The sequence below is a fragment of the Ruegeria sp. MALMAid1280 genome (assembly GCF_049195285.1).
Taxonomy (GTDB): Bacteria; Pseudomonadota; Alphaproteobacteria; order Rhodobacterales; family Rhodobacteraceae; genus Ruegeria.
This window is the reverse complement of the sequence record NZ_JBMIRT010000044.1, coordinates 1-109422: the sequence shown is the minus strand read 5'-3', so window position 1 is coordinate 109422 and position 109422 is coordinate 1. Positions and strand designations below refer to the sequence as shown.

Here is a 109422-nt window from a genome sequence, read left to right as displayed (position 1 = left end):
GACCCTTCAGAACATCGCGCAGCAGAGGGGGATCGAGATTCTGCGCTCGACGGTTGGGACAGAGGTTTCGCCCGCGCTGGTGCTGGCGGTGATCTCAGTTGAATCGGCGGGCCGTGCGGACGCGGTCAGCTCGGCCGGTGCGCAAGGATTGATGCAGCTGATGCCTGCAACCGCCAAGCGATTTGGGGTGCAGGACAGTTTCCAGCCTTCTCAGAACATCTCGGGCGGCGTGAAGTATTTGAACTGGCTGATGGAAGAATTCGGCAATGATCCGATTCTGGTGCTGGCCGGATACAACGCGGGTGAAGGGGCCGTGCGCAAACATGGTGGCGTGCCACCTTATGCCGAGACGCGGGACTATGTGCCCAAGGTGCTCGCGGCCTTTCAGATTGCCAAGGCTCTGTGTTCAACCCCGCCCGAGCTGATTTCGGACGGCTGCGTCTTTCAGACCCTGAACTGAAAAAGGCCCGCCAGTTTCGGCGGGCCTTTTCGGTGATAGGGATCAGTTGACGATATTGGCCTCGGTGGCCGCGCGGATTTCGTCCTCGGTCACGCCTTCGGCGATTTCGACGATCTTCAGGCCGCCTTCGACCACATCCAGAACGCCAAGGTTGGTGATGATGCGATCCACCACCTTTTTACCGGTCAGCGGCAGGGTGCATTTCTTCAGCAGCTTGGATTTGCCGTGTTTGTTGGTGTGATCCATCACGACGATCACGCGGCCCACACCGGCCACAAGGTCCATCGCGCCGCCCATGCCTTTGACCAGCACGCCGGGGATCATCCAATTGGCCAGGTCGCCTTCCTCATCCACTTCCATCGCGCCCAGAACGGCAGCGGCGATCTTGCCGCCCCGGATCATTGCAAAGGACGTGGCGCTGTCGAAATACGAGGTACGCGACAGTTCGGTGATCGTCTGCTTGCCGGCATTGATCAGGTCTGGGTCTTCTTCACCCTCGAACGGGAACGGGCCCATGCCCAGCATACCGTTTTCCGATTGCAGGGTGATGTCCTTGTCACCCACATAGTTCGCCACCAGCGTCGGGATACCGATGCCAAGGTTCACATACATGCCGTCTTCCAGCTCTTGCGCCGCACGGGCGGCCATCTGATTGCGGTCCCAGGGCATTATGCGTCCTCCTTCTTGCGGGTGGTGCGCTGTTCGATGCGCTTTTCGTGATCGCCTTGAATGATGCGATGCACATAAATGCCGGGCAGGTGGATCGCATCAGGGTCCAGCGAGCCACGGGGTACGATCTCTTCAACCTCGGCAATGCAGATCTTGCCGCAGGTTGCGGCAGGCACGTTGAAGTTGCGGGCGGTCTTGCGGAAGATCAGGTTGCCGGTGTCGTCGGCCTTCCACGCCTTGACGATGGCCAGATCGGCGAAAATGCCTTCTTCCATGATATAGGTTTCGCCGTCGAAGTCCTTGTGCTCTTTGCCCTCGGCAATCACGGTGCCCACACCGGTCTTGGTGTAGAAACCGGGGATGCCGGCACCGCCGGCGCGCATCCGCTCGGCCAGAGTGCCTTGCGGGTTGAATTCCAACTCCAGTTCACCGGCCAGGTACTGACGCATGAACTCGGCGTTTTCTCCGACATACGAACTGATCATCTTCTTGACCTGCTTGGTCTGCAGCAGGATGCCGATGCCGAAATCATCAACGCCCGCGTTGTTCGAGGCAAAGGTCAGGTCCTGCGTACCCGACTCCTTGATCGCCTCGAGCAGCAGTTCAGGAATGCCGCACAGGCCGAAACCACCTGCTGCGATCATCATGCCATCCGTCAGCACCCCATCCAGCGCTTCGGTGGCATTGGCATAGATTTTCTTCATGGAAAACTCCCCCAATGACATGGTGATGGGCAGGTTGTGCCGCCACGTCACGGGGAAGTCAACGAATCCAAGGGGGTGGTGGTATTTCTACCTAACCCCTTAGCTGACCGCCTTTTTGGTTGCCTTCTTGGCGGCAGTTTTTTTCTTCGGCGCAGCCTTTTTCTTGGTGCTTTTCTTGGCCGCCCGCTCGTTCACCAGTTCGATAGCCATTTCCTGGGTCACGTCCTCGGGCTTGATGTCCTTGGGGATAGTCGCATTGACCTTTTCCCATTTGACATATGGCCCGTAGCGACCGTCAAGAACCTGCATCGCGCCACCATCGGGGTGTTCGCCCAGTTCTTTCAACGGTGTCGCAGCCGCCCGCCGTCCGCGCCCCGGATTGGCGCGTTTCTCGGCCAGCATCTCGACCGCGCGGTTCATGCCGATCTCGAACACGTCGTTGGGGTCTTTGAGGTTGGCGTAGACGGGCTTCGCCTCTTCCGGCAGCTGGTGCATGATATACGGCCCAAACCGTCCGAAATTCGAGCTGACCATGCCGCCTTCGGGGTGTTCGCCGATCTGGCGGGGCAGCGACAACAGGGTCAGAGCTTTGTCCAGATCCATATCGTCCTTGCTCCAACCGCGGGGCAGGGAGGCACGCGGAGGCTTCTTGTTCTCGGGCGTCGGTTCGCCACGCTGAACGTAAGGCCCGAACCGACCGGATTTCAGCCAGATCTCATCGCCCGCATCCTCGCCCAGCAGACGTTCATCCCCTTCTGCGCCTTCACCCGCGATGGGGCGGGTATAGGTGCATTCGGGATAATTGCCACAGCCCACGAACCCGCCGGTACGCGAGGTTTTCAGGTGCAGTTGCCCCGTGCCGCATTTCGGGCAGACACGCGGATCAGAACCATCCTCGCGCGGCGGGTACAGTTGCGGCGCCAGAGCCTCATCCAGTTTGTCCAGCACTTCCGAGATACGCAGCTCGGACGTCTCACCAATCGCGGCTGAGAAATCACGCCAGAACTTGCTTAGCAAGTCCTTGTAGTCACGGCCCCCGGCACTGACATCGTCCAGTTGTTCTTCCAGATTGGCGGTGAATTCATAGCCCACATACTGCCGGAAGAAATTCAGCAGAAATATGGTGACGATCCGGCCTTTTTCCTCGGGAATCAGGCGGTTCTTGTCCTTGCGCACATATTCCCGGTCCTGAATCGTGGTCACGATGCTGGCATAGGTCGAGGGGCGCCCGATGCCCAGTTCTTCCATCCGCTTGACCAGGGTGGCCTCGGTATAGCGCGGCGGCGGTTGCGTGTGGTGCTGCAACGCCAGCACGGCTTCGTTGTCGGACAGGATGGCCGCCTTGTCGTCCGCTTTTGCAGACTGATCCTTGAGAGATGCCCTGGCAAACGGAGCCGGATCGCCCTGCATGATCTGCGGCAGGCGCTTTTCGTCTTCGTCGGCCACATCGTCGCGGCCTTCTTCGTAGACCCGCATGAACCCGTCAAACAGCACCACCTGACCGGTGGCACGCAGACCGACCTGACCGTCATCACTGCCGATCTCGACCGTCGTACGCTCCAAACGGGCGGCAGCCATCTGACAGGCGATGGTGCGTTTCCAGATCAGGTCATACAGCTTGCGCTGATCCTCATCCGTCACCTTCAGCGCCTTGGCGTCGCGCGACATATCCGTCGGGCGGATACACTCGTGCGCTTCCTGGGCGTTTTTGGCTTTGTTCTTGTACATTCGTGGGCTGTCCGGCACGTATTCCGCACCGTAGCGGTCTTGGATCGCATCGCGGGTCGCCGTCACGGCCTCTGGCGCCATGTCGATCCCGTCGGTTCGCATATAGGTAATGTAACCCGCCTCATACAGACGCTGCGCCACCTGCATCGCGTGGCGCGCACCCATGCCGAACTTGCGGCTGGCCTCCTGCTGCAGGGTCGAGGTCATGAAGGGTGCGCTGGGGTTGCGCGCAGCAGGCTTGGCTTCGACCGAGGTGACGCTGAGCGCGCGGCTGGTGATGGCCTGCACCGCCAGTTCTGCCTGAGTGGCATTCGCCAGATCGTGTTTGTCCAGTTTTTTACCGGCCAGCGTGACAAGACGTGCCTCGTAGGTCTGGCCGCGCGGTGTTTCGAACAGGGCGCGCACCGACCAGTATTCCACCGGCTTGAACGCCTCGATCTCCATCTCGCGCTCGACGATCAGACGCAGGCAGACCGATTGCACACGACCAGCGGATTTTGCACCGGGCAGTTTGCGCCACAGGACCGGAGACAGATTGAAGCCCACCAGATAGTCCAGCGCACGGCGGGCCAGATAGGCCTCGACCAGCGGCATATCGACCTCACGCGGGTTCTGCATCGCCTCGGTCACGGCGTCCTTGGTGATGGCGTTGAAGGTGACGCGGCTGACCGGCGTATCCTTCTTGATCGAGCGGCGCTTGGTCAGCGCCTCCTGCAAATGCCAGCTGATCGCCTCGCCCTCGCGGTCGGGGTCGGTGGCGAGGATCAGGGCGTTGTCTTCTTTCAGCGCATCGGCGATGGCTTTGACATGTTTGCGGCTGTCATTGCCGACCTCCCATTTCATCGCGAATTCATGCTCGGGGTCGACGGATCCGTCCTTGGGCGGCAGGTCCCGCACATGACCATACGACGCCAAAACCGTGTAGTCGGAGCCAAGATACTTATTGATTGTTTTGGCTTTGGCAGGGGATTCTACAACAACTACAGGCATTTAAGGGAAAACCTCGCTCGACGAATTGGGCGCCTTCTATGATCGTGCAAAATGTGTAGGGCAAGAGCGAATTGTCAATGCGTTCCTTCAAAAACCCGAATTTGACGGTGATTTCAGCGTTGTAGACGTGGAAATTTCAGCGTGCACCACCGCATCAGGCCGTCAGGGACAACAACCCGCCGGGCTGACGCTGAATACGTCCATCAAGTTCCAGATCGACCAGAGCCGGGCCAATCTCGCCCGCCGTGGCCGCGATATCGCGGATCAACTGGTCTTCGGCGATTGGCGACGGTCCAAGCCGGGCCAGTATTTCGCCGTGAAGCGCCGCCCCTGAGGGGGCCGCTTCTGCCGACACTGTGGCCGGAGGAGCTTCGAACAAGTCCGCCTGCTGCTGTGGCAAGGCTTCGACTACATCTTCTGCAGATCGCACCAGGGTGGCCCCGTCGCGGATCAGCAGGTTGCATCCGGCAGCGCGGGCATCAAAGGGGTGGCCGGGTACGGCCAGAACCTCGCGCCCCTGATCCAAGGCGTCGCGTGCGGTGATCAGGCTGCCCGACTTGGCGGCCGCCTCAACAACCACGACGGCCCGCGCCAGACCCGAGATGATCCGGTTGCGGCGTGGAAAATGCCGGGCCTGCGGGGTCACGCCCATCGGTTGCTCGGACACGCGCAGACCAGATTGGGCGATGTTTCTGGCCAGATCGGTGTTTTCGGCGGGATAGATCACGTCCACGCCGCCAGCCATGACCGCAACAGTGCCGGTGTCCAGTGCCGCCATATGAGCCGAAGTGTCGATGCCACGCGCCAGCCCGGACACAACGACATAGCCCTGTTTTCCGAGATCGGCCGCCAGTCCACGCGCCATCCGCGCGCCCAGAGACGAACAGTTTCGCGCCCCGACCATCGCGATGCAGGGTTTGCGCAGCAAAGACACATCTCCAATCGCCCACAGCATTGGCGGGGCGTCCGACAGATCATTCAAAGCATCAGGAAAATCAGCGGACCCAAGGCACAAAAGCCGCGCATTTGCGGCTTTTGCGGCCTTGAGTTCCGCCTCAATCACGCCGGGTGGGCAAATTTCATACCCGTTAATTCCGGCAGCGCGTGCCATTTCAGGCAGCGCGGTCAGCGCGTTCTGCGCCGAGCCATGTTCGCGCAGCAGCCGACGAAACGTCGCCGGACCGACCTTGCGCGAGCGCAACAGACGAAGCCAGGAAAACCGGTCCTCTTCCGTGGTGGGTGGGAGTGTGGGGTGATAGGAAGAAAGCTGCTCTTCGGTCATCCGTTGCTCCGCCTGATTGCAGAACTGGTTTACGACTGCAGGGGTTAACAGCTTGTGAATCCTGTCAAATTATTCGGATAATTTTCGGGATTTGATGCGCGAAACCTTTCAGCGCATTGATTTTTAACAATAAAAGAAATTGCGTCCGCTTGAAATGAAAATCAAGCGGACGCAGGAAAGCAGAATTATCGAAAGTGCGGCGTTAACCGTGTCAGGGGCCGATTCTCTCTCAGGCTGCTGATCCGCCGACCGTCAGCCCATCCATCAGAACTGTGGGCTGGCCGACGCCGACCGGCACCCATTGACCGTCCTTGCCACAGGTCCCCATGCCCGGATCAAGTGCCATGTCATTGCCCAATCCGCGAATTCGGTTCAATGCCGACGGCCCGTCGCCGATCAGAGTCGCGCCTTTGACAGGGGCGCCGATCTTGCCGTTTTCGACGCGATAGGCCTCGGTGCAGGAGAACACGAACTTTCCGTTGGTGATATCAACCTGACCGCCGCCAAATCCAATGGCCCAGATGCCGTCTTTGATATCCGCAACCAACGACGCAGGATCAGCGTCCCCGCCCAGCATCACAGTATTGGTCATGCGCGGCATCGGTTTGTGCGCATAGCTCTGCCGCCGTCCGTTGCCGGTAGGCGCAACACCCATCAGGCGCGCGTTCTGGCGGTCCTGCATGTAACCGGTCAAGACCCCGTCTTCGATCAGCACGGTCCGAGAACTGGGCGTGCCTTCGTCATCAACCGTGATCGAGCCGCGCCGGTCCGCGATGGTGCCGTCATCCACAACCGTCACGCCTTTGGACGCAATCTGCTGTCCCATCAGACCGGCAAAGGCGGAACTGCCCTTGCGGTTGAAATCGCCCTCAAGCCCGTGCCCGATGGCCTCATGCAGCAGGATACCGGGCCAGCCGGGGCCGAGCGCGACCTCCATCACACCGGCCGGGGCAGGGATGGCGTCCAGATTGACCAGTGCGATCCGCAGCGCCTCACGCGCTTTGTCCTGCCAATCAGAGGGATCAATCAGACCGTCCAGACCGACGCGCCCCCCGCCGCCCGCAGAGCCGCTTTCGCGGTGGCCGTTCTGTTCCACGATGACCGACACGTTCAGGCGGGTCATGGGGCGCACGTCACGCACCAGAACGCCGTCAGGGCGCAGGATTTCAACCTCTTGCACGGCTGCCATGAGCGATGCACTGACCTGAACGACGCGCGGGTCGAGATCGCGGGCGAAGGCGTCGATCTCGCGCAGGGTTTCAATTTTCACCGGGAAGCTGGCTGATTCGATGGGGTCTTCATCCGTATAAAGTCGCGTATTGGTGGCGCGCGGTGCCTCGGCCAGCGTGCCGCCGCCTTCACCTACGGCCAGTCGCGCAGTTTCCGCCGCCCGCTTAAGGGCCGGGATCGAGACGTCGGTGGAATGGGCATATCCCGCCACCTCACCCTGAACCGAGCGCAGGCCAAACCCTTCAGACGCGTCATAGGACGCGGTCTTCAGGCGCCCGTCGTCAAAGACCAGCGACTCGGATTTCCGGCGCTCGACGAACAGCTCGCCGTCCTCGGCCCCGGTAGTGGCAGACTGCAAAACCGCAAGCGCTTCGTCCTGCGGTAGAACGCGTTCAAAGGGGCGAAACGGGTCGTTGGGCATCACTTGGGACCTTTCGGGTTTGATCCAGATCAAAAATAGCGTCTGTTTGACGCAAGCATTTTGCTTTATCTAACATCCGGAATATGGTTTTTAACTTTGCCAAAGACAACGGGAGAGGTGCGACCGATTCACACCTTTTCGCGAGAGAAGAAAAGATCAAACGATCAGGACAGAAAATGAAGAATGCTTTGATGCTTTCGGGGTTCATGACAGCCCTCTCCAGCCTTCCCGCCATGGCTCAGGAGCTTGAGATTATTGGCAAACCGGTTGACGGCGGCATGGGGTTCCAGCCCGCGGCCACCAGCCTTGCCGACGGCATTCATCGGCTGGACGGCATGATTCTGGTGATCATCACCGTGATCTGCCTGTTTGTGGCTGCCCTGCTGGTCTATTGCATCGTGCGTTACAACCAGCGTGTGAACCCGACACCGGCACGCTTTTCGCACTACACCCCGGTTGAGATTGCATGGACCCTGGGCCCCATCCTGATTCTGGTCTTCATCGGTGCCTTCTCGCTGCCTGTCCTGTTCAAGCAGCAGGAGATTCCTGAAGGCGACGTTGTGATCAAGGTCGTGGGCAACCAGTGGTACTGGACCTACGAATATGTCGATCACGATTTTGCATTCGACAGCTATTTGCTGGGCCACCCCGCGACGCTGGACGAAGGCGCGCGCCCGGCGGATGCAGACGTCACCCCGTTTGTTCTGGATGATGCGATGCGCGCCAAGCTTTCTGACGCAGGTTACAGCGATGACGAATGGCTTCTGGCCACCGACACCGCCGTTGTAGTCCCGGTCGGCAAGATCATTGTCATGCAGGTCACTGCATCCGACGTGATCCATTCGTGGACCATCCCGTCCTTCGGAGTAAAGCAGGACGGTGTACCGGGTCGTCTGGCGGAACTGTGGTTCCAGGCCGACAAGGAAGGTGTCTATTTCGGCCAGTGCTCGGAGCTGTGCGGCAAGGACCACGCCTATATGCCGATCACCGTCAAAGTGGTCAGCGAAGAGGCATATGAGCAATGGCTGCAGGGCGCTCTGGAAGAATATGCTGGCCAGCCTGCATCCTATCAGGTTGCCTCGAACTAAGCCCGCTAAGGCCTAGGTAAACACTCGCAAGCTGCGCGGCGACCGCGCAGTTTTCGCCCCAGAAGGACCGGATATGAGCGACGCAAGCATCAATGCCAGCACTGTGACCGCCGCGGCGCACGCGAACGAGGCCAGCTTTGGCGACTATTTCGCCCTGTTGAAGCCCCGCGTGATGTCTCTGGTCGTGTTTACGGCGCTGGTCGGTCTGCTGGCAGCGCCCGTTCCGGTGCATCCGTTTGTAGGCTTCTGCGCGATCCTGTTCATTGCCATTGGTGGCGGCGCCTCCGGCGCGCTGAACATGTGGTGGGATGCGGATATCGACAAGGTGATGAAACGCACCAAGCGCCGCCCGATCCCATCCGGCAAGGTGGAAGAGGGCGAAGCACTGGCAATCGGACTGGCGCTGTCGGGCCTGTCCGTGATCATGCTGGGGCTGGCGACGAACTGGTTTGCTGGTGCGTTCTTGGCCTTCACCATCTTTTTCTACGTTGTCGTCTACACGATGTGGCTGAAGCGTTTGACGCCGCAGAACATCGTGATCGGCGGTGCCGCAGGGGCTTTCCCGCCGGTGATCGGCTGGGTGGCGGCCACCGGGTCGATGACGCTGGAACCGTGGCTGATGTTCGCCCTGACCTTCATGTGGACGCCGCCGCATTTCTGGGCGCTGGCGCTGTTCATGCGCTCGGATTACGACGATGCGGGCGTGCCGATGCTGACCGTGACCCACGGACGCCGCGCGACCCGCTGGCATATCCTGATCTATACTGCGCTGCTGGCGACGCTGGCGGTTGGCACCGCGTTCTCGGGCATTGGTGGCCCGATCTATCTGACCGTAGCGGTGGTGATGAACGCCTTGTTCCTGCGCGGTGCGTGGCAGATTTCGCGCCGGACCGAAGACGATGCTGAGGCGGACAATTTCAGGGTCGAGCGTTCATTCTTCAAGCTGTCGCTGCTCTACCTGTTCCTGCACTTCGGTGCGATTCTGGCCGAAGCGCTGCTGAAACCCTACGGCTTGGGAGGGTGGTCATGAGCCTGCGCAAAAGTCACGAACTGCACGAACGCCGCTTTAGCCGCAATCTGGGGGTCGGCCTGACACTGGCAGCCTTCATCGTGATCATCTTCGGTCTGACCATCGTCAAGGTCTCGGGCACAAGCCTGGGTGCGCCGGCGCAGGAGGTGCAGAACTGATGGCATTGACCGGTCCGCAGAAAACGGTGGCGCAGACGGTGGGTGTGGTTGTCTTGATGGGCAGCTTGGCCTGGGCCTCTGTCCCGTTCTACGACTGGTTCTGCCGTGTCACCGGTTTTGGTGGCACCACCGGCGTGGCTGCGACTGCGCCCGAGGATATTCTGGACCGCACCGTGACCGTCCGTTTCGATGCCTCGAAAGCCAAGGATATGGCCTGGGAGTTCAAGCCGGTCGAGCGCGAGATGGACGTGCGCATTGGTGAGACCGGTTTGGCCTTCTATGAGGCCTACAACCCGACCGACCGCCCGATCGCAGGGCAGGCGTCCTATAACGTCGCGCCCTATTCGGCCGGAGGGTATTTCCAGAAAATCGCCTGTTTCTGCTTTGAAGAGCAGGTGCTGCAACCCGGTGAACGGGTTCAGATGCCGGTAACTTTCTTCGTCGATCCTGAAATGGTCGAGGATTTGGAAGCCAAGTATGTGCATACGATCACTCTGTCGTATACATTTTATGAAATAGACCTGCCCGAGGGCTACGCCGCCCTTGAAGCGCAGGCAGATACAAACACGAACTAACGCCTGTAGGTGAGGGACGCTGATGGCACACGCTAAAAACCACGATTATCACATTCTGACCCCGTCGATCTGGCCGCTATTCGGCGCGGTCGGCGGCTTTGTGATGCTGTTCGGAGCTGTCCTCTGGATGCACGGCATTACCTCGTTCATGTTCTGGGCCGGACTGGTTGCGGTTCTTTACACCATGTTCGCCTGGTGGTCCGAAGTGGTGGCCGAAAGCCGCGCCGGGGATCACACGCCGGTTGTCCGTATCGGCCTGCGTTATGGGTTCATCCTGTTCGTGATGTCCGAGGTGATGTTCTTCTTTGCCTGGTTCTGGTCGTTCTTCAAACATCGCATGTACCCCATGTACGACTATGCCGGCACCGAATACATCCAGCCGGATATCCATGCGGTTGACCCGTTTCACCTGCCGCTGATCAACACGCTGGTGCTGCTGCTGTCGGGCTGTGCCATCACCTGGGCGCACCATGCGCTGGTGCATGGCAATGACCGGCGCGCACTGGTCCAGGGGCTGACCATCGGTATCGCGCTGGGCATCGCATTTACCTTCCTGCAGGGCTTTGAATACTATGAGCTGCTGGCCCATGACGGATGGAAATTCGGCGGCGACCAGTTCTATTCCAACTTCTTCATGGCGACCGGTTTCCACGGTGCCCACGTGATCATCGGGACGATCTTCCTGTCTGTCTGTCTGATCCGGGCGCTGCGCGGTGACTTTACCCCTGAAAAGCACGTCGGCTTTGAAGCCGCCGCCTGGTATTGGCACTTCGTGGACGTCGTTTGGCTGTTCCTGTTCTTTGCCGTCTACATCTGGGGTCAGGCGCCGCTGATGTAACGCTGGCCAGACTGTTCAATTGCAAAAGCCGCCTTTAGAGGCGGCTTTTTCACTATCAGGGGCGCAAGATTGCGCCCCGTACAATTGCGTGGTTGCATTTCTGTCCGCTCCACACTTAACAAGACGCCGGTTCCTGCAACGAGGCTCTGTCATGCGCCGCACTCTGTTTCTGCTGATCTTCGGCCTTGCCGGTCTGGGCGTGCTGCTGTGGCTGGGCGTCTGGCAGGTGCAGCGGCTGGCGTGGAAACAAGGAGTGTTGGCTGAGATCGAAAGCCGCATCTCCGCGGACCCGATCGCGTTGCCGCCGCAGGTCTCGGAGGCTGTGGACAAATACCGGCCTGTCATCGTCTCGGGAGAGATGGAGTCGGGCGAAATCCACGTTCTGGTCTCGGTCAAACAGGTCGGGGCAGGGTATCGGATCATCCAGCCCTTCAGCACGGAAGGCCGGACCATCCTTGTGGATCGGGGCTTTGTACCCACAACCGCAAAACAGGCTGAGCGTCTGGCGGGGCCGATGGAGGTGACCGGTAACCTGCACTGGCCCGATGAAATTGACAGCTACACGCCTGCGCCTGATATCGACGACAACATCTGGTTCGCCCGCGATGTCCCCAACCTGGCTGCCGCGCTGGGGGCTGAGCCGGTGTTGTTGATCGCCCGGTCGCAGACCGATCCAAATGTGACGCCTCTGCCAGTAGACACGGCGGGGATTCCGAATGATCACCTGCAATACGCAATCACATGGTTTGGCCTGGCTCTGGTCTGGGCTGCGATGACCGGTTATTTCCTTTGGCGCAGCGGCGCCCGTACTGAGAGTGAAGCGCAATGAAATATATCTCGACCCGTGGGCAAGCGCCCGAACTGACCTTTGAAGAGGCGATGCTGACTGGGCTGGCACGCGATGGTGGCCTGTACTTGCCCGCCGAGATTCCGGTGATGTCGCAGGATGAGATTGCGGCTCTGGCCGGTCTGCCCTACGAGGAAATCGCGTTTCGGGTGATGTGGCCCTATGTCAGCGGCTCGTTCGCCGAGAATGAGTTCAAGGCAATCATCGCCCGCGCCTATGAAGGGTTCGGCCATGACGCCCGCGCGCCGTTGAAGCAGTTGAACGAGAACCACTTCCTGCTGGAACTGTTCCACGGTCCGACGCTGGCGTTCAAGGATTTCGCCATGCAGCTGATCGGCCAGCTGTTTCAGGTGGCCCTGAAACGGCGCGGGGATCGTGTGACAATCGTGGGTGCGACCAGTGGTGACACGGGCTCGGCAGCCATTGAGGCTTTCCGCGGGCTGGACGCGGTGGACGTGTTCATCCTGTTCCCGCATGGCCGCGTGTCTGAGGTGCAGCGTCGCCAGATGACGACACCTGCGGAAAGCAACGTGCACGCGCTGGCTGTGGATGGAGACTTTGACGATTGTCAGGCCGCGCTGAAGGATATGTTCAACGATTTCGACTTCCGCGATGACGTGAAACTGGCGGGTGTGAACTCGATCAACTTTGCCCGCGTTCTGGCGCAGATCGTGTATTACTTCTCGGCGGCCGTTAGCCTTGGCGCACCCCATCGTAAGGTCAGCTTTACCGTGCCCACCGGGAACTTCGGCGACATCTTTGCGGGCTATCTGGCCAAACGCATGGGCCTGCCCATCGACCGTCTGGTGGTTGCGACCAACCAGAATGATATCCTGCATCGCTGCCTATCGGGTGAGGGGTATTTCAAGGGTGACACCATCCCCTCGATCAGCCCATCGATGGACATTCAGGTCAGCTCGAACTTTGAACGTGCTCTGTACTATGCCTATGGCGAGGACGGCGGCTCGGTCGCGCAGTTGATGGATGAGCTCAAGAATGGCGGCTTCAACGTCAGCCAGGGCGCAATGGAAGCGCTGCGCGAAAGCTTTGACTCGGGCCGCGTGTCTGAGGATGAAACTCTGGAGACGATCAAAGAAACGCTCGCCCATAGCGCCGAGCTGGTTTGCCCGCACACTGCCATCGGCATCAAGGTCGCGGAAGAGCATCGCGCAGCGGATGTGCCGATGATCACTCTGGCCACTGCACATCCTGCGAAATTCCCGGCAGCGGTCGAGAAGGCAAGCGACGTGCATCCGCCTCTTCCCTCCCGCATGTCTGATCTGTATGAACGTCCGGAACGGGTGACCCGCATTGCCAATGATCTGGGCGCCCTAGAGGATCATATCAGAAGGCACATCGCTGAGTGACAGTCAGACAAGACCAACTGAAGAACGGATTTCGTATCGTCAGTGAACATATGCCGGGGCTGCAATCGGCGGCCATCGGCATCTGGGTGACCGCGGGTGGGCGGCATGAACGGATCGAGCAGAACGGCATCGCGCATTTCCTTGAGCATATGGCGTTCAAGGGCACCGAGCGGCGGTCCGCGCTGCAAATTGCCGAAGCGATCGAGGATGTGGGCGGCTATATCAACGCGTACACCTCGCGCGAGGTCACGGCCTACTATGCGCGGGTGCTGAAAGACGATGTGGCGCTTGCGATGGACGTGATCGGCGACATCGTTCTGAACCCGATCTTCGATCCGCGTGAAATCGAGGTCGAGCGCGGCGTGATCCTGCAGGAGATCGGACAGGCCTATGACACGCCCGACGACGTGATCTTTGACTGGCTGCAGGAGCAGAGCTATCACGATCAGCCCCTGGGCCGCACCATTCTTGGCCCGACCGAGCGGGTTAGCGCGTTCTCGCGTGAGGACCTGTCTGGGTTTGTTGCGGAACATTACGGTCCGGAACAGATGATCCTGTCGGCCGCAGGCGCTGTGGATCACGACGCGCTAATGAAAATGGCCGAAGAGATGTTTGGCCATCTAAAGCCGCGCAAAAGCCTGATCCCCGAAGCGGCGCAGTTCACCGGTGGTGAAGCCCGGCAGGAGAAAGAGCTGGAACAGGCTCATTTTGCGCTGGCGCTGGAAAGCCCCGGTTATCGCGATGATGCGATCTATACGGCACAGATTTATTCGACCGCTCTGGGCGGCGGCATGTCCTCGCGCCTGTTTCAGGAAGTGCGTGAAACGCGTGGGCTCTGCTATACGATTTTCGCCCAGACCGGGGCCTATGCGGATACCGGAACGACGACGATCTATGCAGGGACCTCGGCCGATCAGGTCGCGGAGCTGGCGACCATTACCATCGATGAGATGAAGCGCGCCGCCGAAGACATGAGCGCCGAAGAGGTCGCGCGTGCCCGTGCGCAGATGAAGGCCGGGATGCTGATGGGGCTGGAAAGCCCGTCGAACCGGGCAGAACGACTGGCGCGCTTGGTGCAAATCTGGGGCCGGGTGCCCTCGCTTGAGGATACGGTCGCCAAGATCGATGCGGTCAGCACCGAGGACGTGCGCGCCTTTGCCGAAGACATGGCCGTCAAGGCCCCGGCGGCGCTGGCGCTTTATGGTCCGGTTTCGGGCGCGCCGACGCTGGCGGAACTGCAGGAGAGGCGTGCGGCGTGATGCTTCTGGGCAGACGCAAGCTGAAACTCGAAACCGAGCGCCTGAGCTTGCGCCCGCCCGTGCACTCCGACTTTAACGACTGGGCAGCGCTGCGGCGTGCGTCCAAGGAATTCCTGACCCCGTGGGAGCCGGTCTGGGCCAAGGATCACCTGAGCCGGAAATCCTTTACCAATCGGGTCTATTGGGCGCAGCGGTCGGTTTCCAGCGGTACCGCGATCCCTTTGTTCCTGTTCCGCCGATCTGACGATGTGTTGCTGGGCGCTATAACCCTGGACAACGTCCGCCGCGGCCCGGCGCAGGCGGGGACGCTGGGCTACTGGACCGGTGAGACCTTTGCCCGCAACGGCTATATGCGCGAGGCGATCGGGGCCGTGGTGCACCACGCCTTTACCCGTCTGGACCTGAGCCGGATCGAGGCCGCTTGCCTGCCCGAAAACAAGCCTTCGCGCGGGTTGCTGGAAAGCTCGGGGTTCAAATACGAGGGCGTCGCGCAGTCGTATTTGCAGATTAACGGTCGTTGGCGGACGCATGTATTGTACGCCAGCCTGCGATCGGATCGGCGCGGGAAAACCGACGCGGGTTAGTGGCATGGCGCGGGCCGCGACTCCCCCAAGATATTGGCAGCCAGTTGAACAAGGGGCATGACTTGGGGGTGTTCTGCGCTACACTTCCCCCATGCGCTGGATTGTTGCGGCATTGATGGTGATTTCGGGCGGGGCCGCAACGCAGGAGCGGCCACCGAGCCATTGTATCGCCATCGCGGATGCCGCGCCGGGGATTGAGTACATTCACAAAGCCGCGTGGACGGACCCGATCCCGAAGTATTCCGTTCGGATCAGCTATATCGCCCATGCCTCGTTTCTGATCCAGACGCAGGGCGGGCTGAACGCGGTGACCGATTTCACCGGATTTATCGGCAGCGCCGATCTGATCCCGGACGTGGTCACCATGAACCACGCCCACAGCACCCATTGGACGGCCCATCCCGATCCGGCCATTCCGCATGTGCTGCCCGGATGGGGAGAGTTCGGGCTGGGGATCGAGCATCACCTCGATCTGGGTGAGATGCTGGTGCGCAATGTCTCGACCGATATTCGGTCCCCCTATGGTGGGGTCGAAGAGCGCGGCAATTCGATCTTTGTGTTTGAGATCGAAGGGCTGTGCATCGGGCATCTGGGTCACCTGCACCATGTACCCTCGGACGAACAGTTCGCCGCTCTGGGGCGGTTGGATGTGGTGATGGCCGCGGTGGATGGCGGCACGACCATGCCGCTGCCTGACATGATTTCGGTTCTGAAGCGGCTGCAAAGCTCGGTGATTATTCCGATGCATTGGTTTTCAGGCTTTTCGCTGGACCGATTCCTGGTCGATATCCGAAATGACTTCCCGATTAAACGAAACGGGGTGTCGGAACTGGTCGTTTCTTTGAAGACGCTGCCGAACCGGCCCACGGTGGTGGTGCTTGAGCCGCGCTATCTCATTGAATTGGAATAGGGCTTGTGGGGACATGCCTGCTTGGGCAAGGAATGGGTATGACACTGAATCCTGCCGATGAGACCCTTGCCAAACTGATCCGCTCTGAAATGGGGGACGATATCCTGCGCCCCGTCACCGAGCGATATCTGGAAGAACCGCGCCGCCGGTTTGCTGGGCACGCGGGGCTGCTTGCCCTGCCGCGCACGGTCGACGACGTGTCGGCGCTGGTGCGGCTGGCATCAGACGCGCGGGTGCCGGTGGTGCCTTACGGCGGCGGCACCGGGCTGGTTGGCGGGCAGGTCATGCCCGATGGTCCTGCGCCCCTGTTGATCTCGTTGGAGCGGATGACGGCGATCCGGGAGGTTTACCCGACCGAGAACATTCTGATCGCCGAGGCGGGCGCGATACTGGCCGATGTGCAGGCCGCCGCTGAGAACGCCAACCGGCTGTTTCCTTTGGCGTTGGCGGCGCAGGGGTCTTGCCGGATCGGTGGGAACCTGGCCACCAATGCGGGCGGGGTAAACGTGCTGCGCTATGGTAATGCCCGCGATCTGTGTCTGGGGCTAGAGGCGGTTTTGCCGAACGGAGAGATCTGGCACGGGCTTAGCCGTCTGCGCAAGGACAACACCGGGTATGATTTGCGTGACCTGCTGGTCGGCTCCGAGGGCACGCTGGGGATCATCACGGCGGCCTCGCTGCATCTGTTTCCGCGACCCGAAGCGGTGGGGACTGCGATGTTGCAGGTCACCTCGCCCGAGGCGGCCATCGAGTTGCTGGCGCTGGCGCGGGATCAGTTGGGGGATGCAGTCAGCACGTTTGAACTGATCCACCGGCAGGGGCTGCACTTCCTGACCGAGGTGCTGCCGGATGTGCGACAACCCTTTACGACCCAGCCCGAATGGTGCGTGCTCATCGAATTGGGGCTGTTTTCCGGGCAATCACCGTCAGAGGCACTGGAAACGCTCTACGCCGCAGCGGACAAGGCGGGTCTTGTTGGTGATGCGGTCATCGCGCAGAGCGAGGCACAGCGCATGGACCTCTGGGCCGTTCGTGAACGTATCCCCGAGGCGAACCGGTTGATCGGGTCGGTGTCGAGCCATGATATCTCGGTCCCAATCTCGCGGATTCCCGAGTTCATTCAGCGTGGTGCCGAAGTGGTGGCGGCGCTTGGCCCGTTCCGTATCAACTGCTTTGGGCATCTGGGGGATGGCAATCTGCATTACAACGTGTTTCCGCCGCTGGGCCAGAACCGGTCGGAATTCGATGGACAGCGGCAGGCTGTGAAACATGCCGTGCATGATTTGGTGAACGAATTCCACGGGTCCGTCAGTGCCGAGCACGGCGTCGGGCGGCTTAAGACCGGTGATCTTGAGAAATACGGGGATGCGACAAAACTGGCGGCCATGCGCGCCATCAAAACCGCGTTGGATCCTTTGGGGATCATGAACCCGGGCGCGGTTCTGAGGTAAAGACGCGGCCCGTGGCTGTGCCGGGCCGCGCCGGGGCAGTTACGAACCCGGCAGGATGACTTTGTCGATGACGTGGATCACGCCGTTCGAGGTTTCGATATCGGCCTGCACGACGTTGGCGTCATTCACCATCACGCCGTTATCCAGATCGATGGTGATGTCTCCGCCCTGAACCGTGGCGGCAGTCATGTCGTCGGACAGATCGCCCGACATCACTTTGCCCGGCACCACGTGATAGGTCAGCACCGCGACCAGTTGGTCCTTGTTTTCGGGCATCAGCAGCGTCTCGACCGTGCCCTCGGGCAGGGCGGCGAACGCCTCATCCGTCGGAGCAAATACGGTGAACGGGCCTTCGCCTTTCAGCGTGTCCACCAGATCAGCGGCCTGCACGGCTGCGACCAGAGTTTCGAAACTGCCAGCGCCGACGGCGGTGTCGACGATGTCTTTGTTGTCGCCGGCAATGGCGGTGGAGGCAAGAAGTGCGCTGGTCACGCCAGCAATGGCGAGGTTGCGGAACATGATACAAATCCCTTGTTGAAATGCCTCAGGCGGCATCATCAGGGGTACGGGTAATCTTCGCAACAAGATCACTGAATGTCTCAATGAGACGGGGTTGATATTGCGCCGCGTCGCGCTAAGCCCGCGCAGGGCCGGATTTCCACTCACAATCTTGTGAAGGCAGGGCGCCTAAAGGCCTTCGAATTCGCACAGAACATGCACGTCCATGCCCATCTCTTCCAGAAGCTTACGGCCGCCCAGTTCCGGCAGGTCGATGATGAAGGAGCACGAGACGATCTCACCGCCCAGCCGTTCGATCAGCTTGATCCCGGCGGCGGCGGTGCCTCCGGTGGCCAGCAGGTCATCGACGACCAGGATTTTCTCGCCCGGTTGAATGGCGTCATCGTGGATCTCGACGATGGCCTCACCATATTCCAGTTTATAGTCCTGGCTGATGGTGGTGCCGGGCAGTTTGCCCTTTTTGCGGATCGGAACAAAGCCGACGCTCAGCTGATGCGCAATCGCGCCACCGAGGATGAAACCGCGCGCCTCAAGGCCGACGACCTTGTCAATCCGCTCACCTGCATAGGGGTGGAGCATCTGGTCAATTGCCATGCGGAACCCACGCGGGTCGGCAAACAGGGTGGTGACGTCCCGGAACATGATCCCTTCATGCGGGAAGTCAACGATGGTTCGGATGTAATCCTTGACCGACTTGTTTCTGGACATGGCCAACCCCTTTGGCGTCAAAACACGCGGGCGTGTTTGGCCCATCGGGGTCAGCCTTGCAAGGAAAGATTGCCGTCGCCTTACTTGCGATGTTGTGAAACAGAGTTCGGCAGGCTTTTGTACCGATAGAGCGCGGCGGGCAGCCATGACAGATGCGGCTTACGCCAGTTGCGCTGGTCTCGCAAAAGAAATGCCTGAGCGGTATGAAGGTTCATTGCCATACTCCCTTTTTATTGTTAGGTGCTCGATACCTACAATTTCTATGCCGTGTATATACATTGCACCGCGAATAGAATCAAGAACTGGACGGGGAAAAGGCGCATGGCTAAGAAAGACGGTAAAATTTCTACCAAGAAAAACAGTCAGTTGGTCTTGCGTCTGGACAAGGATGAACGTGACACCTTTGTCGAGTTGTGCAGAGAGCTGGACACGTCAGCCGCGCGGGAAATCCGGCGGTTCATCCGTGGTTTCATGAAGGAACACGCCGAGGATTAAGTCCTCAGGCCGGGCGGCGCAGCACGGCGGTCGCAAACCCCATTCCGATCAGAGCCAGCCCTCCGAACCGGGTCATTGCGGTGATGACACCGGCTCGTCCAATAATTCGACGCAACCTGTCTGCCAGCAGCGCATAGGCCAGGGCGTTCAGCCAAGCGAGGCCGACGAAGGTTGCGATCAGGATGGCGAATTGTGGACCCAAAGGCTCGGCCGGGCGCAGGAACTGCGGTACGAAGGCAATGAAGAACGCGATGGATTTCGGGTTCAGCGCCGTGACGGCGGCCGCGTGGCCAAAGACGCTGCGGGCGGTGACGTCGCGCCCCGTCTTTACTGTTTGCAACCCGCCCGAGGGCGCGCTGCGCAGCAGTTTGATACCCAGCCACACCAGGTAGGCTGCACCCACCCATTTCAGTACGGAAAACAGTGTTGCCGAGGCCAGCACCAGCGCCCCCAAGCCCAGCAACGACGCTGTCATGGCCACCAGATCCCCCACCGCGACCCCCGTGGCCGAGGCCACGGCGACGCTACGGCCTTTCGACAGGGCATAGCTGAGCACCAGCAGCACAGTCGGGCCGGGGATCAGCAGCAGGGCGGTCGATGCGGCCACAAAGGCCAACCAAAGGTCGATGGACATGCGGATTCCTGTGTTTGTTTCCTCACCAAGCCCCGACGCGGTCGCAAGGTCAAGCCTTTCGTGAATCGCTTGGGTGTACTGGTTTGGGTGAGCTCAGACAGAGGATAAGGGTGCGGGTCCCGAAGGGCTGCTGCAAACAAGTTGCTCCGCCTGAACAGTTAAAGATTGAATTAAGGCTTGTGCATCTTCCTTGAAACACGCACCTGGCTTTCCAACCTAAGAGATACCAGAGGATCGGAGGAGAAAATGGCGCAGACACATCCAGATCACATCGGAACGTTCTCCGAGTCCGCACGGTCAGGAATCTGGCCTGTAAGGCGTGTGCTGATCCTGATGGCCCTGATCGGGGGTGCGTTTTATGCCGGGATTCTGGGGTATATGTATTCAAATCAGAACGCGCTGTTGTACAAACCTTCGGGCGAGTTGCCGGACCCCAGGACAGTCGGGCTGGCCGATGTGGATGTGATCACGGTCCCCATGTCCGATGGGGTGGTGTTGACCGCTTGGTCCGCGCCTCCGGCGACCGAGGGCGCGCCGACGGTCCTGTTCTTCCATGGTCAAAGCGGCAATCTGGGCGATCGGGCTGACCGTATGCGTGAAATCCTTAACGGCGGGTATGGCCTGCTTGCACCCAGTTATCGCGGCTTTCCGGGCAGTGGGGGTGAGCCCTCGGAACTGGCGCTGATCTCGGACGGGGTGCAGTTGTTTGATCGTTTGGATGCTGAAGGCGAGGAGATTGTGCTGCATGGCCAGAGCCTGGGGACGGGCGTAGCCGCCGCGGTCGCCGAGGAACGCCCGAATGCGCAGTTGCTGGTGCTTGAGGCGCCGTTCACGGCCACCGTCGATGTTGCGGCCGAGCGCTATCCGTTTCTGCCGGTCTCGGCCCTGATGAAAGATCAGTTCGCCACCCGCGACTTGATCGACAGTATCACCGTGCCAATCCTGATCTTCCACGGGACCGAAGACGAAACCATCCCGCTGCACCATGGCAAAACGCTGGCGTCGATGTCAGGGGATACCGCCCAACTGCACGTCATTCCCGGCGGAACCCATAACGACCTCTGGTCGTATGGGCTGTGGTCCGAGGTGCAAAATGCGCTGCGGCAACAGCCAGACTAAAGAATGCGACCCGCAACCGCATCCAGCTTGGCCAGCAGTGTCGGATCGCGCTTTTCAGGTGCGGTCAGAATGGCGTATTCCAGCGCCCGGTCGCAGCCATGCGGGCAAGGCGCGCGCTCGGTTCCCAACAGATCGGGCAGGCCTTTGACCAGAGCCCGGCCTTTTTCCGCATTGCCGCTCAGGGTGGCGATGATGGCGGTCACGTCGACCTCACCGTGGTCCGGGTGCCAGCTGTCGTAATCGGTGACCATGGCGATCGAGGCATAACAAAGCTCGGCCTCACGGGCGAGTTTTGCCTCGGGCATGTTGGTCATGCCGATCACGTCACAGCCCCAGTGCTCGCGATACATCTTGGATTCCGCCAGAGATGAGAACTGAGGCCCCTCCATTGCCAGATAGGTGCCGCCACGGTGTATTGTGATACCCGCAGCCTTGCCCGCAGTCTCACAGGCGTCCGACAGGCGTGGGCAGGTCGGATGCGCGACGCTGACATGGGCGACGCACCCGGTGCCGAAAAAGCTTTTCTCGCGCGCGAATGTCCGGTCAATGAACTGATCGACGATCACGAAATCCCCCGGTGCCATATGCTCGCGGAAGGACCCGCAGGCCGATACCGAGATCACATCCGTCACCCCCAGCCGTTTCAGCGCGTCGATATTGGCGCGATAAGGCACTTCGGTCGGGGAATGCACATGACCACGCCCGTGGCGGGGCAAAAACGCCATGCCTACGCCGTTCAGCGACCCGGTCAGGATCTGGTCCGAGGGGGCACCCCAAGGCGTTTCCACGGTGACCCACTCTGCATTCTCCAGCCCATCTATGTCATAAATGCCTGATCCACCGATGATGGCGATTTTGGTCTGCGTCATGGCTGCTCTCCGCGTGAATAAATCCGTCGAGGAATTTCTGCGGGGCGCCGGAGGATTTGGCAAGTGGCATCAACGGTTTGTGTTGGCTGCTGGTCCGCTATGCGCCCAGTGCATAGCAGAGTCCCGCCTGACGCGGTATCTCTGGCGGGGTTTGCCCGTTAAAAGGCCCCTTTCGCGCGAACAAAAAACAGACCGACAGGACCGTCCCATGCCCCGAGCCATGCTGGCAAGCTTTGCCAATCGTATAGCCAAGCCCGATTTGCGTTGGGTGCCGGATGAGGGGCTGACCGCCTCGCGCCTGCGGATCGAGCTGTTGTCCGGTCTGACCGTGGCGCTGGCGCTGGTGCCCGAAGCGGTGGCCTTTGCCTTTGTTGCCGGGGTGCATCCGCTGGTCGGTCTGTATGCGGCCTTCATGGTTGGTCTGATCACGGCGCTGATCGGTGGCCGTCCGGGCATGATTTCGGGCGCAACCGGGGCGCTGGCCGTAGTGATGGTGGCGCTGGTCGCTGAACATGGGGTCGAATACCTGTTCGCGACCGTTGTGCTGATGGGCATCCTGCAGCTGATTGCCGGAGCCATGCACTGGGGACGGTTCATCCGACTGGTGCCGCATCCGGTGATGCTGGGCTTTGTGAACGGTCTGGCGATTGTGATTTTCCTGGCGCAATTGGGCCAGTTCAAGGTGCCGGGTACCATGGAAAACACCGGCCACGGCGTTGGTGGGGGTGAGTGGCTCTCGGGCCTGCAGCTTTATACCATGCTGGGCCTTGTGGCGCTGACCATGGCGGTGATCTGGGTCATGCCGCGCATCACCCGCATCGTTCCTGCGCCTCTGGCGGGTATTCTGGTCGTGGCTGCGCTGGTGATTGGCTTTGGCCTGGACGTGCCGCGCGTTGGCGATCTGGCCTCGATCGAGGGCGGGCTGCCCGCGTTCCACATCCCGATGGTCCCGCTGACCTGGGAAACCTTTGAAATCATCTTGCCCTATGCGGTCATTCTGGCCGCCATCGGCCTGATTGAATCGCTGCTGACCCTGAACCTTGTTGGCGAAATCACCGGCAAGCGTGGCGGAGCGTCGCAAGAATGTATCGCGCAGGGCGTTGCCAACGTGGCCACCGGATTCTTCGGTGGTATGGGCGGTTGTGCGATGATCGGTCAGTCGATGATCAACGTGAAATCCGGTGGTCGTACGCGGATTGCGGGCATCGCGGCGGCGCTGTTCCTGCTGATCTTTATCCTGTTCGCTTCACCCCTTATCGAACAGATCCCGCTGGCCGCGCTGGTCGGGGTGATGTTCATGGTGGTGATCGGAACCTTCGCCTGGAACTCGTTCAAGATCCTGCGCAAAGTGCCGCTGACCGATGCGTTCGTGATCGTCCTGGTGACTGTCGTGACAGTGATGGAGGACCTGGCGGTTGCCGTGGTCGTCGGCGTCATCGTCTCGGCGCTGGCCTACGCTTGGAACAATGCCAAGCGTATTCATGCCGTTACCCGCGAATCTTCGACCGAAAAGGGCGCCAAGGTCTATGAAGTTCAAGGCCCGCTTTTCTTCGGTTCGTCCGATGGCTTTGTCGAGTTGTTCGACGTTCCGAACGATCCGGAAACGGTGATCGTGGACTTTGCCGAAAGCCGCGTGGTCGACCAGTCGGCGCTGCAGGCGATTGAGAACATCGCCGCCAAATATGAGGCCGCAGGCAAACGCGTCATGCTACGTCACCTCAGCCGCGACTGTCACAAGCTGCTTACCAAAGCCGGTCACCTGATGGTCGATAGCGATGACGATCCGGACTACGAACTAGCGGTGGATTACTCGGTTCGTACCGGTATCCTCGGCGGCCACTGATCAGTGCGAGGCTCTGCCTCGTGCTCCGGGATATTTCCAGCCAGATGAAGTAGGGATCCTTCCTTCATCTGGCCTCAAATATCCCGGGGGTGACGCCCGAAGGGCGGCGGGGGCAGAGCCCCCCTGAGACAAGTCAATCGTCCGGACGGCTCAGTGAAAACAACTCGGTAACAACCGAGTAGTCCCGATACCCCAGCCGGGCCAGCGGCTGGAAGGATGTGACGTCGAAAATACCGTCCTTCAGGCAATCATCGCGCAGGTGAACGCCAGTGACTTCACCGAACACGACCCGGTTTGCCTTTCCGGGCAGGGTCACAATTTGCGTCAGTTTGCATTCCAGTGCGGCCGGGGCGCCTTCAACGCGGGCGCAAGGGATGGTCTCACATTCGACCGGTGTCAGTCCGGCGTGATCGAATTCGTCGTGATGTTTGGGTAAGCCTGCTGAACTGGCATTCATCGCGTCGCGGTGCGCATGGGCGACGACATTCACGCAAAACACGCCGGTTGCCTCGATATTCGACACACTGTCCTTGCCGCCGTCCTGATCGTGCTTAGTACCGGTTGATGCGAACATCACTTGCGGCGGCGTGTAGGCGACACCGTTGAAGAACGAATAGGGCGCCAGATTGTTGACCCCGTCCGGGCTGCGGGTGGAAATCCAGCCAATTGGTCGGGGCGTGATAACCGCGTTGAACGGATTGTGCGGCAGACCGTGGCCGTCTTCGGGGCGATAGAACATCTGAACTCCAAGCGTTTGCCCATGGCGTAGCGAAGTGCTAGGGCGAATGCCAGCAAGGAAACGAGGGCCGGGGTGCAGCAGTTCGGGATCAGGCCGGAAGAGCCGGATGATTGGTGGGAGGTTGAGGCCCTCTATGACCTGTGCTTTGCGCCCGGGCGCGAGGCGCTGTCTTCGTATCGCCTGCGCGATGATGTGCCGCCTGTGGCCGGAATGTCTCTGGTGGCGCGGGATGGGCAGGGCATTCTGGCCGGGGCCATCCGGTTCTGGCCGGTGCATGTGGGCGATCACGATGCGCTGTTGTTGGGGCCGGTGGCTGTGCATCCCACCCATCAGGGCGAAGGGCTGGGTGGTTTTTTGATCCACGAAAGCCTTGAGGTCGGCCGCGCATTGGGCTGGGAGCGCGTTATGCTGGTCGGTGATGCGCCGTATTACGCCCGGTTCGGATTTACGCGCCTAAGCGGGGTCGAGATGCCGCCCCCCACCAACCCGGACCGCGTTCTGGGCGTGGAATTGTCGCCCGGCGTTTGGGCGGGCGTCCGGGGCTCTGTGACCCGCTGGAGCCGCTGAACTATTGAAACGTTGGCCTTAAATCCCGATGTCTAAAGGGCAGGAGGGTGTTTATGCAGGACGTGGTTCTTGTCGAAAAACTGGATGCCGACGCCGAACTTGACCGATTGGCCGGGTATTACAGGTCTGCGGGTGGTCCGGGTGTCAAACTGCTGAACAGTTTGGGCGGATCGGCTGAATCCTTGTTGGAGCAATTGCCCGAACCGATCAGGCTGGGGCTTACGGGTGCGACGGAACAGGCCCTGTGGCTGGCAATGCACGCGGCGGAAGGATCGCGCCGTGCGGTTCCCGATCAGCGCCCTTGGGTCAACACTGCGGTGACCACCGCCATGGGCGTTGCGGGTGGCGTGGGCGGTGTGTCGACCGCTTTGATGGAGTTGCCCGCGACCACCGCAATGCTGTTGCGCGCGATACAGGGGGCCGCAGCGCGCGAAGGGTTTGATCCTTCGGAAGAAGGTGTGAAGTTCGATTGCGTCCGGGTGCTTTCGGCTGCAGGTCCGTTGTCCAATGACGATGGCGCCGATCTTGGGTTCTTTTCCGTCAGGCTGACGTTAACCGGACCGGCCCTGCAGAAACTGGTCGCGGCGGTTGCTCCGCGTCTGTCCGTTGTACTGGGGCAGAAACTGGCGGCGCAGTCCGTGCCGGTGCTGGGCGCTATTGCCGGTGGTGGCACCAACTACGTCTACACGCGCTATTACCAGCAGATTGCCCGCGTGCATTTTGGCCTGCGGCGATTGGCGATCGATGCCGATATTCCGCATGATGATCTGATGCGAAAACTGGCGGCGCGTATGTGACCCAAAGCTAAGGGTTTGGAGAAAAGCGCTTTATATGGTATCCATCATCCGAGGGCCCGCTAAATAAGCAAATAGCTGCGGGATAACAGGCAAGGATTCCATTTGAAAGGCGGCTAGCGTGGTTGACGCCAGACTTGCGCCATATGTTTCGCGAAAGACCCGGCACCTTCCGGTACGGCAGCAATCGGCTGCACTGTGCTATCGCATCGCGCAGGGGCGCCCGGAGGTTTTGCTGATAACGACACGAAAATCCCGTCGTTGGATCATTCCCAAAGGATGGCTGATTGACGGCCTGAGCCCGTCCGAGACAGCCTGTCAGGAAGCGTGGGAAGAGGGCGGTATTCGCGGTCGGTGCCAGGCTCGGGCATTGGGGCGGTTCCATTATCAGAAGCAGCGCAGCAAAAAGGGGCCTGTATTGTGCGTCGTGGATGTTTTTCCGCTGTTGGTGCAATCGGTCTCATCGCGTTTTCCCGAATGCAGGCAACGGGACAGAAAGTGGTTTTCGCCGAAAAAGGCGGCCTCAAAGGTAAATTCACCTGAACTCTCACTATTGTTACGCAAGCTCGAGCCTGTTAGGCACTGAGTTGCCCCTGGAAGGGCTTGATCTTGCCATGTGCCCCGGTATCTATTCGGCAACCGACATTTGGACGGACCATGATTCAATACGCATTGAAGTGCAGCAACGGCCATACATTTGACAGTTGGTTTCAATCAGCGGCCGCTTACGACAAATTGGCATCCGCGAGCATGGTGACATGCGCGGTGTGCGGGTGTTGCGATGTTGAAAAGGCCATCATGACACCGCGCGTCCGTCCGGCCCGCACCGCCGAGGCGCGACCTCTGGCGGCGACGCCTGAGGCCGAAACGATAGGTGTGGCAGCCCCGGCACCGGACGTCGAAAAGGTACTGGCTGAGCTGCGCCGCAAGGTCGAAGAGAATTCGGATTATGTCGGTAAGGACTTCGCCAGCGAAGCACGCAAAATCCATCTGGGCGACGCCCCCGAACGGGCGATCTATGGCGAGGCCAGACCGGAAGACGCGCAAGCCCTGATTGATGACGGCGTGCCGGTGGCTCCGCTGCCATTTGTTCCCAGCAGAAAGACCAACTGACCCCTGCATGTCGTGATCACTGGCGCAGGCCGTGACACTTGGGCAGGGGATCGGCGATCATTCTGTCGGCATAAGGGCGCAGAAAGTTGCCTCCAGTGTCACCGCCGTGTTGCTGACCCCTCAGTCTGTGGTGCCCACATCTACCGTGCTTCAAAGGCCGCCGCGTTGAAACCGGGGCGGATCGGACGCCAAGATCACCTCGGACCAGACCCCAGGGGATTGATCGAGCGGTTCGACGCGTCGTCGCTGGCCATCAGGGGCTTTTTTGGAAACCCGGGATGGCCACTCTCATGCTTACTGACGGATCAGCGCCGCCGAGGGGATTTCGTAGACCTCATCCGGGTCGATGAAAACCACTGTCAGGTCACCGCGGGTCTCATGGCTGATCTTGGCGGGCGAGCTGCTGGACGTTGGGACGCCGTCGGTGAAATAGATGCTGCGTACCTCGCCAGCGCCCAACGAAACAGCCAGTGTAGTGGTGCCATCGTCATGGTGGCGCAACTCGGCATGGCAACTGCTCAGCGGCTCTCCGCCTGCGGCGCAGGGCACCGTGCCCAAGGCATTCTTTCCGTCGGTCGCGGCCAGTGTGGCAACTTGCGCAAAAGCGGGCGAAGACAGCAGCATGGCTGCGATGGCAAGGCGGAGCATGGAAAACCTCTTGGAAAATTCGACACCTAAGGCTGACACCCCCTCTGCCGGATGTAAAGCGCGCCGATGCGGCATTCGGGGTGGTATTGAACCCTTGCCCTTGCGGCCCCCCTCGCATAAGACGCACGGGATCTGAATTCCAAGGCGCGGAGATCCCACCCCCATGCCCGTACTCGTGATGAAATTCGGTGGCACTTCGGTTGCCAATCTTGACCGCATCCGCCGCGCGGCCAAGCGCATCGGTGTCGAAGTGGCCAAGGGTTATGACGTGATTGTCATCGTGTCGGCCATGTCCGGCAAGACCAACGAACTGGTGGGCTGGGTCGACGAGACCTCGCCGCTGTATGACGCGCGCGAATATGATGCGGTAGTGTCCTCGGGCGAGAACGTGACCGCAGGTCTGATGGCCCTGACCTTGCAGGAAATGGATATCCCGGCGCGCAGCTGGCAGGGCTGGCAGGTTCCTCTGCTGACCACCAGCGCCCACAGTCAGGCGCGGATCGAAGATATTCCGCCCGAAAACATCCGCCAGAAATTCGACGAGGGCATGAAGGTCGCTGTTGTCGCCGGGTTCCAGGGCATCAGCCCCGAAGGTCGCATCACCACGCTGGGGCGCGGTGGTTCGGACACGACCGCCGTGGCCTTTGCTGCGGCGTTCGATGCGGAACGCTGTGACATCTATACGGATGTGGATGGTGTCTATACCACCGATCCGCGCATTTGTGAAAAGGCGCGCAAACTGGACCGGATTTCGTTCGAGGAAATGCTCGAACTGGCCTCGCTGGGGGCCAAGGTGCTGCAGACCCGCTCGGTCGAGCTGGCGATGCGGTATAAGGTGAAACTGCGCGTTCTCTCAAGTTTCGAAGAACAATCCGACGAGGCCGGTACGCTGGTCGTTGACGAGGAGGATATCATGGAATCCAATGTTGTGGCCGGTGTGGCCTATTCCCGTGACGAGGCCAAGATGACCGTCGTATCGGTGGCGGACCGCCCCGGTATCGCCTCGACCATCTTTACCGCGCTCAGCGATGAGGGCGTGAATGTCGACATGATCGTGCAGAACATCTCGGATGAGGGTCGCACGGACATGACCTTTTCCTGCCCCACCGATCAGGTGGCACGGGCGGAAAAAGCCCTGCTGGCGATCAAGGACGCGGGCGAGTTGAACTATGCCGAACTGGTTGCGGATGAAGATGTCTGCAAGGTCTCGGTAGTAGGTATCGGGATGCGCTCTCAGTCCGGTGTTGCGGCCAAAATGTTCAAGATCCTCTCGGATGAGGGGATCAACATCAAGGTCATTACAACCTCTGAGATTAAAATTTCCGTCCTTGTCGACAGGAAATACATGGAACTTGCGGTTCAGGCACTGCATGATGCCTTTGAACTGGACAAGGCGGCCTGAGCGTTTCAGCCAAGGGTCTTGCCTGACGCACTAATTTGGGTGGGCCATGGCGGACGGTACCGAAACAGAATCCCGCAAGCTGCTCGGGCGGCTGCGCGAAGAGATGGCAAGCGAGGCCGCCGGTCAGGAGCGTCTTGACCGGATCACCAGCCTGATTGCGGACAGCATCCGGGCCGAGGTCTGCTCGGTCTACTTGTTCCGCGATGAAGATACGCTGGAGCTGTGCGCCACCGAAGGCCTGTCACCCGAGGCTGTCCACAAGACCAGGATGCGCATGGGTGAGGGGCTGGTGGGCCGCGTTGCCCTGTCCGGAAAGGTGATGAACACGGCGGATGCTCCGTCGGCCAAGGGCTTCCGTTATATGCCCGAAACCGGCGAGGAACGGTTTTCGTCCTTTCTTGGCGTACCCATACAGCGCCTGGGCGAAAAGCTGGGTGTACTGGTGGTTCAGTCTCGCGAAGCGCGCGAGCTTTCCGCGGATGAGGTGTATGCGTTGGAAGTGGTTGCCATGGTTCTGGCTGAAATGGCCGAACTGGGCGCTTTTGTCGGTGAGGGTGCGGCGCTTTCGCCCTTGCACCAGCAATCAGTTCAGTTGAATGGCGGCCCGGCGCAAGAGGGCTCGGCCGAAGGGCATGTCTGGCTGCATGAACCGCGCGTGGTGGTCACCAACCCCATCGCCGAGGATCCCCACCGTGAACTTGAACGCCTGACCGAAGCCGTGGAAGAGCTGCGCGTCGGCGTCGACAAGATGCTGGAAATCTCGCGGGGGGCCGATAAGGAACAGCTTCAGGTTCTGGAAGCCTACCGCATGTTCGCTAATTCCAAGGGCTGGATGCGGCGGATGGAAGAGGACATTGACCGCGGCCTCAGTGCCGAAGCCGCCGTCGAGAAAGAGCAATCGCAGGCCCGTGCGCGCATGGGGCAGGTAACCGATCCCTATCTGCGCGAGCGGTTGGCCGATCTGGACGACCTCAGCAACCGGTTGCTGCGTATCCTGACCGGGCAGGGTAAAACCGATGGGGCCGACCTGCCGCCCGATCCGATCCTGATCGCCCGCAATATCGGCCCTGGTGATCTGTTGGAATACGGCCGTTCGCTGAGAGGTATCGTGCTCGAGGAAGGCTCGGTCGGCAGCCACGCCACCATTGTCGCCCGTGCGCTGGCGATTCCGCTGGTTGTTCACGTGGGCCGCATCACCACCGAAGCATTGAACGGCGACCATATCCTGGTCGATGGCGATCAAGGTGTCGTGCACCTGCGCCCCGAAGATACCGTGGTCAGCGCCTTCCGCGACAAGATCGCGATGCAGGCCAAGGCGCAGGAACGTTACGCCTCGATCCGTGAAACCCCGACTGTGACGCGGGATGGCGAGCGGATCAATCTGGTGATGAATGCGGGCCTGATGGCCGACCTACCGTCGCTGAACAACTCGGGCGCCGAAGGCGTGGGCCTGTTCCGGACCGAGTTGCAGTTCCTGATCCGTAACCAAATGCCGAAACGGTCGGAATTGGTGGCGCAATATCAACGGGTTCTGGATGCGGCTGGCGACAAGCGCGTCGTGTTCCGGACGCTGGATATCGGGTCGGACAAGGTTCTGCCCTATATGAAACACGTGGCCGAGCCGAACCCGGCACTGGGCTGGCGCGCGATTCGCGTCGGGCTGGACAAGCGCGGCGTGATGCGGATGCAGTTGCAGGCCCTGCTGCGCGCTGCCAACGGTCGGCCGTTGACAATCATGTTCCCCTTCGTGGCGCAGGCCGACGAATTCCGCGAGGCCAAGTGGGAGGTCAACAAGACCATCGAGCGGGAAAAACGTCTTGGCCACGTCCTGCCCGAAACGATCGAGGTCGGCGCGATGCTGGAGACGCCATCGCTTGCCTTTGCGCCACAAAAGTTCTTTGACGAGGTGGATTTCGTCTCGATCGGCGGCAACGATCTGAAGCAGTTCTTCTTTGCCGCCGACCGCGAGAACGAACTGGTGCGCCGCCGCTATGACACGCTGAATGTCAGCTTCCTCACCTTCATCGAGCGGATCGTCGAGCGCTGCAACATCTCGGGAACGCCGCTCAGCTTCTGCGGCGAGGATGCCGGACGCCCGGTCGAGGCGCTGTGCCTGGCGGCGATGGGCATCCGCACCCTGTCGATGCGCCCGGCCTCGATTGGTCCGGTCAAAAGCCTTCTGTTGCGGGCCGATCTGCAATCGCTGCGCAAGATCATCGCCGATGCGCGCCATCGCGGAGAGCAATCAGTGCGCCCCGCCGTCATGGAATGGCTGCGCAATCAAAACTGATTTTGCAAATCCGGGCTTGCTTTCTGCAACCGCATTGCCTAATTACACCCTGAATGTTAGCGATAACATTACCCATGCCACGGGCGCCGCGAACAGGTGATGCTATGATGGCGCAGGTGAAAACTGAAGGAGCCCGTCGATGGTTTCACGCGTAATTCCGGTCAACCCGTTCGATCTGGTGTTGTTCGGCGCCACTGGCGATCTGGCACAGCGCAAGATTCTACCGGGTCTCTATCATCGGTTCGAAGTGGGCCAGATGCCCGAGGACGCCCGGATCATCGGCACGGCCCGGTCGGATATGGACGGCGACGCGTTTCGTGCACTGATCCGCACCTCGATGAAGGAATTCGCGCCCAAGTTCAAAAAGAACGTGCTGGATCAGTTCCTCAGCCGGGTCGAATATGTTCAGGTCGATGCAATGGGTGAGGCGGGCTGGTCCGATCTGGCCAAGACCTTGCGCCCGGATGTGGTGCGCGCCTTCTATTTGTCGGTCGGTCCCAGCCTGTTTTCGGGCATTGCGCAACGTCTGCATGATCACGGGCTGGCCACGGCGGACAGCCGCATCGTGGTGGAAAAACCCTTTGGTCATGACCTGGCCACGGCCAAGGCGCTGAACGAAGGCCTGCGCGCCTGTTTCGAAGAACATCAGATTTACCGGATTGATCACTATCTGGGCAAAGAGACGGTGCAGAACCTGATGGCGCTGCGCTTTGCCAACTCGCTTTTCGAACCCCTGTGGAATTCGACCCATATCGATCATGTGCAGATCACCGTCGCGGAAACCGTCAGCGTCGAGGGGCGCGGAGGGTATTATGATCAATCCGGCGCCATGCGGGACATGATCCAGAACCATCTGGTGCAACTTCTGTGTCTGACGGCGATGGAGCCGCCTTCGAAATTCGCACCCAACGCTGTGCGGGACGAGAAGGTCAAGGTGATCGAGGCGTTGGAACCGGTTGAGCCCAAAGACATCGCGCGCGGCCAATATCGCGCCGAGCACGGCGAAGGTGGTTATATCGATCACGTCGGTAACCCTTCCAGCCGGACCGAAAGCTACATTGCCCTTAAGGTTCATCTGGGCAACTGGCGCTGGGCCGGGGTGCCGTTCTATCTGCGCACCGGCAAACGCCTGCGGGCGAGGGAATCTGAGATTGCCGTGTTCTTCCGCGACCCGCCGCATACAATCTTTCCGAATGTAGGCCCGCTGCACGGCAACGTGCTGGTGATCCGCCTGCAACCGGACGAGGGCATCACCCTGCGCACCACGATCAAAGATCCCGGCCCGGGCGGGTTCCGCCTGTCGGATGTGGCCCTGGACATGAGCTTTGCCGACGCGCTGGGCGCGGAATCCAGTGCGCCGGATGCCTATGAACGGTTGGTGATGGACGTGATCCGCGGCGATCAGACCCTGTTCATGCGCGGGGATGAGGCCGAGGCCGCCTGGGCCTGGGTCGATCCCATCATTCAGGGCTGGGAAGATCGGGGCGATCGCCCGGCGCGGTACGATCAGGGCAGTTCAGGTCCCGAAGAAGCATTGATGCTGATGCATCGCGACGGTCGTCGCTGGCGTCAGATCGGAGGTTAATTATGGTTCATTCTGTTATCACCGACGTCACCCAGCGGATCATCGACCGCAGCGCCGACCTGCGCGGGCCGCATGTAAAGCGGATGGAGCAGGCCCGGTCAAAAGGGCCGGCGCGCGCGCATCTGTCCTGCAGCGGGCAAGCCCATGCTTTTGCGGGTGCAGGGCAAGACCAGCAGTCGATGGCGACCGGGACGGCCGGAAATTTGGGCATTGTCACCTCGTATAACGACATGCTTTCGGCCCACCAGCCGTTTGAACGTTACCCCGGCCTGATCCGCGATGCGATCCGCGCGGCGGGTGGCACTGCGCAGGTCGCGGGCGGCGTTCCTGCCATGTGCGATGGTGTCACGCAGGGCGAGGCGGGGATGGAGCTTTCGCTGTTCTCACGCGATGTGATTGCGCTGGCGACCGGCGTGGCGCTCAGCCACAACACCTATGACGCGGCGGTGTTCCTTGGCGTTTGTGACAAGATCGTGCCGGGCCTCATCATCGGGGCGCAGGCGTTCGGGCATCTGCCTGCGGTCTTCCTGCCTGCGGGGCCAATGACCAGCGGCCTGCCAAACGACGAAAAGGCCAAGGTCCGCCAGAAATTCGCCGCCGGAGAGGTGGGGCGCGACGAACTCATGAAGGCGGAAATGGCCGCCTATCACGGCCCCGGCACGTGCACCTTCTACGGAACCGCCAACACCAACCAGATGCTGATGGAGTTCATGGGCCTGCACCTGCCGGGTTCCAGCTTCATCAACCCCAACACCCCACTGCGCGATGCGCTGACGAAAGAGGGTGCCCGCCGGGCCCTGTCGCTCAGCGCGTTGGGCAATGACTATACGCCGGTCTATCAGGTTCTGGACGAACGTGCCTTTGTGAATGGCATCGTTGGCCTGATGGCGACGGGGGGCTCGACCAACCTGCTGATCCACCTGATCGCCATGGCGCGTGCAGGGGGTATCGTCTTGGATTGGGAAGATTTCTCCGACATCTCTGCCGTGGTGCCCCTGATCGCGCGGGTCTATCCCAACGGTTTGGCCGACGTGAATCATTTCCACGCGGCTGGCGGGTTGGGCTTTGCGATCGGTACGCTGCTTGAGGATGGCTTGCTGCACCCCGACACGCTCACCGTGGCGGGGCAGGGCCTGCACAACTACACCAAAGAGCCCAAGTTGAAGGGTGATGAGTTGACTTGGGAAGAGGGCGCAGGCCACAGCCTGAACGACAAGATCGTGCGCCCCGCCAAGGACCCGTTTCAGCCCACCGGCGGCCTGTCACGGCTGACCGGCAATCTGGGCACCGCCGTCATGAAAGTCTCGGCCGTGGCTCCCGAGCATCAGGTGGTCGAGGCACCCGTGCGGGTTTTCCACGATCAGGATGAGGTCAAAGCCGCCTTCAAGGCCGGAGAGTTCACCGACGACGTCATCGTCGTCGTCCGCTTTCAAGGCCCAAAGGCCAACGGCATGCCCGAGTTGCACTCGCTGACGCCGATGCTGTCGATCCTGCAGGGCCGGGGGCAGAAAGTGGCGCTGGTCACCGATGGCCGCATGTCTGGTGCTTCGGGCAAGGTCCCCGCTGCCATCCATGTCTGCCCCGAGGCTTTGGAGGGCGGCCCGATCGCCTATCTGCAGGACGGTGATCTGCTGCGCGTTGATGCGGTGAAGGGGGATCTGGAAGTCCTCACCCCGGGCGTACTGGATCGCGCCCCTGTCACTGCCGATCTGTCTGCCAACCAACACGGTGTCGGGCGTGACCTGTTCGCCGCCTTCCGCAACAACGTTGGTTCCGCCGACGTCGGTGCCAGTATTTTCGGAGCGTAAACAATGTCGAAGACCCAACGTACCCGCGAAATCTGCGCGCTGGCCCCCATCGTCCCGGTTCTGGTTATCGACGACGCGGCCCATGCCCGCCCTCTGGCCGAAGCTCTGGTCGCCGGAGGCCTCCCCGCGCTGGAAGTCACCCTGCGCACTCCCGCCGCGCTGGATGCGATCCGAGCCATGGCCGATGTGCCCGGCGGCGCAGTTGGCGCAGGCACTCTGGTCACCCCCGAAGACGTGCGCGCCGCCAAAGAAGCAGGCGCCCAGTTCGGTGTCTCACCCGGTGCGACCGATGCCCTAATCGCCGCCTGTGAGGCGGAAGGCCTGCCATTGCTGCCCGGAGCGGCTACGGCCAGCGAGGCGATGCGCCTGCTCGAACAAGGCTATGACATGCTGAAATTCTTCCCGGCCGAGGCGTCGGGCGGGGCCCCCGCCCTGAAGGCCATCGGCGCACCTTTGCCGCAGATCACCTTCTGCCCGACCGGTGGCGTGTCGGCTGCGAATGCGCGGGATTACCTGTCGCTGTCAAACGTCGTTTGCGCTGGTGGCAGCTGGGTCGCGCCCAAGCAGATGGTTCTGGATGGCGAGTGGGCCGGGATCGAAGCACTTGCGCGAGAGGCCGCCAACCTGACGGATTGACGCTGCTCTTTGCTGCGCTACGTTGGGCGTCAATTCACACAGGTTGATCCCATGACAAACCCAATTTCTCTCGCGCAGGGGCGCGAGCATCTGGCCATTCCAGGCCCGTCGGCCATGCCCAATGCAGCGCTGCAGGCCATGCACCGTCTGTCGCCGAATATCTATGACGGCGAACTTATCGAGATGATGCCCGCCCTGACCAACGACCTGTGTCGCGTGGCCCCGGACCCAGCACAATGTCGCCACCTATATCTCTAACGACCACGGCACGTGGGAGGCCGCGCTGTCCAACGTGATCGCGCCAGGGGAAACTGTGCTGGCACAAGCCTTGGTCAGTTCACACATGGCCAGGCCGAGATGGTCGAAGCGATCGGTGCCAAGATTGATCTGATCGATTTCGGAACGTCTTCTCCGTGCGATATGGAGCGCGTTGCAGACGCTCTGCGCGCGAGTACCGGCTACCGGATCAAGGCGGTTCTGGCGGTGCATGTGGACACCTCCAGCTCGATCCGCAACGACATCCCGGCAGTGAGGGCGCTGCTGGACGGCCTGAACCACCCGCGGTGTTGATGGCGGACTAGAACGGCTTTCCCCTCTCGGCCATATGGGCCACGTGAATGGTCAGATTGTGATGGCGATGCTGGGGAGATCGAGACCGCAACGGCCTCCCTGAACATCCGGCGCGGCAACAGCGCGATTGAGGCCGCAGCCGCCGTTCTGTGCCAGTAAACGGCGATTATTCAGCCCGCGCTGTCGCCAGGGCATTCGGCAGCGCGGCTGCAAAAGCATCCAGATCTTCCGCCGCGCCACAGCTGACCCGGATACACCGGTTCTGAGGGGCGGCGAAAGGCATTCGCACAAAGATGCCCTGTGCCACCAGCGCCTCCAGAATAGCCTTGGCAAAAGCCCCGTCCTGCCCGCAATCAATGGCGACAAAGTTTGTGGCCGAGGGCAGGGGGGTTAGTCCGTTATCCCTTGCGATCTGGCTAATCCGGTCGCGGGCTGCGCTGATCTGCGCCTGAACTTGCGCCAGCCAGTCAGTGTCCAGCAGCGCCGCCAGCGCGCCGACCTGTGCGGCCCGGTTCATGCCGAAATGGTTGCGCACCTTGTTGAACGCCTCGATCAATCGCGGCGCACCTATCGCATAGCCAATCCGTGCCCCGGCCATGCCATAAACCTTGGAAAACGTACGCATCCGGATCACGCGCGGATCATCTGCCGCGACCGGGGCTGCGGTTCCTTCTGGTGCGCATTCTACATAGGCTTCGTCCAGCACCAGCAGGCAACCTTCGGGCAGGGTCTCCATCGCGGCGACGATATCTGCGCCACTGTGCCAACTGCCCATCGGATTGTCGGGGTTGGCCAGATAGACCAGCTTTGCATTCACCTCCTTCGCTTTGGTGAACAGTGCTGCAGGGTCCTCGTGGTCGCCCCGGTATGGCACTTTGTGCAACACGCCACCAAACCCGGCCACATGGTAGTTGAAGGTGGGGTAAGCCCCGTCCGAAGTAACAACAGTATCGCCCGGACCGACCAGCAACCGCACAAGGTACCCAAGTAACCCGTCGATGCCTTCGCCCACCACGATGTTTTCCGGCCTCACTCCGTGATGATCCGCCAGCGCGTGGCGCAGGTCATGGTTCTCGGGGTCGCCATACATCCAGATTTCGGTTGCCGCCATCGCCTTGACCGCACGGGGTGAGGGGCCGAATACGCCTTCGTTCGCGCCCAGCCGGGCTACAAAGGGCGCGCCGCGTTGACGCTCTTGAGTTTCGGGCCCGACAAAGGGAACAGTTGCCGGCAATGACAAGGCAAGCGGGGTATAGCGTGGGTCAGTCATGACGCGAGATAACCCCATGGCCCCCTGACAGGCAACACCTGCAATTGTGTCGCCAGACGTGCCCCGACGTTGCGGTGGAACTTGGCGACCCTTCCGGGCATGGTTGGGGCAACAGAATTTGGGAGGCCCGCATGTCACGCGTATCCGTCGAGTACAAAGATCACATCGCCCATGTCACCTTGACGCGCGGCGACAAGATGAATGCGCTGGATGACGCAATGGTCAAGGCGCTGCTGTCCGCCGGGCACGAGGTCGCGGCCTCGGACGCCCGCGCCGTGGTGCTGTCCGGCGAGGGCAAGAGCTTTTGCGCCGGGCTCGACATGGCCAGTTTTGCCAAGATGGCCCATATGGACCCGACCGAGTGGTTGATGGCCCGCAGCCACGAAGACGCCAATGAGATGCAGGAACTGGCGCTTGTCTGGCGGCGCGTGCCGGTACCGGTGATCTGCGCCATTCAGGGCGTGGCCTATGGAGGTGGTCTGCAGATCGCGCTGGGTGCCGATATCCGTATCGCCCACCCCGAGGCGAAGCTGGCCGTGATGGAGATGAAATGGGGCATCATTCCGGATATGGGCGGGATGGTTCTGCTGCCACAGCTTGTACGCTCGGACGTGTTGCGTTTGCTGACCTATACCGCGCGTCCGATCGGCGCGCAGCAGGCGGCGGACTGGGGGCTGGTGACGAAACTCTCGGACGATCCGTTGACCGAAGCGCTGGCGCTGGCAGAAGACATTGCGGGTCAAAGCCCGTCGGCAATCCGCGCCGCCAAGCGCCTGATCGACGTGGCCGAGACCAAGCCCCGCGCCGAAGTTCTGCTGGAGGAATCCGCGGAACAGGTCGAACTGATCGGCAAACCCGATCAGATGGAGGTGGTGATGGCGCAGATGCAGGGCCGTAAGCCCGAGTTCAAGTAATCAACGCATAAAGGCCCGCCGCGCGTCGCGTGCCATATTGTATCGCATTTCAAGGTCCGCGATCCGGGCCATGGCGGCTTTGCGTTCATCCGGGTCGGTCAGGCAAGCGTAGTCCTTTCGCGCTGAGTCCAGCCTTTTCTTGATCTCGAATTCTTCGGGAAGGACTCCGGCCTGTGCCATGATCCGATGGCTGGCTGCAATTGCGGGGTCACTTTGCGCTTCGCTCGAGCGGTCTGGCAGAGGCCGACCTTCGCCTTCGAGCCCCTGCAAGAGGCCCTCGGACTGTGCCTTTTTAATCTGACGTTCGATCAGTTTTCCCAGCGATCCAAGCATGGACGGAGAATATAGCAGCCAATTCGGTTTTGAAAGCGGCTACCGTGCCCGACGTGCCACAAGATAGGCAATCCCGCCTGCCAACAATCCCCAGACCGCAGCCCCCAGACCAAAGACGGAAATGCCAGAGGCTGTGATGGCAAAGGTCAGAATTGCAGCTTCTCTTTCGGCAGGCACTTCAAGTGCCGCGTGGGTTGCATTGGCCAAGACCCCGATCAGCGCGATCCCCGTAACTGTCCCCATCAGCAGAGGATCGGCGTGGACGGCAAAGCCTGTGATCGCCACCGCGAAGATGCCGAAAAGGCAATAGAACACGCCCGCCATCACAGCGGACCAGTAGCGCCGGGTTGGATCGGGGTGGCTGTCCTCGTTGGAACACATCGCGGCGGTGATCGCAGCGAGGCAGGTGGCGGGGGCCCCGAACGGGGCCGACAGGATGCTGGCCGCTCCTACCGAGGAAAACAGCCTGCCGGATGCGGGTGCATACCCAAAGCTGCGCATCACAGCGATTCCGGGGATGTTCTGTGTGGCCATAGTTACGATGAAAAGCGGGAGTCCGATTCCCAGGGCCGAAGCCAGAGAGAAGGTCGGCATGATCCAGACCGGTGCGGCCATCAGATGAGATGGCGCAACCGATGTATCGCCTGCGTTCAGGACCACAACAATCGCTGCAGCGATCACCGCCGCCGGGACCGCAAACAACCGATTGATCCGCCCGGCGAAAAACCATGTCAGGATCACCGGCAAGGCTTGCCAGGGTAGGTCAACGGCGGCTTTGAAGGGGACGATGCACAGGGGAAGCAGAACGCCTCCCAACATCGCCTGTGCCAACGTCGTCGGGATTGCCGCGGCCAGCCGCCCCAATGGGCGCCAAAGCCCGGCCAGCCCGGTCAGCGCGCCTGCACAAAGGAAAGCCCCCACGGCTTCGCTGAAGCCCACTGCGGGCATTGCGGACGCGGCCAGCAGTGCCACGCCCGGCGTTGACCACGCGACGCTGATGGGTTGCCGGTACAAAAGGCTGAGGCCGATAGCCGTCAACCCCATGGCGATGGCCGCTATCATCAGGCCCGAGGCGGATTCGGCTGGAGATGCCCCCATGGCGGCCAACCCCTGCAACACGATGGGGAACGAGCTGAAGAACCCGACAATGGCCACAACCAACCCTGTCGAGACGGTCTGCATCGGGGGAAGCGGGATTTCAGGCTTGGTCATGTGTCTGTGCTAACAATCACCCGTGCGGGTTAACAGCGCAAAACTCAGGCGCGACACGAAAAACCCCGCCGTCAGCTAGTGCGGCGGGGTTCGGGATTTGAGTATTTATGAAAAGATGAAGATCAGGCGATTTCAGCCAGACGGGCGAGGGCTTCGTTCAGCTTGGCCTCTTCTTCTTCGCGGGCGGCGAGGTTGGCTTTGGCTTCCTCAACCACCTCTTCCGGGGCCGAGGCCACGAATTTGGGGTTGTTCAGACGTCCGCGCAACCCGCCCAGTTCCTTGGCCAGTTTACCCTTGGCTTTCTCCAACCGTTCTTTTTCAGCGCCGATGTCGATGATATCCGCCAGCGGCAGGCCGAAGGACGCGCCGGGGGCGGCGATGGAAATGGTGCCTTTGGGAAACGAATCCGCTTTGGTCAAACTTTCAATGCGAGCCTGACTTTTGATTAGTGCTTCGTTGCGATCCCAAGCCTCCTGACCTTTCGGATCGATATCCATAACCAGCATCGAAACGAATAGACCCGCTGGAACGCGCATTTGCTGCCGCGCCGAGCGAGTGTTGTCGATCATCGAGATCACCCAGTTCATTTCGGCTTCGGCTTCGTGGTCAACGAGATCCGCCGCAGTGTAAGTTGGCCAATCCTGATGAACCAGCATCTTGGAAGTGTCGCCGGTCTCGTAACCACGGTTCGACGTGGCGTTCCAGATTTCCTCACTGACGAATGGCATAACGGGGTGCATCAGGATCATGAATTGGTCAATTGCCCACGCATAGGTTTGACGTGTTTCAGCTTTGGCGGCTTCGTCATCCCCTTGAAAGATCGGTTTGGTGAATTCCAGATACCGGTCACAGAAGGTATTCCAGAAGGTGGAATACAGTGCCTGCGCAGCGTCGTTAAAGCGATAGCTTTCAAAGCTGCTATCAACCGTTTCACGTAGCTTGGCGACTTCACCGATGATCCAACGGTTCAGCGTCAGGCTGGCCTTGGGCGGCATCGCGCCGCGCTCGGCGTCGAAGGCACCGATGACGTTGCAGCCGTAGGACGAAGCCTGCCAAATCTTGGTGACAAAGTTCCGGTATCCGGTGATGCGTTCCTTGGACAGTTTCAGCACGCCGCCAATCGCCGCCATTGAAGCGTTGGTAAAGCGCAGCGCGTCGGCGCCGAACTCGTCCACGATCTCCAGCGGGTCGATCACGTTGCCAGTGGTCTTGGACATCTTCTTGCCCTTCTCGTCGCGGACGAGCTGGTGCAGGTAGACGGTGTGGAACGGGATCTGATCGACCACGGCCAGTTGCATCATCATCATCCGGGCAACCCAGAAGAACAGGATGTCGAATCCGGTGATCAGAACGTCCGTGGGGAAGTAGCGCTCCAGTTCCTCGGTCTGCTCGGGCCAGCCCAGCGTGCCAATGGGCCAGAGGCCGGAGGAGAACCAGGTGTCGAGGACGTCGGGGTCGCGCCAAACCGGATAAACCAGCTTGGTCGGGTCTTGTTCTACTGCGTATTGGGCAAGGCTTTCAGCGAACTGATGGATCGCTTCCTGCTTGTCGGCGACTTCGATAACGGTCGCGTGGCTCAGCGGGCTTGGGATGTTGGCATTGTCATCGAGGAACTTCTCGGTAACGGCCTCAAGGCTGGATGCGCATTCCATGACATTGCCACGGTGCAGCATGCCGCCTTCGTTCAGCAAACGGCCCAACTCGACCAGATCAAGGTCGCCGTCGTTCTCGTCGTCTTTGAAACCTTCCGCTGACAAGTCGAGCCCATACCAGACCGGAATCTGATGCCCCCACCACAGCTGGCGCGAGATGCACCAGGGCTCGATGTTTTCCAGCCAGTGGTAATAGGTTTTCTCGCCCGACTCGGGGATGATCTTGACCGTGCCGTCCTTGACCGCATCCAGCGCGGGGCCGACGACCTTTTCGGCGTCGACGAACCACTGATCAGTGAACATCGGCTCGATGACGACCTTGGATCGGTCGCCGAAGGGCTGCATGATCGGTTTGCTCTCGATCAGCGGGACCAGCTTGTCCGCGCCTTCATGGTCCGGCTTCAAGGCGGTCGACCCCAGACGCGCGTCGTCGGCGCGGCACATGACGGCCAGACCGTCAGCGGTGATCTCTTCCACCACTTTCGCCCGCGCTTCGAACCGGTCGAGCCCCCGCAGGTGATCAGGGACCAGGTTGATCGCGTCGATCTCGTTCTCGGTGAATTCACGCCCGCGCGCATATTCCTGCGCTTTGCCTGCCTCGTCGGCGTAAGGCGCACCATCGGCCCGCATCGCGCCTTTCGTGTCCATCAAGCGGTACATCGGGATGCCGCTGCGCTTGGCGACCATGTTGTCGTTGAAGTCATGCGCGCCGGTGATCTTAACCGCGCCCGAGCCGAATTCGGGGTCGGGGTAGTCATCGGTGATGATCGGGATCTGACGGCGATGCTCTTTCGGTCCAGCCGGGATTTCACAGAGTTTTCCGATGATTGGCGCATAACGCTCATCCGATGGATGAACCGCGACCGCGCCGTCACCCAGCATGGTCTCGGGGCGGGTCGTGGCGATGGAGATATAATCCCGTTCTTCGCGGAAGATTACATTCCCATCTTCATCTTTTTCCAAATACTCATATGTCTCACCGCCCGCCAACGGGTACTTGAAATGCCACATGTGACCGGCGACTTCGATATTTTCGACCTCAAGGTCCGAGATTGCGGTCTCGAAATGCGGGTCCCAATTGACCAGACGCTTACCGCGATAGATCAGGCCCTTTTCGTACATGTCGACGAAGACCTTGATGACCGCGTCGTGGAAATTGGCCGAGTTCTCATGCCCCGTGCGTGGATCTCCCGCCGCACCGGCCATGGTAAACGCGTTGCGCGACCAGTCGCAGGAGGAACCGAGGCGCTTGAGCTGCTCAATGATCGTGCCGCCGTATTCGCCTTTCCACTCCCAGACTTTCTCCAGAAATTTGTCGCGCCCCAACTCACGCCGACTGGGCTGCTGAGTGGCAGCCAGCATCTTTTCAACCTGCATCTGCGTGGCGATGCCCGCGTGATCCTGGCCGGGCTGCCAAAGCGTGTCGAACCCGCGCATCCTGTGCCAGCGGATCAGGATGTCTTGCAGCGTGTTGTTGAACGCATGACCCACATGCAGCGCGCCCGTCACGTTGGGCGGCGGGATCATGATGGTAAAGCTTTCGTCGCGCGATTTGTTCGCGCCTGCCTTGAAGGCTCCGGCCTGTTCCCAGGCCTTGTAAATTCGGGCCTCGGCGTCGGCCGCGTTGAATGTCTTTTCCATCGCCATGGGGTGCGTCCTGCGTCATCAATCCTAGGTCAGCGCCTGCAATAACGAATGCGCAGGGGAAGGGGAAGGCCCAAGCGGGTCCTCTGGACATCGACCGGGCGCAGCCAAATGTCGCCTCTGAGGCAGCGACAGGAACAGGCAATGGAAAAATTCGGAAAAAGTCAGCCGTTCAAGCGGGTCGAAGATCAGCGGTTTCTGACCGGACAGGGGTGGTACATGGATGATGATGTGCCGGGCGATGCTCTGTTCGCGGCCTTCTTCCGCAGCCCGGTTGCGCATGGCCGGATCACCGCATTGGATCTGGATGCGGCGCGTGAGGCGGACGGCGTGCGGCTGGTCATGGCGCTGGATGATTTGGTCCAGGCAGGGATCGACACAGTGATGAACGCGGCGACGGTGACCAACCGGGATGGGTCCAAAGCGGCGGCACCGGACCGGCATATGCTGGCCAAAGACCGGGTGCAATTTGTTGGTGAACCCGTCGCGGTGGTCATCGCCGAAGCCCCGATGCAGGCCCGCGATGCGGTTGAGATGATCGGGATGGAGACCGACGATCTGCCCGCCAGGCTGGATATCGACGCCGGAGGGGAGACCCTGCACCCCGAGGCCCCGGACAACCGCGCCTTTGACTGGGGGCTGGGTGATGAGGCCGCGACCGAAGCCGCTTTCCAGCAGGCCGCTCATACCGTTTCGCTGAGCGTGGCGGATAATCGGGTGATCATTACTTCGCTTGAGCCGCGTGGCTGTCAGGTGCATTGGGTCAATGGGCGGCTTCAATTTGCCTATGGGGGGCAGGGTGTCTGGGCCATGCGCGGGCAATTGGCGCAGAAGCTGACGCTGGAGCCGGAAGCCATCCGCGTCACCACCCCGGATGTGGGCGGTGGGTTTGGCATGAAGGTGATGCCGTACCCTGAGTATCTCTGTGCTTCCGTGGCGGCGATGAAGCTGGGCCAACCCGTTCACTGGATGTCCGACCGATCTGAGGCGATGCTGTCGGACCACCACGGTCGCGACCTGACCTCGCTGGCCGAGCTGGCCTTTGACGCTGATCACCGGATCACCGCCTACCGGGTGCACAGCAAGGTCAACCTCGGCGCTTACAACAGCCATTTCGGTCAGGCGATTCAGACCGACCTGTTCAGCAAGGTGCTGATGGGGGGTTATGATGTTCAAACCACCTATCTGCGGGTCGAGGGTTTCTATACCAACACCACGCTGGTTGATGTTTATCGCGGGGCAGGACGGCCCGAGGCGATCTACTTCCTCGAACGGATCATGGACCGTGCGGCGTGCGAGTTGGGTGTTGATCCGTGGGAGTTGCGGCGCAAGAATTTCATCCGACCCGAGTTGTTTCCCTCCATGTCCGCCACCGGCGAAACCTATGATGTCGGCGATTTCGACATTGTGCTGACCCGCGCAGGTGAACAGACGCAGGGATTTGCCGCCCGCAAGGCCGCCGATGCCGAACGCGGCCTGATCCGCGGGCAGGGGTTGTGTTACTATATCGAGAGCATTCTGAGTGCCCCTCCGAGAACGCAAAGATTGCGTTTTGTGAGGGTGGCTCCGTGAACCTCTACGTGGGCACCCAGTCAAACGGGCAGAGGCATGAGACCGCCTATACCCAGTTTCTGTCGGATCAGACGGGCATTCCCACGGACCGGATTACCGTCATTCAGGGCGACAGCGACCAGCTGCCTCACGGTGGCGGCACAGGCGGGTCACGTTCTGTCACTGTGCAAAATACCGCGACGCTGGCCACAATCGACGTCATGACCGCCGCATTCACGCCTTATCTGGCCGATAAGATGGGGGTCGAGGAGGCCGACGTGAGCATTGATCACGAAACATTCCGCGCGCCGGGGTCAAACCTGACGCCCACCCTGACCGAGGCGGTCGAGATGGCCCGCGCCGATGGCCGCACCGATCTGCTGCAGCACCAAGCGCGCGACAATCTTGATGCCCGTAGTTATCCCAACGGCGCGCATGTTGCCGAAATCGTTATCGATTCCTACACCGGTGAAACATGGGTGGACCACTATACAGTCGTTGATGATTTTGGTAACCTAATCAACCCGATGCTGGCCGAAGGGCAGGTGCATGGCGGTGTGGTCCGGGGTGTCGGACAGGCCTTGAACGAGCATGTTGTACATGATGCGCAAGGGCAACTGCTCACGGCTTCGTTGATGGACTACGCCTTGCCCCGCGCGGCCGAGATACCCATGATAAAGTTTACCTCGGCACCGGTTCCGTCAACTTCCAACCCGATGGGTAAGAAAAGCTGCGGAGAGGTCGGTACCGTGGGCGCGCTGGCCGCTGTGGCAAACGCGGTTCAGGATGCGCTTTGGGATCGCGGGGTGCGACAGGCGGATATGCCGTTCACACCCCTCAGAGTTTGGGAATTGTTGACACATGGTTCTGTCGCGGCTGAGTAGAAAGGTTCTGGGATGGCTCGGACGGCCTCTGCGGTCCGAACACTCGGCCGAGGCGCTGCACCGCGAGCCTGTCAGCCATGTGATCATCCTCGACGGCACCATGTCGACATTGGAACCGGGGTTTGAAACCCATGCCGGGCGGACATTCCGCCTGTGCCAGGAGATGGGCGGCAAGGTCTCGGTGTTCTACGAAGCGGGCGTGCAGTGGGAAAGCTGGAAATCCTCGCTTGACGTGATGATGGGACGCGGGATCAACCGGCAGATCCGCCGGGCCTATGGCTATCTGGCGTCGCGCTACAAACCCGGTGACCGGATATTCTTTATCGGCTATTCGCGCGGGGCCTACGGTGTACGCAGCCTTGCCGGAGTGATTGACATGATTGGCCTGCTCAAGGCCGAGCACGCAACGGTGCGCAATATCAAACAGGCCTACCGCCATTACGAATGCAACCCTGAGGGCAAGGCAGCCCGCGATTTTCGTCGCCAGTTCTGTCATGAGGAAATCGCCATCGAGATGATCGGCGTCTGGGACACGGTCAAGGCGCTGGGCCTGCGCCTGCCGCTGCTGTGGCGCCGGGCCGAAGAAAAGCACGCATTCCACAACCATCAACTCGGACCTGCAACGCGGCACGGCTATCACGCCATGGCGCTGGATGAGACGCGGGAAGTCTATGAGCCGGTTTTGTGGGAGTGCACCTCTGATTTCAATGGCCATGTCGAACAGGTCTGGTTCCGGGGCACCCACGGTGATGTGGGTGGTCAGTTGAACGGGTTCGAGCAGGCGCGGCCGCTCAGCAATATTTCCCTGATCTGGATGCTGGACAAGGCCGAGTTGCATGGCTTGCCGCTGCCTGACGGCTGGCGTGACCGCTTCCCGACCGCGACCACCGCGCCTTCGGTTGGCACCTGGCGCGGCTGGGGCAAGATTTTCCTGCTGCGCAAGCACCGGAGGATTGGGCGCGATCCGTCGGAACGCCTGCATGTCTCGGTCGCGCCGGATGAATTGCCGGGTTGGGTGCCGATGCCGGATTTGCCCTCGCACCTGGCGCAATGAAAGGCTGATCATGTGCCGGCGGCTCCAAGATCACCGACACCTCAATGTCCGCTTTGAGCCCAAACTCACAACACATCATGTAAAAATGACCCTTTACGTTTTGCTGTTCGCTGCGTTATCAGTGAGCTACTTTTACGCAGATGCGCTTATCTAGCGCCGCACGACAGCTCTAGCGTGTCGATTACAAAATGCCCCAAAACCGTTTTGATAAACTCATGGACTTTGTGTGCGTCCGCTATGGCTATTGTGGAGGCGTCAAAGACGGAAAACCAATGCATGTGACGCATTTCATTCCTGAAAACGGGATCGTGTCTGCAAGTGAATTTTCTGAATGGGTGATGCTAGCTGAAAACATTGGCCCAGATTCGAACTTGGGTTTCCGTGACCAGCACAAAAAAGGACATAGAAGCTGAATTCGTCAGGACAATAGGAGGCATTACTGTTCCTGCCACCGACCTAAGATGGGACGCCGATAACTAATCCAATTAGATAAGTGTAACTTAAGAGAAGGCAGCAAAGTCCACACGTCCGACGCCCCGATCTAAAACACCCTCGCAGTTGTCTGCGGGGGTGTTTTCCTCGAAAGGGTCCGTTATGCCTCGCGTTGCTTTTTATTTTGCAACACTTCGGATAAGAGGCTTGGAGAAACGCCTGCACCCTTTCCACATTCCACAATAGAGATTTGGGTTCTGGTGTTTCCAATCACCGGCGGCGGTCGCGGCGCGAGCTCATGGGCTGGAAGGCCACGCCGACATGCGCCTCGCAATAGGGTTTTCCGGCTTCAACGGGCAGGCCGCAGAACCAGAAATCTTCGGTCGCGGGGTCGCCGACGGGCCATTTGCAGGTCTTCTCGGTCAGTTCCATCAGCGTCAGCTTTTTGGCTTTCTTTTCGATCTCGTTGACCTTGGCCAGGGCCTCGGGGCTGATCTCGTTGGCCGAAGGCTGCGGTGGCAGCGGCTGACCTGCCGGGATGATCTGGCGGCGGGCGGGAACCGCAGGTTTCGCCTCGGCTGCAGGGGCCGGGCGGGCCGGTTCGGTTTTGGGCGCGGGTTTCGGCTTGGCCTCGGCCTTGGGCGTGGGTGCCGGTTTTTCCTTGGGCTCGGCCTTGGCCGGGCTTGCGCCGGTGGCGCGATTCGACAGGCCCAGACGGTGCACTTTGCCGATCACGGCGTTGCGGGTCACGCCACCCAGTTCTTTGGCTATCTGGCTGGCCGACTGGCCCTCGCCCCACATTTTCTTCAGAAGTTCTACGCGCTCGTCAGTCCAGGACATTGGTTGCCTTTCAAAAGCGGAAAGCGGCCCCGGATTCGGGCCGCCTTGGGAATTCGTCTCAGCCCCCTATTTTAATCACTGCGGGCCGAGTTACAAGCGGTCTTCGAATCAGCTATGGGGCATACATGCGGAATCTTTTGGATCAGGACGCGCGCCGGTTTGGGGCGGTCAACTGGATGGGCCTCTATACGCTGGCCAAACGTGAAACCCTGCGGTTCCTCGCGGTCTGGACGCAGACATTGTTGGCTCCTTTGGTGACGGCGGGATTGTTCCTGCTGATCTTCACCATCGCTATTGGTCCGGGGCGGCCCGACGTGATGGGGGTTCCGTTTCTGATCTTTCTGGCACCCGGCATCATGATGATGACGGTGATCCAGAACGCTTTTGCCAATACCTCGTCCTCGATCATTATCGCCAAGGTTCAGGGCAACATCGTCGACACCCTGATGCCGCCGCTGTCGCCGCTGGAAATCCTGTTGGGTTATCTGGCCGGAGGCGTTGCCCGCGGGGCCCTGATCGCTCTGGTCGTCGCGACCGCGTTTCTAGTGTTCCTGTCCATCGCGCCGCAGAATCCGCTGATCACCCTGATCTTCGTGATCCTCGGCGGGGCGTTCATGGGCGCATTGGGCCTGTTTGCCGGTATCTTCGCCAACAAGTTCGACCAGATGGCGGCGATCACCAATTTCATTGTCACGCCTTTGGCATTCCTGTCCGGCACCTTCTACTCGGTCGAGGCGCTGCCGCCTGTTCTGAACCGCCTGAGCCACCTGAACCCGGTCTTCTACCTGATTGACGGGCTGCGCTATGGGATGATCGGCGTTTCCGACAGCTCTCCGTGGCTGGGCATGGCTGTCTGTACCGGTGCGACACTGGTCGTGGGCGCAATCACCTGGCAGATGCTGCGCACGGGTTACCGGCTCAAGGCCTGACGCTGCCGCGTTTCGCGCCAGACCAGAATCAGCCCGCCGGTCAGGATGATGGCCGAGCCAATCTGGCTGACCGCGTCCGGTATCACGTCAAATACCGCAAAGTCGTAAAGCGCAGCAAAAATCAAGGTGGCATAGCTGATTGGGGCCACAAAGGACGCATCCGCGCGGGCCATCCCGTTGACGAAACAGGCCTGTGCGCAGGCCATCAGCACGCCGATACCCGCCAGTGCAGCCCATTGCGACGGCGTTGGCATCTGAAACACGAAACTGACCGCGACCGAGGCAATCGTCAGCCCCATCGCGTTGTTGACCAGAAGGATCTGAATCGGAATTTCCCGACCCGAGAGTTTCTTGATGAAAATCAGCTCCATCCCAATTGATGCCGCCGCCGCCAGTGCCAGCAACGCGGCGGGTTGAAAGCTGTCGGGCGTCGGGCGCAGCAGAACCAGCGCTCCGGCCAATGCCACTGCTGCGGCCAGCCAACGCCAAGGGCCAACACTTTCTTTCAAGAGCGGAACCGCCAGCACCATGGCAAAGACCGGGTTCAGAAAAGAAATCGCCGTGGCGTCTGCAATCGGGATGAACGCGACCGAGGCGAACATCAGCGTGATCCCGACCCAACCGAAACTGGTCCGCCCGATATGCAGCCCCCAATGCGGGCGGCGCAGCTTTGGGCGTAAGATGCCCACCGCGCTGACGATGACCAGAAAGGCAAACAGAAACCGCCCGTGGCTGATCTGCATCGGATGTAATGCCGGGCCCAGCGTATCCGTCCCCAGCGCCTTGGCCAGCAGCGTCGTGCCCGCGATGAACGCGCTGGCGGTCACGATCAGCAAGGCCGCAAGGGCAGGGTTCTGGCGCACGGGTGTCATGCCCCTAGCGGTGGGCCAGCATCGGGAAAATAGCAAGCAGGAAACGCAGGTCTCAGGGTGAAATTCCAAGCGCCGCAATTTTCAGGGTTTTCAGACCGCCCGCGCCCCGCTATACGCGCCGGCATGATCAAACACGCACATACCCTGCGACTCCGACGCCGACGCATTGCCGCGTAACCGGCCCGTTTGATCCGTTGCGCGCTGTAAATCCGCGCAAAACCCCACCAAATCTGTTGACGAACCCTGCCTTCGTGTATCACTCACGGGGCTCAACATATCGAAAAGGATGATCCGATGATCCCGTCCGTTCTGCCAACCTATAATCGTGCGCCCCTGACCTTTGTGAAGGGCGAAGGCGCTTGGCTGACCGAGGCGGATGGCCGACGTTTTCTGGACCTCGGCGCCGGGATCGCGGTGAACGCGCTGGGCCATGCGCATCCGGCGCTGGTTAACGCTCTGACCGAGCAGGCACACGCGCTGTGGCATGTGTCGAACCTGTACAACATCCCGCAGCAGCAGGCGTTGGCCGACAAGCTGGTCGAGCATACCTTTGCCGACACGGTGTTCTTCACTAATTCGGGCACTGAGTCCTGCGAACTTGCCGTGAAAATGGCCCGCAAGTATTTCTATGACAAAGAGCAGCTGGAAAAGGTCGAGATCATTACCTTCAGCGGCTCGTTCCACGGTCGGTCCTCGGCCGGTATCGCGGCGGCCGGGTCCGAGAAGATGACCAAGGGTTTCGGCCCGCTACTGCCGGGCTTCGTGCATGTCACATTCGGAGACCTCGACGGCGTCACCAATGCCATCACTGACAAGACGGCCGCGATCCTGATTGAACCCGTCCAGGGCGAAGGCGGCATCCGCCCGGTTCCCGACGCCGAACTCAAAGCCCTGCGCCAGATTTGCGACGAAAACGGCCTGCTGCTGATCCTGGACGAGGTGCAATGCGGCGTCGGCCGGACCGGCAAGCTGTTCGCGCATGAATGGGCGGGGATTGCTCCGGACATCATGATGGTTGCCAAAGGCATCGGCGGAGGTTTCCCCCTGGGCGCGGTGCTGGCCACCGAAGACGCCGCCAGCGGCATGACGGCGGGCACCCATGGATCGACCTATGGCGGCAACCCGCTGGGCTGTGCCGTTGGCTGCGCAGTGATCGATCAGGTCGCCACACCCGCCTTTCTGGAAAGTGTGAACCGCAAGGCCGGCCTGCTGCGCCAAAAGCTGGAGGGCCTGGTCGCCGATCACCCGGAGGTATTCGAAGAGGTCCGGGGCTCTGGCCTGATGCTGGGCATCAAATGCAAGGCAACCAACACGGACGTGGTGAATGCAGGTTATGACAACGAGGTCATCACCGTTGCCGCCGCCGACAACGTGATCCGCCTGCTACCGCCGCTGACTCTGACCGAAGACGACATCGCTCAGGCCATGATCCGCCTAGACAAGGCCTCCGCGCAGGTCGAACGCGCGCTTGCGACTGCCTGATTTCATCTTTTCCCAAATACTCCGGGGGTGTGGGGGCTGGCCCCCACCACCCGACAGCCAAAAGCGAAACGAAATGAACCATTTTCTCGATATCCACAAAACTGACGCAGCTGACCTGCGGGCGATGATCAATCAGGCCGGTGAAATGAAGCAGGCCCGGCTGGGCCGTCCGAAAGCCGCGCCGGATGATGACCAGCCGCTCAAGGATCGCATGGTTGCGCTGATCTTCGAAAAACCCTCGACCCGGACCCGCGTGTCCTTTGACGTGGGCGTGCGCCAGATGGGCGGGCAAACCATGGTGCTGTCGGGCAAGGACATGCAGCTGGGCCATGGTGAGACGATCGCGGATACCGCGCGCGTGCTGTCGCGCTATGTCGACATGATCATGATCCGGACCTTTGATGAAACGATCCTGACCGAGATGGCCGAATACTCCGACGTGCCGGTGATCAACGGCCTGACCGACCGCACCCATCCCTGCCAGATCATGGCTGATGTCCTGACCTTCGAGGAACACCGCGGCCCCATAGCGGGCAAAAAGGTGGTCTGGACCGGCGATGGCAACAACGTCTGCGCCTCGTTCCTGCACGCGGCGGGTCAGTTCGGCTTTGACCTGACCTTCACCGGCCCGGCGCAGTTTGACCCCGAGGAAGAGTTCATGGGTTTTGCCCGCCAGAAGGGTTCGAAAATTGTGGTCGAGCGTGACCCGTTCAAGGCCGTTGAAGGCGCCGATCTGGTGGTTGCCGACACCTGGGTTTCAATGCACGATTCCCAGTCGGCCAAGGAACGCCGCCACAACTTGCTGCGCCCGTATCAGGTGAACTCCGAGTTGATGTCGCACGCCAAGCCGGACGCGCTGTTCATGCACTGCCTGCCCGCGCACCGCGAGGAAGAGGCGACCTCCGAGGTTATGGACGGCCCGAACTCGGTGATCTTTGACGAGGCCGAGAACCGCCTGCACGCGCAAAAGGCCGTGATGCGCTGGTGTCTGGGCGTTTAACGCCTGCGCACATCCCAAACACGCAGTTTGGCGAGCGTCCGTGCGCTCGCCAACAAGACCAACACACAAAGGGCGGTTTTGGTCATAATCTCCATCGTGCCTTCTATTAGCATGGCATGCACCACGCTACCGATGATGGTTACAGTGGCCAGCACCGTGTGACCCAGCCTCCAGACCCGGAACCGAAGGTGCAGGCGTTTCCGGTAAACGCCTAGAAAGGCGGCAGCAAAACCCGCCCACATCGCAATGACGCCCCAAGCCGAAAACGGGGTAGGAGAGACGAACAGCAAAGCGTCCACGACATCCGGCGGGCTGGTGATCCACAAGCCGCCAACGTGGATCAGGATGGCCGTGACCAACGTTATGCCGACCGATCGGTGCCATCGGCGGCTGGCCAGTGGCGAAAGTCCGGGCAGGTATCGCCCGGCCAGAAGGGGTTGCAGCAACAGCAACCCCATACCGACCACGCCCGCTAACCCTGCGGTGATGTAGGCCGGATCGCGCCAGGCCAGAAGCGGGCTGTTCGCCGCCGCGATTATCGGCACCGCCAGGACGATGGCCAGAACCGACCAGATCAGCGGGGCACGGGTCACGAATGGTCAGAGGGGTTGCAAGACGAAATGTGCGGCAAGGGTCTTGTCCTTTGAACTCGCCATGATAGGACGCAGGAATACGGTTTCAAACTCGCCGCTGTCATAAGCCAGATGGCCATGCGGCTGGCCGAACGCAGGCACGATCTGCGGCATCTCAAGCCGAAACTCTCCGTTCGCATCGGTCAGCGTCGCGCCGTGGCTTTGCGGGTCGCGTTCGTGGCCTTCGGTCGTGTGCGCCCAGATCTGGATGCGCTGGCCGGGCAGGGGGGCTCCGTCACCTGCGCGGCGTACCGTGCCGGTCATCCAGAATCCTCCGCCGCCAATCCGATCAACGATAGGCGCGCCGGGGCGGTAATTGTTTGACCCGCCGCGCATGGAGGGTGTGGGAGCCAGCCCCGCCGCGCGCGCAGGCAGCAGCAGGCCGGTGGAACCGGTCGCCAGAACAGCGCCGCTGAGGGCGATCAGGGAACGACGGGAAAAGCGCATCTTCGTCATGTCGGGACCTCCTGCCAGGCGCCATTGGTTTGGACCGGTACGCGCCATGGCGCAAAGATAGCACGGTTCACGCCTTTTCCGAGGCGGGTTTCACAGCCCTGTGATTGCCCGGCGCGAATTTCTTTGACCCCATGCGAACAGGGGTGCCATCCTTGCGGTACCGATCCGAAAGGCCGCCTGATGGACAAGATGCAAACGGTGTCACCCGACGAAATCGCCGCTTTCAAACGCGACGGGGTTGTGGTTCTGCGAGCGAAATTCTCGGGCCATTGGCTGTCGCTGCTGCGTCAGGGGATCGATGCGGACCTTGCCGACCCGACCGACAATTTCACCCGCCACACCAAAGACCCCAGCGCACCGGCCTATTTCGAGGATTACTGGGCCTGGAACAAAATCCCTCAATTCACCGATTTTGTGCGCAATTCCCCCTGCGCCGCGCTTGCTGCGCAACTGCTGGGCGCACCGTCGATCAACCTTGTTATGGACAACTGGTTCCTGCGTGAGGCCGGGTCGACCTCGCGCCCGCCCTTTCATCAGGATCTGTCCTATTTCGACTTCGAAGGCACGATGTGTGTCCTCTGGCTGCCACTTGAACCGGTAAGCAAGGAAAACGGGATTGCCTTCGTCAGGGGATCGCACCTATGGGACAAACTGTTCATGCGAGTCCGGTTTGCGGACGGGCATCCCAGTTATGAACCGACTAAGGTCGCCGGCCTGACCTATCACCCGCCACCCGATGTCAATGCCGACCCAGACGCCTATGACTTGCTGCAATGGGATATGCAGTTGGGCGACTGCATCTTTTTCGACATGCGTACGCTGCACGGTGGCTTGTCCTCGGTCACCCCAACCGAAACGGTCCGGCGCTTTACCCTGCGGATGACGGCCCCGAATGGGATCATCCGGTATCGTGGCGATTGGGCAAAAGATGAGCGCGCGAAGTTCGAGGCGGCGGGATACCGAGAAGGGGATCGTATCGACGGACCGTTCTTCCCCCATCTGTGGCCGTAGACAGCGCGAAAGAACCCGCACCCTGACTGTGCGAAATTGCGCGTTTTCCTGCGGGTATGCGCCCTATATCCTTCATATGAGAACACTTGTCCTCTGATCGCAGGAGAGCTGGAATGAGTTGGAACCCGACCCACAACCCCGAATGCCTGTCTGAAAACGGGGTACTTGAGACCTTGATCATCCCACGCGCCCGCGATCTGGGCGGGTTTGAAGTGCGCCGTGCGCTGCCTTCCGTCAAACGGCAGCTTGTGGGCCCGTTCATCTTCTTTGATCAGATGGGCCCAGCCGAATTCATCACCGATGGCGGCATCGACGTCCGCCCGCATCCCCATATCGGTCTGGGCACCGTAACCTACCTGTATCAGGGCGAGTTCGAACATCGGGACAGTCTCGGCACACATCAGATGATCTACCCCGGCGAGGTCAACTGGATGGTCGCCGGGCGTGGTGTTACCCATTCCGAGCGTACCAGTGCGGAAACCCGCGGCAAAAAACACAGCCTGTTCGGCATCCAGACCTGGATTGCTCTGCCCGAGGCGCATGAGGATATGGCCCCCGATTTCGAGCATCACAAACAAGCCGCGCTGCCGCATATTCGGGACAATGGGGTCAGTGCGCGTCTGATCCTAGGTTCGGCCTATGGGGAAACCAGCCCGGTTACGATGCTGTCGGAAACCTTCTATCTGGACGTCCAGCTTGATCCGGGCGCCGCGTTCCCCCTGCCGGATGATCACGAGGACCGGGGTGTTTATGTCACGCAGGGCTCGGTCGAGATTGCCGGTGACAGGTTTGAAGAAGGTCGCATGATGGTGTTCCGCCCAGGCGATCAACTGTCGGTCAAGGCCGGGCCGTTGGGTGCGCGGCTAATGCTGCTGGGTGGAGCGACGCTGAACGAGGATCGCTATATCTGGTGGAATTTCGTGTCATCCTCGAAGGAAAAGATTGATACTGCTACCCGTGAATGGAAAACCGCCGACTGGGCGAATGGCGCGTTCCACCTGCCGCCCGGGGATGATCAGGAGTTCATTCGGATATCGGATGAGTTGGAGCGCACGCGGCCAAGGTTGGCGCGCTGACCAAACGTCAGAGGGCCTTGCCCGGCGCCCAGATCCCGGCGAACCTTTGCGCCGGGGAGGCGCACCATGAAGATCGTGATCGCAGGCGCAGGCAGTATTGGGTGTTATTGCGGGGCTTTGCTGGCCTATGCAGGCCATGACGTTACCTTGTGGGGCCGGTCGCGCATTCTGGACCCGATCTGCGACAAGGGGCTGACGGTTACAGATTTCTCCGGCCTGAGCCGACACGTGGTTGCGCAAGATTTGGTCCTGACCGGGGATGCAAGCTGTCTGACCACCGCAGAAGCCGTGATCGTGTCCGTCAAGACCGGCGCAACGGCTGAAATCGCCGCCCGGATCGCCCAGCATGCGCCGACATCAGCCCCGGTTCTTTCGTGGCAGAACGGGATGGATAACGCCCGTATTTTGCGAGCTGCTCTGCCGGACCACGATGTGCGTGCCGGGATGGTGCCTTTTAACGTCGTGCCGACCAAACCGGCGTGTTTTCACCGGGCGACCTCGGGCGAGATTGTCATTGAAAGTGGCCGCGGTGCGTTGGGCCCAAGGCTCAGCAGCGCCGATCTGCCGGTTGTCGAGAGTGATGAAATCGATGCGGTGCAATGGGGCAAGCTGGTGATCAACCTCAACAACGCGCTGAATGCGCTGTCAGGACTGGTGCTGAAAGAGCAATTGCTGGATCGCAACTGGCGGCGGCTGATGGCGGATCAGATGGCCGAAGCCTTGGCGGTTCTCAGGGCAGCAGGTCTCCCGGTGGCCTCGACCACACCTCTGCCTGCGTGGATGACGCCGCATATCCTGCGGCTGCCGACGCCGATCTTTACCCGCATCGCGGCGCGGATGCTGACCATCGACCCCAGCGCGCGGACCTCGATGGCCTATGATCTGATGGAGGGGCGACCGACCGAGATTGACAGCCTGCAAGGCGAGATCATTCGCCTTGGAGCTCAATTCGATGTGGCGACGCCGATTTGCGCCAATGTGCTGGCGCTGATCGAACAAGCGCCGGAAACCGCTCTGTCGCCGGATCAGGTCAGGCCCTAGGCAGCGTCAGACAAAGGCTGTTAGAAACATGAATATCGCCGCCGACAGGGCCGCAGCCGCTGGAACGGTTATGACCCAGGCTGCCACAATCGTCATGAAATGCGAGCGACGCACCAGCTTGCGGCGCTGGTATTCTTCGCGGGCCAGCCGCTGTTCGGCGGGGCGCTGGCGGTTCGATTGCTTCCGGCGGCGGTCCGAGTGCCATTCGCGGTAGAATCCAACCCCGAACACGGCCCCCACGGCGATGTGTGTGGAACTGACAGGCAGGCCCAGCCAACTGGCCACGATCACGGTGATTGCCGCCGATAGCGCAACACAAAAGGCGCGCATCGGGTTCAGTTTGGTGATCTGGCTGCCTACCATCCGGATCAGTTTGGGGCCAAACAGGAACAGGCCAAATGAAATCCCAAAAGCACCGATCACCATGACCCAGGTTGGGATCGCCACTTTCGAGGCGAAATCGCCGAATTCCGCCGCGTGCACGATGGCCGCCAACGGGCCTACCGCATTGGCGACGTCGTTGGCGCCATGCGCGAAGCTGAGGAACGTGGCCGCGATCACCAACGGCAGGCCAAACAGTGTTTTCAGGGACTTCGTGCGGTTTTCCAACCCTTCGGACTTGCGCCGTACCCACGGCACCGTCACCGACCAGACCAGCAGACCCGAGGCCAGACCGATCAGCAAGGCCATCTCAAGCTCGATCTTCACAATCCGTTTCAGGCCTTTGACGGAAAGATAGGTTGCAAACGCTGCCGCCATGACGGCCACGAGGATCGGAACCCAACGCCGAGCAGCGGCGATCTTGTCGTCCTGATACTGAATCTTGGCCTTGATCAGCGCCAGAAAACCGGCCGCGATCGCCCCGCCCAGAACCGGTGAGATCACCCAGCTTGCGGCAATGGCGCTCATAGTACCCCAACTGACGGCGCTCAGCCCCGCCGCGGCAATGCCTGCGCCCATCACGCCACCCACGACCGAGTGCGTGGTCGATACCGGCGCGCCGATCCAGGTGGCAAGGTTGACCCACATCGCCGATGAGATCAGCGCTGCCATCATAGCCCAGATAAACACATTGCTGTTCTGTACCGAGGCCGGGTCGATGATTCCCTTTGAAATGGTCGAGACAACATCCCCACCGGCCAGCAGCGCGCCCGCGCTTTCGGCGAGGGCTGCGATCACGATCGCACCGCCCATGGTCAGGGCATTGGCCCCAACCGCCGGGCCCATGTTGTTGGCCACATCGTTGGCACCGATGTTGACCGCCATATAGGCCCCGAATACCGCTGCCGCGACAACGATCAACCCGCCATCCGCGTGTCCAAAAACCACTGCTGCCGACAAACCGGCCAGCGCGATAAAGGCCAGCGCGATGCCGGGCGCCAGCAACGGGCGCGCCACATGGACACTTGCATTTTCGACACGCGAGATGCGATGCAGGTCGCTGTCCAGCGCCTGCCAACGGGTTTTTTTGGTGATGTTCGACATGGGATTTGCGGCTTACTTGAGTTGACACAGGCGGCTAGACGGTTTCACCCGCGCGGGCAACCGCCTCGTCATCAATTTTTTGCGAAACTGTTACAACTGGAGCAGTATGTCGCGCAGTTCCGGTTCGGTGACGCGTTCGGCTGCAATGGCAGGAGCCACCCAGACCCGCTTGCGCTCATCTGCTTCGGGAAAGCAATCCGCAAGCCCCTGCACTTCGATACGGTAAACACTGGTCAGAACCGGAAGGGCCGAGCCGTCATCCAGAACTTTGTCATAGGTAAAACAGCCTATGGGTTCTTTGGCGATGCCGGGCGCGCGCACGCCAGCCTCTTCCCAAGCCTCCTGCAGGGCGGTTTCGGCACCGTCCTTGCCGTCAATCGGCCAGCCCTTAGGGATGATCCAGCGCCCGGTATCGCGGCTGGTGATCAGCAGAACCTCTGGCCCGGTTTCGGTTTCCCGAGTGCACAGGGCTGCGAACTGCACCCGCTTGGGGCGCAGGAAAATGGGCCTTGCGACCTCCTCCCAGATGTTCAGCAACCATTTGGTCATAGTTTGATCTTTTGCGCGCGCGTTACCGTCAAGACGCAGACATATAGCAACAACAGGCGGTTTCTTCAATGAGCCCCTCTGAATTTCACACACGTCCATCGGCTTGGAAATTTCGCCTGAAAATCCAAAGAAATGGTCAATCGCGGTTTTGTCCCCGCCGTTTGGCGCGCAAGGTTGGATCGGCCTGGGTCGGATCTTCGGGCCAGGGGTGTTTTGGGTACTGCGCACGCATGTCCTTGCGGACATCCGCATAGGATCCGGCCCAGAAACCGGGCAGATCGCGGGTGATCTGGATCGGGCGCTGCGCCGGGGACAGCAGGGTGATCTTCAGCGCTTGCCCCCCCACGACAGGGTGCCGCGTGACACCGAACAGTTCCTGCAGGCGCACCGATATCTCGGGCACGGCACCGCCGTAATCAATCGGCACCTTGCGGCCCAGCGGCGTTTTGAACGATCCCGGCGCGCGGCGGTCCAGCTCTTGCGTCTGGTTCCAGTCCATCCGGGCACGCAGGGCGGGCAGCAGATCGAACCGTTTCCACTCGTCGGCATTGCGCACGTTTGAGAGCATCGGCAGCAGCCAGTCTTCCAGGGTTTCTGTAAGTCCCTCGATGGTAAAATCAGGCAGGTCCACACCCTCGGCCCGCACCAGTTCCACCCGGGCGGCCAGACGTGCTGCGGCGCCGTCCAGCCGCAGGCCAAGATCGCGCACGCCGTCCAGCATGGCTTGTGCCACTGCTTCGTCCGGGACGTCTTTCCAGATGCGGTCGCTCAGAGTGATTGCACCGAACCGCTCTTGTTGGCGCGCCACGACCCGTCGGTCGCGCTTGGACCATTCGCAACTGTCGACCCACTTGATCTGCCCCTCAAACAGATCACGGATTTCGCGCTCCGATATCTGGGCAGCCATGCGCACGCGGGCTTCACGCGGGTTGCCGTCGGTATCCGTTACCACCAGATAAGGCGCGGCGGCCAGTGTGTCGCCACCGTCCAGCACAGCCCCTTTGCCACCCGACAGGACATGGCGCGGCACATCGCCCTTGCGGCGTTGTCCGACCCTGTCGGGATAGGCCAGCGCGGCCATCGCGGCAGGACTCAGATCGGTGGCGTTGCCCCGTGAGCGCAGCCGTTTGGCCTCGGCCTTGATCCGATCCACGGCGCCATTGTTCACTTGCCAGACCCGATTGCGTTGAAACGCGCGTATATCGCGCAGCGCTTCCAGCCGCAGCAGCATATCCGCCGGGGCCCCTTTGAGCGGGTCGCGTTCGGCCATCAACGCGGCCAAGGGCGCGGCGTCCGGCCCGGCGCGCACCAGCATATGCCCCAGGCGCGGGTGCAGAGGCAACGCGGCCAATGCGCGCCCGTGATCGGTGATCCGCCCTTTGGTATCCAGCGCGCCCAGCATGTTCAGCAAGGCCCTCGCTTCGGCCATTGTGCCTTCGGGCGGCGGTGTCAGGAAGGCCAGATCGCCCGGCTCCGCGCCCCACAGGGCCAATTCCAAGGCCAGCCCGGTCAAGTCGGCGGCTTCGATCTCGGCTGGCGGGTAAGCGGCCAAAGCGCCTTCTTCGCCCTTGGACCACAACCGATAGCAGACCCCTTCGGCTACGCGCCCGGCGCGGCCTGCGCGTTGGGTTTCCTCGGCCCGTGTCACGCGCTCGGTCACCAGTCGTGACATGCCCGAGCCCGGATCGAACCGCGCCCGCCGTGCCTGGCCCATGTCAACCACCACGCGGATGTCGGGGATAGTCAGCGAGGTTTCGGCAATCGATGTGGCCAGCACTACTTTGCGCCCGGTTTCAGCAGGCGCAATCGCCGCGCTCTGGGCGGCAAAGGGCATCGCCCCGAACAGGGGGCGCACCGCACAATCGCCGGGCAAACGCCCTGACAAGGCGGCCTCGGCCCGCCGGATTTCGCCCTCACCGGGCAGGAACACCAGTATACCGCCACCGGTTTTGCGCGTGTCCCGCTCGGCCTGAACCACCAGATCGATCAGTGCGTCCAGCCGTCTTGACTGCGCCCCCAAGGGACGGTCCAGCCAGCGGGTTTCAACCGGATAGCTGCGCCCCTCGGAGGTGACCAGAGGGGCTTCCATCAGACGCCCCACGGGCTCAGCATCCAATGTTGCGGACATGGCCAGCAGGATCAGATCATCCCGCAACGCGCCGGTGACCTCAAGGCACAGGGCCAGCCCCAGATCAGCGTTCAGGGACCGTTCATGGAATTCGTCGAAGATCACCGCACCCACGCCGGGCAAATCGGGGTCGGATTGCAGCATCCGGGTCAGAATGCCCTCGGTGACCACCTCGATCCGCGTGGATTTCGAAACCTTGGCGTCGCCGCGCACCCGGTAGCCGACCGTCTCACCGGCGCGCTGGCCTAACGTTTCCGCCATCCGCTCGGCAGCGGCGCGCGCGGCCAGCCTACGCGGTTCCAGCATCACGATCTTGCCATCGCACAAACCCGCCTCGAGCATGGCCAGAGGCACCCGGGTCGTCTTGCCCGCCCCCGGAGGCGCCTGCAACACGGCGCGGCCCGAAGCCTTGAGGCTTGCGAGCAGATCAGGGATGGCGTCGTCGATTGGCAGGCGTGTCATGCGGGCTTTATCCGCCAACCGTTCCACAAGGTCCAGTTCCGACAGGCTGCGGCAATTCTCATGGTGCTTGGCACTGGACAAACCCCATTCCGCTACGCCATCAAGGCGAAAATCGGGTATGGGGGCGCGCATGAACACCGCTGAGCTGGGCGACAGAATTTTGAACGGCGAGCGCCGCGCGCTGGCCCGTGCGATCACTCTGGTTGAAAGCGGCCGCGACGATCACCGGGCGCAGGCGACCGAGTTGCTGACCCATGTCGCCAAGTCCCAGCGGCAATCCCTGCGCGTCGGTCTGTCGGGGACGCCGGGTGTGGGCAAGTCCACCTTTATCGAAAGCTTCGGCATGATGCTGATCGGGCAGGGGTTGCGCGTGGCGGTGCTTGCGGTCGATCCCAGCTCGGCCCGGTCGGGAGGCTCGATTCTGGGCGATAAAACCCGGATGGAGCGTCTGAGCCGCGAGAGAAACGCCTTTATCCGCCCGTCGCCCAGCCAGTCGCATCTGGGCGGTGTCGCGCGCCGCACACGCGAGGCGATTGCCTTGTGCGAGGCGGCGGCCTTCGATGTGGTGCTGATCGAAACCGTCGGTGTAGGCCAGTCGGAAACCGTGGTGTCCGAGATGTCGGACCTGTTCCTGTTGCTGCTGGCCCCGGCGGGCGGGGACGAACTGCAGGGCGTCAAACGCGGCATCATGGAAATGGCCGACATGATTCTGGTCAACAAGGCGGACGGAGACCTGAAGGCCACCGCCACCCGCACCTGTGCCGATTACGCCGGTGCCCTGCGCCTGTTGCGCAAACGCCCGCAGGACCCGGAGGGGTTTCCCAAGGCGATGACGGTTTCGGCGGTGGAAGAACATGGGCTTGAGGGCGCGTGGGCTGAAATGCAGTCCCTCACCCAATCGCGCCGGGATCGGGGGCACTGGGATGCAAACCGGGCGGCACAGGCGCAGTACTGGTTCGAGCAGGAGGTGCGCGCCGCCCTGCTGGCGCAGCTGTCCACCGCGCAGGCGCGGGCGGATATGGATCATCTGGGTGCGCAAGTGCGTGCAGGCCGGCTGAGCCCCTCGGCGGCTGCGGAAACCATGCTGTCCTCACTCATCCAGCGATAGGGGGGTGTGCCTGAGCGGGGTGTGGCGGACATTCCATCCAGGGTTGTGTTGTGGACTGACGATGGCGCGGAAACGTGTTAGTCTGGCCTCCTGATGTATTGGACCGGTCCAAATGCCCAGAATAAATGGGACAAATAGCGACGACGATATCGACGTCACAGGCAATAGCGGCACCCTGAATGGGAACCCGCAGGGGTCTCCGATTGACAATATCCGGGGGCGGGGCGGTGACGACGATATTAATGTCACCGACAGCGTCATCGCCGACAACGTGATCGGCAATGCCGGAAGTGATACCATTACCGTTACCAACAGCACCGTTGGCGGTCGCATTGCTGCGGGGTCGGATGCCGACACCGTTGACATAACCGGCTCGACCGTCGGGTCAATTCGGCTGGGGGGCGGTAACGATACACTGAATTTCCGCAGTACTTCCGTCGACGGCGACATTCGTGGAGGCAACGGAACGGATACGCTGAACCTGCCCGTTGGGACCGTGATCAATGACAGCGTTTTCGGCACCATCACGGTCGAGGATGGTGTCGGCTATTCATTGTCCAGCGGTACGTTTGCCCTGCCCTCCGGCATCGTGGTCACGTATTCTGCGTTCGAAAACGGTTCGGGCGTTCCGTGCTTTACCCGTGATACTGCTATTCTGACGCAAACCGGAAAGCGCCCGATTCAAGAGCTGCGGATCGGGGACATGATCCCAACGATGGAGCACGGGTTGCAAGGCATCCGGTGGATCGGCCGCCGTGGATTCGGCCGGGCTGAATTGCTGGTTAATCCGCGACTTTGGCCGGTGCGCATTCTGGCCGGTGCGCTGGGCAACGGCCTGCCCCGGCGCGATCTGCTGGTTTCGCGTCAGCACAGGATGCTGGTGCAGTCAAAAATCGCCGAGCGCATGTTCGGCACATCCGAGGTGTTGATCCCGGCGATCAAGCTGACCGTTCTGCCGGGGATTTTTGTCGATGAGACTGTAGCAGGGATTGAGTATTTTCATCTGTTGTTCGACCGCCATCAGGTGATTTTCGCCGAAAACGCCCCGACCGAAAGCCTTTTCACCGGCGTTGAGGCTCTGAAGTCGCTTGGCGCAGAGGCGAGGCGTGAGATTCTCGACATTTTCCCTGAACTGATCGAAAAGCGGCTGACACCAAGGCCTGCGCGCTTTATTCCGCGCGGACGGCAGCAGGCGCGCCTGTTGGAGCGGCACCGAAAGAACAACAAACCACTGCTGCGGGTGCAAACTTTCCCGGTCAGTGAGGTTGGTTTAAAGAATTCGCGTGATCCATCTTGACCCTTCCATCGATTCCCACTACACGCATCCAACCAGTTTTCGGGCGCGACTTCGGGTTGCGCCCCTTGTGATTTGGCCGCGGGTATCATGCCCGGCCTCCAGAAACAAAGGAAGAAACCATGTCGCGCCGTTGCGAACTGACCGGAAAAGGCCCGATGACTGGCAACAATGTCAGCCACGCCAAAAACAGAACTCGTCGTCGTTTTCTGCCGAACCTGAACGACGTTACCCTGCAGTCCGAAGCTCTGGGCCGTGGCGTCAAGCTGCGCATCTCGGCTGCTGCTCTGCGTTCGGTTGACCACCGCGGTGGTCTGGACGCGTTCCTGGCGAAAGCCAAGGACGAAGAGCTGTCGGCAAACGCGCTGAAAGTGAAAAAGGAAATCGCCAAGGCACAAGCCGCGGCCTAAGCCCTTTTTTACCAGCAAAGAATTCGGCCCTGTACCGCACGGTGCAGGGTCTTTTCTTTCGTGGGCTGTTCCCGGATTGGAACTAAAATTCCCCTGTTGGTGACATTGTTCACATACACTTGGCTCTGCTCTCTTTATGTTCATTCATATTCATCTGGCGGAGTTCAGTTTCATGTCTTTCAAACTATCTGATTATCTCTCCCTGTTGGCTGCCTTTTTTGGCAAAATGTTTGGGACATGCTTTCGGATGCAACGACAGGTGAACAGGTTGCATACGAGCCTGACCAAAGGGTCTGTCAAACGTCCCGGCGTGGACAGCTGACATCATACCCACGCTTGCGGGCTTCGGGCGTATCCGATTGCGCTTGAAGCCCGCTTTGCGCCGGGCTTATATCTGGCGCAGGATGAAGACCGCTTTGAACAGATTCCTGCCTTTGGCACTTTCGCTGCTCGTTGTGCTGACGGGGCAGGGTGTGGCCGCGTCGCGCGGAATGGACAGGGCGGTGGGGCAGATGGTGCTGTGCACCGGCTCGGGGCCTGTGGTGGTCTACATGGACACCGAAGGCCAACCGGCGCAGCCCCCGCATTTCTGCCCTGATTACGCTTTGGCCCTGTTGGGCGCGATTGCAGTTCCGGGACCCGAGTTGCCGGTCGACCCCGATGCCGGTCGGCCTACGCTCTTGCGCAAGGCCGACAACCTGATTGCTCTTCCGCTTCCTTACAGACCGGCACGTGCGCCTCCGGTTCTGATCTGAGTTTTCTCTTTTCAGACACTTAAACAAGGAGAGGCGCGATGTCCCTCAAATCCAAACTTCTGGCCTCGATGGCCACCGCACTGCTGGCCACTTCTGCTTGGGCGCAGGATGCAATTTCCGTTGACGACGCTTATGCCCGATCATCGGGCAAGTCGGCCAAGGCCGGTGCGGCTTTCATGATGATCCAAAATGCTGGCGAAATCGACGACCGGCTGATCGGTGTGGAATCGGATGCGGCCGCGCGGGTCGAACTGCATACGCACCAGGTTGATGACAATGGCGTAGCCAAGATGGCGCATGTCGAGGAAGGCTTTGTCATTCCGGCAGGCGAGATGCACATGCTGAAACGCGGTGGTGACCATGTGATGTTCATGGGCCTGACCGCTCCGTTCGAGCATGGCGCAACGGTTCCGGTGACCCTGATCTTTGAAAAGGCGGGCGAGGTTGAAATCGAGATCCCTGTCGATCTGGAACGTCAGGACAAAGGCGGTCACGGATCGCATTCGAACTGATCGAACGCCTGTCTTCGGGCCGCTCTGCGGCCTTCATCCATGCGTCAGGTCGGGCTTTGCCCGGCCTGTTTGCGTTTTGCCGAACGGATCAACGATTGACCACCCGCATCGCCACGCGGTCATGCGCACGTTTGAAGCGGGCCGTCAGCCAGAACATCACCGCCGAGAAGGCGAGCGCGCCGAACGCGATGGCCCATCCCAGTGCCACCATGCCGCTGCCGGGCCAGAAGATCAGCACCAGCCCGATCACCAGCGCCACGAACCCCGAGTTGCGGACCGAAGCGGCATCAGGGTGTTGATCCGACATCTGCCGCCACGCCGCCATAGAGCCGACGCCCATGATCAGTGCCCACGCGCCCAGAAGGAAGAAGGTCAGCCGGGCCACGCCCTCGGGCCAGATCAGCAGAACCAGTCCGATCAGCAGGGCGCCGATGCCAACACCCCCAATCAGGCCGCGCCGCCCAAAGCCCAGCAAGGTCAGGCCGCCGTCGAATACCAGCAGCAGGCCGACCAGCCGCAGCAAGAGGGAAATGCTGCCCGTCGGCCAGAACAGGGCCGCGATGCCCAGTGCCCCGGCCAGAAGCCCGCGCAACAGGAAGGTCCACCACAGCCCCGCCAACTGGTCGCCCACTGCGTCGCGGCTGTCCAGGCTGCCATCATCAAGTATCTCTTCTCGTGGAAACTGGGGGTCTGTCATTGGGCTCTCCGGTCGCGTTAGGCCTTTACTATAAACAGGAAAATTCGCGGCTGTCTGCTGGGTTCGCGATCAAGATTGCCCCAGCAACCCCTCAACCCAGCGCGGGACAGTTTCCGATGCAGGGCCGAGGATAACGTCGTCGAAGCTGGACGCCTCATCCGACGGGGCGAGGTTCAACTCGACTGTTTGCGCACCGGACATGCGGGCCTTGTGCACGAAGGCGGCGGCGGGGTAGACCTGACCCGAGGTGCCGATGGCCGCAAACAGGGTTGCATCAGCCAGATGGTCGTAGATTGCGTCCATGTGATACGGCATCTCGCCAAACCAGACCACATCCGGCCGTGCCGTGGGGGCGTTGCAGGCCGGGCAGGGCTCATCCACCGTCATCTCGGGCGGAGCGGGCCAGCGGTGATCACAGGCCGCACACAGCGCACCGGCCAGTGTGCCGTGCATGTGGATCACGTTTTGGGCGCCGCCTGCCTCGTGCAGGTTATCGACATTCTGAGTGACAATTACCACTGTACCGCGAAAGTCCAGTTGCAGGCGGGCCAGTGCCTTGTGCGCAGCGTTTGGTGGAGCCTCAGCGGCCTGAACCCGGCGGGCATTGTAGAATCCATGGACAAGGGCGGGGTTGCGGGCAAAGCCTTCGGGTGTGGCGACATCCTCGATCCGGTGCTGCGCCCACAAGCCGTCCTCGTCGCGGAACGTGCCCAGCCCGCTTTCGGCCGAGATTCCCGCCCCTGTCAGAATGACGATCTTTTCCATCTTTGCCCCACGCGCTACACCTTGGCCCATGACCCACCGTATCCTCTTTGTCTGTCTGGGCAATATCTGCCGTTCTCCTGCCGCCGAAGGCGCGTTTCGCGCCCGTGCGCCTCACCATATGACAGACAGTGCCGGAACCTCGGGCTGGCATATCGAAGAACCGCCCTATGGGCCGATGCAGGCAGCGGCGGGGGCACGGGGCATCGACCTAAGCGACCTGCGGGCGCGGAAATTCGTGGCTGAGGATTTTGATCAGTTCGACCTGATCGTCGGCATGGACGCCGAGAACATCAGGAACATCGAAGCTTTGCGGCCCGCTGGGAATGAGACCCCGGTGCGCCTGCTGACCGATTTCGCGCCTGAGACGGGGGCGGATCATGTGCCCGATCCCTACTATACGCGGGATTTTGACGGGGCGCTGGACCTGATCGAGGCCGCCGTGGCGGGGCTCGATGCGCATTTGCGGGCCTAGCCCATCACCTTCAGGCGGTCGGTTAGCCATGGCAGTTGCGCCAGCGCCGGGTCGACGATCTGGTTGCGCATCAGGCGACGCATCATCCCGGCAACCTCTTGCGGAACCTGGTCGGACCAGTCGGTGCGGGTGAACAGGGAAATCGTGCGCGCAAAATCTCCGAACGGGGCGGGGTGCGCCTCAAGCGCGTCGTGAAATCGGGTTGCCCGCATATAGCCCAGCGGCGTTGTAATCGCCCAGCCCAACCCACGCGCGACCATCGCCATCAGTGCCAGATGCGAGCCGATTTCGAACCGTTCTTCGTATTCCAGCCGCTGCCGGGCCAGATGTGCCTCGATCTGGCGGCTGATCAGTTGTTCGCGGGCATAGCGTAGAAAGGGCAGGTCCTGAACGGCGTTCTCAACACCTTTGGGCGTCACCAGAATGAACGGGTCCTGAACCAAGGGGTATTCGACCACACCCTCCAGTACCTCACCGGAATGGGCCGAGACCATAAGGTGCAGGCGTTGGGCCTCCAACTCTTGGAACAAATCCAGGCTGGGCAGGGTGAGCAGCTTGAAGTTCGAACGGGTCAGGCTGTCGGCCAGCAGAGTCGCCAGCCGCGGGGTCAGGTCGTTGTCGAAATCGTCGATCAGCCCGATGGACAGGGTGGTCAGATGGCCCAGATCCATAACGGTCAGTTCGCTTTGGGCCATCTGTAATTCAGCCAGCACAGCCTCGGTCCGGGCCAGAAAGCTGCGCCCCGCCTGCGTCAGCCGCATGGGGCGGCGCCCGTGATCGACCAATTCGGTCCCCAGAGCGTTTTCCAGATTACGCAATTGCTGAGATACCGAGGGCTGGCTGAGCCCCGTGATCTCGGCGGCCTGCGCCACCGATCCCGTCCGCGCCAGGGCCTCGAACACTTCGAGCCCGCGCAGGGTCAGCCCTTTCATTACCATCTGATACACCTTTCGCTGCGCCTTTTCTGGGGCGCAGTGTCGATCAGGTCAAGGATTGAGGTCAGCTTAGCTGCAGATCGCCTGCGCCATCTGGCCAAAGTTCCGATACCGATCCCACAGCGCATCATCGCGCGCGGCTTTCGACATCTTCAATTCCTGCGCCTGATGGGGGTCGCTGAACCACTTGGCGACCGTCTTCTGATCGCTGCGGGTCAGCGCCTGATTGGCCACCCGCTGGATGCAGCTGCACCGGTCCCGCGTCGCAGCCGTACGGTCGGACGCCAGACACGCCCGCTTGATCTGCGCTGCCTCGCCAGGTGTCGGAGCCACCGCCGTCAACGACGTGGCGCAAAATGCGATTAAGAGGAACTGTTTCATGCTCGAGCCTCGTTTTTGCCTGCCCGGACGGGTCTGACGCCCCTCTCGGTCTGGGCGGGAGTATGAATCAAACTGGATTCGGGATCAATCGTGCGGTGCGAAAAAGTGATTGCGCGCATGGTTGATGTCGCGTTTTTTGGCCTGACTTTGCTAATAATTCATTGGTGAGACCAATATGCTTCAGAAGTACGGGCGCACATGTCACTTGCCGCAATCTCCCGGCGCCACAAGCGATGACAAGATCATGTCCAGCGTTGATAAGTTGGCCTTGGCTGACGAGGTGGTCTTTACCGAAAAGATGGACGGCGAGAATACAACAATTCACAGCCAAGGCTGTCACCCTCGCAGCATCGATGCGCGCTATCACCCGTCGCGAGATTGGATGAAGGCCTTCGCAGCTGGTGTCGCGCCTCAACTTGCCGAGGATGAGCGCATCGTCGGCGAGTATCTGTTCGCGCGTCATTCCATCGAATATTTTGAGTTGCCGACTTATTTCCTGGGCTTCGCTTGGGTCAAGGCAAACCAAGTGCAATCGTGGGACGCGACGCTTTCACGCTTTGTCGAGCTTGGGATCACCGCTGTTCCCGAACTGTATCGCGGACCGTTCTCCGCGAAGGTTGTGGCGGACGTGATCGCCGATCTGAACTTGGGTACGCAAGAGGGATTCGTCGTTCGCACAACAGCGGCGTTCAAGGAAGAAGACATGCCCACTCACCTCGCGAAATACGTACGCGAGGGCCATGTGCAGAGCGAGACGCATTGGATGAACGCGGTGCAGGTCAAAAACAGGTTGGTCTGATCGGTCGGAGGCCTCGTATTCAAAGGGTTGCGCTGGGGTCGCGTCCCACCTTGACCACAGCCCATTTCCGACGCATATCCCCAACCCATGACAGACCTCGCTCATATCCGCAATTTCTCCATCGTCGCGCATATCGACCATGGCAAATCCACCCTTGCTGACCGGCTCATCCAAGAGACCGGAACGGTCAAGGATCGCGACATGAAGGAACAGCTGCTCGACAGCATGGATATCGAGCGCGAGCGCGGCATCACCATCAAGGCGAACACGGTTCGCATCGACTATACCGCCGACAATGGCGAGCAATACGTGCTGAACCTGATCGACACCCCCGGCCACGTGGATTTTGCCTATGAGGTCAGCCGGTCCATGCGCGCGGTCGAGGGCTCTCTGCTGGTTGTGGACTCGACGCAAGGGGTCGAGGCGCAGACGCTGGCGAATGTCTATCAGGCCATCGACGCTGATCATGAGATCGTGCCGGTGCTGAACAAGATCGACCTGCCTGCGTCGGACTGTGACCGCGTGGCGGAACAGATCGAGGACGTGATCGGCATCGACGCGACAGACGCCATTCAGGTCAGCGCCAAGACGGGGCAGGGCATCCATGAGACGCTGGAAGCCATCGTGCAGCAACTGCCCGCGCCACAGGGCAATCTCGACGCGCCGCTCAAGGCGATGCTGGTGGATTCGTGGTACGACGCCTATCTCGGCGTTATCGTTCTGGTCCGCATCATGGACGGCACGCTGAAAAAGGGCATGCGGGTCAAATTCATGTCGAACAACACCCTGCACCATGTCGACCGCGTAGGGGTCTTCCGGCCCGAGATGGAGATGGTGGACTCGCTTGGCCCTGGTGAGATCGGCTTTCTGACGGCGTCCATCAAACAGGTCCGCGACACCCGCGTCGGTGACACTATCACCAATGACCGCAACGGCACCGAGGACGCCCTGCCGGGCTTCAAACCCGCGCAGCCGGTGGTGTTCTGCGGCCTCTTCCCGGTGGACTCCGCCGAATTCGAAGACCTGCGCGATGCGATCGACAAGCTGGCGCTGAACGACGCCAGCTTCAGCTTTGAAATGGAGACCTCGGCCGCGCTTGGCTTTGGCTTCCGCTGCGGCTTCCTCGGGCTTCTGCACCTTGAGGTCATCCGCGACCGCATCGAACGCGAATACGATATCGAGCTGATCACCACCGCGCCATCGGTGATCTATCACGTCTACATGAAAGACGGCGAGATGATCGAGCTGCACAACCCCGCCGACATGCCCGACCCCTCCAAGGTCGATCACATCGAGGAACCGCGCATCAAGGCGACCATTCTGGTGCCGGATGAATATCTCGGCGACGTGCTGAAACTCTGCCAGGACCGCCGCGGCATCCAGATGGACCTGACTTATGCGGGCTCCCGCGCGATGGTTGTTTACGACCTTCCCCTCAACGAAGTTGTGTTCGATTTCTATGATCGCCTGAAATCGGTAACAAAAGGTTACGCCAGTTTTGACTACCAGATGACCGGCTATACCGAGGACAATCTGGTCAAGATGTCGGTGCTGGTGAATGACGAACCGGTCGATGCGCTGTCGACCATGGTTCACCGCGACCGGGCCGAGATGCGGGGCCGGGCGATGTGCGAAAAACTGAAAGATCTGATCCCGCGCCACATGTTCAAAATCCCGATCCAGGCCGCCATCGGAGGCAAGGTCATCGCCCGCGAGACCCTGTCCGCCTTACGCAAGGACGTGACCGCGAAATGCTACGGAGGCGACGCCACGCGGAAACGCAAGCTGCTGGACAAGCAGAAGGCCGGTAAGAAAAAGATGCGCCAGTTCGGGAAGGTCGACATCCCGCAGGAGGCGTTTATTTCGGCTTTGAAGATGGACAGCTAAAGCTGTCAATCTTTAGTTGTCTAATACCATCAAGCGTCGAGGTTAGACGGTTTCGCCAAGTTCAACAGTCGGCGTGTACCGTGAGATGCACTTTAGAATCAGAAGAATAATCTTGCGTTCATAGTTTGAAAAATAGTGTCTTGTTAGCAACGAGGTGTCGGTAGAGACTTCGTTCAAAATTACGTTTCCCCAATCATCTGGTCGATAACGCATGATGCAAGAATAAACGTGATTTAGCAAAAAGTGTAGGCAAATCTCAGGCAGTAGTATAGGAAAGAATGGATTTTCGATGAAGGACAGTCGCCCGCGAACATCGGTGTAAATCAGTGCCTTGATTTCGGACGCTCTGTTTGCTGGAACTGAGATGACATATTTTCCAAATCGCTCGGATACTTCAAAGTTTGGAAATGATTTTTCGACTATCTCTCGTGTTGGAAGTGTCGTCCCATCTCCAATTTGAAACTCCCAAATCAACATTCTGGGGTTGTTTGCATTTACAATTTCTAATGGAAATGCTCTTGAGCGTTTTCCAGTCATTAACGAATAATAGTCTGCCATTTCTGGCAGCATACTCAGAAGTGTTCCAATGCTTGCATTTATTCTGTTTTCATAAAATGCGCTGATGCTGTCAGTTAAATCTTGCTGAAATTCAATATTATTGTATTTTATTAGCTCTGTCGGGAATGAGCTGAAAAGCTCACTAAATGTCCCGGTTGGACTGTCCCCGCCGAATTGTGCCTGAACAACGTCAGGTAAGTAAACCATGCCATGGGAGCTTGGTAGATTATCTTTACTGTATCTGATAGGATTGTTTAAGACTATCATCCCATAAGAATAGGCGGTGACTGAGTAAAAGTGGTTCAAGGGCTTTACCATCAAGGACCCGCCACAACCTGCAAAATACAATTCCCTGCCTTGGCTGAAGCAGTTCTTTAGCTTTACCGCTTCTGTATCATTTATACCTGCGTTCTTAGTGCCACCAGTGGTGTACTTTCGAAGTTTATATATAGATTTTATTTGCTCAACGTTCTCAATGCTTTCTACAAGCTCAGTCACTGAGCTTTGGTAGTTAATGGCGTCTAGTGGTAGTGATTTTAGTGGTGACGCATATTCTTTTCGAGCTCTAACCTCTTTCTTGACCAGGTGCGCATTCTTGGCAATGTTAAATTTCTTGTCTTTAGGGTTTTCAACTCCTTTTTCAGACAAAAAACCCGGCAGGCCCTTTTTGTACTTTTTCTTCTCAACTTCTTCCAGAAGTTTCCAATCCTCAATGGACTGTTCGTATTTTTCTAGAATTGTTCCATAGTCGAAATCAAAATCGTAAATTAGCTGGTTTTGCATTTTCCCTTCATTTATTTGATAATTGTCACTCAAGATGTTTTCAATGTCGGAGGGAATTTTTGCGTTCATTTTTAGTCTCTTAGGTGTTCTTTTGGGGGAAATATACGCATACTTGATGTGATGTTCAACCATGGGGCATCTGGAAGTTTTCCTACGCATCCAGAAGTAGTTATTACGTATGTTCACCCACCCGGCGGCATCGCCGGGGCCATACCATGATCCGCCCCCGTCAAACCAAAGGTTTGCCTCCGGCAAAACGGGCGGCGCGTTTGCTCTCGGGGCTCCACATGTTCGATAGCGAAATCGTCCAGCCGTCAGCCATCTCTCGCCGATCCTCCGCATCGGATGCTGACGCCCTCCGGGCCTGACCCGTTTCATGATATTCTCATCACACCCCAAAACACGGGAGGATGAATCAATGAAATATCTGACTCTGGTCGCTGCCTTCTGCCTGTTCGCCGCGCCTGCCTTTGCCGGGCAATGCCCCACCGACATTGCCGCCATCGATGCCGCTCTGGCTGCGGGTCCTGACCTGTCTGAAGAACAGATCACACAGGTCGAAACATGGCGCGACGAAGGTGCCGCGCTGCATGATGCAGGTGATCATGACGCGTCGGTTGCAACTCTGGCACAGGCCAAAGAACTGCTTGGCCTGAACTGACATTATATTGCCGGATCTGGTTTGGTTAACGGGCTGTGCCTTTGCGCCGCCCGACAGAGCGGTCGTGGCCCTCCGTTCTCCTTATCAAACGTCGAAATTGCACCTCGGATCACCGCGCATTCTGACCCAGATCAAGGACCACTCTCAGCCTCGGTTCTAGGGTCTGCGAAAACAGACTGGTAAAAACGAGGCCCCTATGTCGCCCCTGACGCTGATCCTTCACATCTTCCTTGGTTCCACCCTTGCCGGGTGCGCTGTAATTGCAGTGCTGGTCATGGGGCACGCCGCTTGGACGACCCTGCTGATCGCGGCGGTTGTTGGCTTTGTCGCGGCGTTCCCGGTCTCGTTTCTGGTGGCCCGCAAGCTCGAAGGCTGAGGCCCGGTTTAGACGCAAAGAACGGAATGTGTTATCCTCTGCGCGGGGGACCGCGTTCAGGCGGTTTTTTCTTTACATGCTTGCAACGCCAGACCCTCAGAAATGAGAGGTTATTATGCACAAGTTCTTAATTGCGACCGCAACCACAGCCCTGACCCTGGGCCTGTCTGCAGGCTTGGCCATGGCCGAGACATATGACGCTTCCGGCAAGGGCATGGGGATGAATGCGAACCAGGTCTACGGCATCTCGGATGGCCACGCGGTGGTGAAAACGCAGACTGATTATGACAGTTTCGAGGTCGCCGCCGGGCACCCTCTGGAAGGCGCGAGCGGGTCGTGTTTCGGCGCGGTGCTGATCAACGGGGCCGGGGTGTCGGGCACCGGGAATTGCGTGTTTGACACCGCATCGGGCGACAAAGCGGTGATGACATGGACGGCCACGGGGCTTGGTGAGGGTGGCGCTTTGACCGGTGACTGGACGGTTTCGGGCGGCTCGGGCAATTGGGCGAGTGCAACCGGGGGCGGCAGCTTTTCGTCTCTGACCGATCCCGATACCAAGAAATTCGTGAACACGATCACTGGCAGTATTACGGTGGAATAAGTTATTTTTCACAATGGCTTAGGACGGGGAGTGTATCCCCGTCCTCCGGAAACGTCTGAGGGTTCAATGAACTACAGATGAAGTTTCCCTTAGGTAAGTTGCAACCGGCTCTTTAGCTTCCAATCTGTTCAGCAGGCCAAGGACGGCCAATGTTTGGAGGAGAGAGCCAATGACCAGATACATGACTGCCGGAGCAGCCGCTCTGGCCGCGACCCTCACCCTTGGAACGGCCGCTCTGGCCGACGCGCCGGACCTGCGCGGCACATGGCTGGGGTCGTATACGACCGTCTCGCCATCCCATACCTATCGCGGCGATGAACCCCGGTTCAATCAGGCCGAGTGGATGCTGGACATCCAGATGCAGGAAGAAAACGTCTTCTGGGGTCCCAGCAAGTGGCGGCGCGATGGCGACACCGAATGGAATGAGAATGAGGCCACCGGCACCATCAGCCTCGACGGGACCGGCAGTATCGGGATCGTCGAAACCTCACCGCTGGTCATCGGCGCGAATGCGTTGATCGATGCCCGGTACGAAGACGGAAAGATCTTTGCGGATTTCCGTAGCCTGCGTAACGGAACGACCTACAGCACCGTTCTGGAACGTCAGGTGAACTGAAGCGTCTCTGGCCCGATCGGTCTGTAGGGGGTACTGGCTGCTGTTCGGTGCAGCGCGTAATAGGTAATCCCGGTCTGGCCAGAGCGCTTCTCAGGAAGCGGAACCAATGTCTCCGAATGGTGGAGACGGGTCGGGCGGCCATTGCGCCACCTGCGACAGGGTTGGGATCGGCACATGCCGGAATGCGGCGTAGCCCGGCACGGGCGGTCCGGAGCTCGTGAACCTTCAGCACGGCGTCGCAGGTAGGGTGGGGGTGCGTCCGATCATGGTTCCGTTTCCATGACTCTCGACTGTCAGGAAGCGGGAGACGAATCGCAAAATCAAAAATTCTGAGGGGCAGGGCGTTCTGATTTCGCGCATAAAAGCCTGCTCAACCCCTTCGCAATTGCAGAAAAGCGGCCTGAACAGGCGTTTTGACGTGGTTCAGAGTTTTCCTGCCTCAAACCGGCAGAGCCGCGCGACTTCCGGACTTATCCCCAAAATTCTCCCGGAGGATATCAACACGTTATCCCCGTCTAATTTTCATGCTGCAGTGCTATTTTCTTGTCGGATCGCGGCGCCGGTGCAACCATCGTCCTACCACATCGGTTCTTGGGAACCTGGGTGGGACGCAAAGGCCAGGGGGTCGGCGCGGCGAGGGCAGGTTCTAGGATCTGACTTGTTGCGCAGAGACTTACCGGTGGGTGGTCGTGTGATAGGGATATTGCATCCGGATCAGGTGACCAACCTCTCAGAAGGCCGAGGCGTGCTGTGAGGTGCCTATTGGCGCGGCACAGCTGCCGTGGCCCTTGCAGGGTCAGGGTAACTGGCTCGGGATGTCCCCCGGACGTGTCGACCCGGCAAGGCGTCAGGAGTGTCCGAGAGGATACATGCATAGACCGTGTCTGCGCACCTGACGCCTTTTCCTTTCGCCATATTTCGGCGTGAAACAGGCTGCCACTTTACCCTTGCGAAAAAACTGCGGGGTTCTTGTGCGTTCACAAGAACCCTGCTGTCCTGTCAGAATTGCAATACCGCATCTATACACCGGTACCCTGAACCCAACGGCAGGTCGGCTGAATCAGCAACTATACGCAGGGTGTGCGTTGTGCGGTCTGCCAGGATTTGGAGGTCAGAGATTCTCCTGAACGTCCGTGGCCGCGCCCTGAATCGCGTCACCCGCTTTCTCGATGTCTTTGCCCGCGCCCTTGGCGGTTTCGCAGGCGGTGAGGGTGAATAGGGCAAGCCCAATCAGAATTGCACGGATCATCAGTGTCTCCATTCGTGTCAGTCCTGTGTTGCGTAACAGCTTTCCTTGAATGGAACCAGCGCTTTGAAGCCGGTTCAGACTTTGACGGTCGGTGGGGCGATCACGCCGACCGGCATGCGGCAGAGCTGTACAATCAGCCTTTTTCTTCGCCGCAGAACATGTCGTAAACCAGTTCGATCATGCGGCGCGGGCGGTCATCGGCCAGGCGGTAAAAGATCGCCTTGCCCTCGCGGCGGGGCGTCACCAAACCTTCGAGGCGCAATCGCGACAACTGCTGGGACACTGCCGCCTGACGGGCGGACAGCAGCTCTTCCAGCTCGGTTACGGATTTTTCGCCCGACACCAGATGACACAGGATCATCAGGCGGCCTTCGTGGCTGATGGCTTTCAGAAAATTCGACGCACGCGTTGCGTTTTCAACCATCTTGTCGAACGACTCGGGCGGCATATCTTGAGAAAGTTGTGGAAGGGCCATCGTGTTTTCCTTGTTTACTCGCAAACTTGGTGGGCGCTGAGTGCGGGTTCGCTGACGCGAGGTTCTTGCGTACATATTTTGCGCATGTATTTCCATATGCATGAATCAAAATGATGTGATGTGAGGGCGGAAATATGTGTTGAGCGCTGTTCGCGCAGATTTCAAAAGAGCAGGTACAACATTCAAATCACGGCCGCGAGGCATGAAGTCTCCGGCCCCCCTTGCAGCCCCCCGGTGGCGACACTAAGACTCGGGTAACGTTTCTTCGGGTAGTGTCCCGATCCATAGCAAAGCAGGCAGGTTCAGAATGTTCGATCCAGTTGATACCTATATGAATACGCTCGTCCCGATGGTGGTCGAACAGACCAGCCGCGGCGAACGGGCCTACGATATTTTCTCGCGCCTTCTGAAAGAGCGGATCATTTTCATCAACGGCCCGATCCACGATGGGATGAGCCATCTGGTCGTCGCCCAGCTGCTGCATCTTGAGGCGGAAAACCCCAGCAAAGAGATCTCGATCTACATCAATTCGCCTGGCGGTGTTGTGACCAGCGGTTTGTCGATTTACGATACAATGCAGTATATTAAGCCGAAATGTTCGACATTGGTGATCGGTCAAGCGGCCTCGATGGGGTCGGTTCTGCTGGCCGGTGGTGAGAAGGGAATGCGGTTCTCGCTGCCCAACAGCCGCATCATGGTGCACCAGCCCAGCGGTGGCTATCAGGGTCAGGCCAGCGACATCATGATTCACGCGGCCGAGACGCAGAAACTGAAAGATCGCCTGTATGACATCTATGTACGCCATACCGGCCAGACAAAAAAGGCGGTTGAAAAAGCGCTGGATCGTGACAATTTCATGAGCCCGGAAGAGGCGAAGGATTGGGGCCACATCGACGAAATCGTCGAAAACCGCGCCAAAATGGACGGCGACGAGGCCTGACGTTGAGCCCCCGCGCGCGTCGCGCGGGGCGCATTTTGAGATTGTAGCTGTCTCGGTGCTGTCTTAAGCTGCACCAACAGGCGGCAAGCGCGGTTCAGGACGGGCCGCAGGGACGAAGCCCGAAAGGTAGAACATGGCGACGAATTCAGGCGGTGACGGCAAGAACACGCTCTACTGTAGCTTTTGCGGCAAGAGCCAGCATGAGGTACGCAAGCTGATTGCCGGCCCGACCGTGTTTATCTGCGATGAATGCGTCGAACTGTGCATGGACATCATCCGCGAAGAAACCAAGGCCAGCGGTCTGAAGTCCTCGGACGGGGTGCCAACACCCAAGGACATTTGCGAGGTTCTGGACGATTACGTGATCGGTCAGGCCACGGCCAAGCGGGTTCTGTCGGTCGCGGTGCACAATCACTATAAACGCTTGAACCATGCCCAGAAAGCGGGCAGCGATATTGAGCTGGCGAAATCCAACATCCTGCTGATCGGCCCGACCGGCTGCGGTAAGACCTTGCTGGCGCAGACGCTGGCGCGGATTCTGGATGTGCCGTTTACTATGGCGGACGCCACCACCCTGACCGAAGCCGGTTATGTGGGTGAGGATGTCGAAAACATCATCCTCAAGCTGCTGCAGGCCAGCGAATATAACGTCGAACGCGCACAGCGCGGCATCGTTTATATCGATGAGGTCGACAAGATTACGCGCAAGTCCGAAAACCCCTCGATCACGCGGGACGTGTCGGGTGAGGGCGTGCAACAGGCGCTGTTGAAGCTGATGGAAGGTACTGTTGCCAGCGTTCCTCCGCAGGGTGGGCGCAAGCACCCGCAGCAGGAATTCCTGCAAGTCGACACCACGAACATCCTGTTCATCTGTGGCGGCGCGTTTGCCGGTTTGGACAAGATCATCGCGCAACGCGGCAAGGGCTCGGCAATGGGCTTTGGCGCCGATGTGCGTGACAATGACGAACGCGGCGTGGGCGAGATTTTCAAGGATCTGGAGCCCGAAGACCTGCTGAAATTCGGTCTGATCCCGGAATTTGTTGGCCGTCTGCCGGTTCTGGCGACGCTGGAGGACCTGGACGAGGATGCTCTGGTTACCATCCTGACCAAGCCCAAGAACGCTCTGGTCAAGCAATACCAGCGCCTGTTCGAACTGGAAGACGCCGAACTGGCTTTTACCGACGACGCGCTCAAGTCGATTGCCAAGAAGGCCATCGAACGGAAAACCGGCGCACGTGGTCTGCGTTCGATCCTGGAAGATATTCTGCTGGACACGATGTTCGAACTGCCCGGCATGAAGAACGTGACCGAGGTTGTGGTCAACGAAGAGGCGGTATCGTCCGACAAACAGCCGTTGATCATCTACGCGGATGCGGCGGAATCGGCCTCGGCCGGTTAAGTTCAAACCGATTTACCAATCACGGCGCGGCACTGACCGCGCCGTTTTCTTGTGGGGGTCATCATGACGATCAGACGTATTTCCTCGGGCGGAGAATACGAGGCCAAAGTCGGATATTGCCGCGCCGTGGTTGCAAATGGATTTGTCTTTGTTGCCGGAACCTGCGCACAAGGTGACAACATTCCCAAAGATACTGTTGGTCAGTGCAAATCCGCTCTTGATGCCATTGCAAAAGCGCTGGCGGAAGCTGGGACGGATTTCGCGCATGTGGTCCGTGTGAACTATTACCTACCCGACATGAGCGATTTTGAACTGTGTTGGCCTCTGTTGGTCGAAGCATTCGGTGCCAATCCGCCGGCGGCGACAGTGACCGAATGCAATCTCATAACCCCTGAGGACCGCATCGAAATCGAAGTGACCGCAGTTTTGCCGGAATAGCAGGTGCGGCCCTAGTGGCACTGGACCTTGGCGAGCCTTTGGTCCATATCTGCGGGAACAGAAATGTCGGAGGCAGCCGATGGGTATCCTGAACAGTCTTTTGCGGGCCGTAACCTGGTGGAACGGAGCCACCTTGAACACGCAGATCTATACTGCGCGGAAAGGTGAGAAAGTCGGCGAAGACAACGAAGGCAATGTCTTCTACCGCAATGCCGACGACAGCAAACGCTGGGTGATTTTCAACGGTGAGGCCGAGGCCAGCCGGATCGACCCCGACTGGCACGGCTGGCTGCACCGCACCTGGGATGAGCCGCCGACCGATAAGCCGTTGCAGCACAAGTCCTGGGAAAAACCGCACCAGGAAAACCTGACGGGGACGGCTCTGGCCTATACCCCTGCGGGGTCTCTGCGCCGTGTCGACCCGGTCGAGCGCACGGATTACGAGGCCTGGAGCCCGGAATAAACGAGGCGAGCGATGTCGACCTACAACGTTACCGAAGTTCTTGTCGGTGGGGCCGTTCTGGCCTGCGCCGTTGCTTTTGGCGTTTATGCCAGCCAGTCCACCGGCCTGTCGCAGGGCGGTACTGGATATCAGCTTGAGGCATCTTTCCGCTCGCTCGAAGGCGTGGGCGTAGGCACGGATGTGCGTCTGGCCGGGGTCAAGATCGGCACCGTGACGGGCGTGACCCTGAACCCGGATACCTATCGCGCGGACACTACGTTTTCGATCGCGGATGGCATTCTGGTGCCGGATGACAGTGCCATCATCATTTCGTCCGAAGGGTTGCTGGGCGGCAATTTCGTCGAGGTGATGCCAGGCGGCTCGCCCTTCTATTTTGAACCCGGTGATCAGGTTGAGGACACGCAGGGCGCGGTCAGCCTGATATCGCTGCTGGTCAAATTCGTGGCCGGGGACGGCGGCGAATGAGGCGTTTTGCCCTGATCGCAGCGCTATTGACCGCCTCGGGTGCAATGGCACAGCAAAAGGCGCAGTCGGGCCCGGGGGCGATCCTGCGGGGACTAGACAAGGTGAATGGTCAGACCGTCGACGTGGAAATGCAAAACGGTGAGACCACAGCGGTTTTTGGTCTGGACGTTGCACTTGGGGATTGCCGCTATCCGGCCGAGAACCCGACCGGCGATGCCTTTGCCTATCTGACGATCTGGGAAAAAGGCAAGTCGGATGAATTGTTTGACGGCTGGATGATTGCCACCTCACCGGCGCTGAACGCGCTGGATCATGCGCGTTATGACGTCTGGGTGATCCGCTGTATGACCGCTTCGGGCAACTGAACCAGCGGCGCGGTGAAATCCGCGCTGGCGTTGATCGCCTCTTCCAGCTCCTGCCGGTATTGCGATCGGGGAATTTCGATTGCGCCCAGTGAGGCCAGATGCGCGGTCAGAAACTGGGTGTCGAACAGCTGAAACCCGGTTTGCCGCAGGCGATCCACCAGATAGGCCAGAGCGATTTTCGACGCGTCCGTCCGGCGTGAGAACATGCTTTCTCCGAAAAACGCCGCCCCCAATGCGACACCGTAGACGCCCCCGACCAGATGGTCCGCCTCCCATATCTCCAATGAATGCGCGTGGCCCAGGCGGTGGATCTGTTGGTAGAGATCCCGCAATTCGGCATTGATCCATGTATCCGCGCGATCTGCGCAGCCATCGACGACCCCGACGAAATTCTGATTGATTGTCACCGTATAGCCGCATTTGCGGATACGTCTTGCAAGGCTACGTGAGACGTGAAAGCCGTCGAGGGGAAAGACACCGCGGAATTTGGGGTCAACCCAGAACAGCTCGGGTGCGTCACGGTTTTCGGCCATCGGAAAAATGCCGATGGAGTAGCTGTGGAGTAGGAGTTCCGGGGAAAGGCTCATTGGAAATGCCCGAAGGCCGAAGGGCTGGTGCCCTTCGACCCTGTTGTTTTAATCGGCCATATGCTCCGCAAGCCAACGCTCCAGCCAGTGGATGTTGTAGTTGCCGCTGTGAATGTCAGGCTCCTGCAGCAACGCGTGGAACAGTGGTACGGTGGTATCGATGCCGTCCACGATCAGCTCACCCAAGGCCCGTTCCAGACGCGCCAGCGCCTCGGCCCGGTCGCGGCCCTGCACGATCAGCTTGGCGATCAGCGAGTCGTAATAGGGCGGGATCGCGTACCCGTCATACAGCGCCGAATCCATCCGCACACCCAGACCGCCCGGCGCATGATAGGCCGAGATCTTGCCCGGGCAGGGCGAGAAGTTGGGCAGCTTTTCGGCGTTGATCCGAACCTCGATGGCGTGGCCGTTAATTTCCAGATTGTCCTGACCGAACGACATGTCCTCACCCGCGGCGACAAGGATTTGCTCGCGCACCAGATCGACACCAAAGATGCCTTCGGTCACGGGATGCTCCACCTGCAGGCGGGTGTTCATCTCGATGAAATAGAACTCGCCGTTTTCATAGAGGAACTCGATAGTGCCCGCGCCGATATAATTGATCTTGGCCACGGCGTCGGCGCAGGTCTTACCGATCTTGGCGCGCTCTTCCGGGGTGATCGCGGGGCCGGGGGCCTCTTCGAACACTTTCTGGTGGCGGCGCTGCAGCGAGCAGTCGCGTTCGCCCAGATGGACCGCCTTGCCCTTGCCGTCGCCAAAGACCTGAATCTCGATGTGGCGCGGCGTGGTCAGGTATTTCTCGATATAGACCTCGTCATTGCCAAAGGCGGCTTTGCCCTCGGCCCGGGCGGTCATGAAGGCGCTTTCCATCTCATTTGCGTTCTGCGCGACTTTCATGCCGCGACCGCCGCCACCGGCGGTGGCCTTGATGATGACGGGATAGCCGAATTCTTCACCGATTTTCCTGGCGGTGGCCAGATCGGGCACGCCGCCGTCCGAGCCCGGAACGCAAGGCACACCCAGCGCCTTCATCGTTTCCTTGGCGGTGATTTTGTCGCCCATGATGCGGATGTGTTCCGCGGTGGGGCCGATAAAGGTGATGCCGTGGTCCTCGACGATCTGCACGAACTCGGCATTCTCGGACAAAAAGCCATAGCCGGGGTGGATCGCCTGCGCGCCGGTGATTTCACAGGCCGAGATGATCGCGGGCACCGACAGATAGCTTTGCGGGCTGGGCGGAGGGCCAATACACACCGATTCGTCCGCCATGCGCACATGCATCGCATCGCTGTCGGCGGTGGAGTGGACGGCGACTGTCTTAATCCCCATCTCACGCGCGGCGCGGATCACACGCAGGGCGATCTCGCCTCGGTTGGCAATCAGGATTTTGTCGAACATGGGCCCGCCTTACTCAACGATGACCAGAGGGGTGCCGAATTCCACAGCGTCGCCGTCGCCCACAAGGATACGCTTGATGGTGCCTGCCTTGGGCGCGTGGATGTGGTTCATGGTTTTCATCGCTTCGACGATCAGCAGCGTGTCGCCTTCGGACACCGAAGCACCGACCGAGATGAACGAGGGCGCGCCCGGCTCGGGCTGCATGTAAACGGTGCCGACCATGGGCGAAGTCACGGCGCCGGGATGGCTGGCCGGATCTTCCTGTGCGGCGGGTGCCTCTGCTGCGGCAGGGACCGGAGCGGCCGCCGGGGCTGCTGCAGGCGCTGCGGCGGGAACCGCGACCTGAACCGGAGCGGCAGCGACCTGGGTCATGCGGCTTACGCGCACGTTCAGGCTGTCTTCCTCGCCGTATTCGCGTTTGACCTGCAGCTCGGTCAGGTCGTTTTCGCGCAGCAATTCGGCCAGTGCCTTGATGAATGCCACATCCGCTTCGTGTTTGGTGTCTGTCATGAGTGTCCTCGACGGTTCCCCTTTGGCCCGTCTGTTCCATGCGGGCTTTGGTCTGATTACGCAGCGTTATAAGCCATGCGCCCGGCCATGAAAAGCGCAGTCTGAGCCTGTGATGTATGGGTTTTAAAGAAGATATCGGAGGGCGGCAGGGCCTAAAGCGGCATTCCCGAAAGCTTCGCCACCAATTCGGGCAGTTTGCGGGCTCCGAATTTTTCCAAAAGGCGGGCGCGGTAGGCCTCGATCGTGCGATAGCTGAGGTTCAGTTCCGCGCCTATTTCCTTGGCGGACAGGCCACGGCAAGACAGGATCGCCACCTCACGTTCACGCGCAGTCAGTTCGACCAGGGGGCGTTCTTCCGAAATGTCGGAAAAGCTCCAGATTCCGTGGCGGAAGGGGTCATCCGGGGTCAGTGAGCGTCCGCGCGCTCGGCACCAGAACAAATCGCTGTTGCGCCGCCGCATGACGCGTTCATCAGAGTAATACCCGGTGTCGCGCATCACCTGCAGGCTGCGCGCGCCGATGCGTTCCCAATCGGCCACAGACGGATACAGATGCAACAAGGGCATATTGCGATAATCCACGGCCTCACCGCCAAAGGTGCGGGCGAACTGCAGATTGCAGCGCCGGATGATCCGGTTCTCCAATTCGACAAGCCCGATTGGTGCGTATTCAAAGGCGGGGTCGCTCATGCGGCTATCGTGCAGGGATTTCAGGGGAATTAGAAGGGGGCCTGCGCAGATTCTGCGCCGACATTGCCCGCGCTGGGTGGGCGTGTTTTGTCAAGCTTGTAAATAGTCTTTGAAAACTCTGCCTTAACCACTAGAAATACATCAAGAGTTCTGAAAACTAACCGGAGTGAATTTTGGCTGGTTTCGCTTTGAGAAGGGTGGGAACATGCGCGATACGCTGACGGGTAGCCGTATCCGGGAAAGGCGTCAGATCGCGGGTCTGCGACAGGCGGAGCTTGCGCGTCAGGTCGGGATTTCAGCATCTTATCTGAACCTTATCGAACACAACCGCCGCCGGATTGGTGGCAAGCTGTTGGTTGATATCGCCGGGGCGCTGGCGGTGGAGCCGTCGGTGCTGACACAGGGGATCGAGGCCACGCTGATCGCGGCGCTGCGCGAGGCCGCCGCCGATGCCGTTGGCCAGCAGGCAGAACTGGACGGGCTCGAAGAGTTCGCCGGGCGGTTTCCCGGATGGGCTGGTGTGCTGGCGCAGATGCACCGCCGGGTCGTGTCGCTTGAGCGGACCGTTGAAACCCTGTCGGACCGTCTGACCCACGACCCGCATCTGGCGGCCTCAGTGCATGAGGTTCTGTCAACCGCTGCTGCGATTCGGTCAACCGCCGCGATTCTGGCGGATACGCAGGACATTGACCCCGAGTGGCAGGACCGCTTTCACAGCAACCTGCACCAGGATGCCGAGCGTTTGGCCGAAAGCTCCAAATCGCTGGTCGCTTATTTGGATGAAAGCGATTCTGACGGCGATCATCGCGGCGTACCGATGGAAGATGTCGAAGCGTTTCTTGAGGCCCGTGGTCACCACTTCCCAGAAGTCGAACAGGGTGGGCGCGACGCGGACATTGACCTGAGTGCTCTGGAGTCGACGGCTGCAAAAACCGTGGCTCTGGATTTCCTTAAAGTCTATGCCGCGGATGCCCGTGCCATGCCACTGGACCAGTTGCAGGCCGCCCTGGATCAAGCCCCGCTGGACCCGTTGCAGCTGGCGGCGCGGTTTTCGGTGAATGTCGCGACGGTGCTGAGGAGGCTGGCAGCTTTGCCGGGCGGGTATCTGGGGCGACCGACGGGGCTGGTGGTGTGCGATGCCTCGGGCAGTATCCTTTTCAGCAAATCCGTGCCCGGTTTCGCCATGCCGCGCTTTGGTGAGGCCTGCCCTCTGTGGCCGCTGTTTCAGGCGCTGAACCGGCCGTTGGTGCCGATCCGCAAACGTATCGTACAGCTTGGGCGGACGGCGGCGGTATTCGATTGTTATGCCTATGCGTGGCCGCAGCACATATCCGGTTTTGATGACGGGCCGGTCTATCGCTCGGTGATGCTGGTGCGGTCGGTCGAGGACGATGCGCAGGGTGAACAAGCAGTTGCTCGGGTCGGTCCCAGCTGTCGGGTCTGCCCCAGCAGCGATTGTGTGTCCCGCCGCGAACCGTCAATCCTGAGCGAACGTTTTTGACAGTTTCCTGACAGAACGCGTAAGCTGGCTGAGATGGGTCGAAAATTTTAAGTCCCGTCACGGGGAGGACAGATAATCATGAGCCGCAAGGTTCTGTTAATTGAGGATGAGCCGAACATCGCCGAGGCCATTCGGTTCCTGCTGACACGTGAGGGTTGGCTGGTCGAGACGCACGCCGAAGGCAGCGACGCATTACAGGTTATTCAGGGCGCAAGTCCGGATCTTGTAATTCTTGATGTGATGCTTCCGGGCAAAAGCGGGATGGAGATTTTACGAGACCTGCGCGAAGTGGACGGTATGCAAAGCTTGCCGGTTCTGATGCTGACCGCGCGAGGGCAGTCTCGGGATCGGGAGATGGCCGAAAACGCCGGAGTCAGTCGTTTCATGACCAAGCCGTTTTCCAATACCGAGATGCTGACTGCGGTGCGGGACCTGCACGCGCAGGCAACACAGTCATGAGTTCGGACGAAGACCGTCAGCCTTCGGGCGTCCGGCCTTCGCTGTTTCTTGAACGGCAGAGCTATCGCCGCCGCAGGTTATCTGATGCGGCACGGCTGTTGCCCTTTTTGGGCGCGGCCTTGTTGGCGATCCCGTTGTTGTGGCCCGATGGTCAAGGCACGCAAGAGGGCGTGCCCTTGTCTTCTTCGATCTATTATATCTTCACCTGCTGGGGCGCCATGATCGTGGCCAGCCTGGTGTTTGGATTTGCCGCCAGGCGCATGGGAACCCATGACGAATCCGAACCCGAGACGGACCGATGGCAACGCTGAACGTTCTGATCCTGGTATGTCTGGGCTATGTGGTGCTGCTGTTCGGTGTCGCCTTTGCCGCCGATAGACTGGCCGCCGCCGGGCGGGGGGCGTGGTTGCGGTCGCCGCTGATCTATACGCTGTCGCTGTCGATCTACTGCACGGCCTGGACATTTTACGGTGCCGTCGGCAATGCCGCGCGGTCGGGGCTGGAGTTCGTAACGATCTATCTGGGCCCGACGCTGGTAATGATCAGCTGGTGGTGGGGTCTGCGCAAACTGGTGCGGGTCGGGCGCAGCCAGCGGGTGACCTCGATTGCCGATCTGATCTCCTCGCGCTACGGCAAGTCCAACACGCTGGCGATCTGTGTGACCATTCTGGCGGTGCTGGGTGGTACCCCCTATATCGCGCTGCAACTGCAGTCCATCACCCTTTCGTTTTCGATCTTCGCCGAGGCTGACCCCACGGGCCTTTATCGCGAAGGTTCCAGCGTGTTTTGGGTGGCCGCAGGTCTGGCGGTTTTTGCCATCCTCTTCGGCACCCGCAATCTGGACGTCAATGAACGCCACCACGGTGTTGTGACGGCCATTGCGCTGGAATCGGTGGTGAAGCTGTTCGCCTTGCTGGCTGTGGGCGCGTTTGTGGTTTGGGGCATCGCAGGGGGTGTCGGTCCCATGATGGACCGGATCGACGCGTCCGAGATCGGCCAATGGAACGTGGATGCCGGGCGCTGGACCACTTTCATCTTTTTGTCTGCGGCAGCCTTCATATGCCTGCCGCGCATGTTTCAGGTCATGGTCGTTGAAAACGCAGATGAGGGTCATCTGAGAACCGCAGCATGGGCTTTCCCACTGTACCTGCTGCTGATGAGTCTTTTCGTTGTACCCATTGCCGTTGTCGGTCTGGACCTGTTGCCCGAAGGCTCGAACCCCGACCTGTTCGTTTTGACCGTACCGCTGTCGCAGGGCAATGACTGGCTGGCGATGCTGTCCTTTATCGGTGGGTTTTCTTCGGCCACGTCCATGGTCATCGTAACGGCGATGGCGCTGTCGACGATGGTGTCGAACCACGTGGTCATGCCGATCTGGCTGAGCACGCAGGAAGGGTCCGGTTCCGTATCCGGTGATGTCAGGAACGTCGTGCTGTTGGCACGGCGGGTGTCGATCGCGGTGATCATGGCGCTGGGCTACTATTACTATCGCCTTTCCGGCGGCGGTGCCGCTCTGGCCTCGATCGGGTTGATTGCCTTTGCCGGGGTTTCCCAGATTCTGCCCGCTCTGGTCGGTGGCCTGTTCTGGCGTGGGGCAACGCGGATCGGCGCCTTGGTGGGGTTGACGGTGGGGTTTCTGCTGTGGGTCTACACCTTGCTGCTGCCGGGGATGGACGGCGTGTTGATGCCCGAGACGGTGCTGCAAAACGGCCCGTTCGGCTTGGGTTGGCTGCGTCCGCAGGCCCTGTTCGGGATCGAGGGCATGGACCCGATGGTGCACACGGTGATGTGGTCCCTGTCCCTGAACACTATCGCATTCTGCGTTGCGTCGCTGCTGAGCTTTCCCAGCCCGCTGGAGCGCCTGCAGGGCGCGCAATTCGTCAACGTCTTCGATCACTCTGTCGCGCCCCGCGGTTGGTCCGGCTCGGTTGCTCAGAGCGAAGACCTGATGATCATGACCCAGCGAATACTGGGTGCAGGCCCGGCACAGGAGTTCTTTCAGGCCGAGGTGGACTTGCAGGGCGGGCGCTCCGGCCTTCCGGAACCCACCCCCGCCTTTCTGGAGCGGCTGGAACGCGAGCTGAGCGGTTCAGTGGGCGCTGCCACAGCCCACGCGATGATTGGTCAGATTGTCGGCGGCTCGTCTGTGTCGGTCGAGGACCTGCTGGCCGTGGCCGACGAATCGGCACAGTTGCTGGAGTACTCTAGCCAGCTAGAGGTGAAATCCGCCGAACTGACCCGGACCGCACGGCAATTGCGCGAGGCGAATACCAAGCTGACGCAAATCTCGGAACAGAAGGACAGCTTCCTCAGCCAGGTCAGTCACGAATTGCGCACACCCATGACCTCGATCCGCGCGTTTTCCGAGATCCTGCGCGATACCGAGGGGCTGAGCGGGGAAGAACAGACGCGCTATGCCGCGATCATTCACGACGAAGCCCTGCGCCTGACCCGGTTGCTGGACGATCTTCTGGACCTGAGCGTTTTGGAGAGCGGGCGGGTCAATCTGAATGTCGGTGACGACACGCTGCGCTCGGTATTGGACCGGGCCGTGTCCAGCGCGCTGGCCGGGTCCAGCCGGACGCTGATGGTGCGGCGCTCGAAAGCGGCGGAACGTATCCCGCTGCAAACCGATCTGGACCGGTTAGGGCAGGTCTTTATCAACCTGATTTCCAACGCGCAGAAATACTGTGATGCCGAAGAGCCGGTGCTGACGATCTCGGCCCATGATGTCGGCGGTCAGGTGGTTATTGATTTTGTCGACAATGGCAGCGGTATCCCGCCCGAGGCCCGCTCGATGGTGTTCGAGAAATTTGCCCGCGTGGGCGTCGACAAGGCTGGCGGGGCCGGGCTGGGGCTGGCGATCTGCCGCGAGATCATGCAGCGACTGGGCGGAGAGATTGCCTATCTGCCGGGGCAAGGCGGGGGGGCGTTTCGTGTCAGGCTTCCAATGGCGTATCAGCAGGCAGCGCAGTGACCCGGATGTAAAGACATTCGTAACCTGAACCGGGTTAGACCGGATGACAGATACAGCAATCAACAGCGGTTTCAGGCATGACGCAAATGGTCAGCGCAGCTTTGACGCGCAAGCTTTCAGTGGGACAGGAAGAGCAGGGCGACAAGCCGCGTTCGGTTCTGCGAGCGCTGCGGTTGGCCTTTGCCCGGGCCGCCGGCGATCGGTTGCAGCTGCCCATGGTTGTCATTGGCGCCAGGCAATCCCACCGAACTCCGGACGTGTTGACGGATCAGGTCGCGGAAGACTGGCTGCTGTTGCAGTTTGTGGATGGCGACGGGATGTCGGCAGCGATCTGCATGGATCTGGGGGCGGTTTCCGCTATCGTCCAGGTGCAAACCATTGGCGAGGTGATGGCGGATGAGCCCACCCCCCGCACGTTCACACATACGGACGGAGCAATGGTGGCGCCACTGGTCGAAGATGCCTTGGCGCGTGCGGTCGATCTGGTAGAGGCCCCGGTGGATCAATCCAGCTTGTCCGGGTTAGAGTTTTCCACCCGTCTTGCCGATCTGCGTACATTGTCGCTGGCCATGGTCGAAGACGCGTATCGGGTGTTTGATCTGACCGTGGAACTGGGCGGTGGTTTGCGGCAAGGGCAGATTTCCGTGTTTCTGCCGGACCGGACCGCAGAAGATGCCGACGAGGTCACGCTGCAGGACACAGGCCCAAATCTGGAACAGGCATCGGGGGTATTGCGGGCCGAGCTGAATACGGTGATCTGCCGCATGTCGCTGCCTTTGGCGTCACTTTCTCAACTCAAAGCGGGGGATGTTCTGCCCCTGACGGGGGCAAGGCTGGACCGGGCAGAGGTCCTGACGATTGACCGCAATCGCGCCGCGATTGGCCGATTGGGGCAATGTGGCGGAATGCGCGCGGTACGTCTGAACGAATACGCGCCGCTGACGGCGTTGAGCCAATCCGAAGCTGAGGAATTTCTCGAGGCTCGCTCGACACCAACACCACAACCCGATCCGGACATGCCCCCGTCAACCGAGCCAGCGCGGATGCCGGTCGCATTCGATCCGGGCGCAACAAGTGACATCGAGTCCAACCTGAATTTCGCTGATTCAGATCAGATGGTGGCCGAGATTTCGCAACTGGCCGGTCTGAAACTATCAGACACGGATCCGGGCGCCCTGAGTTAAATCAGTCTGCACCGCCGCGGATCTGATCCAGGGTCGGGCGCAGGTTATCCAGCGCGTACCCCGCTTTGGTGGTGGCATCCAGAATGTCATCCGTGCTCATCCGGTCGCACTGACCCAGTGCCCAAATCACGGAACAGCGCGTGCCCGAGGCGCAATAGGCCAGAACCGGTCCGCCGCAGCTTTCGGCCAACTGGCGTTGCAGGGCCACATTCTCGGGTGTCATGGTCTGGTGCGTCAGTTCCAGAACTTCATATTCCAGCCCCGCCGCGCGCACCGCTTCACCGATCGCATCCGACTGCATGTTCACCGGAACTTCGACATTGGGCCGGTTGCAGATCACTTTGACAAAACCGGCCTCGGCAATTGCTGGAACGTCCTCGACCGTGATTTGCGGCGAGACGGCGTAGCGGGGGGTAATCGGGCGAATCTCCATGCCAATTGATTAGGCCGCGTTTGCGACTCTGTCCAGTTGGGCGCTCAACGTCGGCGCCGCGAACATGCCCGCGATCATGGCCAGCACAAAGACAACCCCGCCGATCCCGCCATAGCTGAGCGAGGCGAGGGCAGGCCCGGGACACAACCCGGCCAGCGCCCAGCCCATCCCGAACAGCACAGAGCCAAGGATCAGGCGGCGGTCCAGTTCGGGTGGGGTGGGTTTTGGAAACTGTCCGCCGGTCAGGGGGCGTCGATGGGTCGTCAAGCGCCAGGCGATCAGCATCGGCAGGATCGCACCGCCCATCACAAAGGCAAGCGTTGGGTCCCATTGTCCGAAGAAATCCAGCCAACCCTGTACCTTGGCGGTGTTGGTCATGCCGGACAGCAGCAGGCCCGCACCGAACAGAGACCCCGCGAGAAGGGAAACGAGCCCACGCATCAGATCACCTCCCAGACATGGCGGAACAATGTGATCGTCACAACGCCGGCCCCGATATAGATCAGTGTGGCCACAATGCCGCGCAGTGAAAAGCGTGAAATCCCGCAGACACCGTGGCCGGAGGTGCACCCATTGGCGATGCGTGTTCCGACGCCCACAAGCAGACCGGCGATGATCACTACGGTGAAATTGCTGGTCAAATGTGTTTCGGGTGCTGGAGAGAGCAGGGGCCGCAGCAACAGGGGCGTCCCAATCACGCCCGCCAGAAAGCTCAGCCGTTCCAGCGAACGGTCGCTTTGGTCGACCAACCCGCCCAGAATACCGCTGGCCCCCATGATGCGACCGTTGCCCAACAGGTAAATGGCGGCGCCAAGGCCAATCAGAAGGCCTCCGCCAAGGCCCCAAATCCAGTCTGTATGCATTTTGTGTCCTTTGCCGTTCGCGGCCAGAGGTTCAGAGCTTGTTCAGGGGAAGCTTCAAAAACACGTCACCATGTTCATCCGCCGGAGGCATCTGCCCCGCACGCATGTTGATCTGCAGGGACGGCAGGATCAGACGCGGCATGGACAGCGTTGCATCCCGGGTGTCGCGCATCTCGACAAATTCCTCGATCGAGCGGCCCTGACCGATATGAACATTCAGCGCCTTCTGCTCGCCAACCGTCGTTTCCCAGGCATATTCATCGCGCCCCGGTGCCTTGTAATCATGGCCGACAAAAACCCGTGTCGCATCCGGCAGCGACAGGATTTTCTGGATCGAGTCATACAGCATTGCAGAGGACCCGCCTGGAAAGTCGCAGCGTGCCGTGCCGAAATCCGGCATGAAGAGCGTGTCGCCAACAAATGCCGCATCGCCGATCACATAGGTCAGGCAGGCGGGCGTATGTCCGGGCGTGTGCAAAACGTCACCGCGCATCTGACCGACGTGAAAACTGTCACCTTCGCGGAAGAGGGCGTCGAACTGGCTGCCATTGCGCTGAAACTCGGTGCCTTCGTTGAAGATTTTTCCGAAGGTTTCCTGAATGGTTACAATCTGATCACCGATACCGATCTTGCCGCCCAATTCCTGCTGCAGGTAGGGCGCCGCTGACAGGTGATCCGCGTGGACGTGGCTTTCCAGAATCCAGTCGACCCGCAGATCATTTTTGCGCACATGGTCAATGATCTGATCGGCCGACCGTGTGCTGGTGCGACCCGAGGCGTGGTCGAAATCCAGAACACTGTCGATGACCGCACAGGCAAGGCCTTCGGGCTCTTGCGTCAGATAGGAAACCGTAAAGGTCTCGGGGTCGAAAAAAGCTTTTACTATGGGTGTCATGTTGCTCTCCGCCAGTGCCGTCATTTCATATATTAATTACGGAATATGTTATAATCAACAAGCATAATTTGATGCTGGTCAAGGCACTGAAGTCTCACTATGGGTAAAATTTAGTCAATCCGCTTTTGGACAACCGGAGCGGCAGGACAAACAGGCGGATTCTCGCGCGATTTTCGGGTAATCTCTACCGGTCTTAAAATGGTCACATATATCGGAGTAAATGAAGGCATTTGGGAGGATGAAGATGTCATCAATCAATTTATACTCGGAAGCTGAACAACTTGAAAAGAAACTTAACGGCGCATGCCTGGATACGCGGCTGGCCCTTCAGCCAAGTGTGACCAAAGTGATTGATCGGATGCGTCAGGAGGGTATGCACATACCGTCGCGCCTGCGGCAACTGGATGCGGCCCTGTGCGAAGATGCCATGGAAGCGCAGTTTGATAATCTGCCGGTTTAGGCTGGCAGGTTAACCAAAGGAAATCCCCAGGATTACCACCATCAAGCCAATCACTGACAGAAACAACGACGCCAGATTCCACGGCAGAACACCCTGAACAACGGCGCGCAGCTCTTCGTCCGAGAGGCCGGATTTGCGCGCTTTCATCACGTGTGCAATACACCAGACCAGGCCCACAAGCCCGGCAAGCGAAAGGGCGGCACCGCCCCAGGTGATGAATTCGAACATGGTTCCCCACATTTGCTTGTCACGTTCCTCTGCGCTTAGCCGAGAACCTCTGCGCATACAAGCCCGCCTGCGATTGGGCGCTTGCGGCGCGGGCGGTGGCAATGTATCCGGCATATTGCCCGCTGCCAAAGAAACAGAAATTACCCTCTGGGAGAGACGTAAATGGATGACATGACCGAAGATCAGGCCTCTGCCAACTATCGCGTAACCGCAGGCGAACTGCGCCAGTTTATCGAACGCTTCGAACGACTGGACGCGGAAAAGAAGGATCTGGCGGAACAGCAGAAAGAGGTGATGGCCGAGGCCAAAGCCCGCGGCTACGACACCAAGGTCATGCGCAAGGTGATCGCTCTGCGAAAACGCGACAAAGACGATATCGCCGAGGAAGAAGCCGTACTGGAAATGTACAAGGAAGCGCTGGGCATGAGCTGAGGCGCCTAACGAGTTTCCTCAGTTGTGCGGCAAATGCGTGTCCCTCGGGGAAAGCGCCCATCCGGGGCACGCACCATGAACCGCTTTTCCCGGTCTCGAAGGCGATGAAGTAGCTGCAACTTGGGTCATCATTTTTACCAGTCGCGCGTGATACGGGGCGGGCTCCGATCCGGATGCCCACGCAATTCCGGTTTCCCAGGACGCGATCAGGGCTTTAGAACCCGAACTCCGGGAATTGCGCCAAGCCGTTCAAGATCCTGCTCATACAGTTCGGAAAACGCGTCGACGATCTCAGTGCTCCAACCGGGCAGGTCCAGCTCTTCTTCGATTTCTTCCGGCTGAGCATGTTCTTCGAATATTCGAGCCATGTTTTCGTGCAGATCCGCCTTGCTATGTCCGGCATCCGGATCGGTCAGCGTCAGCACTTCGTTCCGGCCTGTTTCGTCCAGCAATGAAAGCAACAGATCGTGCTCACCTTCCAAGGGCGTGTCTTTGTCAAGGCCAGCCAGGGCACGGATGATATCGCCCCAGATAAAGGGGGTGTCTTCGTTGCTCCACAATGTAATCTGAACATTGGGTGCTAGATCCCGGATGTCCTCGATCATGCCAATCCAGCTCAGGCAGCTCAGATCGGTATCCCGAATTGCGTTGGTGCGCGCTTCCTGAGGCAGAGACATCAGCAGTTTTGGGACAAAGCTGCCGGGATTTCTCAGCCCCATGAACAGCTCAACCTGGTGATCGTGAAAGCCATGTTCCAGCAAGGCCAATCTGCGGCCTGCAAGAGGGTACAATTGCCCGTCCCGCAACGCCGATTCCAATTCACCGGCAAAACTGCCGTTTGAGTATACTGCGCGCCGGTTGTCGTCGCCGCCCGGCAGAATACTATTGAAACTTGGCTGGACGGGGAACGCGTCCGGTTCGGATTCGAGCTTGTCAAATGCCGGCTTGAACGCGCGGTTGTATCGTCGTGGGCCAAAAAAAGTGACACCGTGTGTCGCCAAGGCGGATGCGTTTTTTGTCAACGAGGCCAACACCCGACCTTCGTCGGTAAAAGCTGCGCCCGCGTGGATAGCAACCTGCATTTTCGGTTCTTTTCCTTGCTTTTTGCCCCGCTTGTCGGGTTACAGTCTGCGACCGGAACAGTCAAACCCGCGCCATCGTGGACAGAGCGATCTTTGTGCTATCAGGAATCCGCCAATCCCTAAGTTAAGATAAAAATATGGGCTTGCAGTCCACAACAAGAGAAAGTAATCGACACCCAGTGCCCCTATAGCTCAGCTGGTAGAGCAACTGATTTGTAATCAGTAGGTCCGCGGTTCGAGTCCGTGTGGGGGCACCATTTTTATATTTAAAGACAAAGACTTAAGTCCGCACAGGTAGAGCGATTTTTTTTGAAGAATCACAACTGTGCGAAAACTATGCGAGATTTTGATCGATTGGTCAGTAATTTTGCGTCTGAATCGTAGGTGAATTTGTCCGCAGTCGATAACAATGCCCAACGATCTCCCATCTTTTGTTCGATTTTCACACGCTTGGGTTGTATTCTGATTAGAGTAAAAGAGATATAATCAGTTGGGCTAGCGCGGCTCAGCAAGTTGACTATCCCGCAGGGCTTGTCGTGGCGTTTTGTTGCTAAGATGAAGTTATTAATTGATTTTTTTGAAGACCCGGCAGGAAGAATCTGGTTGCCAACAGATAAGTCAAGAGCCAGAGTGGCCACCGTATTTCGGTGAACTGTGCGTAGTTATTGATCAAAGAAAAAAAGAGGTGAGCCATGTCGCTGGACGAAGAAATCAAACGGGCAAGAAAAACAGTAGTGACAGATGGCTACGACATGTCCATCGGCGAAGTCGTAAATCTTTATAAAAATGAAGAGCTCGTTATCGATCCGGTATTCCAACGACTCTTTAGATGGGATGATGAGCGAAAAACTAGGTTTATTGAATCTCTCATACTTGGAATCCCGGTGCCTCCGATTTTTGTCTACCAATCCGAAGATGGTGTTTGGGAGCTAGTTGATGGATTGCAGAGAATTTCGACCGTTCTACAGCTTACTGGAGATCTGAGAGGTGATCGGTCCGAAGAGTTGGGCCCGTTGGTTTTGAACGGGACTAGGTTTTTACCGAGCCTCAATGGTCGGCGCTGGGAACCTTCCGATGAAGGAGCCGAAGATGGACTGGGGCGGGCATTGCAACTGGAAATCAAGCGCGCGCGTTTGCGTGTTGAGATCCTAAAATCTGATAGCGACGATACTGCCAAGTTCGAACTGTTCCAAAGGCTCAATACTGGAGGTGCAGGTCTGACCGAGCAAGAGGTAAGAAATAGCATGGCTGTTTCCCTCAATCGCGATTTCTACGACTGGCTTATTTCCAGATCAGAAGATCAAGACTTTAAGACTTGCACGAACCAGACGGAAAGAGCTTTGGAAAGCCAAATTGGAGTCGAGCTAGCGCTACGCTTTTTTGCGTTTCGCGGTATTCCATACCAACCTGGTTTGGATGTCCACGAGTACCTGGATGGGGCGCTGCTTCAGATGGCAACAGGAAATGCGTTCGACTATGAATCTGAAGAGTCTGCGTTTAACAGAACGTTCCAATTTCTCGCGGACGCCTTAGGCAGTGATGCTTTCAAAAGGTGGAATGGTAACTCGTTTACTGGAAAATTCCTAATGTCTGTCTTCGAAGTCACTACGAAAGGCGTTTCCGAAAACATCGACGCGATTGAGGGGCTTGGCGATCAAAGAAATGCGTTCATTGTCGCAAAGTGCAAGGCTCTTTGGGACAACGAGGTGTTTGCTCAAAACTCGGGCGGAGGCGTTCGGGGCACGACTAGGTTGTCAAGATTGTTGCCAATGGCAGTCAATTTTTTTGCGCCTTGAGACATCGGCGATGGGTAAGGTTCGAACCTTGGAGCAGCTCCAAGAGATTTTAGACGAAGAGATGGGATGGCGCATCAAGGAAATTGGCGCATTTCGTATTTCTTCTAAATCCGCCGGTGACAAAAGCAGGCACTTCGTGAGAGCCGGTATAGCGTTGCTGTATGCTCATTGGGAAGGTTTTATAAAAAACGCGTCCGAAAGATACCTTGAGTTCGTGGCTAGTCGCGGGCTGACCTACGGGCAACTCTCGAGTTGTTTTGCGGTTTTTGGATTGAAAGGGAAACTCAACAATCTGGTAGAATCGAAGAAATCTCGTTTAAACGTTGAGGCATTCGAATTCATCACGCAAGAATTGGGAAACAAGGCGAAACTTCAGCTAGCCGATGCGATCAATACTGAATCCAACCTGACTTCCACAGTTTTTGCCAACATTGCTCGAAGCGTCGGCATACAGATCGATAAGTATGAAACCAAGTTTAATCTAATAGACGAGAGTTTGGTGAACCGGAGAAACAAGGTTGCTCACGGTGAATTTCTTGACGTCAACAATAAAGAATTTGAAGATTTGGTCAGTGAGATTTTGCTGTTGATGAGGTGGTACAAAACCGACATACAAAACGCCGCTTCACTTGAAGCGTATAAGTTCCAAGATGAGTAGCGTTGTTCAAACTAACAAGTTGCAGCGCCAGTTCCGAGTTGAGCGATCCAACGTATATGCTCCAAGTATCGCGAAAACTTCATAGACAACCAACGCCGGCGACCAAAAGCAGCTTGCCGTTGATCGTCGGTGACATAGTACTAGAGGAGATAACGATGACATTAGAGGTTAGAGCGGGTTTCTCGATATGATAACCTCTAACTAGTTGTTATTAAACGGTATTTTTCAATTTCCCGAAATCCCCATTGCTCGACTGCCCAACCTCAGTCTACTTCTTTGCTTGTAAACGATAACAGTTTGGAGCTGAAGAAATGCACAAAATTAAGCAAGGATATCTGAAGGCAAAAGGTAAGCATGCCGTAACTTTGATATGGGGCGAGGATTCGTGCCGCCGCTACAGGCAGGGAGAAAAAGATAAAGCTGTGCTGAATGAACATGGAAAGTGTCGTACCTACGAATTCCAAACGCTTTCCGAGTTAAACGCCTTTTTGTGGGGCGTTGAGGAAGCATTTGAGTGGTTCGATTGGGAGCATTACGAAGAAGACTAATAAAAGTCTTTCAAGGGCTTGCTAGTCAACAGCAAGCCCCTTTTTGTCCAATCAGCTTTTGATTAGTTCGGAAAGCGGAGTATTGGTGAACGTTGAGATGTCGATTAGGTCCAGAAGTTCTACTTCCGAAATGCCCTTTTCGATTTTCCGAAGTTTTAGCGATGACCATCCAAGAGCAACAGCTGTCGTGTGAACATCAGCATTGATCTTTAAGCGGTGAGTGCGAAGCTGAAGCCCCAAGAGTATATGTTGCTTGCTTAACGCCTTCTTTGTGCGTTGGCCGCGCGGCCTTAACACGACGCAATTTGCGTTTAGGATTTGCGCTACCCTGCGCTCTGTAATGCCGTAGGAGCGAGACAATTCTGTGATCTCCGTTCCGTCCTGGTAGTCTTGGCAAAGACAAGTGTCGCGACTGGCAGTGTTCATTTTCTGTTCAACCTCAAGATGATTAACCGGTCTGGCCTACTACGTAGCTTTTCTGATTGACCGGATTGTCCGGATTGTCCCAAAGCTGTGCGGAAACTGTGCGCTGGGACTGTCCGATATGGCCCAAAACGGCTCCATTGGCCGATTTGATTTAACTTTAATATCAGAGAGTTAAGTGGCCAAAGGGTGAATTTCGGGAAATTTTGTAATCAGTAGGTCCGCGGTTCGAGTCCGTGTGGGGGCACCACTTTTCAAGAGACTGATGTGAATGGGTGCTGGCTTTTGTGACCGGCAGGCTTTAGTGAGCACTGCAGTACGCAAGTGCGGTGAAGATCGTCAAATCAACACTGTAGAATCTGAAACGAATTCAATTTCCCTTCTGTGCGAAATGGCGGGCACAGGTGATTGCCGACCCGGTTGGCGGGAAGGTTCTATCGGTTCCCTTTGCAATGGTCCACTTAGCGGCTTTTCAATCAGTTTGGTTGGCAGTAAGAGGTTCCAGACGTCACCGGCCGCGGTGACGCGCGGATGTGGCGAAACTGGTAAACGCAAGGGACTTAAAATCCCTCGTCCTAGGACTTGCGGGTTCGATCCCCGCCATCCGCACCACTCACCCTGTCAAACGGGGAAACCCAACTGAGTGATCAGGCGCCAGATGTCGCGGTTTGCAGCCGAGAGCTGTGCGACAATGTCTTCGATTTCCTGAATGGCCTTCTCGTCAACGGTGTCTTCGCGCCCCAGTTTGATGTCGGTCTTTCGATCCGCGATGCGCATCAGGATGGTCTTGGGGTTTCCGCTGTCAGCATCGAACGAGTAGATGCAGTGATTGTACCTGTTTCGGATAAAGGACAGTTTGCTCAGTCGTTGGGTGTGTTCCAGGATCGGATCGCGGATCTCGGCCGGCCGGCCTTCCATCTTGGCCAGACGCTCGACCAGATCGATCCGGGCGCGTGTGGTGTTGAGGGTCAGGAAGATGATGACCGAGACATCCTTGTTGGTGCCGCTCAGGCCGGCAATCAGGTGGATCAACAGGCTTTCCGTGTTGGTCCACATGTAATTCAACTTGCCGACCAGCAAGATCAGGCGGTCAAAACGGGATTCGAGTGTTTCAGTCAACGGTCTGGCCGTGCGTTTGATCTGCGGTCACTTCGAAATAGAACTGCGCAGCCGCCGTTCTGTTGCTGACACCAATCTTGCCCGCAACATTGTGCATGTGCAGCTTTACCGTGTGTTCGGTAATCCCGAGGTTCGCCGCGATGATCTTGTTGCTTTGGCCTTTCGAAACCAATTGCAGTACCTGCTTTTCACGTCGCGTCAGCCGCGAATAAACCGGATGAGGTTCCCTTGGCTTCGATGGCGGCTCTGCGCGGCTTTCGCTCAGCAGGCGGGGTTTGCTGTGAGGGCGGCGGGGCGCAGAGACGCAATCGGCCAGAAAGCTGGGCAGGTAAAGCTCTTCATGCATCAGTAATCGCAGGATCGAGCGCCACACATCCGGCGCAACGTTCATCGGCAGGTATCCGATATCTCCGAACTGGGCCCGGTCCCAGGCCTCGAACAAAGTCCGTGCGGCGTCTTCTTTGCGGTAAGCAAAAGCAATGCAGCCTGTACCGGCGGCCTCGGTATAAGCGCTCGGACGGGCAAGCAGATCATCCAGCATGATCTGATCAACCACCACCACCGTGCCAGCCACCGATCCCGGCTCTCCTGCCGCTTTCAGATCGGCGACGTCCTCATAGCGGTGCGCGGACACGCCGAACTCCGACTGAACACTCCGTAGAGTTTGATTGGAATAGAAGAGTTCTTTGCCGATGAAGTTGATCGAAAAATCCTCGGAACAAACACTTATTTGGGCAACACTATCCTGCAACGGATTGCTCATTATTTCCCCCTATAAACACACGCCACTAAATCTGCGGCGAAATCGTAAACAACACGCGGAGCGTAAATTAACGGTAAATTAACTGCTATTGCATAGTAACTATACCTGAAAGTCTATTTTTCATCAACATTCCGTGTTGTCCTGCCGATAGGGACTAGAACTTTTGTATAGGTTCATCATCGGTCCTCTCGTAAAAGTAGAGCAAAAATATGGTTTTAACCGATTGGCCGAATTTCCGCCGCATTTTCGTGTCTACGACCGGCTTTTCCCGGTAATTTTCCAAATTTTTCGATTAAAATCAGCATGATAGCCTGTCTAATGCTTTAGGGCAGCTATTCAGCCTGCCTTCCTGCTGCAACCATGATCCTGCTTCAATTTGGGAAGCAATGTTCCTGACGTGCCTGCGAATCGCGCATTTACGCGACTTCTCAATTCAGCGGGCGACACATCGGCTTAGCCGGGAAAGGGAGGTGGGAGACGAATTCACTGAACAAGACCGCATCATGCGCGTGTTGCGCTTGAATGCATAAATTTTGTTTCAACTGCGCCAGTAGCCGTTTTGTAGATGAATGACGGTCGGGCGCTTAAAAAGTGGAATTTTGAAATGGCTAAACGTCAACCGTATAATAATACCGCAATCGGCGAAGTGAATGTCGACAAGGCCTATGTTCCGGTCAAAGCAGACGTGGATATCAAGCACGCTGAAATTGATGCTGATGTGAACAAGCAAGACAACGACAACAGCAATGATCAGGACCAGGGCCAGCAACAGGGTCAGCTGCAGGGTCAGAAGACCGACGTTGACAACAAGAACGACGTTGACAACAAGAACGACAACGACGTGAGAAACGACAACGATCAGGGTCAGGGTCAGGACCAAGGCCAAGGCCAGAAGCAAGCCCAGAAAAACGGCGACAATGACAACGACAACTCCAACGAGGTCAATATCGACTTCGGTGGCGGCGAATGGATTCCGCGCGACGATGATCAGATCGATGTCGATCTGAAAAACGTTGGTGAAGTCGATGACATCATCTCTGTTGGCAACGATTTTGATTATGATCCGGGCGACGACCTGAACCTGGACATTTCGCTGAACGGTGAAGGCAACGACATGTTGTCGATCAACAAACAAATGGCCAATCTGAATGACGATGACCATCTGGGTATCGCCAGTGTCTCGAATGAAGGTGGTTCTTTCTCGCAGTCAGGTGACGCCAATGGTGGCTATGCCTATGCAGACGAAGGTATCGGATCACAGGCAGACGGAGGAAACTCCGGTGACGGTGGTTCAACCGAAGGCGGCAAGGCTATCTCCTTCACCAAAGGCGGTGAGGCCTTTGCTGGTGGCGGCCATACCGGCGATGCCGACGCTGATGCAGATGCTGGAAACGGCGGTAACTCGGGTGATGCAACGACCCTGGGTCTGAACGTTGGCAAAGCTGCAGCAGCTGCCGATGGTGATGGTAGCGGTGGCGATTCCGGCGATGCGGCCAGCGCATCCGAAGCCAACAACGCCGGCTCGTCCGACGTGTCGGATGTCGATGGCGACGGTGGTGACGGCGGAACTGCTGCATCGCTGGGCCTGGGTCTGGGTCTGTCGAATGCTGACAACGACGGTCAGTCGACCGGTGGCGAAAATGACAGCGTCGCGCTTGCCAAAGGCGGAGCAATTGCTGCCAACGATTCATCGGCTTACGGCGCAGATGGCGGCGACAGCGGTGCCGGCAACATTGGTCTGGCGAAAAACGATGCCGAAAGTGAAGCCGAAGGGAATGACAACGCTTCGGGTGGCAACCTTGGTCTCGGACTCGCGGGTGCTGGTGCCGGAGGTGCTACAGACACCGATGGCGGACCCGGTACTGGTGGCGCTGGTGACGGCGGCGAAGGCAGCGGTGCCATGGGTGATGGCGGCGACGCCAACGGCGGCGGCGGAAATGCCGGCGATGCAGCCCAGATCGATGGTGCTCTGGCGTCGAACCACCAGCTCAATGGCCTGGGTGGTCTGAACCTGGGTGGCGCAGGCGCCAGCAACGGCGGTGGTGACACCAACGATGGTGGTAACGTCAACGCAGGTGGCGGTGAAGCGGGCGAAGGCCGCGGCGGCACCGGTATCGGTGGTGACGGTCCTGGCGGTGACGGCGATGGCGGTAATGGCAATGGCGGTAACGTCGATGCTGACGCAGACGCCCAAGGCGTAGGCGATCAGGACGCGACCGGTCCGGTTGTTACCCCGACTGCTGGTGATGTCATCGGTACGGCCCGCAACGATCAGGACGCGGACTCGGAAGCCGGAAACGGTGGAACCAACGAGACCGACGGTACTGCGGATGCGGACGGAATCGGTACTGCGAAGGCTGATGGCGTCGGCGGCGGCGGTGGCGCACTCGATCAGGATGCGACCTCCACCGGCTCTGGTTCTGTTGATGCCGACAACGACGCCGGTGACGGCGGAGATTCCGAAGTATTCGCGAAAGCGGACACTGACGGAAGCGCAGACAGCCTGGCGTCGGCGATCTCGGGTTACGGCGGTGCCGGCAACTCGGACAACGATGCGACAGCGACCGGATGGGGCAAATCTGAAGGCACATCCGAGTCGGGCGTCGGTGGCGGCGGCGGTGCTGCTCAGGCATTCGGCGGAACCAGCGGTAACGCACACGGGTTCGCTGAATCGGGCAACACCTTTGGCGGCGCTGTTGACGGCGGCAACGCATGGGGCTCGAACTCGGGCGCTGGTGGTGCCGGTGGCAACGCTGGAACCTGGGGCTCGAACAACGGTGGCGACGGCATCGTGAACGGCGAGTCGCACGCATCGGCTGCTGCGGTAGTTGACACATCGGCCTTCAACCAGTCGATCGTCATGGGGGCCAACGTTCTTGGCAACGATGTCGATACCACGATGGTTGGCGGTAACATGTCGTCCAGCTACTCCAGCGACGACACCGACGTTTAAACGGAAACAGAGCCCGCTTCGGCGGGCTCTTACCCCTTCCAAGAAAACGCCGGGGCCGCACCAGGCGGCCTCGGCCCAACTGAACCTAATCCGGAAATTTCAGGCCGGGGCGGGGAAAGGAAAACAAAAATGTCTCTCGACAGTATTACGGAACAGATTGCACATTTCGTTGGAACATTTGAGTTAACGACCGAGCAGGCCCGGTGGCGTGATCAGTATGAAGAATTTGTTGCTCTGAGACGGAAAGCGGAACTTGAAGAACTGGAAGATCCGACACGAGTTCAGGTTAAAGCGCAATTGAAGATGGACCCGGGTGACTATGACCCGCTGCCCTACAAATTCACCGGCGTGAAAGCCGACGTACCCCCACCACCTCCGATCCCTGGTCCGATCGCGGACTCCGGCGTGTCCTCTGGCCCCGCATTCGGCCCGGATGCATATTTTCCCGATGCGTATTTTGCGGCCATGACGCAGATCAACATTGTCATGAAGCCGGTTTTCATTACCGAACTGATCGGCTCGGCAGTGACATATACGGTCCAGAAAATTCACCTGAATGACAACGACACCGTGGGCGAAGGGGATTTCCGCGACGTCGAGGCGCTGATGGCGCAGGGTGAGGGGATGTTGCAGGCGGCGCAGTCCTTGCACGCGATCTCAACCCCGTCGATTCATATTTTGGATTACCAGACCGGCGAAGCGGTCGAGCTTTTGCTGGATCAGATCTATTCGCCCGTGAATGTCGAAGTTGACGGTGTCACGGTGCATCAGTTCCTGGGTGAGGGCGCCACGGGCATGATCGTGAACGGCGAGCATGTCGATGAAATGCCTGATTTCCTGGAATTGATCCCGGAACACCACAAAGCGGACATCGAGGAAGAAGAAGAGGACGAGATCGCCGAGGCGTTGCCCGCCGAGTGGGATCAGTCTGAAGACCCCGAATTCGAGGACGGCCATTCCGTCGTCGCGGGCGGCAATTGGGCCGTCAACGAGGTTTCGGTCTCTGTTGGTTGGGTTGACGCACCCAATATCGTGGTTGGCGGAAACTCGGTGAACCTGACCGTGGTAAGCCAGGTCGCCGTTGTTGTGGACGTCGACGAAGGTGAGGATGGCGTCCAGAGTGAAACGCATGTGGTTCAGGCATCAGAGATCAGTTCTGAATCGAGTGTTGCCCCTTGGTTGGAAAACAATGTCGCCGACGAGGAAGGCGAAGATCCGATTGTCATGATCGACTGGATCAGCGGCGACCTGTTGGTGACGAATTTCATCCAGCAGCTTATCGATGCCACGGATATCGATCAGATTTCTACTGAAATCACCGCCTCGTCCACCGCATACACGTTGGGTGATAACATCATGACCAACGTGACCAATATCCTTCAGTTGGGCACGTTCTATGACATGATCATCATCGGCGGTGATATGATCTCGATCGATGTTGTAAGCCAAACCATCGTGTTGATGGACAGTGACGTGGTTCATGGTGCAAGCCCGACCGAAGCAGAAGACAATCTGGTGATGAACCAGGTTTCGTTGACGGCCGAGGGTGAAGATACCCACGAAGCGCTGAGCCAGAATATGGCCAGTACCATTGGTATGCAGGAAGTCGATTCCGACGCCCTGGAAGACGCGCTGCTGAACGATCCGATGTTTGCCGGGACAGAACTGATCCGGGTTCTCAAGATCGAAGGCGACCTGTTGCAAGTCAACGTGATCGAACAGGTCACCGTGTTGCAGGATGATGACGACGTTTATGTCGAAACCCCCGGCGGGCAAGAGGTTTCCGCCCTGGGTGCCGGCAACGCCCTCCTGAACTCGGCCAATGTGACCAAGATTGGCGTCGACTCTGTCGTTATGGCGCAGGAAGAAGAATATTCAGAAGTGATGTTGCATCAGGCAAGCCTGATCGACAGCCCGGAAGAGGAAAACAGTGAGTTGGCCAACGAAGCGATCGCGATCCTGATGGAAGAGGTCGATGCCGCAGGCGGCGCCGAAAATCTGGCTGGCGCGTCCACTCTTACCTCTTCTGAAATGGCAGCCATCGACGACGGCCTGCAAACTATGCTAGCGTAGTAACCCTGTTTGTTACGAGTGACCTGAAAGTTTTGACATGTCGATTGTTTTTCCGTCGCGCCCGAGTCGATACGCCAGCCCATTGGATCGTAACGGCGGCGGCGTTTCAAAACCGCCTAGCGCGGGCCAGTCTGATAAGAAATCTAATAAAACCCCCGGATTACGCCTTAGCGAAGATTTACGCATCAGTGATCCGCAAGACGGTAAACGGGAGGCAGTCGCCCAAAGCGATGCGAGCGCCGAAAATACCGTGAAAGCAAAACCAGCTCATCTTCAAACGAAAGAGGAACCGCAATTGCGCGCCGGACCTCCCCCCCGGCGCAAGCAGCCGCAGCCTGCCGAAGACAGTGACCAACAGGGCAGCGGTGCTGGGGTGGCCAATGCTGAGAGCCCCGATCCCGAACCCGTCAACAAGACGAGCGACCGTATACCCCCCGCGTCGCGCTCGAATGGCGGTGATCGCATGGGCACCACTATCGAGGCCAAAGCAAATGAACCATTGCTGCGCAGCAATTCAGGTGGCGGCGATGGGAAAGGGCCACCCCAAACATTTCACAAACGGACCCCGCCAGAGGATTTTCGCAAAACACTGCGCACCTCGTTGCGGGCGATCTATCGCAATCTGGCCTTTGTGCTGGTTCTGACCTGTGCGACGAACATCCTGATCCTAGCGATTCCGATCTATCTGTTCCAGATCAGTGACCGTGTTCTGACCAGCCGGTCGCTGGACACGCTGATCATGCTGACGGCCATTGTCGCCGGGGCGGTGATTTTCCAATCGGTCTTTGACGCGGTGCGGCGGTTCATGCTGATGCGGACCGCGGTCGAAGTTGCCGCCCGTCTGGGCGCCCCGATCCTCAGCGCGGCGGCTCATGCCTCGCTGCATGGCACCGGGCGCGAGTATCAGACCCTGGGCGACCTTCAACAGGTGCGCGGATTTCTGGTTTCGGGGACGTTGATTTCGTTCCTGGATGTGCCTTTCGCCCCCTTGTTCATTCTGATGATCTTTATGGTGCATCCGCAGCTTGGGGTGATCGTGATCGTGACGGCCCTGCTGCTGATGACGATTGCATTCATCAACCAGCGCATGACGGCCAAGCCCTTTGCCGAGGCCAACAAGGCGCAATCCATGGCCAACATGCATCTGGATTCGATGTCGCGAAACAGCCAGATCATCAATGCTATGGCCATGATCCCCGAGGCCGTGCGCATCTGGGGTCGCGACACCGCGCAATCCCTGACATGGCAGGTTCGGGCGCAGGACCGGAACGTGATATTCGCCGCCATTTCCCGGGCGGTGCGTTTGCTGACGCAGATCACCATTCTAGGCTGGGGCGCGTTTCTGGCGCTGCAGGGCGAGATTACCGGTGGTATGGTCATCGCCGCCTCGATCATCGCGGGCCGTGCTTTTGCTCCGATCGAAGGGTCGATCGAAGGGTGGAACAGTTTCCTGCTGACGCGCGGGGCCTTTGGCCGGATCAATCAGCTGTTGTCCAACTCGGCGCTGCAATTTGAAAAGCTGCGTCTGCCGCGCCCCGAAGGTCGACTGGATGTTGAGCGCCTGCTTTACGTGCCCGGCGGCACCAAGCGCGTCGTGCTGAACGGGATCAGTTTCTCGCTGAATCCGGGCGAGACGCTGGCAATCATTGGCAATTCCGGTGCGGGCAAAACCACGCTGGGCAAAACGCTGGTCGGGTCGATCCTGCCCACATCGGGCAGCGTCCGTCTGGACCTGATGGATATCCGCAACTGGGATCCGCGTCAGTTTGGCGAAAGCATCGGCTATCTGCCGCAGGACGTGCAGTTGTTCCCCGGAACCATCAAGGACAATATCGGCCGGATGCGCTCGGACGCGACGGATGAACAGATCCACGACGCCGCCGTTCTGGCTGATGTGCACAACATGATCGCGACGCTGCCGCAGGGCTATGAAACTGTGGTGGCCGCAGACGGCTCACCGCTGTCGGGCGGTCAGAAACAGCGCATCGCGCTGGCGCGGGCCTTCTTCGGCAATCCGCGTATGGTGGTGCTGGACGAGCCGAACTCGAACCTGGATGTTGCCGGCGACAAGGCGCTGGCAAGGGCCATCGAACAGGCGAAAGAAAGCAAGATTACCGTGGTGGTAATCACGCAGAAGCCGACGCTTTTGAACGTGGTCGACAAGATCATGCTGCTGACGGATGGCCGGGTGGCGCTGTTTGGCCATCGCGAACAGGTTCTGCAACAATTGAACGGGCCGCGTAACAATGCGCCCGGCATTCAGAAGCAGTAAGGGGGTGCGATATGAATGAACTGGTACCCGTGAACAACGACCCCAAGGATCCGACGGTCTGGTACGCCGAGGTACCGCGTTCGATCAATCGTCTGATCGTTGTCGGATTTGTCCTGCTGATTGCGTGCTTTGGCGGTTTTGGCGTCTGGTCCTTCCGTGCGCCTCTGGCGGCTGCGGTGATCGCGCAGGGCAGCTTTGTCGCCACCGGTCGCAACAAAATTGTTCAGCACCTGGAAGGCGGCATCATTCAGGAAATCCAGGTTGTCGAAGGTCAGTCCGTCAAAGCCGGACAGGTGATGATGACGCTGGACCAGACCTCGGCCGAGGCCAATGAGCGCGAATTGTTCATTCGTAAAATCCGCCTGCAGGCGATGTCGGAACGCCTGAATGCGGAATATGACGAAAAACAACGGCTGGAGTTTTCCCCGAACCTGATCACCGCTTCGGATGATACCGAAGTGTTGAGCATCCTTGACGGGCAGAAGATCACCTTCGACTTGTCCCGCAAGACCCTGTTGAACGACATCGCATTGCTGGAACGCAATATGGAAGCTCTGCGCATTCGCTCCAGCGGGTTCCAGGCGCAGTTGGAGAGCATGGTGCGGCGGTCCGAAATCCTGCAGGAAGAATTCGATACCAAGCAGGCGCTTTTCGAAAAAGGGCTGGTGCGCAAGGGCGAGTTGAACACCATTCGCCGGGTTCAGGCCGAAGCCGAAGGCCAGCAGGCGCGGCTGGCGGCCGAGGCGGCTGAAATCAGCCAGATGCTGTTGAAATACGAAGAACAGATTTCCCGGACCCGGGCAGCCTATCGTGAGGCGGCCCTGGACGAGCTGGGCGTGATCGAAGCCGATCTGGAAAGTGTCCGTGAAAAAGCCCGTCAGGCCCGCAGTGTTCTGGACCGCGCGGTCGTGCGGGCTCCGGTGACTGGCACGGTGGTGCGGCTGCACTATCACACGCCCGGTGGTGTGATCGAAACCGGTGAACCCATTGCCGAGATCCTGCCCGCCGACGCCCCTCTGATCATCGAGGCGCAAATCCCGCGCACCGAGATCGATAGTGTCGTGACCGGGCAGGACGCCACCGTGCGTCTGGTCGGCCTGAACCAGCGGACGACGCCGGTGCTGCAAGGTCAGGTATTCTATCTGTCGGCGGACTCGGTGATCGAGGATTCCGCCGGTGCGCCGCAAGAGGTTTATCTGGCGCGTATCTCACTGGAACCCGAAGAGATCGAGCGCGTGCGGGGCTTTATCCCGACCCCAGGCATGCCCGCCGAGATCATGATCCAGACCGAAGAGCGCACATTCGCAGCCTATATCGCGAAACCTGTGACAGACAGCATGTCGCGCGCCTTCCGCGAACAGTAACGGGCTGGCCAAAAGACCTGCCCGTACCCTCTGCTAACGAGACTACCCTCCGGTGATAAGTGCCGGAGGGTATACTTTGATCTTGAGGATCAGGCGTTCAGAAACGCCCGGATGGCGGCTTCGAACTCGCGGGGTTTTTCGGCGTGCAGCCAATGGCCCGCGCCGGGAATTTTCGCGATTTTGGCAGCCGGAAACAGCGTGCGGATCAGATCGCGATGCTCGGGCAGGACATACTCCGAGTCTCCGCCCGACAGGAACAGCGCCGGGCCGCCCCACGACCCGTCCAGTTCCGGAAAGCCCATGATCTTTGGCATCTCTTCTGCCAGAACATCGAGGTTCAGCAGCCAGCGTTTCCCCTTGATATCAAGCGATTGCGTGAAAAAGCTCTGCAATGCCGGTTCGACGCCCTGATCGGCCAGCTGTTGCGCCGCGTCCGATCGCCGTTCAATCGCCGAGAAATCGACGGCGCGCATAGCCTCGATGAACTGGATCTGGCTGTGCGTGTAGGTCACCGGCGCGATATCGGCGACCACTAGCTTGCGCAGCAGATGCCCATGTTGCAGGGCCAGCGTCATCGCCGCCTTGCCGCCCATCGAGTGACCCACCACGTCGGCCTTGCCGCCGAAATGTTCGATCACCTCGGCCAGATCATTGGCCAATTCGGGATAGTTGTGCTGATCGGTCCACATGCTGTAGGCGTGGTTGCGCATGTCTACGGCCACAACCTGCCGCTCATCCGCAAGACGCCGGGCAATTACTCCCCAGTTCCGGGCTGAACCATATAGCCCATGGGCAATCAGCAGAGGTGGGTTCGCGGTCGGTTCGCCATGTATGATCGTGTTCAGCATGCGGCTGTGATACCCGCCGCGATCAGAAACAACCAGCCCCATTGTCGCCTTCGCCTAGGGGGGGTAAGTTGGCAGCCTCGGAGGCCCCGCCATGTCGGAAAGCATAGATATCCAAAGCCAGATTGCGCAAACGGTTCAGTTGCTGCGCAAGAAACTGGGTGTACGAGACAAGACGCTGGCGGACTCGATCCGCAAGGCCAAACGGCTGCTGCCCCGCCGCATTTACAAACAGGCGTTGATGCTGGCGAATGCTGAACCGATGGCGGCCCATCCCAAGCTGCGGCTGGTGTTGGATACCCCCAAACTCGTGCGTGCATCAGAAGAGGTTCAGGCCCATCTGAGCGGGATCAATCGGGCTGACCGGCGGCTGGGGTGGTTCCTGGGAATGCTGGGCGGACTGGCGTTCAACCTGCTGGCCCTGTTTGTGCTGCTGATCATTTTCCTAAAGTGGCAGGGTTTTATCTGATCCGCCAAAAAAGAACGGCGCCCATAAGGCGCCGCTCAGGTCTTTAGATTTCGCTATCTTACAGGTTTGGATAGATCGGGAATTTGGCGCAGAGGTCTGCGACCTCGGCCTTGACCTTGGCTTCGACGGCGTCGTTGCCGTCCTCGCCATTGGCGGCCAGGCCGTCGACCACTTCGATGATCCAGTCGGCGATCTGGC

General features: G+C 59.4%; 110 protein-coding genes, 2 tRNA genes and 2 pseudogenes (1 of these 114 only partly in view). 71 read left to right on the top strand and 43 right to left on the bottom strand.

Features of this window, described 5'->3' with window-relative positions:
* A protein-coding gene (locus ACOQFT_RS08860) for a lytic transglycosylase domain-containing protein (RefSeq protein ID WP_421597574.1) crosses the window boundary here: on the top strand, nt 1-460 show its 3' portion. Its footprint begins 407 nt before the window's first position; the window shows 460 of its 867 coding nt (coding positions 408-867); its start codon lies beyond the left edge, outside the window; it ends in the stop codon at nt 458-460.
* Nucleotides 461-502: 42 nt separating this feature from the next.
* Here the strand turns inward: ACOQFT_RS08860 and ACOQFT_RS08855 are convergent, their stop codons facing one another.
* From ACOQFT_RS08855 to tldD, 5 genes are all read right to left on the bottom strand, one after another.
* Nucleotides 503-1129 carry a CoA transferase subunit B gene (locus tag ACOQFT_RS08855; protein ID WP_421597573.1) on the bottom strand — a complete coding sequence of 209 codons (627 nt, stop codon included), beginning with the start codon at nt 1127-1129 and terminating at the stop codon, nt 503-505.
* The gene (locus ACOQFT_RS08850) at nt 1129-1833 is read right to left on the bottom strand and encodes a CoA transferase subunit A (RefSeq protein ID WP_421597572.1); all 705 of its coding nucleotides are present in this window, start codon (nt 1831-1833) and stop codon (nt 1129-1131) included. The genes ACOQFT_RS08855 and ACOQFT_RS08850 overlap by 1 nt, the downstream gene beginning before the upstream one ends.
* Nucleotides 1834-1932: 99 nt before the next feature.
* A complete protein-coding gene (gene topA, locus ACOQFT_RS08845; RefSeq protein ID WP_421597571.1) occupies nt 1933-4551 on the bottom strand; it encodes a type I DNA topoisomerase in 2619 nt (872 codons plus the stop codon).
* A gap of 154 nt (nt 4552-4705) precedes the next feature.
* Nucleotides 4706-5833, bottom strand: coding sequence for a DNA-processing protein DprA (gene dprA / locus ACOQFT_RS08840; protein WP_421597570.1), 1128 nt, complete (start codon nt 5831-5833; stop codon nt 4706-4708).
* Between the two features lie 229 nt (nt 5834-6062).
* Nucleotides 6063-7484 carry a metalloprotease TldD gene (gene tldD / locus ACOQFT_RS08835; RefSeq protein ID WP_421597569.1) on the bottom strand — a complete coding sequence of 474 codons (1422 nt, stop codon included), beginning with the start codon at nt 7482-7484 and terminating at the stop codon, nt 6063-6065.
* 176 nt (nt 7485-7660) lie between these two features.
* On the opposite strand from tldD, the gene coxB reads away from it, so the two are divergent.
* From coxB to ACOQFT_RS08780, 11 genes are all read left to right on the top strand, one after another.
* Entirely contained in the window at nt 7661-8572 is a 912-nt protein-coding gene (coxB, locus tag ACOQFT_RS08830) for a cytochrome c oxidase subunit II (RefSeq protein WP_421597568.1), read from the top strand.
* Nucleotides 8573-8645: 73 nt separating this feature from the next.
* Nucleotides 8646-9602 (top strand): heme o synthase, encoded by a 957-nt coding sequence (gene cyoE, locus ACOQFT_RS08825; protein ID WP_421597567.1) that lies wholly within the window; start codon nt 8646-8648, stop codon nt 9600-9602.
* Nucleotides 9599-9760: a hypothetical protein gene (locus tag ACOQFT_RS08820; protein ID WP_421597566.1), complete on the top strand. Its 162-nt coding sequence runs from the start codon at nt 9599-9601 to the stop codon at nt 9758-9760. Before cyoE ends, ACOQFT_RS08820 begins: the two co-directional genes overlap by 4 nt.
* The gene (locus tag ACOQFT_RS08815; RefSeq protein ID WP_421597565.1) at nt 9760-10335 is read left to right on the top strand and encodes a cytochrome c oxidase assembly protein; all 576 of its coding nucleotides are present in this window, start codon (nt 9760-9762) and stop codon (nt 10333-10335) included. Before ACOQFT_RS08820 ends, ACOQFT_RS08815 begins: the two co-directional genes overlap by 1 nt.
* 22 nt (nt 10336-10357) lie before the next feature.
* Nucleotides 10358-11173 carry a cytochrome c oxidase subunit 3 gene (locus tag ACOQFT_RS08810; protein WP_421597564.1) on the top strand — a complete coding sequence of 272 codons (816 nt, stop codon included), beginning with the start codon at nt 10358-10360 and terminating at the stop codon, nt 11171-11173.
* A 151-nt stretch (nt 11174-11324) separates the two neighbouring features.
* The gene (locus ACOQFT_RS08805; protein ID WP_421597563.1) at nt 11325-12002 is read left to right on the top strand and encodes an SURF1 family protein; all 678 of its coding nucleotides are present in this window, start codon (nt 11325-11327) and stop codon (nt 12000-12002) included.
* Nucleotides 11999-13387 (top strand): threonine synthase, encoded by a 1389-nt coding sequence (thrC, locus tag ACOQFT_RS08800; protein ID WP_421597562.1) that lies wholly within the window; start codon nt 11999-12001, stop codon nt 13385-13387. The genes ACOQFT_RS08805 and thrC overlap by 4 nt, the downstream gene beginning before the upstream one ends.
* The gene (locus ACOQFT_RS08795; protein ID WP_421597561.1) at nt 13384-14646 is read left to right on the top strand and encodes a M16 family metallopeptidase; all 1263 of its coding nucleotides are present in this window, start codon (nt 13384-13386) and stop codon (nt 14644-14646) included. Before thrC ends, ACOQFT_RS08795 begins: the two co-directional genes overlap by 4 nt.
* Complete coding sequence (locus ACOQFT_RS08790; RefSeq protein ID WP_421597560.1) at nt 14646-15230, top strand: GNAT family N-acetyltransferase; 585 nt, start codon at nt 14646-14648, stop codon at nt 15228-15230. Before ACOQFT_RS08795 ends, ACOQFT_RS08790 begins: the two co-directional genes overlap by 1 nt.
* A 91-nt stretch (nt 15231-15321) precedes the next feature.
* Nucleotides 15322-16140 (top strand): MBL fold metallo-hydrolase, encoded by an 819-nt coding sequence (locus tag ACOQFT_RS08785; RefSeq protein ID WP_421597559.1) that lies wholly within the window; start codon nt 15322-15324, stop codon nt 16138-16140.
* A 38-nt stretch (nt 16141-16178) separates the two neighbouring features.
* Nucleotides 16179-17591, top strand: a complete 1413-nt coding sequence (locus ACOQFT_RS08780) for an FAD-binding oxidoreductase (RefSeq protein ID WP_421597558.1) — start codon at nt 16179-16181, stop codon at nt 17589-17591.
* A 39-nt stretch (nt 17592-17630) separates the two neighbouring features.
* On the opposite strand, the gene ACOQFT_RS08775 is transcribed toward ACOQFT_RS08780, so the two are convergent.
* The gene (locus ACOQFT_RS08775; RefSeq protein ID WP_421597557.1) at nt 17631-18110 is read right to left on the bottom strand and encodes a fasciclin domain-containing protein; all 480 of its coding nucleotides are present in this window, start codon (nt 18108-18110) and stop codon (nt 17631-17633) included.
* A 168-nt stretch (nt 18111-18278) separates the two neighbouring features.
* The gene (locus ACOQFT_RS08770) at nt 18279-18818 is read right to left on the bottom strand and encodes an adenine phosphoribosyltransferase (protein ID WP_421597556.1); all 540 of its coding nucleotides are present in this window, start codon (nt 18816-18818) and stop codon (nt 18279-18281) included.
* Between the two features lie 321 nt (nt 18819-19139).
* On the opposite strand from ACOQFT_RS08770, the gene ACOQFT_RS08765 reads away from it, so the two are divergent.
* Nucleotides 19140-19313, top strand: coding sequence for a hypothetical protein (locus tag ACOQFT_RS08765; protein ID WP_421597555.1), 174 nt, complete (start codon nt 19140-19142; stop codon nt 19311-19313).
* 4 nt (nt 19314-19317) lie between these two features.
* Here ACOQFT_RS08765 and ACOQFT_RS08760 read toward each other — a convergent pair whose 3' ends face one another.
* Nucleotides 19318-19947 (bottom strand): LysE family translocator, encoded by a 630-nt coding sequence (locus ACOQFT_RS08760; protein WP_421597554.1) that lies wholly within the window; start codon nt 19945-19947, stop codon nt 19318-19320.
* Nucleotides 19948-20193: 246 nt separating this feature from the next.
* On the opposite strand from ACOQFT_RS08760, the gene ACOQFT_RS08755 reads away from it, so the two are divergent.
* Nucleotides 20194-21066, top strand: coding sequence for an alpha/beta hydrolase (locus ACOQFT_RS08755; protein WP_421597553.1), 873 nt, complete (start codon nt 20194-20196; stop codon nt 21064-21066).
* Here the strand turns inward: ACOQFT_RS08755 and ACOQFT_RS08750 are convergent.
* Nucleotides 21063-21935, bottom strand: a complete 873-nt coding sequence (locus ACOQFT_RS08750; protein WP_421597552.1) for an S-methyl-5'-thioadenosine phosphorylase — start codon at nt 21933-21935, stop codon at nt 21063-21065. The genes ACOQFT_RS08755 and ACOQFT_RS08750 overlap by 4 nt on opposite strands.
* Nucleotides 21936-22143: 208 nt before the next feature.
* Here ACOQFT_RS08750 and ACOQFT_RS08745 point away from each other — a divergent pair, with 208 nt between their 5' ends.
* Nucleotides 22144-23778 carry a SulP family inorganic anion transporter gene (locus ACOQFT_RS08745; RefSeq protein WP_421597551.1) on the top strand — a complete coding sequence of 545 codons (1635 nt, stop codon included), beginning with the start codon at nt 22144-22146 and terminating at the stop codon, nt 23776-23778.
* A 133-nt stretch (nt 23779-23911) separates the two neighbouring features.
* On the opposite strand, the gene ACOQFT_RS08740 is transcribed toward ACOQFT_RS08745, so the two are convergent.
* Complete coding sequence (locus ACOQFT_RS08740; protein ID WP_421597550.1) at nt 23912-24517, bottom strand: flavin reductase family protein; 606 nt, start codon at nt 24515-24517, stop codon at nt 23912-23914.
* Between the two features lie 72 nt (nt 24518-24589).
* On the opposite strand from ACOQFT_RS08740, the gene ACOQFT_RS08735 reads away from it, so the two are divergent.
* The 4 genes from ACOQFT_RS08735 (at nt 24590) to ACOQFT_RS08720 (ending at nt 26991) form a co-directional block, all read left to right on the top strand.
* Complete coding sequence (locus tag ACOQFT_RS08735) at nt 24590-25084, top strand: GNAT family N-acetyltransferase (RefSeq protein WP_421597549.1); 495 nt, start codon at nt 24590-24592, stop codon at nt 25082-25084.
* A 53-nt stretch (nt 25085-25137) separates the two neighbouring features.
* On the top strand, nt 25138-25881 hold the full coding sequence (locus ACOQFT_RS08730) for an EcsC family protein (RefSeq protein WP_421597548.1): 744 nt from the start codon (nt 25138-25140) through the stop codon (nt 25879-25881).
* Nucleotides 25882-25999: 118 nt separating this feature from the next.
* Nucleotides 26000-26464, top strand: coding sequence for an NUDIX hydrolase (locus tag ACOQFT_RS08725; RefSeq protein WP_421597547.1), 465 nt, complete (start codon nt 26000-26002; stop codon nt 26462-26464).
* A gap of 71 nt (nt 26465-26535) precedes the next feature.
* The gene (locus ACOQFT_RS08720; RefSeq protein ID WP_421597546.1) at nt 26536-26991 is read left to right on the top strand and encodes a DUF1178 family protein; all 456 of its coding nucleotides are present in this window, start codon (nt 26536-26538) and stop codon (nt 26989-26991) included.
* 294 nt (nt 26992-27285) lie between these two features.
* Here ACOQFT_RS08720 and ACOQFT_RS08715 read toward each other — a convergent pair whose 3' ends face one another.
* On the bottom strand, nt 27286-27639 hold the full coding sequence (locus ACOQFT_RS08715; RefSeq protein ID WP_421597545.1) for a hypothetical protein: 354 nt from the start codon (nt 27637-27639) through the stop codon (nt 27286-27288).
* A 163-nt stretch (nt 27640-27802) separates the two neighbouring features.
* Between ACOQFT_RS08715 and ACOQFT_RS08710 the strand changes: the two genes are divergently transcribed.
* The 7 genes from ACOQFT_RS08710 (at nt 27803) to ACOQFT_RS08680 (ending at nt 35930) form a co-directional block, all read left to right on the top strand.
* Nucleotides 27803-29041 (top strand): aspartate kinase, encoded by a 1239-nt coding sequence (locus ACOQFT_RS08710; RefSeq protein ID WP_421597544.1) that lies wholly within the window; start codon nt 27803-27805, stop codon nt 29039-29041.
* Between the two features lie 46 nt (nt 29042-29087).
* Nucleotides 29088-31331 (top strand): phosphoenolpyruvate--protein phosphotransferase, encoded by a 2244-nt coding sequence (gene ptsP, locus ACOQFT_RS08705; protein WP_421597543.1) that lies wholly within the window; start codon nt 29088-29090, stop codon nt 31329-31331.
* A 139-nt stretch (nt 31332-31470) separates the two neighbouring features.
* Entirely contained in the window at nt 31471-32916 is a 1446-nt protein-coding gene (gene zwf, locus ACOQFT_RS08700; protein WP_421597542.1) for a glucose-6-phosphate dehydrogenase, read from the top strand.
* A gap of 2 nt (nt 32917-32918) precedes the next feature.
* Entirely contained in the window at nt 32919-34724 is a 1806-nt protein-coding gene (gene edd, locus ACOQFT_RS08695; RefSeq protein WP_421597541.1) for a phosphogluconate dehydratase, read from the top strand.
* 3 nt (nt 34725-34727) lie between these two features.
* Nucleotides 34728-35360, top strand: coding sequence for a bifunctional 4-hydroxy-2-oxoglutarate aldolase/2-dehydro-3-deoxy-phosphogluconate aldolase (gene eda / locus ACOQFT_RS08690; RefSeq protein WP_421597540.1), 633 nt, complete (start codon nt 34728-34730; stop codon nt 35358-35360).
* Nucleotides 35361-35411: 51 nt separating this feature from the next.
* Entirely contained in the window at nt 35412-35618 is a 207-nt protein-coding gene (locus tag ACOQFT_RS08685) for a hypothetical protein (protein WP_421597539.1), read from the top strand.
* 99 nt (nt 35619-35717) lie between these two features.
* Nucleotides 35718-35930, top strand: a complete 213-nt coding sequence (locus tag ACOQFT_RS08680; RefSeq protein WP_421597538.1) for a hypothetical protein — start codon at nt 35718-35720, stop codon at nt 35928-35930.
* 166 nt (nt 35931-36096) lie between these two features.
* Here ACOQFT_RS08680 and ACOQFT_RS08675 read toward each other — a convergent pair whose 3' ends face one another.
* Nucleotides 36097-37200, bottom strand: coding sequence for a pyridoxal phosphate-dependent aminotransferase (locus tag ACOQFT_RS08675; RefSeq protein WP_421597537.1), 1104 nt, complete (start codon nt 37198-37200; stop codon nt 36097-36099).
* Nucleotides 37201-37331: 131 nt separating this feature from the next.
* Between ACOQFT_RS08675 and ACOQFT_RS08670 the strand changes: the two genes are divergently transcribed.
* Nucleotides 37332-38114 (top strand): crotonase/enoyl-CoA hydratase family protein, encoded by a 783-nt coding sequence (locus ACOQFT_RS08670; RefSeq protein ID WP_421597536.1) that lies wholly within the window; start codon nt 37332-37334, stop codon nt 38112-38114.
* On the opposite strand, the gene ACOQFT_RS08665 is transcribed toward ACOQFT_RS08670, so the two are convergent.
* The 3 genes from ACOQFT_RS08665 to ACOQFT_RS08655 form a co-directional block, all read right to left on the bottom strand.
* Entirely contained in the window at nt 38115-38447 is a 333-nt protein-coding gene (locus tag ACOQFT_RS08665; RefSeq protein WP_421597535.1) for a DUF1992 domain-containing protein, read from the bottom strand.
* 39 nt (nt 38448-38486) lie between these two features.
* Nucleotides 38487-39659 (bottom strand): benzoate/H(+) symporter BenE family transporter, encoded by a 1173-nt coding sequence (locus ACOQFT_RS08660; RefSeq protein WP_421597534.1) that lies wholly within the window; start codon nt 39657-39659, stop codon nt 38487-38489.
* Between the two features lie 122 nt (nt 39660-39781).
* Nucleotides 39782-42958: a valine--tRNA ligase gene (locus ACOQFT_RS08655; protein ID WP_421597533.1), complete on the bottom strand. Its 3177-nt coding sequence runs from the start codon at nt 42956-42958 to the stop codon at nt 39782-39784.
* 141 nt (nt 42959-43099) lie between these two features.
* Between ACOQFT_RS08655 and ACOQFT_RS08650 the strand changes: the two are divergent.
* The 3 genes and pseudogenes from ACOQFT_RS08650 (at nt 43100) to ACOQFT_RS08640 (ending at nt 46857) form a co-directional block, all read left to right on the top strand.
* Nucleotides 43100-45390 (top strand): annotated as a pseudogene (locus ACOQFT_RS08650) (xanthine dehydrogenase family protein molybdopterin-binding subunit).
* On the top strand, nt 45368-46444 hold the full coding sequence (locus tag ACOQFT_RS08645) for a DUF2235 domain-containing protein (RefSeq protein ID WP_421597532.1): 1077 nt from the start codon (nt 45368-45370) through the stop codon (nt 46442-46444). The pseudogene ACOQFT_RS08650 and the gene ACOQFT_RS08645 overlap by 23 nt, the downstream one beginning before the upstream one ends.
* A gap of 188 nt (nt 46445-46632) precedes the next feature.
* Nucleotides 46633-46857 (top strand): hypothetical protein, encoded by a 225-nt coding sequence (locus ACOQFT_RS08640; protein WP_421597531.1) that lies wholly within the window; start codon nt 46633-46635, stop codon nt 46855-46857.
* 289 nt (nt 46858-47146) lie between these two features.
* On the opposite strand, the gene ACOQFT_RS08635 is transcribed toward ACOQFT_RS08640, so the two are convergent.
* Nucleotides 47147-47716, bottom strand: coding sequence for a GcrA family cell cycle regulator (locus ACOQFT_RS08635; RefSeq protein WP_421597530.1), 570 nt, complete (start codon nt 47714-47716; stop codon nt 47147-47149).
* Nucleotides 47717-47841: 125 nt separating this feature from the next.
* On the opposite strand from ACOQFT_RS08635, the gene ACOQFT_RS08630 reads away from it, so the two are divergent.
* Nucleotides 47842-48645, top strand: a complete 804-nt coding sequence (locus ACOQFT_RS08630) for an ABC transporter permease (protein WP_421597529.1) — start codon at nt 47842-47844, stop codon at nt 48643-48645.
* Here ACOQFT_RS08630 and ACOQFT_RS08625 read toward each other — a convergent pair.
* Nucleotides 48627-49517 (bottom strand): DMT family transporter, encoded by an 891-nt coding sequence (locus tag ACOQFT_RS08625; RefSeq protein ID WP_421597528.1) that lies wholly within the window; start codon nt 49515-49517, stop codon nt 48627-48629. The two genes, ACOQFT_RS08630 and ACOQFT_RS08625, sit on opposite strands and share 19 nt — an antisense overlap.
* 294 nt (nt 49518-49811) lie before the next feature.
* On the opposite strand from ACOQFT_RS08625, the gene ACOQFT_RS08620 reads away from it, so the two are divergent.
* Together ACOQFT_RS08620 and argF are read left to right on the top strand one after the other, a co-directional pair.
* Nucleotides 49812-50999 carry an aspartate aminotransferase family protein gene (locus ACOQFT_RS08620; protein WP_421597527.1) on the top strand — a complete coding sequence of 396 codons (1188 nt, stop codon included), beginning with the start codon at nt 49812-49814 and terminating at the stop codon, nt 50997-50999.
* Nucleotides 51000-51072: 73 nt separating this feature from the next.
* The gene (gene argF, locus ACOQFT_RS08615; RefSeq protein ID WP_421597526.1) at nt 51073-51999 is read left to right on the top strand and encodes an ornithine carbamoyltransferase; all 927 of its coding nucleotides are present in this window, start codon (nt 51073-51075) and stop codon (nt 51997-51999) included.
* Here argF and ACOQFT_RS08610 read toward each other — a convergent pair.
* Together ACOQFT_RS08610 and ACOQFT_RS08605 are read right to left on the bottom strand one after the other, a co-directional pair.
* The gene (locus tag ACOQFT_RS08610) at nt 51996-52592 is read right to left on the bottom strand and encodes a ferric reductase-like transmembrane domain-containing protein (RefSeq protein WP_421597525.1); all 597 of its coding nucleotides are present in this window, start codon (nt 52590-52592) and stop codon (nt 51996-51998) included. The two genes, argF and ACOQFT_RS08610, sit on opposite strands and share 4 nt — an antisense overlap.
* A gap of 6 nt (nt 52593-52598) precedes the next feature.
* Nucleotides 52599-53087: a twin-arginine translocation pathway signal gene (locus tag ACOQFT_RS08605; RefSeq protein ID WP_421597524.1), complete on the bottom strand. Its 489-nt coding sequence runs from the start codon at nt 53085-53087 to the stop codon at nt 52599-52601.
* A 180-nt stretch (nt 53088-53267) separates the two neighbouring features.
* Between ACOQFT_RS08605 and ACOQFT_RS08600 the strand changes: the two genes are divergently transcribed.
* The 3 genes from ACOQFT_RS08600 (at nt 53268) to ACOQFT_RS08590 (ending at nt 56215) form a co-directional block, all read left to right on the top strand.
* On the top strand, nt 53268-54098 hold the full coding sequence (locus tag ACOQFT_RS08600; RefSeq protein WP_421597523.1) for a phytanoyl-CoA dioxygenase family protein: 831 nt from the start codon (nt 53268-53270) through the stop codon (nt 54096-54098).
* A 113-nt stretch (nt 54099-54211) separates the two neighbouring features.
* Nucleotides 54212-55174: a pirin family protein gene (locus ACOQFT_RS08595; RefSeq protein ID WP_421597522.1), complete on the top strand. Its 963-nt coding sequence runs from the start codon at nt 54212-54214 to the stop codon at nt 55172-55174.
* 66 nt (nt 55175-55240) lie between these two features.
* The gene (locus ACOQFT_RS08590; protein ID WP_421597521.1) at nt 55241-56215 is read left to right on the top strand and encodes a 2-dehydropantoate 2-reductase; all 975 of its coding nucleotides are present in this window, start codon (nt 55241-55243) and stop codon (nt 56213-56215) included.
* A gap of 6 nt (nt 56216-56221) precedes the next feature.
* On the opposite strand, the gene ACOQFT_RS08585 is transcribed toward ACOQFT_RS08590, so the two are convergent.
* From ACOQFT_RS08585 to hrpB, 3 genes are all read right to left on the bottom strand, one after another.
* Nucleotides 56222-57700, bottom strand: a complete 1479-nt coding sequence (locus ACOQFT_RS08585; protein WP_421597520.1) for an inorganic phosphate transporter — start codon at nt 57698-57700, stop codon at nt 56222-56224.
* 90 nt (nt 57701-57790) lie between these two features.
* Nucleotides 57791-58249: an NUDIX hydrolase gene (locus ACOQFT_RS08580; protein ID WP_421597519.1), complete on the bottom strand. Its 459-nt coding sequence runs from the start codon at nt 58247-58249 to the stop codon at nt 57791-57793.
* Between the two features lie 136 nt (nt 58250-58385).
* Complete coding sequence (gene hrpB / locus ACOQFT_RS08575) at nt 58386-60839, bottom strand: ATP-dependent helicase HrpB (RefSeq protein WP_421597592.1); 2454 nt, start codon at nt 60837-60839, stop codon at nt 58386-58388.
* Nucleotides 60840-60969: 130 nt separating this feature from the next.
* Here hrpB and meaB point away from each other — a divergent pair, with 130 nt between their 5' ends.
* The 5 genes from meaB (at nt 60970) to ACOQFT_RS08550 (ending at nt 64918) form a co-directional block, all read left to right on the top strand.
* On the top strand, nt 60970-61947 hold the full coding sequence (gene meaB / locus ACOQFT_RS08570; protein WP_421597518.1) for a methylmalonyl Co-A mutase-associated GTPase MeaB: 978 nt from the start codon (nt 60970-60972) through the stop codon (nt 61945-61947).
* A 112-nt stretch (nt 61948-62059) separates the two neighbouring features.
* Complete coding sequence (locus ACOQFT_RS08565) at nt 62060-63244, top strand: Hint domain-containing protein (RefSeq protein WP_421597517.1); 1185 nt, start codon at nt 62060-62062, stop codon at nt 63242-63244.
* A 119-nt stretch (nt 63245-63363) separates the two neighbouring features.
* A complete protein-coding gene (rpmB, locus tag ACOQFT_RS08560) occupies nt 63364-63651 on the top strand; it encodes a 50S ribosomal protein L28 (RefSeq protein ID WP_170445188.1) in 288 nt (95 codons plus the stop codon).
* Between the two features lie 416 nt (nt 63652-64067).
* A complete protein-coding gene (locus tag ACOQFT_RS08555; RefSeq protein ID WP_421597516.1) occupies nt 64068-64406 on the top strand; it encodes a hypothetical protein in 339 nt (112 codons plus the stop codon).
* 38 nt (nt 64407-64444) lie between these two features.
* Complete coding sequence (locus ACOQFT_RS08550; protein WP_421597515.1) at nt 64445-64918, top strand: copper chaperone PCu(A)C; 474 nt, start codon at nt 64445-64447, stop codon at nt 64916-64918.
* A gap of 88 nt (nt 64919-65006) precedes the next feature.
* Here the strand turns inward: ACOQFT_RS08550 and ACOQFT_RS08545 are convergent, their stop codons facing one another.
* Both ACOQFT_RS08545 and ACOQFT_RS08540 read right to left on the bottom strand, forming a co-directional pair.
* The gene (locus ACOQFT_RS08545; protein WP_421597514.1) at nt 65007-65615 is read right to left on the bottom strand and encodes an HdeD family acid-resistance protein; all 609 of its coding nucleotides are present in this window, start codon (nt 65613-65615) and stop codon (nt 65007-65009) included.
* Between the two features lie 69 nt (nt 65616-65684).
* Nucleotides 65685-66380: an NAD-dependent deacylase gene (locus ACOQFT_RS08540; RefSeq protein ID WP_421597591.1), complete on the bottom strand. Its 696-nt coding sequence runs from the start codon at nt 66378-66380 to the stop codon at nt 65685-65687.
* Between the two features lie 28 nt (nt 66381-66408).
* On the opposite strand from ACOQFT_RS08540, the gene ACOQFT_RS08535 reads away from it, so the two are divergent.
* Nucleotides 66409-66852 carry a low molecular weight protein-tyrosine-phosphatase gene (locus tag ACOQFT_RS08535; RefSeq protein WP_421597513.1) on the top strand — a complete coding sequence of 148 codons (444 nt, stop codon included), beginning with the start codon at nt 66409-66411 and terminating at the stop codon, nt 66850-66852.
* Here ACOQFT_RS08535 and ACOQFT_RS08530 read toward each other — a convergent pair.
* Nucleotides 66849-67790: a LysR family transcriptional regulator gene (locus tag ACOQFT_RS08530; protein WP_421597512.1), complete on the bottom strand. Its 942-nt coding sequence runs from the start codon at nt 67788-67790 to the stop codon at nt 66849-66851. The two genes, ACOQFT_RS08535 and ACOQFT_RS08530, sit on opposite strands and share 4 nt — an antisense overlap.
* Before the next feature lie 66 nt (nt 67791-67856).
* Nucleotides 67857-68168, bottom strand: coding sequence for a hypothetical protein (locus ACOQFT_RS08525; protein WP_421597511.1), 312 nt, complete (start codon nt 68166-68168; stop codon nt 67857-67859).
* A 175-nt stretch (nt 68169-68343) separates the two neighbouring features.
* On the opposite strand from ACOQFT_RS08525, the gene ACOQFT_RS08520 reads away from it, so the two are divergent.
* Both ACOQFT_RS08520 and lepA read left to right on the top strand, forming a co-directional pair.
* On the top strand, nt 68344-68967 hold the full coding sequence (locus ACOQFT_RS08520) for an RNA ligase family protein (protein WP_421597510.1): 624 nt from the start codon (nt 68344-68346) through the stop codon (nt 68965-68967).
* 87 nt (nt 68968-69054) lie between these two features.
* A complete protein-coding gene (gene lepA, locus ACOQFT_RS08515; protein WP_421597509.1) occupies nt 69055-70854 on the top strand; it encodes a translation elongation factor 4 in 1800 nt (599 codons plus the stop codon).
* Between the two features lie 42 nt (nt 70855-70896).
* Here the strand turns inward: lepA and ACOQFT_RS08510 are convergent, their stop codons facing one another.
* Nucleotides 70897-72264 (bottom strand): YaaC family protein, encoded by a 1368-nt coding sequence (locus ACOQFT_RS08510; protein WP_421597508.1) that lies wholly within the window; start codon nt 72262-72264, stop codon nt 70897-70899.
* 349 nt (nt 72265-72613) lie between these two features.
* On the opposite strand from ACOQFT_RS08510, the gene ACOQFT_RS08505 reads away from it, so the two are divergent.
* From ACOQFT_RS08505 to ACOQFT_RS08490, 4 genes are all read left to right on the top strand, one after another.
* Nucleotides 72614-72856: a hypothetical protein gene (locus ACOQFT_RS08505; protein WP_421597507.1), complete on the top strand. Its 243-nt coding sequence runs from the start codon at nt 72614-72616 to the stop codon at nt 72854-72856.
* Between the two features lie 196 nt (nt 72857-73052).
* A complete protein-coding gene (locus ACOQFT_RS08500; RefSeq protein ID WP_170332614.1) occupies nt 73053-73232 on the top strand; it encodes a CTP synthetase in 180 nt (59 codons plus the stop codon).
* 115 nt (nt 73233-73347) lie between these two features.
* Nucleotides 73348-73833 carry a hypothetical protein gene (locus ACOQFT_RS08495; RefSeq protein ID WP_421597506.1) on the top strand — a complete coding sequence of 162 codons (486 nt, stop codon included), beginning with the start codon at nt 73348-73350 and terminating at the stop codon, nt 73831-73833.
* Nucleotides 73834-74002: 169 nt separating this feature from the next.
* A complete protein-coding gene (locus tag ACOQFT_RS08490; RefSeq protein ID WP_421597505.1) occupies nt 74003-74449 on the top strand; it encodes a hypothetical protein in 447 nt (148 codons plus the stop codon).
* 1111 nt (nt 74450-75560) lie between these two features.
* Here ACOQFT_RS08490 and ACOQFT_RS08485 read toward each other — a convergent pair.
* Together ACOQFT_RS08485 and ACOQFT_RS08480 are read right to left on the bottom strand one after the other, a co-directional pair.
* Nucleotides 75561-75698, bottom strand: coding sequence for an entericidin A/B family lipoprotein (locus ACOQFT_RS08485; protein ID WP_421597504.1), 138 nt, complete (start codon nt 75696-75698; stop codon nt 75561-75563).
* Between the two features lie 133 nt (nt 75699-75831).
* Nucleotides 75832-76173 carry an ArsR/SmtB family transcription factor gene (locus tag ACOQFT_RS08480; RefSeq protein ID WP_421597503.1) on the bottom strand — a complete coding sequence of 114 codons (342 nt, stop codon included), beginning with the start codon at nt 76171-76173 and terminating at the stop codon, nt 75832-75834.
* A 307-nt stretch (nt 76174-76480) separates the two neighbouring features.
* On the opposite strand from ACOQFT_RS08480, the gene ACOQFT_RS08475 reads away from it, so the two are divergent.
* The 6 genes from ACOQFT_RS08475 (at nt 76481) to ACOQFT_RS08450 (ending at nt 80243) form a co-directional block, all read left to right on the top strand.
* Complete coding sequence (locus ACOQFT_RS08475; RefSeq protein WP_058282412.1) at nt 76481-77113, top strand: ATP-dependent Clp protease proteolytic subunit; 633 nt, start codon at nt 76481-76483, stop codon at nt 77111-77113.
* A 133-nt stretch (nt 77114-77246) separates the two neighbouring features.
* A complete protein-coding gene (gene clpX / locus ACOQFT_RS08470; RefSeq protein WP_058282413.1) occupies nt 77247-78512 on the top strand; it encodes an ATP-dependent Clp protease ATP-binding subunit ClpX in 1266 nt (421 codons plus the stop codon).
* A 63-nt stretch (nt 78513-78575) separates the two neighbouring features.
* A complete protein-coding gene (locus ACOQFT_RS08465) occupies nt 78576-78950 on the top strand; it encodes a Rid family hydrolase (protein WP_421597502.1) in 375 nt (124 codons plus the stop codon).
* A gap of 79 nt (nt 78951-79029) precedes the next feature.
* On the top strand, nt 79030-79413 hold the full coding sequence (locus ACOQFT_RS08460) for an NADH:ubiquinone oxidoreductase subunit NDUFA12 (RefSeq protein ID WP_170445141.1): 384 nt from the start codon (nt 79030-79032) through the stop codon (nt 79411-79413).
* Between the two features lie 12 nt (nt 79414-79425).
* A complete protein-coding gene (gene mlaD, locus ACOQFT_RS08455; protein ID WP_421597501.1) occupies nt 79426-79878 on the top strand; it encodes an outer membrane lipid asymmetry maintenance protein MlaD in 453 nt (150 codons plus the stop codon).
* A complete protein-coding gene (locus tag ACOQFT_RS08450) occupies nt 79875-80243 on the top strand; it encodes a DUF2155 domain-containing protein (protein ID WP_421597500.1) in 369 nt (122 codons plus the stop codon). The genes mlaD and ACOQFT_RS08450 overlap by 4 nt, the downstream gene beginning before the upstream one ends.
* Here ACOQFT_RS08450 and aat read toward each other — a convergent pair.
* The 4 genes from aat to ACOQFT_RS08430 form a co-directional block, all read right to left on the bottom strand.
* Nucleotides 80198-80830: a leucyl/phenylalanyl-tRNA--protein transferase gene (gene aat / locus ACOQFT_RS08445; RefSeq protein ID WP_421597499.1), complete on the bottom strand. Its 633-nt coding sequence runs from the start codon at nt 80828-80830 to the stop codon at nt 80198-80200. The genes ACOQFT_RS08450 and aat overlap by 46 nt on opposite strands.
* Before the next feature lie 48 nt (nt 80831-80878).
* Nucleotides 80879-82228, bottom strand: coding sequence for an acetyl-CoA carboxylase biotin carboxylase subunit (accC, locus tag ACOQFT_RS08440; RefSeq protein ID WP_421597498.1), 1350 nt, complete (start codon nt 82226-82228; stop codon nt 80879-80881).
* Between the two features lie 9 nt (nt 82229-82237).
* Nucleotides 82238-82738: an acetyl-CoA carboxylase biotin carboxyl carrier protein gene (accB, locus tag ACOQFT_RS08435; RefSeq protein ID WP_421597497.1), complete on the bottom strand. Its 501-nt coding sequence runs from the start codon at nt 82736-82738 to the stop codon at nt 82238-82240.
* 152 nt (nt 82739-82890) lie between these two features.
* Nucleotides 82891-83427 carry a LuxR C-terminal-related transcriptional regulator gene (locus tag ACOQFT_RS08430; RefSeq protein ID WP_421597496.1) on the bottom strand — a complete coding sequence of 179 codons (537 nt, stop codon included), beginning with the start codon at nt 83425-83427 and terminating at the stop codon, nt 82891-82893.
* A gap of 205 nt (nt 83428-83632) precedes the next feature.
* Between ACOQFT_RS08430 and ACOQFT_RS08425 the strand changes: the two genes are divergently transcribed.
* The 5 genes from ACOQFT_RS08425 (at nt 83633) to ACOQFT_RS08405 (ending at nt 89548) form a co-directional block, all read left to right on the top strand.
* Nucleotides 83633-84928, top strand: a complete 1296-nt coding sequence (locus tag ACOQFT_RS08425; RefSeq protein WP_421597495.1) for a short-chain fatty acyl-CoA regulator family protein — start codon at nt 83633-83635, stop codon at nt 84926-84928.
* Nucleotides 84929-85006: 78 nt separating this feature from the next.
* The gene (locus ACOQFT_RS08420) at nt 85007-85387 is read left to right on the top strand and encodes a response regulator transcription factor (protein WP_421597494.1); all 381 of its coding nucleotides are present in this window, start codon (nt 85007-85009) and stop codon (nt 85385-85387) included.
* Nucleotides 85384-85698 carry a hypothetical protein gene (locus ACOQFT_RS08415; protein ID WP_421597493.1) on the top strand — a complete coding sequence of 105 codons (315 nt, stop codon included), beginning with the start codon at nt 85384-85386 and terminating at the stop codon, nt 85696-85698. Before ACOQFT_RS08420 ends, ACOQFT_RS08415 begins: the two co-directional genes overlap by 4 nt.
* Entirely contained in the window at nt 85686-88364 is a 2679-nt protein-coding gene (locus tag ACOQFT_RS08410; RefSeq protein ID WP_421597492.1) for an ATP-binding protein, read from the top strand. Before ACOQFT_RS08415 ends, ACOQFT_RS08410 begins: the two co-directional genes overlap by 13 nt.
* Before the next feature lie 77 nt (nt 88365-88441).
* The gene (locus ACOQFT_RS08405) at nt 88442-89548 is read left to right on the top strand and encodes a FliM/FliN family flagellar motor C-terminal domain-containing protein (RefSeq protein WP_421597491.1); all 1107 of its coding nucleotides are present in this window, start codon (nt 88442-88444) and stop codon (nt 89546-89548) included.
* 1 nt (nt 89549) lies between these two features.
* Here the strand turns inward: ACOQFT_RS08405 and ACOQFT_RS08400 are convergent, their stop codons facing one another.
* Genes ACOQFT_RS08400 through ACOQFT_RS08385 form a run of 4 tightly spaced genes read right to left on the bottom strand, consistent with a single transcriptional unit; the run spans nt 89550 to nt 91739 of the window.
* Nucleotides 89550-89981: a TIGR01244 family sulfur transferase gene (locus ACOQFT_RS08400; RefSeq protein ID WP_421597490.1), complete on the bottom strand. Its 432-nt coding sequence runs from the start codon at nt 89979-89981 to the stop codon at nt 89550-89552.
* 9 nt (nt 89982-89990) lie between these two features.
* On the bottom strand, nt 89991-90422 hold the full coding sequence (locus ACOQFT_RS08395) for a DUF6691 family protein (protein WP_421597489.1): 432 nt from the start codon (nt 90420-90422) through the stop codon (nt 89991-89993).
* Nucleotides 90422-90844: a YeeE/YedE family protein gene (locus ACOQFT_RS08390; RefSeq protein ID WP_421597488.1), complete on the bottom strand. Its 423-nt coding sequence runs from the start codon at nt 90842-90844 to the stop codon at nt 90422-90424. The genes ACOQFT_RS08395 and ACOQFT_RS08390 overlap by 1 nt, the downstream gene beginning before the upstream one ends.
* A gap of 31 nt (nt 90845-90875) precedes the next feature.
* On the bottom strand, nt 90876-91739 hold the full coding sequence (locus ACOQFT_RS08385) for an MBL fold metallo-hydrolase (RefSeq protein WP_421597487.1): 864 nt from the start codon (nt 91737-91739) through the stop codon (nt 90876-90878).
* A 244-nt stretch (nt 91740-91983) separates the two neighbouring features.
* Between ACOQFT_RS08385 and ACOQFT_RS08380 the strand changes: the two genes are divergently transcribed.
* The gene (locus ACOQFT_RS08380) at nt 91984-92199 is read left to right on the top strand and encodes a hypothetical protein (protein WP_421597486.1); all 216 of its coding nucleotides are present in this window, start codon (nt 91984-91986) and stop codon (nt 92197-92199) included.
* Nucleotides 92200-92208: 9 nt separating this feature from the next.
* Here the strand turns inward: ACOQFT_RS08380 and ACOQFT_RS08375 are convergent, their stop codons facing one another.
* Nucleotides 92209-92427 (bottom strand): hypothetical protein, encoded by a 219-nt coding sequence (locus tag ACOQFT_RS08375; protein WP_170445090.1) that lies wholly within the window; start codon nt 92425-92427, stop codon nt 92209-92211.
* Between the two features lie 162 nt (nt 92428-92589).
* On the opposite strand from ACOQFT_RS08375, the gene ACOQFT_RS08370 reads away from it, so the two are divergent.
* The gene (locus tag ACOQFT_RS08370) at nt 92590-92859 is read left to right on the top strand and encodes a DUF2312 domain-containing protein (protein WP_170445087.1); all 270 of its coding nucleotides are present in this window, start codon (nt 92590-92592) and stop codon (nt 92857-92859) included.
* A 206-nt stretch (nt 92860-93065) separates the two neighbouring features.
* Here ACOQFT_RS08370 and ACOQFT_RS08365 read toward each other — a convergent pair whose 3' ends face one another.
* On the bottom strand, nt 93066-93941 hold the full coding sequence (locus tag ACOQFT_RS08365) for a hypothetical protein (protein ID WP_421597485.1): 876 nt from the start codon (nt 93939-93941) through the stop codon (nt 93066-93068).
* Nucleotides 93942-94122: 181 nt separating this feature from the next.
* Here ACOQFT_RS08365 and ACOQFT_RS08360 point away from each other — a divergent pair.
* From ACOQFT_RS08360 to ACOQFT_RS08340, 5 genes are all read left to right on the top strand, one after another.
* A tRNA-Thr gene (locus ACOQFT_RS08360) sits at nt 94123-94198 on the top strand.
* Between the two features lie 435 nt (nt 94199-94633).
* Nucleotides 94634-95737, top strand: coding sequence for a DUF262 domain-containing protein (locus ACOQFT_RS08355; RefSeq protein WP_421597484.1), 1104 nt, complete (start codon nt 94634-94636; stop codon nt 95735-95737).
* 10 nt (nt 95738-95747) lie between these two features.
* The gene (locus ACOQFT_RS08350) at nt 95748-96395 is read left to right on the top strand and encodes an MAE_28990/MAE_18760 family HEPN-like nuclease (RefSeq protein ID WP_421597483.1); all 648 of its coding nucleotides are present in this window, start codon (nt 95748-95750) and stop codon (nt 96393-96395) included.
* Between the two features lie 311 nt (nt 96396-96706).
* Nucleotides 96707-96943, top strand: coding sequence for a hypothetical protein (locus tag ACOQFT_RS08345; protein ID WP_421597482.1), 237 nt, complete (start codon nt 96707-96709; stop codon nt 96941-96943).
* 950 nt (nt 96944-97893) lie between these two features.
* Nucleotides 97894-97978, top strand: a tRNA-Leu gene (locus ACOQFT_RS08340).
* A gap of 9 nt (nt 97979-97987) precedes the next feature.
* Here the strand turns inward: ACOQFT_RS08340 and ACOQFT_RS08335 are convergent.
* Together ACOQFT_RS08335 and ACOQFT_RS08330 are read right to left on the bottom strand one after the other, a co-directional pair.
* Nucleotides 97988-98485, bottom strand: a complete 498-nt coding sequence (locus ACOQFT_RS08335; protein ID WP_421597481.1) for a hypothetical protein — start codon at nt 98483-98485, stop codon at nt 97988-97990.
* On the bottom strand, nt 98478-99248 hold the full coding sequence (locus ACOQFT_RS08330; protein ID WP_421597480.1) for a helix-turn-helix transcriptional regulator: 771 nt from the start codon (nt 99246-99248) through the stop codon (nt 98478-98480). The genes ACOQFT_RS08335 and ACOQFT_RS08330 overlap by 8 nt, the downstream gene beginning before the upstream one ends.
* 604 nt (nt 99249-99852) lie before the next feature.
* On the opposite strand from ACOQFT_RS08330, the gene ACOQFT_RS08325 reads away from it, so the two are divergent.
* The 4 genes from ACOQFT_RS08325 to ACOQFT_RS08310 all read left to right on the top strand — a co-directional run bounded on the left by ACOQFT_RS08325 (nt 99853) and on the right by ACOQFT_RS08310 (nt 107910).
* Nucleotides 99853-102201 (top strand): hypothetical protein, encoded by a 2349-nt coding sequence (locus tag ACOQFT_RS08325; RefSeq protein WP_421597479.1) that lies wholly within the window; start codon nt 99853-99855, stop codon nt 102199-102201.
* A gap of 129 nt (nt 102202-102330) precedes the next feature.
* The gene (locus ACOQFT_RS08320) at nt 102331-104274 is read left to right on the top strand and encodes a type I secretion protein (RefSeq protein WP_421597478.1); all 1944 of its coding nucleotides are present in this window, start codon (nt 102331-102333) and stop codon (nt 104272-104274) included.
* A gap of 37 nt (nt 104275-104311) precedes the next feature.
* The gene (locus ACOQFT_RS08315; RefSeq protein ID WP_421597477.1) at nt 104312-106546 is read left to right on the top strand and encodes a type I secretion system permease/ATPase; all 2235 of its coding nucleotides are present in this window, start codon (nt 104312-104314) and stop codon (nt 106544-106546) included.
* Nucleotides 106547-106557: 11 nt separating this feature from the next.
* Nucleotides 106558-107910: an HlyD family type I secretion periplasmic adaptor subunit gene (locus ACOQFT_RS08310; protein WP_421597476.1), complete on the top strand. Its 1353-nt coding sequence runs from the start codon at nt 106558-106560 to the stop codon at nt 107908-107910.
* An 89-nt stretch (nt 107911-107999) separates the two neighbouring features.
* Here ACOQFT_RS08310 and ACOQFT_RS08305 read toward each other — a convergent pair whose 3' ends face one another.
* Entirely contained in the window at nt 108000-108800 is an 801-nt protein-coding gene (locus ACOQFT_RS08305) for an alpha/beta fold hydrolase (protein ID WP_421597475.1), read from the bottom strand.
* A gap of 49 nt (nt 108801-108849) precedes the next feature.
* Between ACOQFT_RS08305 and ACOQFT_RS08300 the strand changes: the two genes are divergently transcribed.
* A complete protein-coding gene (locus ACOQFT_RS08300; RefSeq protein WP_421597474.1) occupies nt 108850-109224 on the top strand; it encodes a hypothetical protein in 375 nt (124 codons plus the stop codon).
* 58 nt (nt 109225-109282) lie between these two features.
* On the opposite strand, the pseudogene glyA reads toward ACOQFT_RS08300, so the two are convergent.
* Nucleotides 109283-109422: pseudogene (glyA, locus tag ACOQFT_RS08295) on the bottom strand (serine hydroxymethyltransferase); the annotation flags it as partial.

What these genes read in the sequence shown, in the direction of transcription:
- ACOQFT_RS08550 (WP_421597515.1), top strand. Translation starts at nt 64,445, where the DNA reads ATGTCCCTCAAATCCAAACTTCTGGCCTCGATGGCCACCGCACTGCTG.
- ACOQFT_RS08640 (WP_421597531.1), top strand. Translation starts at nt 46,633, where the DNA reads ATGCCCCAAAACCGTTTTGATAAACTCATGGACTTTGTGTGCGTCCGC.
- ACOQFT_RS08590 (WP_421597521.1), top strand. Translation starts at nt 55,241, where the DNA reads ATGAAGATCGTGATCGCAGGCGCAGGCAGTATTGGGTGTTATTGCGGG.
- ACOQFT_RS08430 (WP_421597496.1), bottom strand. Translation starts at nt 83,427, where the DNA reads ATGAGCGACCCCGCCTTTGAATACGCACCAATCGGGCTTGTCGAATTG.
- ACOQFT_RS08545 (WP_421597514.1), bottom strand. Translation starts at nt 65,615, where the DNA reads ATGACAGACCCCCAGTTTCCACGAGAAGAGATACTTGATGATGGCAGC.
- topA (WP_421597571.1), bottom strand. Translation starts at nt 4,551, where the DNA reads ATGCCTGTAGTTGTTGTAGAATCCCCTGCCAAAGCCAAAACAATCAAT.
- ACOQFT_RS08530 (WP_421597512.1), bottom strand. Translation starts at nt 67,790, where the DNA reads ATGGTAATGAAAGGGCTGACCCTGCGCGGGCTCGAAGTGTTCGAGGCC.
- ACOQFT_RS08645 (WP_421597532.1), top strand. Translation starts at nt 45,368, where the DNA reads ATGGTTCTGTCGCGGCTGAGTAGAAAGGTTCTGGGATGGCTCGGACGG.
- ACOQFT_RS08850 (WP_421597572.1), bottom strand. Translation starts at nt 1,833, where the DNA reads ATGAAGAAAATCTATGCCAATGCCACCGAAGCGCTGGATGGGGTGCTG.
- tldD (WP_421597569.1), bottom strand. Translation starts at nt 7,484, where the DNA reads ATGCCCAACGACCCGTTTCGCCCCTTTGAACGCGTTCTACCGCAGGAC.
- ACOQFT_RS08480 (WP_421597503.1), bottom strand. Translation starts at nt 76,173, where the DNA reads ATGGCCCTTCCACAACTTTCTCAAGATATGCCGCCCGAGTCGTTCGAC.
- argF (WP_421597526.1), top strand. Translation starts at nt 51,073, where the DNA reads ATGAACCATTTTCTCGATATCCACAAAACTGACGCAGCTGACCTGCGG.
- ACOQFT_RS08655 (WP_421597533.1), bottom strand. Translation starts at nt 42,958, where the DNA reads ATGGCGATGGAAAAGACATTCAACGCGGCCGACGCCGAGGCCCGAATT.
- ACOQFT_RS08400 (WP_421597490.1), bottom strand. Translation starts at nt 89,981, where the DNA reads ATGGAGATTCGCCCGATTACCCCCCGCTACGCCGTCTCGCCGCAAATC.
- ACOQFT_RS08320 (WP_421597478.1), top strand. Translation starts at nt 102,331, where the DNA reads ATGTCTCTCGACAGTATTACGGAACAGATTGCACATTTCGTTGGAACA.
- ACOQFT_RS08710 (WP_421597544.1), top strand. Translation starts at nt 27,803, where the DNA reads ATGCCCGTACTCGTGATGAAATTCGGTGGCACTTCGGTTGCCAATCTT.
- ACOQFT_RS08775 (WP_421597557.1), bottom strand. Translation starts at nt 18,110, where the DNA reads ATGTTCCGCAACCTCGCCATTGCTGGCGTGACCAGCGCACTTCTTGCC.
- ACOQFT_RS08390 (WP_421597488.1), bottom strand. Translation starts at nt 90,844, where the DNA reads ATGCATACAGACTGGATTTGGGGCCTTGGCGGAGGCCTTCTGATTGGC.
- ACOQFT_RS08580 (WP_421597519.1), bottom strand. Translation starts at nt 58,249, where the DNA reads ATGACCAAATGGTTGCTGAACATCTGGGAGGAGGTCGCAAGGCCCATT.
- zwf (WP_421597542.1), top strand. Translation starts at nt 31,471, where the DNA reads ATGGTTTCACGCGTAATTCCGGTCAACCCGTTCGATCTGGTGTTGTTC.
- lepA (WP_421597509.1), top strand. Translation starts at nt 69,055, where the DNA reads ATGACAGACCTCGCTCATATCCGCAATTTCTCCATCGTCGCGCATATC.
- ACOQFT_RS08380 (WP_421597486.1), top strand. Translation starts at nt 91,984, where the DNA reads ATGTCATCAATCAATTTATACTCGGAAGCTGAACAACTTGAAAAGAAA.
- ACOQFT_RS08355 (WP_421597484.1), top strand. Translation starts at nt 94,634, where the DNA reads ATGTCGCTGGACGAAGAAATCAAACGGGCAAGAAAAACAGTAGTGACA.
- ACOQFT_RS08780 (WP_421597558.1), top strand. Translation starts at nt 16,179, where the DNA reads ATGACACTGAATCCTGCCGATGAGACCCTTGCCAAACTGATCCGCTCT.
- ACOQFT_RS08510 (WP_421597508.1), bottom strand. Translation starts at nt 72,264, where the DNA reads ATGAACGCAAAAATTCCCTCCGACATTGAAAACATCTTGAGTGACAAT.
- ACOQFT_RS08490 (WP_421597505.1), top strand. Translation starts at nt 74,003, where the DNA reads ATGACCAGATACATGACTGCCGGAGCAGCCGCTCTGGCCGCGACCCTC.
- ACOQFT_RS08405 (WP_421597491.1), top strand. Translation starts at nt 88,442, where the DNA reads ATGACGCAAATGGTCAGCGCAGCTTTGACGCGCAAGCTTTCAGTGGGA.
- hrpB (WP_421597592.1), bottom strand. Translation starts at nt 60,839, where the DNA reads ATGACACGCCTGCCAATCGACGACGCCATCCCTGATCTGCTCGCAAGC.
- ACOQFT_RS08855 (WP_421597573.1), bottom strand. Translation starts at nt 1,129, where the DNA reads ATGCCCTGGGACCGCAATCAGATGGCCGCCCGTGCGGCGCAAGAGCTG.
- ACOQFT_RS08495 (WP_421597506.1), top strand. Translation starts at nt 73,348, where the DNA reads ATGCACAAGTTCTTAATTGCGACCGCAACCACAGCCCTGACCCTGGGC.
- ACOQFT_RS08720 (WP_421597546.1), top strand. Translation starts at nt 26,536, where the DNA reads ATGATTCAATACGCATTGAAGTGCAGCAACGGCCATACATTTGACAGT.
- ACOQFT_RS08425 (WP_421597495.1), top strand. Translation starts at nt 83,633, where the DNA reads ATGCGCGATACGCTGACGGGTAGCCGTATCCGGGAAAGGCGTCAGATC.
- ACOQFT_RS08370 (WP_170445087.1), top strand. Translation starts at nt 92,590, where the DNA reads ATGGATGACATGACCGAAGATCAGGCCTCTGCCAACTATCGCGTAACC.
- ACOQFT_RS08415 (WP_421597493.1), top strand. Translation starts at nt 85,384, where the DNA reads ATGAGTTCGGACGAAGACCGTCAGCCTTCGGGCGTCCGGCCTTCGCTG.
- rpmB (WP_170445188.1), top strand. Translation starts at nt 63,364, where the DNA reads ATGTCGCGCCGTTGCGAACTGACCGGAAAAGGCCCGATGACTGGCAAC.
- ACOQFT_RS08410 (WP_421597492.1), top strand. Translation starts at nt 85,686, where the DNA reads ATGGCAACGCTGAACGTTCTGATCCTGGTATGTCTGGGCTATGTGGTG.
- ACOQFT_RS08790 (WP_421597560.1), top strand. Translation starts at nt 14,646, where the DNA reads ATGCTTCTGGGCAGACGCAAGCTGAAACTCGAAACCGAGCGCCTGAGC.
- ACOQFT_RS08625 (WP_421597528.1), bottom strand. Translation starts at nt 49,517, where the DNA reads ATGACACCCGTGCGCCAGAACCCTGCCCTTGCGGCCTTGCTGATCGTG.
- ACOQFT_RS08500 (WP_170332614.1), top strand. Translation starts at nt 73,053, where the DNA reads ATGTCGCCCCTGACGCTGATCCTTCACATCTTCCTTGGTTCCACCCTT.
- ACOQFT_RS08810 (WP_421597564.1), top strand. Translation starts at nt 10,358, where the DNA reads ATGGCACACGCTAAAAACCACGATTATCACATTCTGACCCCGTCGATC.
- ACOQFT_RS08350 (WP_421597483.1), top strand. Translation starts at nt 95,748, where the DNA reads ATGGGTAAGGTTCGAACCTTGGAGCAGCTCCAAGAGATTTTAGACGAA.
- ACOQFT_RS08595 (WP_421597522.1), top strand. Translation starts at nt 54,212, where the DNA reads ATGAGTTGGAACCCGACCCACAACCCCGAATGCCTGTCTGAAAACGGG.
- ACOQFT_RS08805 (WP_421597563.1), top strand. Translation starts at nt 11,325, where the DNA reads ATGCGCCGCACTCTGTTTCTGCTGATCTTCGGCCTTGCCGGTCTGGGC.
- ACOQFT_RS08665 (WP_421597535.1), bottom strand. Translation starts at nt 38,447, where the DNA reads ATGCTTGGATCGCTGGGAAAACTGATCGAACGTCAGATTAAAAAGGCA.
- ACOQFT_RS08345 (WP_421597482.1), top strand. Translation starts at nt 96,707, where the DNA reads ATGCACAAAATTAAGCAAGGATATCTGAAGGCAAAAGGTAAGCATGCC.
- ACOQFT_RS08630 (WP_421597529.1), top strand. Translation starts at nt 47,842, where the DNA reads ATGCGGAATCTTTTGGATCAGGACGCGCGCCGGTTTGGGGCGGTCAAC.
- edd (WP_421597541.1), top strand. Translation starts at nt 32,919, where the DNA reads ATGGTTCATTCTGTTATCACCGACGTCACCCAGCGGATCATCGACCGC.
- ACOQFT_RS08465 (WP_421597502.1), top strand. Translation starts at nt 78,576, where the DNA reads ATGACGATCAGACGTATTTCCTCGGGCGGAGAATACGAGGCCAAAGTC.
- ACOQFT_RS08765 (WP_421597555.1), top strand. Translation starts at nt 19,140, where the DNA reads ATGGCTAAGAAAGACGGTAAAATTTCTACCAAGAAAAACAGTCAGTTG.
- ACOQFT_RS08820 (WP_421597566.1), top strand. Translation starts at nt 9,599, where the DNA reads ATGAGCCTGCGCAAAAGTCACGAACTGCACGAACGCCGCTTTAGCCGC.
- ACOQFT_RS08785 (WP_421597559.1), top strand. Translation starts at nt 15,322, where the DNA reads ATGCGCTGGATTGTTGCGGCATTGATGGTGATTTCGGGCGGGGCCGCA.
- mlaD (WP_421597501.1), top strand. Translation starts at nt 79,426, where the DNA reads ATGTCGACCTACAACGTTACCGAAGTTCTTGTCGGTGGGGCCGTTCTG.
- thrC (WP_421597562.1), top strand. Translation starts at nt 11,999, where the DNA reads ATGAAATATATCTCGACCCGTGGGCAAGCGCCCGAACTGACCTTTGAA.
- ACOQFT_RS08460 (WP_170445141.1), top strand. Translation starts at nt 79,030, where the DNA reads ATGGGTATCCTGAACAGTCTTTTGCGGGCCGTAACCTGGTGGAACGGA.
- accC (WP_421597498.1), bottom strand. Translation starts at nt 82,228, where the DNA reads ATGTTCGACAAAATCCTGATTGCCAACCGAGGCGAGATCGCCCTGCGT.
- ACOQFT_RS08305 (WP_421597475.1), bottom strand. Translation starts at nt 108,800, where the DNA reads ATGGGGCTGGTTGTTTCTGATCGCGGCGGGTATCACAGCCGCATGCTG.
- ACOQFT_RS08730 (WP_421597548.1), top strand. Translation starts at nt 25,138, where the DNA reads ATGCAGGACGTGGTTCTTGTCGAAAAACTGGATGCCGACGCCGAACTT.
- aat (WP_421597499.1), bottom strand. Translation starts at nt 80,830, where the DNA reads ATGAGCCTTTCCCCGGAACTCCTACTCCACAGCTACTCCATCGGCATT.
- ACOQFT_RS08535 (WP_421597513.1), top strand. Translation starts at nt 66,409, where the DNA reads ATGACCCACCGTATCCTCTTTGTCTGTCTGGGCAATATCTGCCGTTCT.
- ACOQFT_RS08585 (WP_421597520.1), bottom strand. Translation starts at nt 57,700, where the DNA reads ATGTCGAACATCACCAAAAAAACCCGTTGGCAGGCGCTGGACAGCGAC.
- coxB (WP_421597568.1), top strand. Translation starts at nt 7,661, where the DNA reads ATGAAGAATGCTTTGATGCTTTCGGGGTTCATGACAGCCCTCTCCAGC.
- ACOQFT_RS08450 (WP_421597500.1), top strand. Translation starts at nt 79,875, where the DNA reads ATGAGGCGTTTTGCCCTGATCGCAGCGCTATTGACCGCCTCGGGTGCA.
- clpX (WP_058282413.1), top strand. Translation starts at nt 77,247, where the DNA reads ATGGCGACGAATTCAGGCGGTGACGGCAAGAACACGCTCTACTGTAGC.
- ACOQFT_RS08385 (WP_421597487.1), bottom strand. Translation starts at nt 91,739, where the DNA reads ATGACACCCATAGTAAAAGCTTTTTTCGACCCCGAGACCTTTACGGTT.
- ACOQFT_RS08395 (WP_421597489.1), bottom strand. Translation starts at nt 90,422, where the DNA reads ATGCGTGGGCTCGTTTCCCTTCTCGCGGGGTCTCTGTTCGGTGCGGGC.
- meaB (WP_421597518.1), top strand. Translation starts at nt 60,970, where the DNA reads ATGAACACCGCTGAGCTGGGCGACAGAATTTTGAACGGCGAGCGCCGC.
- ACOQFT_RS08680 (WP_421597538.1), top strand. Translation starts at nt 35,718, where the DNA reads ATGGTCGAAGCGATCGGTGCCAAGATTGATCTGATCGATTTCGGAACG.
- ACOQFT_RS08540 (WP_421597591.1), bottom strand. Translation starts at nt 66,380, where the DNA reads ATGGAAAAGATCGTCATTCTGACAGGGGCGGGAATCTCGGCCGAAAGC.
- ACOQFT_RS08685 (WP_421597539.1), top strand. Translation starts at nt 35,412, where the DNA reads ATGACAAACCCAATTTCTCTCGCGCAGGGGCGCGAGCATCTGGCCATT.
- ACOQFT_RS08505 (WP_421597507.1), top strand. Translation starts at nt 72,614, where the DNA reads ATGAAATATCTGACTCTGGTCGCTGCCTTCTGCCTGTTCGCCGCGCCT.
- ACOQFT_RS08605 (WP_421597524.1), bottom strand. Translation starts at nt 53,087, where the DNA reads ATGACGAAGATGCGCTTTTCCCGTCGTTCCCTGATCGCCCTCAGCGGC.
- ptsP (WP_421597543.1), top strand. Translation starts at nt 29,088, where the DNA reads ATGGCGGACGGTACCGAAACAGAATCCCGCAAGCTGCTCGGGCGGCTG.
- ACOQFT_RS08600 (WP_421597523.1), top strand. Translation starts at nt 53,268, where the DNA reads ATGGACAAGATGCAAACGGTGTCACCCGACGAAATCGCCGCTTTCAAA.
- ACOQFT_RS08755 (WP_421597553.1), top strand. Translation starts at nt 20,194, where the DNA reads ATGGCGCAGACACATCCAGATCACATCGGAACGTTCTCCGAGTCCGCA.
- ACOQFT_RS08750 (WP_421597552.1), bottom strand. Translation starts at nt 21,935, where the DNA reads ATGACGCAGACCAAAATCGCCATCATCGGTGGATCAGGCATTTATGAC.
- ACOQFT_RS08365 (WP_421597485.1), bottom strand. Translation starts at nt 93,941, where the DNA reads ATGCAGGTTGCTATCCACGCGGGCGCAGCTTTTACCGACGAAGGTCGG.
- ACOQFT_RS08675 (WP_421597537.1), bottom strand. Translation starts at nt 37,200, where the DNA reads ATGACTGACCCACGCTATACCCCGCTTGCCTTGTCATTGCCGGCAACT.
- eda (WP_421597540.1), top strand. Translation starts at nt 34,728, where the DNA reads ATGTCGAAGACCCAACGTACCCGCGAAATCTGCGCGCTGGCCCCCATC.
- ACOQFT_RS08815 (WP_421597565.1), top strand. Translation starts at nt 9,760, where the DNA reads ATGGCATTGACCGGTCCGCAGAAAACGGTGGCGCAGACGGTGGGTGTG.
- ACOQFT_RS08325 (WP_421597479.1), top strand. Translation starts at nt 99,853, where the DNA reads ATGGCTAAACGTCAACCGTATAATAATACCGCAATCGGCGAAGTGAAT.
- ACOQFT_RS08620 (WP_421597527.1), top strand. Translation starts at nt 49,812, where the DNA reads ATGATCCCGTCCGTTCTGCCAACCTATAATCGTGCGCCCCTGACCTTT.
- ACOQFT_RS08770 (WP_421597556.1), bottom strand. Translation starts at nt 18,818, where the DNA reads ATGTCCAGAAACAAGTCGGTCAAGGATTACATCCGAACCATCGTTGAC.
- ACOQFT_RS08660 (WP_421597534.1), bottom strand. Translation starts at nt 39,659, where the DNA reads ATGACCAAGCCTGAAATCCCGCTTCCCCCGATGCAGACCGTCTCGACA.
- dprA (WP_421597570.1), bottom strand. Translation starts at nt 5,833, where the DNA reads ATGACCGAAGAGCAGCTTTCTTCCTATCACCCCACACTCCCACCCACC.
- ACOQFT_RS08740 (WP_421597550.1), bottom strand. Translation starts at nt 24,517, where the DNA reads ATGTTCTATCGCCCCGAAGACGGCCACGGTCTGCCGCACAATCCGTTC.
- ACOQFT_RS08300 (WP_421597474.1), top strand. Translation starts at nt 108,850, where the DNA reads ATGTCGGAAAGCATAGATATCCAAAGCCAGATTGCGCAAACGGTTCAG.
- ACOQFT_RS08330 (WP_421597480.1), bottom strand. Translation starts at nt 99,248, where the DNA reads ATGAGCAATCCGTTGCAGGATAGTGTTGCCCAAATAAGTGTTTGTTCC.
- ACOQFT_RS08520 (WP_421597510.1), top strand. Translation starts at nt 68,344, where the DNA reads ATGCTTCAGAAGTACGGGCGCACATGTCACTTGCCGCAATCTCCCGGC.
- ACOQFT_RS08315 (WP_421597477.1), top strand. Translation starts at nt 104,312, where the DNA reads ATGTCGATTGTTTTTCCGTCGCGCCCGAGTCGATACGCCAGCCCATTG.
- ACOQFT_RS08715 (WP_421597545.1), bottom strand. Translation starts at nt 27,639, where the DNA reads ATGCTCCGCCTTGCCATCGCAGCCATGCTGCTGTCTTCGCCCGCTTTT.
- ACOQFT_RS08745 (WP_421597551.1), top strand. Translation starts at nt 22,144, where the DNA reads ATGCCCCGAGCCATGCTGGCAAGCTTTGCCAATCGTATAGCCAAGCCC.
- ACOQFT_RS08525 (WP_421597511.1), bottom strand. Translation starts at nt 68,168, where the DNA reads ATGAAACAGTTCCTCTTAATCGCATTTTGCGCCACGTCGTTGACGGCG.
- ACOQFT_RS08635 (WP_421597530.1), bottom strand. Translation starts at nt 47,716, where the DNA reads ATGTCCTGGACTGACGAGCGCGTAGAACTTCTGAAGAAAATGTGGGGC.
- ACOQFT_RS08565 (WP_421597517.1), top strand. Translation starts at nt 62,060, where the DNA reads ATGCCCAGAATAAATGGGACAAATAGCGACGACGATATCGACGTCACA.
- ACOQFT_RS08310 (WP_421597476.1), top strand. Translation starts at nt 106,558, where the DNA reads ATGAATGAACTGGTACCCGTGAACAACGACCCCAAGGATCCGACGGTC.
- ACOQFT_RS08420 (WP_421597494.1), top strand. Translation starts at nt 85,007, where the DNA reads ATGAGCCGCAAGGTTCTGTTAATTGAGGATGAGCCGAACATCGCCGAG.
- ACOQFT_RS08485 (WP_421597504.1), bottom strand. Translation starts at nt 75,698, where the DNA reads ATGATCCGTGCAATTCTGATTGGGCTTGCCCTATTCACCCTCACCGCC.
- ACOQFT_RS08760 (WP_421597554.1), bottom strand. Translation starts at nt 19,947, where the DNA reads ATGTCCATCGACCTTTGGTTGGCCTTTGTGGCCGCATCGACCGCCCTG.
- cyoE (WP_421597567.1), top strand. Translation starts at nt 8,646, where the DNA reads ATGAGCGACGCAAGCATCAATGCCAGCACTGTGACCGCCGCGGCGCAC.
- ACOQFT_RS08670 (WP_421597536.1), top strand. Translation starts at nt 37,332, where the DNA reads ATGTCACGCGTATCCGTCGAGTACAAAGATCACATCGCCCATGTCACC.
- accB (WP_421597497.1), bottom strand. Translation starts at nt 82,738, where the DNA reads ATGACAGACACCAAACACGAAGCGGATGTGGCATTCATCAAGGCACTG.
- ACOQFT_RS08375 (WP_170445090.1), bottom strand. Translation starts at nt 92,427, where the DNA reads ATGTTCGAATTCATCACCTGGGGCGGTGCCGCCCTTTCGCTTGCCGGG.
- ACOQFT_RS08475 (WP_058282412.1), top strand. Translation starts at nt 76,481, where the DNA reads ATGTTCGATCCAGTTGATACCTATATGAATACGCTCGTCCCGATGGTG.